Origin of the sequence: Bradyrhizobium aeschynomenes, assembly GCF_013178945.1 — a bacterium.
In the GTDB taxonomy this organism is placed as follows: domain Bacteria; phylum Pseudomonadota; class Alphaproteobacteria; order Rhizobiales; family Xanthobacteraceae; genus Bradyrhizobium; species Bradyrhizobium aeschynomenes.
The window spans coordinates 917,849-1,031,147 of record NZ_JABFDM010000001.1 but is presented as its reverse complement, the minus strand read 5'-3'; the positions used below and the strand labels follow the sequence as shown (position 1 = coordinate 1,031,147).

General features: G+C 65.4%; 109 protein-coding genes and 1 tRNA gene (2 of these 110 cut by a window edge). 55 read left to right on the top strand and 55 right to left on the bottom strand.

From position 1 onward, the window contains the following. The 14 genes from HL666_RS04695 to HL666_RS04630 form a co-directional block, all read right to left on the bottom strand. Nucleotides 1–52: the start of a non-ribosomal peptide synthetase gene (locus tag HL666_RS04695; RefSeq protein ID WP_172180135.1), read on the bottom strand. It extends 9,662 nt beyond the left edge of the window; 52 of the gene's 9,714 nt are visible here — the first part of the coding sequence; the start codon lies at nt 50–52; its stop codon lies beyond the left edge, outside the window. A 57-nt stretch (nt 53–109) separates the two neighbouring features. Continuing rightward, on the bottom strand, nt 110–997 hold the full coding sequence (locus HL666_RS04690; protein WP_246741451.1) for a TauD/TfdA family dioxygenase: 888 nt from the start codon (nt 995–997) through the stop codon (nt 110–112). A 158-nt stretch (nt 998–1,155) separates the two neighbouring features. After that, nucleotides 1,156–1,884, bottom strand: a complete 729-nt coding sequence (locus tag HL666_RS04685; protein WP_172180131.1) for a thioesterase II family protein — start codon at nt 1,882–1,884, stop codon at nt 1,156–1,158. Between the two features lie 20 nt (nt 1,885–1,904). Next, nucleotides 1,905–2,135, bottom strand: a complete 231-nt coding sequence (locus HL666_RS04680; RefSeq protein ID WP_172110619.1) for an MbtH family protein — start codon at nt 2,133–2,135, stop codon at nt 1,905–1,907. A gap of 295 nt (nt 2,136–2,430) precedes the next feature. Further along, entirely contained in the window at nt 2,431–4,761 is a 2,331-nt protein-coding gene (locus HL666_RS04675) for a TonB-dependent receptor (RefSeq protein ID WP_172180210.1), read from the bottom strand. A gap of 584 nt (nt 4,762–5,345) precedes the next feature. Beyond that, nucleotides 5,346–5,600 carry a hypothetical protein gene (locus HL666_RS04670; RefSeq protein WP_172180129.1) on the bottom strand — a complete coding sequence of 85 codons (255 nt, stop codon included), beginning with the start codon at nt 5,598–5,600 and terminating at the stop codon, nt 5,346–5,348. Then, the gene (locus HL666_RS04665) at nt 5,597–6,721 is read right to left on the bottom strand and encodes a PepSY-associated TM helix domain-containing protein (protein ID WP_172180127.1); all 1,125 of its coding nucleotides are present in this window, start codon (nt 6,719–6,721) and stop codon (nt 5,597–5,599) included. Before HL666_RS04665 ends, HL666_RS04670 begins: the two co-directional genes overlap by 4 nt. Nucleotides 6,722–7,361: 640 nt before the next feature. Next, nucleotides 7,362–8,057 carry an ABC transporter ATP-binding protein gene (locus tag HL666_RS04660; protein ID WP_172110622.1) on the bottom strand — a complete coding sequence of 232 codons (696 nt, stop codon included), beginning with the start codon at nt 8,055–8,057 and terminating at the stop codon, nt 7,362–7,364. Further along, nucleotides 8,057–8,806, bottom strand: coding sequence for an ABC transporter ATP-binding protein (locus tag HL666_RS04655; RefSeq protein WP_172180125.1), 750 nt, complete (start codon nt 8,804–8,806; stop codon nt 8,057–8,059). The genes HL666_RS04660 and HL666_RS04655 overlap by 1 nt, the downstream gene beginning before the upstream one ends. After that, nucleotides 8,803–10,095 (bottom strand): branched-chain amino acid ABC transporter permease, encoded by a 1,293-nt coding sequence (locus HL666_RS04650; protein ID WP_172180123.1) that lies wholly within the window; start codon nt 10,093–10,095, stop codon nt 8,803–8,805. The genes HL666_RS04655 and HL666_RS04650 overlap by 4 nt, the downstream gene beginning before the upstream one ends. Further along, a complete protein-coding gene (locus HL666_RS04645) occupies nt 10,092–11,039 on the bottom strand; it encodes a branched-chain amino acid ABC transporter permease (RefSeq protein WP_172133262.1) in 948 nt (315 codons plus the stop codon). Before HL666_RS04645 ends, HL666_RS04650 begins: the two co-directional genes overlap by 4 nt. Nucleotides 11,040–11,154: 115 nt before the next feature. Next, a complete protein-coding gene (locus HL666_RS04640; protein WP_172133263.1) occupies nt 11,155–12,387 on the bottom strand; it encodes a branched-chain amino acid ABC transporter substrate-binding protein in 1,233 nt (410 codons plus the stop codon). A 237-nt stretch (nt 12,388–12,624) separates the two neighbouring features. Then, nucleotides 12,625–13,896 carry a serine hydrolase domain-containing protein gene (locus tag HL666_RS04635; RefSeq protein ID WP_172180121.1) on the bottom strand — a complete coding sequence of 424 codons (1,272 nt, stop codon included), beginning with the start codon at nt 13,894–13,896 and terminating at the stop codon, nt 12,625–12,627. Between the two features lie 105 nt (nt 13,897–14,001). Next, nucleotides 14,002–15,222, bottom strand: a complete 1,221-nt coding sequence (locus HL666_RS04630) for an ABC transporter substrate-binding protein (protein WP_172180119.1) — start codon at nt 15,220–15,222, stop codon at nt 14,002–14,004. A gap of 270 nt (nt 15,223–15,492) precedes the next feature. Here HL666_RS04630 and HL666_RS04625 point away from each other — a divergent pair, with 270 nt between their 5' ends. From HL666_RS04625 to HL666_RS04535, 19 genes are all read left to right on the top strand, one after another. Beyond that, on the top strand, nt 15,493–16,185 hold the full coding sequence (locus HL666_RS04625) for a TetR/AcrR family transcriptional regulator (RefSeq protein WP_172110629.1): 693 nt from the start codon (nt 15,493–15,495) through the stop codon (nt 16,183–16,185). 50 nt (nt 16,186–16,235) lie between these two features. Then, complete coding sequence (locus tag HL666_RS04620) at nt 16,236–18,281, top strand: acetoacetate--CoA ligase (RefSeq protein ID WP_172180117.1); 2,046 nt, start codon at nt 16,236–16,238, stop codon at nt 18,279–18,281. Between the two features lie 484 nt (nt 18,282–18,765). Beyond that, complete coding sequence (locus HL666_RS04615; RefSeq protein WP_172180116.1) at nt 18,766–20,265, top strand: AfsR/SARP family transcriptional regulator; 1,500 nt, start codon at nt 18,766–18,768, stop codon at nt 20,263–20,265. A 187-nt stretch (nt 20,266–20,452) separates the two neighbouring features. Beyond that, nucleotides 20,453–21,709 (top strand): cytochrome P450, encoded by a 1,257-nt coding sequence (locus HL666_RS04610; RefSeq protein WP_172133268.1) that lies wholly within the window; start codon nt 20,453–20,455, stop codon nt 21,707–21,709. An 84-nt stretch (nt 21,710–21,793) separates the two neighbouring features. Continuing rightward, nucleotides 21,794–22,873 carry a PEP/pyruvate-binding domain-containing protein gene (locus HL666_RS04605; protein WP_172133269.1) on the top strand — a complete coding sequence of 360 codons (1,080 nt, stop codon included), beginning with the start codon at nt 21,794–21,796 and terminating at the stop codon, nt 22,871–22,873. A 41-nt stretch (nt 22,874–22,914) separates the two neighbouring features. Beyond that, nucleotides 22,915–24,723 carry a PEP-utilizing enzyme gene (locus HL666_RS04600; RefSeq protein WP_172133270.1) on the top strand — a complete coding sequence of 603 codons (1,809 nt, stop codon included), beginning with the start codon at nt 22,915–22,917 and terminating at the stop codon, nt 24,721–24,723. Nucleotides 24,724–24,779: 56 nt separating this feature from the next. Then, the gene (locus HL666_RS04595) at nt 24,780–25,382 is read left to right on the top strand and encodes an HD domain-containing protein (protein ID WP_172133271.1); all 603 of its coding nucleotides are present in this window, start codon (nt 24,780–24,782) and stop codon (nt 25,380–25,382) included. A 16-nt stretch (nt 25,383–25,398) separates the two neighbouring features. Then, a complete protein-coding gene (locus tag HL666_RS04590) occupies nt 25,399–26,844 on the top strand; it encodes an aldehyde dehydrogenase family protein (RefSeq protein ID WP_246741449.1) in 1,446 nt (481 codons plus the stop codon). Then, nucleotides 26,841–27,458, top strand: coding sequence for an HD domain-containing protein (locus tag HL666_RS04585; RefSeq protein WP_172180114.1), 618 nt, complete (start codon nt 26,841–26,843; stop codon nt 27,456–27,458). The genes HL666_RS04590 and HL666_RS04585 overlap by 4 nt, the downstream gene beginning before the upstream one ends. Then, on the top strand, nt 27,455–28,216 hold the full coding sequence (locus HL666_RS04580) for an SDR family NAD(P)-dependent oxidoreductase (RefSeq protein ID WP_172110638.1): 762 nt from the start codon (nt 27,455–27,457) through the stop codon (nt 28,214–28,216). Before HL666_RS04585 ends, HL666_RS04580 begins: the two co-directional genes overlap by 4 nt. A gap of 15 nt (nt 28,217–28,231) precedes the next feature. Beyond that, entirely contained in the window at nt 28,232–28,555 is a 324-nt protein-coding gene (locus HL666_RS04575; RefSeq protein WP_172180113.1) for a 2Fe-2S iron-sulfur cluster-binding protein, read from the top strand. Nucleotides 28,556–28,948: 393 nt separating this feature from the next. Beyond that, nucleotides 28,949–30,433, top strand: coding sequence for an aromatic/alkene/methane monooxygenase hydroxylase/oxygenase subunit alpha (locus HL666_RS04570; RefSeq protein WP_172180112.1), 1,485 nt, complete (start codon nt 28,949–28,951; stop codon nt 30,431–30,433). A 117-nt stretch (nt 30,434–30,550) separates the two neighbouring features. After that, nucleotides 30,551–30,796 carry a toluene-4-monooxygenase system B family protein gene (locus HL666_RS04565; protein ID WP_172110641.1) on the top strand — a complete coding sequence of 82 codons (246 nt, stop codon included), beginning with the start codon at nt 30,551–30,553 and terminating at the stop codon, nt 30,794–30,796. After that, complete coding sequence (locus HL666_RS04560) at nt 30,789–31,169, top strand: monooxygenase system ferredoxin subunit (protein ID WP_172180110.1); 381 nt, start codon at nt 30,789–30,791, stop codon at nt 31,167–31,169. The genes HL666_RS04565 and HL666_RS04560 overlap by 8 nt, the downstream gene beginning before the upstream one ends. A gap of 10 nt (nt 31,170–31,179) precedes the next feature. Then, nucleotides 31,180–31,482, top strand: a complete 303-nt coding sequence (locus tag HL666_RS04555; RefSeq protein ID WP_172110643.1) for an MmoB/DmpM family protein — start codon at nt 31,180–31,182, stop codon at nt 31,480–31,482. 18 nt (nt 31,483–31,500) lie between these two features. Next, nucleotides 31,501–32,526, top strand: a complete 1,026-nt coding sequence (locus tag HL666_RS04550) for a ferritin family protein (protein ID WP_172180108.1) — start codon at nt 31,501–31,503, stop codon at nt 32,524–32,526. 56 nt (nt 32,527–32,582) lie between these two features. Next, on the top strand, nt 32,583–33,572 hold the full coding sequence (locus tag HL666_RS04545; protein WP_246741448.1) for a 2Fe-2S iron-sulfur cluster-binding protein: 990 nt from the start codon (nt 32,583–32,585) through the stop codon (nt 33,570–33,572). Between the two features lie 34 nt (nt 33,573–33,606). Beyond that, nucleotides 33,607–34,110: a luciferase domain-containing protein gene (locus HL666_RS04540; protein WP_172110646.1), complete on the top strand. Its 504-nt coding sequence runs from the start codon at nt 33,607–33,609 to the stop codon at nt 34,108–34,110. 3 nt (nt 34,111–34,113) lie between these two features. Next, entirely contained in the window at nt 34,114–34,620 is a 507-nt protein-coding gene (locus tag HL666_RS04535; protein WP_246741447.1) for a 2Fe-2S iron-sulfur cluster binding domain-containing protein, read from the top strand. A 16-nt stretch (nt 34,621–34,636) separates the two neighbouring features. On the opposite strand, the gene HL666_RS04530 is transcribed toward HL666_RS04535, so the two are convergent. Beyond that, nucleotides 34,637–34,711, bottom strand: a tRNA-Gln gene (locus HL666_RS04530). A gap of 293 nt (nt 34,712–35,004) precedes the next feature. Here HL666_RS04530 and HL666_RS04525 point away from each other — a divergent pair. Together HL666_RS04525 and HL666_RS04520 are read left to right on the top strand one after the other, a co-directional pair. Next, nucleotides 35,005–36,777: an acyl-CoA dehydrogenase family protein gene (locus HL666_RS04525; protein WP_172180104.1), complete on the top strand. Its 1,773-nt coding sequence runs from the start codon at nt 35,005–35,007 to the stop codon at nt 36,775–36,777. A 1,120-nt stretch (nt 36,778–37,897) separates the two neighbouring features. Then, nucleotides 37,898–38,191, top strand: a complete 294-nt coding sequence (locus tag HL666_RS04520) for an HdeA/HdeB family chaperone (RefSeq protein ID WP_172180102.1) — start codon at nt 37,898–37,900, stop codon at nt 38,189–38,191. Nucleotides 38,192–38,304: 113 nt separating this feature from the next. On the opposite strand, the gene HL666_RS04515 is transcribed toward HL666_RS04520, so the two are convergent. Continuing rightward, nucleotides 38,305–38,910 carry a phytanoyl-CoA dioxygenase family protein gene (locus tag HL666_RS04515; RefSeq protein ID WP_246739969.1) on the bottom strand — a complete coding sequence of 202 codons (606 nt, stop codon included), beginning with the start codon at nt 38,908–38,910 and terminating at the stop codon, nt 38,305–38,307. Nucleotides 38,911–39,278: 368 nt separating this feature from the next. Further along, a complete protein-coding gene (locus HL666_RS34105; protein WP_172133251.1) occupies nt 39,279–39,542 on the bottom strand; it encodes a hypothetical protein in 264 nt (87 codons plus the stop codon). On the opposite strand from HL666_RS34105, the gene HL666_RS34100 reads away from it, so the two are divergent. After that, the gene (locus HL666_RS34100) at nt 39,532–39,690 is read left to right on the top strand and encodes a hypothetical protein (protein ID WP_246741446.1); all 159 of its coding nucleotides are present in this window, start codon (nt 39,532–39,534) and stop codon (nt 39,688–39,690) included. The genes HL666_RS34105 and HL666_RS34100 overlap by 11 nt on opposite strands. Before the next feature lie 263 nt (nt 39,691–39,953). Beyond that, the gene (locus HL666_RS04500; RefSeq protein WP_172180098.1) at nt 39,954–40,211 is read left to right on the top strand and encodes a hypothetical protein; all 258 of its coding nucleotides are present in this window, start codon (nt 39,954–39,956) and stop codon (nt 40,209–40,211) included. 340 nt (nt 40,212–40,551) lie between these two features. On the opposite strand, the gene HL666_RS04495 is transcribed toward HL666_RS04500, so the two are convergent. Beyond that, nucleotides 40,552–41,820 carry a DUF892 family protein gene (locus tag HL666_RS04495; RefSeq protein ID WP_172111265.1) on the bottom strand — a complete coding sequence of 423 codons (1,269 nt, stop codon included), beginning with the start codon at nt 41,818–41,820 and terminating at the stop codon, nt 40,552–40,554. Nucleotides 41,821–42,213: 393 nt separating this feature from the next. Here HL666_RS04495 and HL666_RS04490 point away from each other — a divergent pair, with 393 nt between their 5' ends. Next, a complete protein-coding gene (locus HL666_RS04490; protein WP_246741445.1) occupies nt 42,214–42,609 on the top strand; it encodes a hypothetical protein in 396 nt (131 codons plus the stop codon). Nucleotide 42,610: 1 nt separating this feature from the next. Next, nucleotides 42,611–42,979, top strand: a complete 369-nt coding sequence (locus tag HL666_RS04485) for a hypothetical protein (protein WP_172110652.1) — start codon at nt 42,611–42,613, stop codon at nt 42,977–42,979. Between the two features lie 9 nt (nt 42,980–42,988). On the opposite strand, the gene HL666_RS04480 is transcribed toward HL666_RS04485, so the two are convergent. After that, the gene (locus HL666_RS04480) at nt 42,989–43,789 is read right to left on the bottom strand and encodes a hypothetical protein (protein WP_172180096.1); all 801 of its coding nucleotides are present in this window, start codon (nt 43,787–43,789) and stop codon (nt 42,989–42,991) included. A 234-nt stretch (nt 43,790–44,023) separates the two neighbouring features. On the opposite strand from HL666_RS04480, the gene HL666_RS04475 reads away from it, so the two are divergent. Next, nucleotides 44,024–44,788 carry a crotonase/enoyl-CoA hydratase family protein gene (locus tag HL666_RS04475; RefSeq protein WP_172180094.1) on the top strand — a complete coding sequence of 255 codons (765 nt, stop codon included), beginning with the start codon at nt 44,024–44,026 and terminating at the stop codon, nt 44,786–44,788. A 21-nt stretch (nt 44,789–44,809) separates the two neighbouring features. Then, on the top strand, nt 44,810–45,994 hold the full coding sequence (solA, locus tag HL666_RS04470; RefSeq protein WP_172110655.1) for an N-methyl-L-tryptophan oxidase: 1,185 nt from the start codon (nt 44,810–44,812) through the stop codon (nt 45,992–45,994). A 3-nt stretch (nt 45,995–45,997) separates the two neighbouring features. Here solA and bla read toward each other — a convergent pair whose 3' ends face one another. Continuing rightward, complete coding sequence (gene bla / locus HL666_RS04465) at nt 45,998–46,885, bottom strand: subclass B3 metallo-beta-lactamase (RefSeq protein ID WP_172180092.1); 888 nt, start codon at nt 46,883–46,885, stop codon at nt 45,998–46,000. A gap of 99 nt (nt 46,886–46,984) precedes the next feature. Between bla and HL666_RS04460 the strand changes: the two genes are divergently transcribed. From HL666_RS04460 to HL666_RS04425, 8 genes are all read left to right on the top strand, one after another. Beyond that, a complete protein-coding gene (locus tag HL666_RS04460; RefSeq protein WP_172110657.1) occupies nt 46,985–48,661 on the top strand; it encodes a bifunctional metallophosphatase/5'-nucleotidase in 1,677 nt (558 codons plus the stop codon). 112 nt (nt 48,662–48,773) lie between these two features. Then, entirely contained in the window at nt 48,774–49,703 is a 930-nt protein-coding gene (locus tag HL666_RS04455; RefSeq protein WP_172110658.1) for a histone deacetylase family protein, read from the top strand. A gap of 100 nt (nt 49,704–49,803) precedes the next feature. Then, a complete protein-coding gene (locus HL666_RS04450; RefSeq protein ID WP_172110659.1) occupies nt 49,804–50,055 on the top strand; it encodes an exodeoxyribonuclease VII small subunit in 252 nt (83 codons plus the stop codon). 302 nt (nt 50,056–50,357) lie between these two features. Then, nucleotides 50,358–51,680, top strand: coding sequence for a lipase family protein (locus HL666_RS04445; RefSeq protein WP_172180090.1), 1,323 nt, complete (start codon nt 50,358–50,360; stop codon nt 51,678–51,680). A gap of 379 nt (nt 51,681–52,059) precedes the next feature. Then, nucleotides 52,060–53,985 carry a 1-deoxy-D-xylulose-5-phosphate synthase gene (dxs, locus tag HL666_RS04440; protein WP_172133289.1) on the top strand — a complete coding sequence of 642 codons (1,926 nt, stop codon included), beginning with the start codon at nt 52,060–52,062 and terminating at the stop codon, nt 53,983–53,985. Nucleotides 53,986–54,016: 31 nt separating this feature from the next. Then, nucleotides 54,017–54,574, top strand: a complete 558-nt coding sequence (locus tag HL666_RS04435) for a nucleoside 2-deoxyribosyltransferase (protein ID WP_172133290.1) — start codon at nt 54,017–54,019, stop codon at nt 54,572–54,574. Nucleotides 54,575–54,939: 365 nt separating this feature from the next. Next, a complete protein-coding gene (locus HL666_RS04430) occupies nt 54,940–55,677 on the top strand; it encodes a TlyA family RNA methyltransferase (protein ID WP_172110663.1) in 738 nt (245 codons plus the stop codon). Further along, nucleotides 55,670–56,905: a class I SAM-dependent RNA methyltransferase gene (locus HL666_RS04425; RefSeq protein WP_172180088.1), complete on the top strand. Its 1,236-nt coding sequence runs from the start codon at nt 55,670–55,672 to the stop codon at nt 56,903–56,905. Before HL666_RS04430 ends, HL666_RS04425 begins: the two co-directional genes overlap by 8 nt. A gap of 22 nt (nt 56,906–56,927) precedes the next feature. On the opposite strand, the gene HL666_RS04420 is transcribed toward HL666_RS04425, so the two are convergent. Then, complete coding sequence (locus HL666_RS04420) at nt 56,928–57,500, bottom strand: septal ring lytic transglycosylase RlpA family protein (RefSeq protein WP_172180086.1); 573 nt, start codon at nt 57,498–57,500, stop codon at nt 56,928–56,930. A 28-nt stretch (nt 57,501–57,528) separates the two neighbouring features. Between HL666_RS04420 and HL666_RS04415 the strand changes: the two genes are divergently transcribed. Next, complete coding sequence (locus HL666_RS04415; protein ID WP_246741444.1) at nt 57,529–58,533, top strand: DUF4037 domain-containing protein; 1,005 nt, start codon at nt 57,529–57,531, stop codon at nt 58,531–58,533. Nucleotides 58,534–58,552: 19 nt separating this feature from the next. On the opposite strand, the gene HL666_RS04410 is transcribed toward HL666_RS04415, so the two are convergent. Continuing rightward, on the bottom strand, nt 58,553–59,404 hold the full coding sequence (locus HL666_RS04410) for a DUF1194 domain-containing protein (RefSeq protein ID WP_172133294.1): 852 nt from the start codon (nt 59,402–59,404) through the stop codon (nt 58,553–58,555). Between the two features lie 233 nt (nt 59,405–59,637). On the opposite strand from HL666_RS04410, the gene clpS reads away from it, so the two are divergent. Then, nucleotides 59,638–59,943: an ATP-dependent Clp protease adapter ClpS gene (clpS, locus tag HL666_RS04405; RefSeq protein WP_172110667.1), complete on the top strand. Its 306-nt coding sequence runs from the start codon at nt 59,638–59,640 to the stop codon at nt 59,941–59,943. Nucleotides 59,944–59,951: 8 nt separating this feature from the next. Here the strand turns inward: clpS and HL666_RS04400 are convergent, their stop codons facing one another. The 4 genes from HL666_RS04400 to fabI form a co-directional block, all read right to left on the bottom strand. Then, the gene (locus HL666_RS04400) at nt 59,952–61,142 is read right to left on the bottom strand and encodes an adenylate/guanylate cyclase domain-containing protein (protein WP_172180084.1); all 1,191 of its coding nucleotides are present in this window, start codon (nt 61,140–61,142) and stop codon (nt 59,952–59,954) included. Nucleotides 61,143–61,196: 54 nt separating this feature from the next. Beyond that, complete coding sequence (aroC, locus tag HL666_RS04395) at nt 61,197–62,282, bottom strand: chorismate synthase (RefSeq protein ID WP_172110669.1); 1,086 nt, start codon at nt 62,280–62,282, stop codon at nt 61,197–61,199. A 115-nt stretch (nt 62,283–62,397) separates the two neighbouring features. After that, complete coding sequence (locus HL666_RS04390; protein WP_172180082.1) at nt 62,398–62,997, bottom strand: histidine phosphatase family protein; 600 nt, start codon at nt 62,995–62,997, stop codon at nt 62,398–62,400. A gap of 14 nt (nt 62,998–63,011) precedes the next feature. Further along, a complete protein-coding gene (gene fabI / locus HL666_RS04385; protein ID WP_172133297.1) occupies nt 63,012–63,845 on the bottom strand; it encodes an enoyl-ACP reductase FabI in 834 nt (277 codons plus the stop codon). Between the two features lie 206 nt (nt 63,846–64,051). On the opposite strand from fabI, the gene HL666_RS04380 reads away from it, so the two are divergent. Further along, nucleotides 64,052–64,540 carry a sigma-70 family RNA polymerase sigma factor gene (locus HL666_RS04380; protein ID WP_172110672.1) on the top strand — a complete coding sequence of 163 codons (489 nt, stop codon included), beginning with the start codon at nt 64,052–64,054 and terminating at the stop codon, nt 64,538–64,540. Between the two features lie 100 nt (nt 64,541–64,640). Next, entirely contained in the window at nt 64,641–65,414 is a 774-nt protein-coding gene (locus HL666_RS04375) for an anti-sigma factor family protein (protein ID WP_172110673.1), read from the top strand. 475 nt (nt 65,415–65,889) lie between these two features. Here the strand turns inward: HL666_RS04375 and HL666_RS04370 are convergent, their stop codons facing one another. Together HL666_RS04370 and HL666_RS04365 are read right to left on the bottom strand one after the other, a co-directional pair. Then, on the bottom strand, nt 65,890–66,849 hold the full coding sequence (locus HL666_RS04370) for a DnaJ C-terminal domain-containing protein (protein WP_172110674.1): 960 nt from the start codon (nt 66,847–66,849) through the stop codon (nt 65,890–65,892). A 111-nt stretch (nt 66,850–66,960) separates the two neighbouring features. After that, nucleotides 66,961–67,365 carry an RT0821/Lpp0805 family surface protein gene (locus HL666_RS04365; RefSeq protein WP_006609434.1) on the bottom strand — a complete coding sequence of 135 codons (405 nt, stop codon included), beginning with the start codon at nt 67,363–67,365 and terminating at the stop codon, nt 66,961–66,963. Nucleotides 67,366–67,490: 125 nt separating this feature from the next. Here HL666_RS04365 and pdxH point away from each other — a divergent pair, with 125 nt between their 5' ends. Then, nucleotides 67,491–68,141 carry a pyridoxamine 5'-phosphate oxidase gene (gene pdxH, locus HL666_RS04360; protein WP_172110675.1) on the top strand — a complete coding sequence of 217 codons (651 nt, stop codon included), beginning with the start codon at nt 67,491–67,493 and terminating at the stop codon, nt 68,139–68,141. 136 nt (nt 68,142–68,277) lie between these two features. Next, on the top strand, nt 68,278–69,030 hold the full coding sequence (locus HL666_RS04355; protein ID WP_172110676.1) for an SDR family NAD(P)-dependent oxidoreductase: 753 nt from the start codon (nt 68,278–68,280) through the stop codon (nt 69,028–69,030). Between the two features lie 240 nt (nt 69,031–69,270). Here the strand turns inward: HL666_RS04355 and HL666_RS04350 are convergent, their stop codons facing one another. Both HL666_RS04350 and HL666_RS04345 read right to left on the bottom strand, forming a co-directional pair. Beyond that, the gene (locus HL666_RS04350) at nt 69,271–69,507 is read right to left on the bottom strand and encodes a hypothetical protein (protein ID WP_172110677.1); all 237 of its coding nucleotides are present in this window, start codon (nt 69,505–69,507) and stop codon (nt 69,271–69,273) included. 533 nt (nt 69,508–70,040) lie between these two features. Beyond that, complete coding sequence (locus HL666_RS04345; RefSeq protein WP_172110678.1) at nt 70,041–71,018, bottom strand: magnesium transporter CorA family protein; 978 nt, start codon at nt 71,016–71,018, stop codon at nt 70,041–70,043. A 332-nt stretch (nt 71,019–71,350) separates the two neighbouring features. Here HL666_RS04345 and HL666_RS04340 point away from each other — a divergent pair, with 332 nt between their 5' ends. After that, the gene (locus tag HL666_RS04340; protein ID WP_172110679.1) at nt 71,351–72,031 is read left to right on the top strand and encodes a L,D-transpeptidase; all 681 of its coding nucleotides are present in this window, start codon (nt 71,351–71,353) and stop codon (nt 72,029–72,031) included. A 184-nt stretch (nt 72,032–72,215) separates the two neighbouring features. Here the strand turns inward: HL666_RS04340 and HL666_RS04335 are convergent, their stop codons facing one another. Next, nucleotides 72,216–73,382 (bottom strand): extensin family protein, encoded by a 1,167-nt coding sequence (locus tag HL666_RS04335; RefSeq protein ID WP_172180080.1) that lies wholly within the window; start codon nt 73,380–73,382, stop codon nt 72,216–72,218. Between the two features lie 127 nt (nt 73,383–73,509). Here HL666_RS04335 and HL666_RS04330 point away from each other — a divergent pair, with 127 nt between their 5' ends. Together HL666_RS04330 and HL666_RS04325 are read left to right on the top strand one after the other, a co-directional pair. Beyond that, nucleotides 73,510–75,138, top strand: coding sequence for a fatty-acid--CoA ligase (locus tag HL666_RS04330; protein ID WP_172180078.1), 1,629 nt, complete (start codon nt 73,510–73,512; stop codon nt 75,136–75,138). 227 nt (nt 75,139–75,365) lie between these two features. Continuing rightward, entirely contained in the window at nt 75,366–76,226 is an 861-nt protein-coding gene (locus HL666_RS04325) for a DUF1499 domain-containing protein (RefSeq protein ID WP_172180207.1), read from the top strand. Between the two features lie 88 nt (nt 76,227–76,314). Here the strand turns inward: HL666_RS04325 and HL666_RS04320 are convergent, their stop codons facing one another. From HL666_RS04320 to ribB, 3 genes are all read right to left on the bottom strand, one after another. After that, a complete protein-coding gene (locus tag HL666_RS04320; protein ID WP_172110682.1) occupies nt 76,315–77,232 on the bottom strand; it encodes an MBL fold metallo-hydrolase in 918 nt (305 codons plus the stop codon). Nucleotides 77,233–77,362: 130 nt separating this feature from the next. Further along, nucleotides 77,363–78,577 (bottom strand): acyl-CoA dehydrogenase, encoded by a 1,215-nt coding sequence (locus HL666_RS04315; RefSeq protein WP_172133303.1) that lies wholly within the window; start codon nt 78,575–78,577, stop codon nt 77,363–77,365. A gap of 64 nt (nt 78,578–78,641) precedes the next feature. Continuing rightward, the gene (gene ribB / locus HL666_RS04310; RefSeq protein WP_172133304.1) at nt 78,642–79,718 is read right to left on the bottom strand and encodes a 3,4-dihydroxy-2-butanone-4-phosphate synthase; all 1,077 of its coding nucleotides are present in this window, start codon (nt 79,716–79,718) and stop codon (nt 78,642–78,644) included. A gap of 175 nt (nt 79,719–79,893) precedes the next feature. Here ribB and HL666_RS04305 point away from each other — a divergent pair, with 175 nt between their 5' ends. After that, the gene (locus HL666_RS04305; protein ID WP_172180076.1) at nt 79,894–81,132 is read left to right on the top strand and encodes an aminotransferase-like domain-containing protein; all 1,239 of its coding nucleotides are present in this window, start codon (nt 79,894–79,896) and stop codon (nt 81,130–81,132) included. Nucleotides 81,133–81,145: 13 nt separating this feature from the next. On the opposite strand, the gene HL666_RS04300 is transcribed toward HL666_RS04305, so the two are convergent. Continuing rightward, nucleotides 81,146–82,426 (bottom strand): amidohydrolase family protein, encoded by a 1,281-nt coding sequence (locus tag HL666_RS04300; RefSeq protein WP_172180074.1) that lies wholly within the window; start codon nt 82,424–82,426, stop codon nt 81,146–81,148. 175 nt (nt 82,427–82,601) lie between these two features. Between HL666_RS04300 and HL666_RS04295 the strand changes: the two genes are divergently transcribed. Continuing rightward, complete coding sequence (locus tag HL666_RS04295) at nt 82,602–83,051, top strand: hypothetical protein (protein ID WP_172110687.1); 450 nt, start codon at nt 82,602–82,604, stop codon at nt 83,049–83,051. A gap of 144 nt (nt 83,052–83,195) precedes the next feature. Then, nucleotides 83,196–83,417 (top strand): hypothetical protein, encoded by a 222-nt coding sequence (locus HL666_RS04290; protein ID WP_172110688.1) that lies wholly within the window; start codon nt 83,196–83,198, stop codon nt 83,415–83,417. 74 nt (nt 83,418–83,491) lie between these two features. Here HL666_RS04290 and HL666_RS04285 read toward each other — a convergent pair whose 3' ends face one another. The 11 genes from HL666_RS04285 to HL666_RS04235 all read right to left on the bottom strand — a co-directional run bounded on the left by HL666_RS04285 (nt 83,492) and on the right by HL666_RS04235 (nt 94,189). After that, on the bottom strand, nt 83,492–84,313 hold the full coding sequence (locus tag HL666_RS04285) for an aldo/keto reductase (protein WP_172180072.1): 822 nt from the start codon (nt 84,311–84,313) through the stop codon (nt 83,492–83,494). 184 nt (nt 84,314–84,497) lie between these two features. Continuing rightward, nucleotides 84,498–84,917: a hypothetical protein gene (locus tag HL666_RS04280; protein WP_172133308.1), complete on the bottom strand. Its 420-nt coding sequence runs from the start codon at nt 84,915–84,917 to the stop codon at nt 84,498–84,500. A gap of 304 nt (nt 84,918–85,221) precedes the next feature. Next, nucleotides 85,222–86,103: an aldose 1-epimerase family protein gene (locus HL666_RS04275; RefSeq protein WP_172180070.1), complete on the bottom strand. Its 882-nt coding sequence runs from the start codon at nt 86,101–86,103 to the stop codon at nt 85,222–85,224. 72 nt (nt 86,104–86,175) lie between these two features. Further along, entirely contained in the window at nt 86,176–87,222 is a 1,047-nt protein-coding gene (locus HL666_RS04270; RefSeq protein ID WP_172180068.1) for an ABC transporter permease, read from the bottom strand. Next, nucleotides 87,219–88,736, bottom strand: coding sequence for a sugar ABC transporter ATP-binding protein (locus HL666_RS04265; RefSeq protein ID WP_172180066.1), 1,518 nt, complete (start codon nt 88,734–88,736; stop codon nt 87,219–87,221). Before HL666_RS04265 ends, HL666_RS04270 begins: the two co-directional genes overlap by 4 nt. Nucleotides 88,737–88,807: 71 nt before the next feature. Beyond that, complete coding sequence (gene torT / locus HL666_RS04260; protein WP_172180064.1) at nt 88,808–89,869, bottom strand: TMAO reductase system periplasmic protein TorT; 1,062 nt, start codon at nt 89,867–89,869, stop codon at nt 88,808–88,810. A 63-nt stretch (nt 89,870–89,932) separates the two neighbouring features. Continuing rightward, nucleotides 89,933–90,904 (bottom strand): 5-oxoprolinase subunit C family protein, encoded by a 972-nt coding sequence (locus tag HL666_RS04255; RefSeq protein ID WP_172180062.1) that lies wholly within the window; start codon nt 90,902–90,904, stop codon nt 89,933–89,935. Continuing rightward, entirely contained in the window at nt 90,901–91,770 is an 870-nt protein-coding gene (locus tag HL666_RS04250) for a 5-oxoprolinase subunit B family protein (protein ID WP_172180060.1), read from the bottom strand. Before HL666_RS04250 ends, HL666_RS04255 begins: the two co-directional genes overlap by 4 nt. Next, nucleotides 91,770–93,152, bottom strand: a complete 1,383-nt coding sequence (locus tag HL666_RS04245; protein WP_172180058.1) for an acetyl-CoA carboxylase biotin carboxylase subunit — start codon at nt 93,150–93,152, stop codon at nt 91,770–91,772. Before HL666_RS04245 ends, HL666_RS04250 begins: the two co-directional genes overlap by 1 nt. Next, nucleotides 93,149–93,388: an acetyl-CoA carboxylase gene (locus HL666_RS04240; RefSeq protein ID WP_172180056.1), complete on the bottom strand. Its 240-nt coding sequence runs from the start codon at nt 93,386–93,388 to the stop codon at nt 93,149–93,151. The genes HL666_RS04245 and HL666_RS04240 overlap by 4 nt, the downstream gene beginning before the upstream one ends. Nucleotides 93,389–93,391: 3 nt before the next feature. After that, a complete protein-coding gene (locus HL666_RS04235; RefSeq protein ID WP_311975690.1) occupies nt 93,392–94,189 on the bottom strand; it encodes a 5-oxoprolinase subunit PxpA in 798 nt (265 codons plus the stop codon). Nucleotides 94,190–94,478: 289 nt separating this feature from the next. Between HL666_RS04235 and HL666_RS04230 the strand changes: the two genes are divergently transcribed. After that, a complete protein-coding gene (locus tag HL666_RS04230; RefSeq protein WP_172180054.1) occupies nt 94,479–95,384 on the top strand; it encodes a LysR family transcriptional regulator in 906 nt (301 codons plus the stop codon). Here the strand turns inward: HL666_RS04230 and HL666_RS04225 are convergent. Next, on the bottom strand, nt 95,363–95,551 hold the full coding sequence (locus HL666_RS04225; RefSeq protein WP_172180052.1) for a hypothetical protein: 189 nt from the start codon (nt 95,549–95,551) through the stop codon (nt 95,363–95,365). The genes HL666_RS04230 and HL666_RS04225 overlap by 22 nt on opposite strands. Before the next feature lie 4 nt (nt 95,552–95,555). Here HL666_RS04225 and HL666_RS04220 point away from each other — a divergent pair, with 4 nt between their 5' ends. Next, nucleotides 95,556–96,752: an amidohydrolase family protein gene (locus HL666_RS04220; RefSeq protein WP_172180050.1), complete on the top strand. Its 1,197-nt coding sequence runs from the start codon at nt 95,556–95,558 to the stop codon at nt 96,750–96,752. A gap of 482 nt (nt 96,753–97,234) precedes the next feature. Here the strand turns inward: HL666_RS04220 and HL666_RS04215 are convergent, their stop codons facing one another. From HL666_RS04215 to HL666_RS04180, 8 genes are all read right to left on the bottom strand, one after another. Beyond that, nucleotides 97,235–97,747, bottom strand: a complete 513-nt coding sequence (locus HL666_RS04215) for a MarR family winged helix-turn-helix transcriptional regulator (protein WP_172180048.1) — start codon at nt 97,745–97,747, stop codon at nt 97,235–97,237. Nucleotides 97,748–97,759: 12 nt separating this feature from the next. Then, nucleotides 97,760–98,464, bottom strand: coding sequence for an ABC transporter ATP-binding protein (locus HL666_RS04210; RefSeq protein WP_172110703.1), 705 nt, complete (start codon nt 98,462–98,464; stop codon nt 97,760–97,762). Continuing rightward, the gene (locus tag HL666_RS04205) at nt 98,461–99,252 is read right to left on the bottom strand and encodes an ABC transporter ATP-binding protein (protein WP_172133319.1); all 792 of its coding nucleotides are present in this window, start codon (nt 99,250–99,252) and stop codon (nt 98,461–98,463) included. Before HL666_RS04205 ends, HL666_RS04210 begins: the two co-directional genes overlap by 4 nt. Next, nucleotides 99,249–101,135 carry an ABC transporter permease gene (locus HL666_RS04200; protein WP_172133320.1) on the bottom strand — a complete coding sequence of 629 codons (1,887 nt, stop codon included), beginning with the start codon at nt 101,133–101,135 and terminating at the stop codon, nt 99,249–99,251. Before HL666_RS04200 ends, HL666_RS04205 begins: the two co-directional genes overlap by 4 nt. 170 nt (nt 101,136–101,305) lie before the next feature. Next, nucleotides 101,306–102,493 (bottom strand): ABC transporter substrate-binding protein, encoded by a 1,188-nt coding sequence (locus tag HL666_RS04195; RefSeq protein WP_172180204.1) that lies wholly within the window; start codon nt 102,491–102,493, stop codon nt 101,306–101,308. A 43-nt stretch (nt 102,494–102,536) separates the two neighbouring features. After that, the gene (locus HL666_RS04190; RefSeq protein ID WP_172180046.1) at nt 102,537–103,121 is read right to left on the bottom strand and encodes an amino acid synthesis family protein; all 585 of its coding nucleotides are present in this window, start codon (nt 103,119–103,121) and stop codon (nt 102,537–102,539) included. Between the two features lie 42 nt (nt 103,122–103,163). Then, nucleotides 103,164–104,048 (bottom strand): UPF0280 family protein, encoded by an 885-nt coding sequence (locus HL666_RS04185; protein WP_172180044.1) that lies wholly within the window; start codon nt 104,046–104,048, stop codon nt 103,164–103,166. Next, entirely contained in the window at nt 104,045–105,496 is a 1,452-nt protein-coding gene (locus HL666_RS04180) for a 6-hydroxynicotinate reductase (RefSeq protein WP_172180042.1), read from the bottom strand. Before HL666_RS04180 ends, HL666_RS04185 begins: the two co-directional genes overlap by 4 nt. Before the next feature lie 282 nt (nt 105,497–105,778). Here HL666_RS04180 and HL666_RS04175 point away from each other — a divergent pair, with 282 nt between their 5' ends. The 6 genes from HL666_RS04175 to HL666_RS04150 all read left to right on the top strand — a co-directional run. Further along, nucleotides 105,779–106,261, top strand: a complete 483-nt coding sequence (locus HL666_RS04175) for a (2Fe-2S)-binding protein (RefSeq protein ID WP_172180040.1) — start codon at nt 105,779–105,781, stop codon at nt 106,259–106,261. Further along, nucleotides 106,261–109,800 (top strand): molybdopterin cofactor-binding domain-containing protein, encoded by a 3,540-nt coding sequence (locus HL666_RS04170; RefSeq protein ID WP_172180038.1) that lies wholly within the window; start codon nt 106,261–106,263, stop codon nt 109,798–109,800. The genes HL666_RS04175 and HL666_RS04170 overlap by 1 nt, the downstream gene beginning before the upstream one ends. Before the next feature lie 153 nt (nt 109,801–109,953). Continuing rightward, nucleotides 109,954–110,736 carry an IclR family transcriptional regulator gene (locus HL666_RS04165; protein ID WP_172110711.1) on the top strand — a complete coding sequence of 261 codons (783 nt, stop codon included), beginning with the start codon at nt 109,954–109,956 and terminating at the stop codon, nt 110,734–110,736. Then, a complete protein-coding gene (locus tag HL666_RS04160; RefSeq protein ID WP_172180036.1) occupies nt 110,736–111,611 on the top strand; it encodes an ABC transporter permease in 876 nt (291 codons plus the stop codon). Before HL666_RS04165 ends, HL666_RS04160 begins: the two co-directional genes overlap by 1 nt. Nucleotides 111,612–111,619: 8 nt before the next feature. Beyond that, entirely contained in the window at nt 111,620–112,498 is an 879-nt protein-coding gene (locus HL666_RS04155) for an ABC transporter permease (RefSeq protein WP_172133327.1), read from the top strand. Between the two features lie 14 nt (nt 112,499–112,512). After that, nucleotides 112,513–113,299: the 5' portion of an extracellular solute-binding protein gene (locus HL666_RS04150; protein ID WP_172133328.1), read on the top strand. The gene runs 278 nt beyond the window's last position; only the first 787 of its 1,065 coding nucleotides appear in the window; the start codon lies at nt 112,513–112,515; its stop codon lies beyond the right edge, outside the window.

Sequence of the window (113,299 nt, the reverse complement as noted above, 5' to 3'; positions counted from 1 at the left end):
CCCGCAGGGCCGCATGTTCGCGCAGTCGTTCGACGAGAGTTCTTGTCCGCATGTTCTCGGTGTCCGATGGCAGCGTGGCGTTCAATCAAGAGGGTCGGCGGGCGCCGGCTCAATGCAGTCCATGGGCTTGCGCCATCGCGACGATCACCCGGCGGGGCCCCTTGAATGGCTCCCGCGCGTGCGCCGTCAGCATGTTGTCGAGCATCACGACGTCGCCGGCCTGCCAGGGGAAGACGATCTTGTGCCGGTCGAGCACGCCGCGCACCGTGGTCAGCGTCTCGTCGTCGATCGGCGAGCCATCGCCATAGAAGGCGTTGCGCGGCAGCTCCAGGGGGTCGCCGACGATGTCGAGCAGGCTTTCGCGCACATCCGGTGCGAGGCTGGAGACATGGAACAGGTGCGCCTGGTTGAACCATACGACATCGCCGGTGACGGGGTGCACCGCGGTGCCCTGGCAGACCTGGCGCGTGCGCAGTTCGTCGCCATCCTTCCATTCGCAGACGATCGAATGAGCCGCACAATAGGCTTCGACCTCTGCCTTCGAGTCGGTGCCGAACACCTGCCGCCAGTCGACGTCGAGACCGGCGCCATAGTTGCGGACGTACATCACGCCCTTCTCGGCAAACCGATTGCGTATGGCCGCGGGCATGTCGCGGTGAATGAGCCTGCTGTCGGCGATCGGCGTTTCGCCGCCCTGCTGAGCGGGCTGCTGGCAATAGAACCAGATCTTCATCGGCCAATCGCGCGTATAGGCCTGCTCGTTGTGCAGCGGGATGCTCTGGTGCGGCGGGTATTCGGTCGACGTGTAGACGCCCGAGCTGACCTGCGATCGCGGCGTCGAGCCGAACTCGTAGGCGAGCAGCGGATGCCCGAAGCTGGCGGCAAAGCTCCTGAAAGCCTCGGCGCCATCGAGATGAAAATCGCGAAACAGAATGCCGCCGCAGCCGTAGAGCTGACGCTCGATCATCTCGTGCACCTCGCTGACGGCTTCGGACAACGGCTGGCGCTCGCGACCCGCCCGCAGAAGGAACGGCAGCGACTCTGAATCTATTTTAGGTTGCATCTTGAACATGATGTCTCCCTATTCTCTCGAGTTCGGCGTCGGATCGTCGACCCCGCCGATTCCCGACGGGTTTTGCACTCAGTGCGCTTGGATCACGGCCCGGCGGAGGTGACGGCAAGTTGCGGCTCCATCTGCCGAGCCAGCAATGTCGTGATGCGGTTCAACAGCGCCACCTGCTGCGAGTGGATGAAGAAATGGTCTCCCGGCAAAATGTCGAGCCCAAACGCGGCCGAGGTCTCGTTACGCCACGCCTTCAACGCCTTGAGATCCGTTTCATCCAGTTCCCCGCCAAAGGCATGAATCGGACAGGGCAACGCCTGACGATGCCGGTCGACATAGTTGCCGCACATCAGGAAATCGGCGCGCAAAATCGGCAAGGCGCTGCGCATGATCTCCATGTCTTCGAGCGCCTCCATCGGCGTGCCCTTCAGCCTCAGAAGCTCGTCTCGCAGGGCATCGTCACTCAACGGCCTCCGCCACCGCTGGCCATCCCGCATCGTCGGCGCCTCCGTTCCGGACACGAACAACATTTGTGGCGCGGGTGCGCCGTGTGCGAGCAGCCTGTGCGCCATCTCGAAGGCGATCAGGCCACCGAGACTGTGGCCGAACATGGCGTAGGGCGCAGCGAACGGCTTCTCGTTCAGCTCAGCCGCAAGTTGATCGGCCAGCGCGGACGGGTCCGTGTGCAAGCGCTCGTCCATCCGCACACCGCGCCCGGGCAGTTCCAACGGGACCACATCGATCCACGACGGAAGACGTCGCTTCCAGCGCGCATAGATCATGGCGCTGCCTCCCGCATAGGGCAAACAGATGAGCCGCATCGTGGCCGGTCTCCGCTGCGTCAAGATTCGGACACCGCGGGCGAGCCGCCTTCCATGAACTTGCGAAGCGAAAGCGGCCGCATGTCGGTCCATACCTGCTCGATATGGTCCAGGCACTCCTTCTTGCTTCCGGTCACGCCGACGGCTGTCCACCCGTTCGGGACCTCCTTGAACGTCGGCCAGATCGAATATTGCTCTTCGTGATTGATGACGACCGTGAAGGTGACGTCGTCTCTGTCGAAGACCATCATGTCCGGCTACTCCCAACTAACAAGCTACGTTGCTGAACTACGAGTAATGCAGTTGCGAATGACAGTCAAAGTGATACCGCTGATCGAAGTTTTTAATCTCTCCAAGGTGACCTACGGCCAACGTTTCAACATCAGGGTGCATTCGATGAAATGCGACTATTCTCCGATCGCCCGTCCCAAATATGCATCGATATGCGCGCGGCCCTATGCGCGATAGGCAGATGCCGACGAGTGGAAATGGAAGACCGCCGCACACACTTTGCGCGACGGCCCCATCGCGAGAATCGTCCGCCGCTCAGAAGTTGAACGTCGTCGAGACCAGATAGGTACGCGGCGCGCCCAGGGTGATCACACCGCTATAGGCGGACGCCCAGTACGCCTTATTGAAGACGTTCTCGACGCTGGCTCGCACCACGATCGGCTTTCCGTTCCATGGCGAGGTGAACGTGTAGCGTGCCCCGAGATCGACGCGCGTCCAGTCCGGCAGCGAGAGCGTATTGGAGGCGTTGACATACTGCGCTCCAGTATAGACGAACCGCCCGGTCAGGGTCAGATCCCGCACGAACGGAGTATCCCATTCGGCACCAATATTCGCAGTGAGCTCGGGCACACCGATCGCGCGCTTGCCGTCAGTCGTCCCACCCTGCGTCTTCTCCTGAACGCCATGCGTATAGGCGACGCCGCCCAGCAACCGCAGCGTCGGCGTGACCTCGCCGAACACGTTGAACTCGGCCCCGGTGTTGCGTTGCAGGCCGTTGAGTACCTGAGTGGGCAACGCGACCCCTGCGGTCGAGACGCTAATGATGCTCGGCCGCGAGATATCGAACGCACTCAGCGTCGTGGTGATCCGGCCGAAATCGACCTTGATGCCTGCCTCAACCTGCTTGGTCTGCCCGGGAGGGAATACCGTACCCACATTGCTGAAATTGCCCGTGACGACGGCCGGAGTCTGCAACCCCTCGATATAGTTGGCGTAGAGCGAGACCTGCTGGACCGGCTTGATCACGAGCGCATACGCCGGCGTCCACACCGACGTGTCCGCGAAAGGCCGGCTCGAAGCTGGCGCAAAATAGTTCGTTATCTCGGTCCCCGCGGTCTGCCGGCGCGCACCAACGGTCAGCTGGATCCGCTTGTCGAGAATTGACATCGTGTCGGAGACACCGACGCTCCAGAGATTCGCGCCGACGATCTGGTTGGCGGCCAGCGTGGACGAGAATCCAGGCAGCGCGATGTTGGACGGATCGCGATAGAGATTCCAGGGGGTCGACGCCGACAACGTGCCGGTGACCACACGCTGGGTGTAGGTGCGATCGGTGACGGAGTAGCCGACATTGATGGCGTGGTTGACCGGCCCCGTGTCGGCGGTCAGCCGGAGTCCTGCCTCACCAGCATACGTCTTATAGGTCTCGCTTCCCGTCAACGGCGTTCCGGTTAAGCTGCCATTGTTCCCAAGAATCGGCGACGTATAGCGATAGTTGATATTGCTGTCGTGATAGCCAAATCCAGCGTAAGCCGTGATGTGCTCATTGAGATCCACCTCGCCTTTGATGGTCGAGAAGAAATCCGTCGGCGCATAATATGCCCACGGCATCTGGAAGTTGGTTCCGGATGACGGCGGCGCCGCAATACTGGTGGTGGTCGCGCCGACCGAAAAGAATCGCAGCGGCGGATTCAGCTTGTCCGCCTGATAGCCGATATCGGCATCGATGCGGACATTCTCGCCATGATAGTCGACGGCGAGATGCGCGTTGCCGAACTCGTCGGTCTGCCGGTCCCACGGCGTGTTGCCGTTCGAATACTTGCTGTTCAGCCGTACACCCCACTCCTTGTGTTCGCCATAACGACGGCTGACGTCGACCTGCTCGCCGAACTGCGTTCTGGATGCGTAGGTCGTCGTCAGCTGCGTGATGTCGGTTTCGGGCGCGTGCTTGGTCACGAGATTGACGCTGCCGCCGACTGCACCACCGCTCGACGCACCGGTGCCGCCGACCGTCATGCCGTTGAGCAAGGCCGCAGGCCCCTTCAGCAGCTCGACTCGTTCGATGAAATTGGCGCCCGTCGAATAATACGGCGCGATGCCGGCAAGGCCGTTGAGAGCGTAATCTCCGCTGTCGTAGTAGAAGCCCCGGATGAACAGACTGTCGGCACCGCCGCCGGCGGCCTGAATCGTGCGCACCGAGGGGTCATTGATCAGCACGTCGCGGATGGTGCGGGCCTGCTGGTTCTGGATCAACTGTGAGGTAAAGCTGGTCTGGTTGAAGGGCGTGTCCATCACGCCGCGATTGCCGAGCAGCCCGAGCCCGCCGCCGCTCGCAACCTGGCCGCCGGCATAGGGTGACGGCGGCGCGCCGATCGTGCCTGTCGACGGCGTCACATAGGGAACGGGAGCCCTGGGGGGGAGATTTCGCGTTGCCACCCTGCGCTGCGCGTTCCGCGTCGATGTCGCCTGGGTTCTTTGAACGGTCTGCCGCGCCTTCGGCTTGGGCGCATCGACCGTCACGTCGGGAAGCTTGGTCTGCGCGAACGCCTGTTGGACGCCCCAGACATTCAGCGTGAGCGCCAACGAGCTCACAAGACCCAATGAAATCGTAAACCCGACGTCTCTATCCTTCACGCGACAAATCATTCTGACACCCCGATCATTCCAAGTTCCAACTTGGTCCGTCGGCGCTCCTAACACACAGGTATTCGAGGATGGCGTCGCTGCACGTAGAACTCGTCTAACGAGCGGCAGCTTCGTCGACGATCGCGATTCAAGGGCTTGTCGTTGCAGCAGGATTTTTTGCGCGCAGCTTTTTCGAAGCCTTCCAAAGAAGCGCGCGGCTCTCGCACTTCACTGCGAGCTACGCACTCGCTTTGGAGCAAAACGGCACGTGTTAAGCGTCACGCGTGAGACGAGGAGGTCGTTCCCACGTCGGCGCCGGCCATGCGGCCGCGTCTTTACTAATCAGTGCATCTCTTTGATTCAAGAAATCTGCGAAATTGCCGCAACTCTGCCGCATCTGATTCAGATGCGCAACCGCTGACGCGCCTGTTTGTGTCCGATTGTTTCAAGCGCGGGGATCAGCTCTACGTGGCTCGTGCGTTGGCGGACTATGGGCTGAATGCAGCGGACGCGCGACAGCGAGCGTCTCGAGCGAGGTCAGATCGACGCGATCTGATCTTGTCGACGTCACGATGTCAGAATGGGACCAGTCGGCAAGACGCTCTCTACGCGTCGACCTGCACGTCCTGAGAGCCTGGTTGAGAGCCGAAATTCCATCCTGCGCTGTAGATCAGCGACAGCAGGATTGGAACCGATAGTCCGAGCCAGCACAGGCCGTCCCACATGCCGTCGCCGAACAAGCCGAAGACCAGGCCGGCTGCGGCGACGATGCCGACCAGCAACGGCGCGCGAAACACCTGCCATGTCGACAGCTGCGCCATGCGGGCCGACGGCGCTGAGGTTGATGCGGACGAGCTCATGGCGACGCCGTCACCGGCGCGGCAACGACGCTCGCGAGCCGGCGCTTGCTGCCCCATCGCTTCGCAGCCCAGAGATAGAGACCGCTACAGAGCACGATGATGGTAATCACGTCGAGCAGCGCCCAGATGATCTTCAGCGGCAGTCCGCCATAGTCGCCAAAATGCAGCGGCCGCGACACTTGAAGCGCGCGCAGATACCAGGCCAGCTGCGGCGCCACCATCTTGGCGCTGTCCCGCGCGTCGACCATCACAGGCGTGAACATGCGCGCCGTGAATGGCGTCCTGCCCTTCGTCCAGACGATCACATGCTGCGGGCTGCCGAACCGCGCGGTCGTCGGCATGGTCACGGATGCTACCAGCCGGTCAGGAAACGCCGTGCGGACCGCGTCGACCGCAGCCTCAACGGATGCGGCCTCGGCAAGCGGTTTGCCCTGGTAGGGAGCGAGCAGCGCCGGCATGGTCTGAGCCCGCCAGAGATCGAACAGCGGCACCGCGAGCGTGTTAATGGTGCCGGTCACGCCGACCGCAAGCGTCCAGCTCACCGTGACGATCCCGAGCAGATTGTGCATGTCGAGCCATTTGAGGCGTGTCGAGCGATCCCGTACCGTTCCAAATTGCAGACGCCGCATGAACGGCCAATAGACCACGACGCCCGAGACGATGGACACGGCGAACACCAATCCCATCAGACCGAGAAAGAGCTCACCGGGCAGGCCCGTGAACATATCCCTGTGCATGCGCAGGATGATATCCATGACGTCCTGTCGCGGCGGCTCCTCGCCGAGGACGACACCGGTGCGGGTATCGACGGTCAGCCGATGAAACTGGCCCGGCACCGGGATGGCAGTCGGCGACATCGCGACGACGACGAGCGGCTCGGTTTCCTTCACGGCCACGAACATGACGTACTGCTCGGGCAATTGCTGCCTGGCCGAGGCGATCAGGCGATCGAGCGGCAGAACGGGAGTGCCCGGCGGCATCGCGGGCGCGGAAATCTCGTCCTCGAGATAGTGGCTGATCTCGTCATGGAAGATCAGCGGAAGTCCCGTCAGACACAGCATCAGCAGAAAGATCATGCTGATCAGCGACGTCCACGTGTGAACCTGAATCCACAGCCGCATTGCGCTCGAACCTACCTTGCTTCACCACCCACAGCGCCCGGCGCCCAACAGCGCCAGACATTTGCATCGAATCTCGGCATCGCGACCACCTGCATCTGGGACGCTGGCGGGAGGGATCGACCACGATCGAAATCCGACAATCCGGAAACCTGCAGACGACCGAAAGCGCGCGCACGACCAGCGCTCGACGCTCATCCCACTCCGCGCGCCAATGACGAGTCCGGCAGCTGTCAAAACGACGAGGACTTCGTCGCTCAAGACAATCGAGAGCCGGTATCATGCTGATCACGCCGTGATGCATCAATCGAATTCGACGGCGATGCCGCTGGAATCGCTTTAAGGTAGCGCATGAAATGTGGCTTGCCCGACCGCTCCCCCTCCCGCACGTCGGGCATCGCGTGGTCGAAGTCGGGCGGAATTCCGGACGCGGCGTCGCGCACCGCAACGCGCGATCGGCAACAATCCCCCTATTTTGCTGCATAACCGCGCTGGCGCAACCAGCCCGCCACCGTGATCAGAGGCGCAGAACTCTCGTCATCGGTGGTCCAAATTTCGGTCTCACTGCAAAAACCTACTCGGACTCACAATGCTGCTGGATGACACTTCTGTGGCAGGTGACCGTCCCCAAACTCTGCGACCGTCAGACTTCGAGCCACTCCTGGCGCACCGCGGTGTCGGCCTTGAGCTGGTCCGGTGTTCCCTCGAACACGACGCGGCCGTGACCCATCACGTAGACGCGCTTGGAGATGCGCATCGCAATCGAGAGCTTCTGCTCGACCAGCAGGATCGCGACGCCGGCCACCGCGATCCGCGCGATCAGATCGCCGACCTGCTGCACGATCAGCGGCGCCAGGCCTTCGGTTGGCTCATCGATCATGATCAGGTCGGGATCGCCCATCAAGGTCCGGCAGGTGGTGAGCATCTGCTTCTCGCCGCCCGACAAGACGCCGGCGGGCGTATCGGCGCGCGCGGCGAGATTGGGAAACATGTCGAGCATGTCCTGAAGGCGCCACTTGCCCGGCCGCCTGATATCCTTGATGCCGAGCACGAGGTTTTGCCGAACGGTCAGGCTCGGGAAGATGTCGCGATGCTCGGGCACGTAGCCGAGCCCGAGCCGGGCGATCTTGTAGCTCGGCAAGCCGGCAATGTCCCTGCCCTTGAAGCGGATCGTCCCGTGAGGACTGACCTCGCCCATGATCGCCTTCACGGTGGTCGAGCGTCCGACGCCGTTGCGGCCAAGCAGGCTCACCACTTCGCCCGCGGCGACGTCGAGATCGACGCCTTGGAGAATGTGGCTCTTGCCGTAATAGGCGTGGAGGTTTCTGACTTCGAGCATCAGTGGGCCTCCTCGCCGAGATAGGCTTCCCTCACCTTCGGATCACGGCGGATCTCCTCCGGCGTGCCCGACGCGATGATGTGGCCGTAGACCAGGACCGAGATGCGATCGGCGAGGCCGAACACCACGCTCATGTCGTGCTCGACGATCACCAGCGTCCGCCCCTCGGTGAGCCGCCGGATCAAGGCCACGGCGCGCTCCGTTTCCGCGTTGCTCATGCCGGCAGTCGGCTCGTCGAGCATCACCACCGTCGCGCCGCTGGCGATGGTGACGCCGATCTCGAGTTCGCGCTGCTCGGCATAGGTCAAGAGTCCCGCGGGAACGTCACGCCGATGGGTGAGATGGATGTCGTCGAGGATCTCCGCGGTCCGCTCGCGCACCTCCGGCAGACTGTCCACGTTCTTCCAGAACGCGTAGCGATGCCCGGTCGCCCACAGCACGGCACACCGGACGTTCTCCCACACCGTCATGCGGGAAAACACGTTGGTGACCTGGAACGAGCGCGACAGGCCGCGGCGGTTGATCTCGAACGGCCGCAGGCCCGAGATGACCGCGCCGTTCAATCGCACCTCGCCCGAACTCGGCCGGATGTGGCCGCTGATCAGGTTGAACGTGGTGGACTTGCCGGCACCGTTCGGACCGATGATGGCGTGGCGCTCACCCTTGGCGACGCTGAGATTGAGGTCGCGGATGACGCTGACATTGCCGAAGCGCTTCTCGACGGCGCGGACTTCGATGGCGGCGGTCATGCCAAATACCCCCGGTCACGCGCCACAGTGGCGGCCCTGTCCCAGGCTTCGGCGATCCGCTGCCAGGTCGACCGTGCGATGAAGAAGCCACCGACCACCAGGACTGCGGCGACAGCCCACGTCACCGGAGATTGCGGATTGAACGCCACACCGAATAGGTTGATCGCGTCGCCGCCGGAGTAGCGCGCGACCGTCTCGATGGTCAGGATGACGCCGCAGGCGAGCGCCGCGGTCGGCACGATGGCCAGGAGATAGGACGGGATCATCATTCCGAATGTCCCGGCCAGGATCAGCGGCCGGTGCATCATCAACAGGCCGGCGATGCCGCCGGGCGAGAACATGACGATGCCGATGAAGATGATGCCGAAATAGAGCTGCCAGACACTGGTGAGGCTCGTCAGGCCGAGTTGGAGATAGGTCACCAGGATGGCGCCGAGGATCGGACCGAAGAAATAGGCCGTCCCGCCGATGAAGGTCGAAAACAGCACGAGGCCCGACTGGATCGCGCCGAGATAGGCGGAATTGGCGATCTCGAAGCTGATCGCGGCGAGACCACCCGCGACGCCTGCGAAGAAGCCGGCAAAACAATACGCGAGATAGCGGACGACGTGCGGATCATAGCCAATGAACTGGACGCGCTCGGGATTGTCGCGAACGGCGTTGCTGATCCGCCCCAGCGGCGTCCGGGTCAGCGCGTACATCGCGATCGCCGACAGCACCAGCCAGAACGCGATGAGGTAATAGACCTGCAGCTGCGGCCCGAAGGTCCAGCCGAACATGCGCGGCAAGGTCGTGCGGTCGGTCGTGATGCCGGCTTCGCCGCCGAACACCGAACGCAGGATCAGCGACGACGACGCCACGAGCTCGCCGATGCCGAGCGAGATCATCGCGAACACCGTGCCGGCGCGCTTGGTCATGACCCAGCCGAGGAGGATGGCGAAGGCGAGCCCGCCCAACCCGCCGAACAGCGGAATGAACGGCAGCGGAAGCGGCCAGCCATGCGCGACCACCGCGTTCATCATATGGCTGGCGGCAAAGCCGCCGAGGCCATAGTGAACTGCGTGGCCGAACGACAGCAGTCCGGTCTGGCCGAGCAGGATGTTGTAAGAGAGCGCGAAGACGATCGCGATCCCGATCAGGCTGAACGAGGTCAGCGATCCGCCCGAGCTGAACAGCAGCGGCAGAATGATCAGCACGGCGATGCCGAGCAGCCAGAGGGCGTAGAAGCGGAGGTGGGAGCCGGCGGGTTTCGCCGACAAGGGCGAGGCCGGGGTCGCTGCTGCCGTCATGATTCACGAGTCCCCATCAGGCCCACCGGACGCACGATCAACACGAGCACCAGCAGCAGGTACGGAACGATCGGCGCGACCTGCGCGATCGTGACGTTCCAGATGTCGGTGAGCACCGATGGCCCGGCGGAGGGATCGAGCGGGCCGAAGGCGCTCGCCAGCGAGCCGTTCAGGGCGACGGCGAAGGTCTGTACCAGGCCGATCACCAGCGAGGCAATGAAGGCGCCCGGCAGCGAGCCGAGGCCGCCGAACACGATGACCACGAACAGGATCGGCCCGAGCGCCGCGGCCATGTCGGACTGCGTCACCAAAGCGGGGCCGGCGATGACGCCGGCGAGACCGGCCAGCGCGCTGCCGACCCCGAACACCACCATGAACACGCGCCCGACATTGTGACCGAGATGGCCCACCATCTGCGGATGTGTCAGCGCCGCCTGCACGATCAAGCCGACACGGGTGCGCTTGAGCACGACCAGCAGCACGACGAAGATGGCGATCGAGACCGACAGCATGAACAGCTTGTAGGCCGGATAGTTGGTCGAGAAGATCGTGAACGCGGGAAAATCCAGCAGCGCCGGGACGCGATAGTCGAGCGGCGTCTTGCCCCAGATCATCGAGACGATTTCCTCGATGGCGAATGCGAGGCCGAAGGTCAGCAGCAGTTCGGCAACGTGGCCATGCTTGTGCGTGTTGCGCAGGCCGTAACGCTCGACGGCCATCCCGATGGCCCCGACCAAAAGCGGCGCCAGCAGCAGCGCCGGCCAGAAGCCCAGCCATCTGGTGAGCTGGAAGCCGAAGAACGCGCCCAGCATGTAGAAGCTGGCATGGGCGAAATTGAGCACCCCCATCATGCTGAAGATGACGGTCAACCCGCTCGACAGCAGGAACAGCAGCATGCCGAACAGCACGCCGTTGAGGGTGGAGATGACGATGAGTTCAAGCACGGCGCACTCGCGAATGTCGGGCTTCGATGCCCTTGCCGTTCATTCCCTGGCCGATCGGCATACGGCCGACAGGCTTCCCGCACGGCGAGGCCGTGTGGGAAGCCGGCGCGGATGGTTACGGCCGCGTCATCTTGCAGGTCGTCGACACCATCGCCTGGGGCGTATCGACCTTCGAGACCAGGTGCCATCCCCAGCCGGTGTTCTCCTCGTCGAACGGCTCGTTCGCCGCAAGCTTGCCGAAGGAGGAGACGTAGATCGGCTGGAAGAACTGGTGGTCATCCTTGCGCATGATGCCGGTGCCGCCGTCCAGCACCTCGAACTTGAGATCCTCGAGCGCGGCGGCGACCTTCACCGGATCGACAGAGTTGGCCTTCTCGGCCGCCGCCTTGAACATGCGCATCTCGTTGACCGCGCGCGGATACCACAGCGACAGGTTGACCTTGGCGCGGAACGCCTTCTCGTAGTCCATCGCCGACTGATTGCCGGAATTGGCGAAGCCTTCGGTCAGCTGGAACACCTGATGATCGAGGCCGGTCTGCTTGATCGCGGTCGGACCGCCGGCGCCGCCCGCGTAATACGTGTACCAGTTGACCTTCAGGCCGGCGTCGGCCGCAGCCTTGAGCAGCAGCGCGATGTCCTGGCCCCAATTGCCGGTGATGACGCTGTCGGCGCCGGAGGCCTTGATCTTGGCGATATAGGGCGAAAAGTCCGTGATCTTCAGGAGCGGATGCAGCTCGTCGCCGACGATCTGGACATCGGCGCGCTTCGCCGCCAGCATCTTGCGCGCGTCGCTGCGGACCGACTGGCCGAACGAATAGTCCTGGTTGATCAGGTACACCTTCTTGATGGACGGGATGTCCTTGATGTAGTTGGTCAGCGCTTCCATCTTGATGTCCGAGCTGGCGTCCCAGCGGAAATGCCAGTAGCTGCACTTCTCGTTGGTCATGCTCGGATCGACGGCGGCATAGTTGAAATACAGCACTTCCTTGCCTGGATTGCGCGTATTGTGCTTGTTGACGAAGTCCTCCAGAGCGAGCCCGACGGACGAACCGTTGCCTTGCGTGATGTAGCGAACGCCGGCGTCGATCGCCTTCTGGGCCTGGACCAGGCTTTCCTGCGGATTGGTCTTGTTGTCGAACGGCACGATCTCGACCTTGCGGCCGAGAATGCCACCCTTGGCGTTGAGCTCGTCAGCCAGATATTGGAAGGTCTTCAGGCCCCCCTCGCCGACGCTGGCGCCGCCGCCGGACAGCGGATCGATATAGCCGATCTTGATGGTGTCCTCGGCCTGCGCGGCATGACCGAGCATCGGAACGATCAGGGCAATGGCCAAAGTTAACTTGCGCATATTTGTTTCCTCACTGGCTGTCGACTTCAGTCGATCGATCGATGCGCATGATTGCGCAATTTGAAAAAGCACTGAGCAGAATAGCGGCCGGAACACAAGCTCAAGGATATCGCGAAGGCGTGTTGCAGTTCCGGCATGCGAAGCAGCAGCTCGCCGCCACGCATGTTTCATCACGCGGAATGTCCGCGTCCACATCGTGGACAAACCTCCTTTCCACCACACGCATGCGCGGCAAGGTCATATCGTGTGTTCCGCCATGTCCGACAGCGCCGCATAGGTTCCACTCTGAAAAATGGGCAGAGCACGGCGCCCAGCAGCGCCGCGCCCGGTGGCGATCGTGGCCGCTACTCCGGCCGAGACCGGCACCTGATGCTGAATCAGATAGACCATGATCAGGTCGTTGACGGGATCGGCCTGCCACCACGTGCCGAAGATGCCCGGCCAGGTCATCGATCCCTGCGCACCACAGGCATAGGGATTGCCGACGGACGTCTCGACAATCGCAAGACCGAGCCCGAATCCGCAAGACTGCCACAGCGGCATGCCGGCGAAAGGGACCTGCCGCTGCAATGCGGTCAGACGGTTGGTCCGCATCAGTTCGATGGTTTCACGCCGCAGCAACCTGACGCCGTTCAACTCCCCTCCTCCGAGCAGCATGCACGCGAACCGATGATAGTCGGGCGCGGACGAGATCAAGCCGCCACCGCCGGGCGTGTAGGCTGGCGGCGCGTCGTACATCTCCGGCTCGACCTTCGCGAGCCGGCCTACCGCCTCGTCATAGTTGTAGAGACTCGCGAGCCGATCGCGCTTGGCGTGCGGCAGCCAGAAATCGGTATCGGCCATGCCGAGCGGACTGAAGATGCGCTCCTGCAGCACCTCCCGGAACGGCTTGCCTTCGACCCGGCCGATCAGGAAGCCGAGCACGTCGGTCGAATGACCGTAGTGGAATCGGTCCCCTGGCTGATACGCCAGCGGCAGCGTGCCGAGCGCGGCGAGCCATTCGTCAGGCGTCGACCGGTTCATTGCGGGATCGCCGAGCGTGCGCTCGTAGGCGAGCTTGAGCGGACCTTCCGAGAAGAACGCGTAGGCGATCCCCGAGCGATGGGTCAGCAGATCTTCGATCGTGATCGCGCGGTCGGCGGGGACGGTGTCGTCGAGCGGGCCGGCAGCGTTGCGCAGCACCCGCACATCGGTCAGCTCCGGAACCCAGCGCGAGATCGGATCCGCCAAGCCGATCCTGCCCTCCTCGACCAGCATCATCGCCGCGACCGAGGTGATCGGCTTGGTCATCGACGCGATCCGGAACAGCGTGTCCGGGCGCATCGGGCTATCGGTTTCGACATCGCGCCAGCCGATGGTCTCGGCGTGAACGACCTCGCCGCCCCGCGACGTCAGCGACACGATACCTGCGAGCTCGCCGCGAGCGACGAACTCGGCGAGCGCCGGACCGATCGCAGCGAGCGCCGCGGGGTCGAAGCCCCGGCGGCGGCAAACGGCTTCACTGGTCATGCGCGGCGCTCCAATGGAGAGAGTTTTGGGATTGGACGTCGGCGCGGCACGGCCGACATCAGGCCCGCAAGCGGCACCCGGCGAAGGTCGGGACCAGGCGATGACTTAGTCCGCCTTGAAGTCGTCGGTCAGGATCGGCCCCGAAATGATCCAGCGCTGACCGTCGAATTTCATCATCTGGAATTGCTTGTTGATGCGGTAGTCATCGGGCGTCGTCGTGATCGACATCCCCGGCAGCCCCAGATCGGGCACGAAGCCCTTGATGTTGGTCGCCTGCTTCATGATGTTGGCACGTGTCAGCTCGTCGCCGCACTGCTTGAGGATCTGGACGAGCAGCGCCGCGGTCGAGTAGCCATAGGTCGCGTAGCCGCTGTTGGCATCCTCGCCCGGCGCGTATTTTGCCATGAACGCCTTGTAGCGCTTCATGCCCTCGTCGTCGGCCCATTGCGGATCGAGCGGATCCTTGCCGTAGGCGACCGAGATGATGTCCTTGGCGTTTTCCGGGCCAGCAGGGACCAGCACTTGACCGACCCCCGTCGCATTGACCTCGAGGATGTGCACCGGCTTCCAGCCGAGCTCGGCGGCTTTCCGGATCGATTGCGCTGCGAATTTCGGCGTCGACATGTTGTAGAACAGGTCGGCACCCGACGCCTTCAGCGTCACCAGCTGCGAGTCGACGGTCGGGTCGGACACCTCGTAGGAGAGTTCCTTGACGATCATGCCCGCCTTGGCGCCGAGCCCGTCCTTCAACCCCTTGACGTAATCTTTGCCCAAATCGTCGTTCTGATAGAGGATGCCGATCTTGGCATTCGGAAAGTTCTCAAGAATGTATTTTGCGTAGATGTGCGCTTCCGACTGGTAGTTCGGGTTGGCGGAGATGGTCCACGGGAAGTTCTTGGGATCGGTGAAGCGGGACGCACCGCTTCCGGCCAGCAGCTGCGGCACGCCCTTGCTGTTGAGATATTTCTGCACAGCGGCATTCGGAGGCGTGCCGATGATCTGGAACGTGGTGAGCACCTCGTCGCTTTCGACCAGCTTGCGCACCTGCTCGACGGTCTTCGGCGGGCTATAGGCGTCGTCATATTGAATCAGGTTGATCTTGCGTCCGTTGACGCCGCCCTGCTCGTTGATCATCCGGATATAGGCCGCCTCCGCCCTGCCGATGGCGCCGAAGGTGGACGCTGGCCCGCTCGAGGGATTGGTCTGACCGATCTTGATCTCGGTATCGGTGGCGCCGACGTCGTATTTCTTTTGTGCGAGCGCCGGGGCTGAAAGGGTCACGCCGAGCATCAGCAGGGCAGCCCCCGTCGACTTGATCCGTGTCATGTGTCCTCCCGTGAGCGGCCGATCGATCGCCAGCCGATTGTTGATGACGTCAGCGCGCGCCGAGGGCGGCAGCTCGGGCTGCCCACCTGCTCGAGGATCACGTCCGTCACGCTGAGAGACCTACCGTCCGGCCGACCTCCGGTCAAGTTCATTCATTTAGCACTAAATGAAATTGTTGGAACGCCGAAGTCCTGCTTGACCGGCAGCGCCCGCCCCCGCATCGTTGAGGCAGCATCGCGCCGCGTGCGCCGATCAGGGACCAGGGAGAGCATGGCACCACAGCCGAAGCCCGAGGGGCGCCGCACGCGCGCGGAACAGCGCGCGACGACGGTGAAGCTGATCCTCGACACCAGCGAGGAGCTGTTCGCGCAGCTCGGCTATTACGGCGTGACGATCAAGGACGTCGCCGACAAGATGGGCATCCATCCCGCGCTGATCCATTATTACTTCGAGGGCAAGAGGGCATTGTTCGATGCCGTGTTCGAACGCCGCATGGAATACGCTGTGACGGTGCGCACGGCCGGGCTGGATGCCTACGAGGCCAAGGTCGGAGATCGTCCGACTGTGGAAGGCGCGTTGCGCGCCTATTATGACGGCGCGTTCGACGTCTACGTCAACGAAGAGGACAATTGGCGGCACTTCGGCCGCATTTTCGCGCAGGTCGCCAACGCGCCGGGATATGGCGTGGAAATGTTGGATGCCTATCTCGATCCGATGGTGCTGCGTCTCATCGGCCTGCTCCAGAAGGCGTTGCCCGACGCCGCGCCCGAGGACCTGTTCTGGAGCTTCCAGTTCACCTCCGGCGCCTACTCGCTGATCCTGTCACGGACCGGCCGCATCGACCGCCTGTCCGGCGGTCTGTGCAAGTCCGACGATTTCGTGGCCGTCCGCGAGCGGTTCGTGACCTTCATGGCCGGAGGCTTCAACGCACTCTACAAGCGGCGGAAGCAAAAATCGAAATGAGCCACCCTGGCGCCTCCTGGCCGTACGATGCAAACAAGCCGGAACGAATGATGACAGCTCCCTACGTCCCGCAAATGGCTCTCTATCGGCAATGGCTGAGGGACAATCGCGGCCTCCACTTCGAGAACTTCGAGGAGATGCGGCAGTGGTCCATCCGCGACCTCGACGGCTTCTGGCGGAGCATCTGGGACTATTTCGACCTGCAGTCGCCGACCGCCTTTTCCTCCGTGCTGGCCAAGCGCACGATGCCGGGAGCCCTCTGGTTTCCAGGCGCTTCGGTCAACTACGCACGGCAGGTGTTTCGCCATGTCGAAGCGGCCGAGGCCACGGGCTTGCCCGCGGTCATCAGCAGTGACGAGGATGGGAAGCTCAGGGAAACATCCTGGCCGGAGCTGCGGCGAAAGGCAGCCGCGCTGGCGCTCCACTTGCGCGAGCAAGGCGTCGCGCCCGGCGACAGGGTCGCCGCCTATCTGCCCAATATTCCGGAAGCCATGATCGCGTTTCTCGCGGCGGCCAGCATCGGCGCGATCTGGAGCGTTTGCGCGCCAGACATGGCCGCGCCTGCCGTGATCGACCGGTTCAAGCAGATCGAGCCCAAGGTGCTGATCGCCTGCGATGCCGTCACTTATGCGGGGCGCCGGCACGATCGGCGCGATGTCGTCGAGGAGTTGCGCCGGTCGTTGCCGACGGTCGGCCACGTCATTCTGCACAGTGACGATGGCGGCACGCCGGTTGGCGGGGACGTCCGTCTGGCTGATATCCTGGCAAGAACCGGCCCGGCCATCGACACCTTCGAGCCGGAATGGCTGCCCTTCGATCATCCGCTCTGGATCGTCTATTCGAGCGGCACCACCGGGCTGCCGAAGCCGATCGTGCATGGTCATGGCGGGATCATCATCGTCACGCTGGCCCTGCTCGGGCTGCACAACGACATCGGCTGCTCCTACCAGCCCAATTCGTTCGGCGAGCGCTATCACTGGTACAGCTCGACCGGCTGGATCATGTGGAACAACCAGGTCGGCGCGCTCCTGAACGGCACCACCTGCTGCATCTTCAACGGCAGTCCGGCGGGGCCGAAGGACAAGCCGGACTGGACCACGCTGTGGCGGTTCGTCGCGAACTCCCGCTCGACGTTCTTCGGAGCCGGCGCGGCATTCTTCGCGAGTTGTGTGAAGGCGGATATCGATTTGGCCGATGCGGGCGATCTGTCGCATCTTCGCTGTCTCGGCTCCACCGGCTCGCCGCTGAGCGCCGATACGCAAGCCTGGTTCGACCAGCGGTTTGCGGAGCTCGCAAAGATCAATGGCAGCCGCGCGCAGGCGCAGATGTGGTGGTCGAACATTTCGGGCGGCACCGACTTCGCCGGCGCCTTCATCTGCGGCAATCGCGAATTACCGCAGGTGCCGGGAACGATGCAGTGCCGCGCGCTCGGCGCGGCCGTCGAGGCGTTCAACGACCAGGGCGAGCCCGTGATCGGCGAGGTCGGAGAGCTCGTCTGCACCGAGCCGATGCCCTCGATGCCGCTCCGGTTCTGGAACGACGCCGGGAATGCGCGCTATCTCTCAAGCTACTTCGACACGTTCAAGACCCGCGACGGCGCGCCGGTCTGGCGGCACGGCGACTGGCTCAAGGTCGATGCGGACGGCTCCTGCATCATCTATGGCCGCAGCGACGCCACCATCAACCGCCACGGCTTGCGCATGGGGACGAGCGAATTGTACTCGGCCATCGAGGCGCTGCCGGAGGTCCTCGATTCGCTGGTGGTCGATCTCGAATATCTCGGCCGCGACAGCTACATGCCGCTGTTCGTGGTGCTGCGCGATGGCGTCGCGCTCGACGCGGAGATGAAGCGGAAGATCAACATGGCGGTCGAAGCCGGCCTGTCGCGACGCTTCGTGCCTGATGAGATCTTTGCAGTGGCCGAGATCCCACGCACGCTGTCCGGCAAGAAGCAGGAGCTCCCGATCAAGAAGCTTCTGCTCGGACAGCCGCTCGACAAGGTCATCAACCGTGACGCGATGGCCAATCCCAGCTGCCTCGACTGGTACATCGCGTTCGCTCACGCTCGATTGCAGAGCGCTTCAGGCGGGGCGTAGCAGCAACTGAGCGGGCCCCCCCGGGGCTCCTCCAGTTCGGGACTGGTATCCCCGGCTCGTTGTAGCGTCAAGCCGGAAGGGGGTCTCCGGCCGCGCGGCGCAAAGGACTAGCTCGCGTCGCGCGCAGCCCATTTGCGACGACGCACATGCGATCGAAGGCAGAAGAAACCAGAGCAAGATCAAAGAAGCCGATCGCCAGCCTGCCGCTCATAACAGTCTGGTTGCAGGTCCGAGAGCCATGCCGCGGAGCATCGCAAGATTCAACGTCTTGCCGCTCCCTCGTCTCACGCCGCGTCCGCACGAGCTGCCTCACGCTCGGCGTCATCCCGGGTCAAAGACCGCAAGGCGCTCGAAAACCACGGAGAGAACCACTTCAAGCTCGTGACGAGTGCTCGCGAAACAGGGCCTTGCATCTTTCCAACGGCCACTCTTAGACTGGCTCCAGTCTGCCGCCTCCGATAGGGGTTGTTGCGGGTGGGTACCGATGGCTGAGAACAGTTGTGTCAACCTCGCCCATTTTGCGACGCAACAAAGACTGCTTTTCGCGGACTTCTTCAAGCATTACGTCGCCGTTGCGCGCCCCTCGCGGATCTTCGTGATTGCGGCGGACGCGAAAGCGATCACGATCGCCGAGCGGCTTGCGAGGCGCGTCAGCAAGATCCGATCCGTCGAGGGCAAGAGCTTCGTCGACATGGCGCTGCTTCGGGTCCCGATCTCGTTCCGTGACGTCGCAGCCCAGATCGAGACGTGGGTCTCGCCAACCCGTGATCACGGCCCCGCCGTGCTCGTCGTTGACATGAGCTGGGGCCTCGAGACCAACTCCGCGACCGCCAATTTCGAGGGCTGGCCGGCGCTTGCGGAGGTGCTCACCCGACAGTCTGTGCTCTCGATCGCCTCGCTCTACAACCGCCGGCTGCTGATCGACGAGCAGTTGCTCGTCGCTCTCCGCGGCCATCCGCAGATCCTCACCAGCGCCGGACTGGTCAGCAACCCACATTGGCTCCCGTCGCGGCTGCAGACACGCGGCGCGCTGCGCGAGCAAGTCGATTTCTGGCTTGGCGCGATCGCGCCGGAGCTGCGGATCGGAACGTCGGCGGCCGCGCTTCATGCCGCCGAGGGCGCCGACCCGATGTGGCTGTTGCGCCGATCGGCGGAGGAGCCTGGCGCGGTTCACCTCGACAGCCGCGACCGCTGGAAGATTCGCTGCTTCGGCCGTCTGCGGATCTATCGCAATGACGGCAGCCAGGTGAACTGGGACCCGCCGGGCGGCGCCACCCGCAAGACCAAGACGCTGTTCGCCTTTCTGCTGCAGAAGGGCGGCCACGGCGCCAGCACCGACGAGCTCGCCGATCTGCTCTGGCCCAACGCCGACGACATCGAGGCGGCGCGCAACCGCCTGTATCACACCGTGCGCTATCTTCGGCTGGCGCTCGGCCAGTCGGACGGACGTGACGGCGGCCGCAACTACGTCCGGCGCGAGGGCTCGCGCTACGTGCTGGTGCCGCCGGAGCGCAGCTGGCTCGACATTTCGACCTTCGAGCAGCTGTGCCGTCAGTCCCAGGGACACATCAAGGCCGGCGCCAGCGACGAGGCGCTGATCTGCCTGCAGGCGGCGGATCGTCTCTACACCGGAGACCTGTTCGAGGACATTCCGGTCGAATATGCCGATGACGGCGAGCGCGACTGGTGCTGGAGCAAGCGCTATTGGCTGCGCGACATGTTCTTCAAGGTGCAGCGCGACGCGGCGCGGATCTATCTCGAACGCAGCGACTACTCGGCCGCGCTCGCGCATTGCCAGAAGGCGCTCGCGATCGATCCGTTGTGCGAGATGGCGCATGCCGAGGCGATGCAGGTGTTCAAGGCGCAAGGACGACGCGAGGCGATCGACCGCCAATTCAAGCTCTACCTCGACTCGCTCAAGCATTTCGACAACCGGCCGAAGAGCGCCTCGCTCCAGGAGCTGCATCGCAAGCTTACGGCTTGAGCCCGCCCACCGGCCACCGATCGAGCAGCGGCCTTCCGGCCGGACCGAGCGCCGCGGCAGCCGCCCCCCAAATTGACGATTTATATCAATTTGTCATAGGGTTACGGACTAAAGAAAACCCAAAGGCCGCCGCCTAGAGTGAGCCCATAACAAAGCCGCCGTCGAGGGCGGCGAATGGGAGGACGACATGCCAGGTTCGGCTGCTCAGCTGGCGCGATGCCCCTATCACGACGCCGCGAAGGACTTCGATCCGTTCGAGATGCGCGATCCGTTCCCGTTCTACGAATGGGCACGCGCCGAGGCGCCGGTCTTCTTCTCTGACGAGCTCAAGTACTACGTCGTCGCGCGCCACGCCGACATCAAGGCCGTGTTCGACGACTGGCGCACTTTCTCCTCGGAGAACGCCCAGGCGCCGCTGCGCCCGATGTGCGAGGAAGGCAAGCGTATCATGCGCGATGGCGGCTTCACCGCCTATTCCGGCCTGTCGGCCCGCGTGCCGCCCGATCACACCCGCATCCGCAAGCTCGTCCAGGGCTGCTTCGGACCCCGCCGGTTCAGGGCGATCGAGCCGGAGATCAAGGCCATCGTCAACCAGGCGATCGATGCCTTCGCCGATCGCGGCCATGCCGACTTCTTCCGCGAGTTCGCCTATGACGTGCCCGCGCTGGTGCTGTTCAAGCTCGTCGGCATTCCCAACATGGACGTGCCGCGCGTGAAGTCCTGGGCGGTGAGCCGCGCTCTCCTGACCTGGGGCGATCTCAGCGACGACGAACAGATCGAGCACGCGCGCAACATGGTGGAATACTGGAACTACTGCCGCGATCTGGTGCGCCAGCGCCACGACGATCCGACCGACGATCTACCGGGCGACCTGGTGCGGCTGCAGAAGGACGGCGCCGAGATCAGCGACGAGGAGATCGCTGGCGTGCTCTACAGCGCGCTGTTCGCCGGCCACGAGACCACGACGACCCTGATGGCCAACGGCATGCGCGAGCTGCTGCAACGGCGTGAGAACTGGGAAGCCATCATCGCCGAGCCGAAGCTCATTGCAAACGCCGTCGAAGAGACGCTGCGCTTCAGCCCGTCTATCGTGGCCTGGCGCCGGCGCGCGCTGAAGGACGCTGAGATCGGCGGCGTGCCGGTGCCGAAGGACTCCAACATCCTGCTGCTGATCGGCTCCGCCAACCGCGACGAAAGCGTGTTCTCGGCGCCGACCCGCTTCGACGTCCGGCGTTCCGACGCGCGGAGCCATCTGGCGTTCGGCTATGGCATCCACACCTGCGTCGGCCAGCAGCTCGCCCGCATCGAGTTCGCCATTGCCTTGGGCGAGCTGACACGTCGTCTTCCGAGCCTGCGACTGACCACGGACCAGACCATCGACTTCGTTCACAACATCTCGTTTCGCGTGCCGACGGCACTTCGGATCGAATGGGATGTCGCCTGATACGGCGCGTCCGTCGCTCGGACGCATGTCACAATCAACAACAAGTCCGGAGCAGATCCGGGCCACAAGGTGGGGAATAGACGCATGGGCGCCAGAGCAGCCGCATCCTTCATCGTGCCGTTCGAAGCCGCACGCGAAGCCGACTTCCCGCGCATCGGCGGCAAATGCGCCAGCCTCGCGCGCATGATCGCGCAAGGGGTGCGCGTGCCCGCGGGCTTTGCGGTCGCGACCGACGCCTATGCCCTGCATCTCCACAGCAACGGGCTCGAGGCGACGATCAGCGAGCGCTTGTCGCGGATCGTGCTCGACGATGTCGACGACGAGGAGAAACTGTCGCACGAGATCCGCCACGCGATCGTCGCCCAGCCGATGCCAGGCGTGGTCGAGCAGGCGATCCGCGAGGCCTATCGCCGGATGTCGCCCGACGGCCAACTGCCGGTCGCGGTGCGCTCCTCGGCGACGGCCGAGGATCTGCCCGATGCCAGCTTCGCCGGCCAGCAGGACACCTATCTCTGGGTGGTCGGCGAGGACGCCGTGGTCGAGAAGGTCAAGGCGTGCTGGGCCAGCCTGTTCAATGCCCGCGCCATCTCCTACCGCGCCGAGAACGGGCTCGGCCAGATCGGCGTGCTGATGTCGGTCGGCGTTCAGAAGATGGTCAATGCCTCCGCGGCCGGCGTGGCGATGACGCTCGATCCGATCAACGGCGACCGCACCAAGATCGTGATCGATTCCGCCTTTGGACTTGGCGAGCCCGTGGTCTCGGGCGAGATCACGCCGGACAATTTCGTGGTCGAGAAGGTGCTGCTGCAGGTGATCAAGCAGCGCATCTCCGAGAAGGATTTCGAGCTGGTCGCCGATCGCGCGGCGCGGCGCACCGTCGAGCGTGTCATCGCACCGGAGCGACGCACCCTGCCCTCTCTGACCAATGCCCAGGTGCTTGCCGTCGCCCGGCTCGCCAAGTCGCTCGAGCGCAGCATGGGCTGCCCGCAGGACGTCGAATGGGCGATCGATGCCGATCTGCCGGAGGACGAAAATCTGGTCGCGCTGCAGAGTCGGCCCGAGACGGTCTGGAGCCAGAAGAAGAAGCAGACGACGGCGGTCTACGAGACCGGCATTGCCGGCGTGCTGGGGACACTGCTCGCTCCGGTCCAGGCCAAGCGCTGAGCATCACGACAACGCGATAGAGACAACGAGGGGAAACGATCATGACGGCGCACGCGAAATTTCCGAGTCCCTATGACCTGAAGACGCCCGCGGGCGCCGAGGGCTGGGAGAAGCTCTATCCCTATTATCTGCAGTTCCAGAACAGCCTGCGCGACAAGGAGGACGGCAAGTTCTGGTTCTGCGATTCACAGCACTGGCCGTCCCCGTTCAAGCCGTTCGATGCCGTCACCGTCGAGTTCGCAGTGAAGTGCCTTGGCCAATACAACACGCGGCACTATCTGATCCCGCCGGCCAACGGCGTCGAATACCGCATCCACAACGGCTATTGCTACATGAGTCCGGTCGCGGTTGCGCCCGAGCTGATCGGCGGCCGCGTGCCGCATTTCATGGAGCGCGCCGGCTACTACTTCCAGAACTGGGATCGCCTGCTGGCCAACTGGGACAAGAAGGTCCGCGCCAACATCGCCGACCTCGAGGCGCTCAGCTTCGAGCCGCTACCCGATGCCGTGCCGCTCGACTGGATCACCGGCGGTGTCGGCCTCGACAACACCTATGCGCTGACCGAGACCTATGATCGCGCGATCCAGCTGCTGTACAAGACCTGGCAGTATCATTTCGAGTTCCTGAATCTCGGCTACGCCGCCTATCTCGACTTCTTCAGCTTCATGAAGGGGCAATTCCCGACCATTCCGGACCAAGCCATCGCCAAGATGGTTCAGGGCGTCGAGGTCGACCTGTTCCGCCCTGATGACGAGCTGAAGAAGCTCGCCAAGCTCGCGGTCAAGCTCGGCGTCACCGAGGCGCTGAAGAGTGGCTCGGTGGACGAGGCCTTGGCTGCAGTCGGGCGTGAATCGAACGGCGCTGAATGGCTGAAGGCCTGGAAGGAGGCGCAGGACCCCTGGTTCAACTTCACCTCGGGCAACGGCTTCTACTCGACCGACAAATACTGGATCGAGCATCTCGACATTCCGCTCGGCTACATCAGGGACTACGTCGTCCGAGTCCAGCGTGGCGAGGAGATCGACCGGCCGACGGAAGCCATCGCGCGCGAGCGCGACCGCATCACCTCCGAATACGCCGAGATGCTCGATGCCGACGCGCGCGCCGCCTTCGAGGGCAAGCTCGGGCTCGCCCGGACCGTGTTCCCCTATGTCGAGAACCACAATTTCTACATAGAACATTGGTCGATGAGCGTGTTCTGGCGCAAGATGCGCGAGCTCGGCGCGATCTTCCGCGATGCCGGCTTCTGGAAGGACGCCGACGACCTGTTCTATCTCAACCGGCAGGAAGTCCGCGACGCCTTGTTCGACTATGGCAATGGCTGGGCGGTCGGCGCCCCGGCAATCGGCCCGACCTACTGGCCGCCGGAGATCGAGCGGCGCAAGACAATCCTCGCGGCGCTGGCGACGACGCCGCCGCAGCCCGCGCTCAACAATCCGCCCGATGTCATCACCGAGCCGTTCACGATCATGCTCTGGGGCATCACCACGGAAAGCATCGGCCGCTGGCTCGATGGCGCCGCGAACACCACCAAACTGTCCGGCATGGCGGCCTCGCCCGGCATCGTCGAGGGGCGCGCCCGCGTGGTGCGCTCGGCCGACGAACTCGGTCAGATCCAGCAGGGCGAAATCCTGGTGGCGCCGGTGACCGCGCCGAGTTGGGCGCCGATCTTCGGCAAGATCAACGCGATCGTCACCGACATCGGCGGCATGATGTCTCACGCCGCGATCGTGTGCCGCGAATATGGCCTGCCCGCCGTCACCGGCACGGGGCGCGCCAGCTCCTCGATCAAGAACGGCCAGATGCTGCGCGTCAACGGCTCGACCGGCGAAGTCACCGTTCTCTCCTGACCCCCGAAACACGGAAGGCCGGCGACGCCGGCCTTCCCCGCAAGATTGGCATTGCAATGCTCGACAGGCCCGAAATCGGCAGCCGCTATGATCAGGTGTGGCGCATCAGCGAGCCGTACATGCGCGCTCGCAAGAACGACGTGCACATCCCCTTATCATACGCCTACGCGCGCAAGCTGCTGGCGCATTATCCGGACGCGGACGAGGACGTCGTCTCGCTCGCGATCATCCTGCACGACATCGGCTGGTACTCGATCGACATGACCGACATCATCGAGAAGGGTTTTGGACCCAACATGATGCAGTCCGACGTACGCTTCCTGCACGAGAGCGAAGGCGTCCGCATGTCGCGCGAGGTGCTGGAGCAGGCCGAGTGGCCGGAGCCGGTCATCGTCGCCGTCGGCGAGATCATCGACGGCCACGACACCCGCCCCTACCCGCGCTCGCTCAACGACCGGCTCGTGCGCGATGCCGACAAGCTGTGGCGCTTCACCACCACCGGCGTCGCGGTCGCCTGCGACTGGTTCAAGATGACGCCGCATCAATATGCCGCCCGCCTGACGACGCAATTCGCTCTGCTCGAGACCGAGGTCGGACGCCAAATGGCCGAGGAGGCGCTGGCCAAGACCCGGGTCGCGCTGATGCTCGACCTGATCTGAACCCGGGGCCGCTGAGATGGACATGTTCATCGACGGCCGCGGGGTAGCAGCCCAGGGCGGCGCAACCTTCGACGTGCTCGATCCGGCCACTGGCGAGACCATCGACAGCGTCCCGGATGCCAGCCGCGCCGACGTGGATGCCGCCATCAGGTCGGCCGAGACGGCGTTCCAGGCCTGGAAGGCCACACCGGTCGCGGAGCGCGCGCGACTGCAGAAGGCCGCCGCGCGGCTGATGCGCGAGAACGCCGAGCAGCTCGGCCGTCTCGTGACCCGCGAGCTCGGCCGTCCGCTGGCGGGCGCCATCGCCGAAATCCAGCGCTCGGCGGAACTGCTCGAGGTCTATGCCGAGGAAGGCCTGCGCCTTCACGCCGAGATGCCGCTGACGGGTGTCGCCGGCGAGAAGATCATCATCACCCGAGAGCCGATCGGCGTGGTGATCGCGATCACGCCGTTCAACTATCCGGTGACACTGCTCTGCTTCAAGCTCGGCGCGGCGCTGATGGCCGGCTGCACGGTGGTCGCCAAGCCCGCCGAGGATACGCCGCTGTCGACCTTGCGGCTCGCCGAGCTGTTCAAGATGGCGGGTTATCCCGACGGCTGCTTCAACGTCGTCACCGGCCGCGGCGCTGATGTCGGCATGCAGATGGTCGAGCATCCCGTCCCGCGCAAGGTCGCCTTCACTGGCGGCACGCGGGCCGGCAAGGCGATTGCCGCTGCCGCGGCCGGGACGATGAAGCGCGTCACGCTTGAGCTCGGTGGCCAATGTCCGGCCATCGTCTGCGCCGACGCCGATATCGGTGCGGCGGCAGCGGCGATCGCGCGTCACGCCTTCGCCAATTCCGGACAGTTCTGCTACCGCGTCAATCGCGTCTATGTCGAGCAGGCCGCCTATGCGAGATTCCTCGATGCACTCACCGACAAGGTTCTGCAGCTCGACGTCGGCAACGGCCTGACCTCGACCTGCGCGCTCGGGCCCCTCGTCAACGAGAAGATCTATCGCAACAGCGAGCGGCAGATTGCCGATGCCCGCTCGCGCGGGGCAAGGCTGCTGACCGGCGGCGCAAGGCTGACGGGCGGCCTCTACGACAAGGGCTGGTTCCTGCCGCCGACGGTCATCGCGGATGCCGATCCGAGCTCTCTCGTGATGACCGAGGAAACCTTCGGGCCCGTGCTCGGTGTCGCTCCCTTCGACGATCGCAAGGCGGCGCTACAGCTGGCGAATGCGACGGTCTATGGCCTCGCCGCCTTCGTGTTCTCGCGCAACCTCGCGACCGGCCTCACATTGGCCGAACGCCTCGAAGCCGGCTCGGTCTGGGTCAATGACATCCAGCGCTCCAGCCAGCGCGCGCCGTTCGGCGGCGTCAAGCAAAGCGGAATCGGCCGCGAGAAGGGCCGCTACGGGGTGGAGGACTATCTCGAATACAAGACGATCTATCTCACCTATGACGCGGAGCTGCGATGACGCATTTTCTGCGCGACCAGGATCTGCCGATCTGGCTGGAAGCGCGGCCCTGGCTGGACGTGCGCTCGAACGACGAGCACACCCTGATTTCCTATCGGCTCGGCCAGGCGCTGTTGCGGATCCATCCCGAGGCTGACGCGTCCGTGGTGCTGCCCGCGATCCTGATGCACGACGTCGGCTGGAAGAAGTTCCCGCCGGAGCAGCTCGCCGCCGCCGTTGGACCCAATCCGAAATTTCCTGAGCTGCAACGCGCTCACGAGATCGAAGGCGTGAAGATTGCGGCGGAAGCGTTCGGGCGGCTGGCGATCCCCGGCCTTCATGTGGAGACCATCCTTGCGATCATCGACGGCCATGACACCCGCAAACAAGCGATCTCGCAAGAGGATGCGCTGATGAAGGATGCCGACAAGCTGTGGCGCTTCACCGGCCACGGCGTCACGACGATCGGCGGCTGGTTCGACACGCCACCGAAGGAGACGCTGGCGATGCTCGAGAGCTTCGTGCTGCCGTCGATGCTGACCGACGCCGGCACCGCCATGGCCCAGGCGCTGATCGCCGAGGGCATGGCATCCGCCTACATGACCGATCTGCTGCACATCGAGGTGTCCGCATGAGCACGATCCAGCTGCACGGCAAGCGCGTCATCGTCACCGGCGCCGCCGGCGGGCTCGGGCGCGGCTTCGCCCTGGCCTTCGCCGCCGCAGGCGCGGAGGTGGTGGCCGCGGACATCCGCCTCGGCGGGGTCGAGGAGACCGCGCGACTGATCCGCGACAGCGGCGGCAAGGCACATGCCGCCGAGGTGGACGTCGCGAGCGAGCCGTCCACCGCAGCGCTGGCACAATTCGCCGCCGCGCGAATGGGCGGGGCCGACGTTCTCGTCAACAATGCCGCGATCTATGCCGGGCTGGAGCGCCGCGGCTTCGAGGCGATCCCCGAAGCCGAGTGGGACCGCGTCATGCGCGTCAACGTCAAGGGCGTGTGGATGATGAGCAAGGCGGCCGCCCCTTTGATGCGACGCGCCGGCGGCGGCGCGATCGTCAACGTGTCCTCGGCGACGGTGATGAGCGGCTCGCCGATGTGGCTGCACTACGTGTCGTCGAAAGGCGCTGTGATCGCGATGACCCGCGCTCTGGCGCGCGAACTCGGCGACGACAGGATCACTGTCAACGTCATCGCGCCCGGCTTCACGCTCACCGAGGCCAGCCGCGGCCTGATGGAGAATGCCGCCGAATACGGCGTCTCGCGCGGCGCGCTGAAACGCGCGGCCGATGTCGACGATATGGTCGGCGGCGCACTGTTCTTCGCCTCGCCCGCCGCGACCTTCATCACCGGCCAGACCCTGATCGTCGATGGCGGCCGGCAGTTCAATTAGGACCAGCAACCACTCATGCCCAGGATCACCTTCATAGAGCCCGATGGCACCGTGCGGACGGTGGATGCCGAGCGAGACGAAAGCGCCATGCAGGCGGCCAAGCGCAACAGTGTCGATGGCATCATCGGCGAATGCGGCGGCTCCTGCATCTGCGCCACCTGTCATTGCCACGTCGACGCGCTCTGGATCGATCGCGTTGGCCCGGCCGGCGACATCGAAGCCGACGTCCTCGAATTCGAGGCCACGGATGTACGGCCGGAGAGCCGCCTGGCGTGCCAGATCGCGATCACCGACGCGCTCGATGGACTGAAGCTGCGCGTGGTCGGCCGCAGCCGCTGATCGTCCGAGCGCAGCGCTGGCCTTCCAATCTCCTCCACACGATCGGCTTATGACACGCTCCGAGCTGGTTGCTCGAGCAGGTCGACGCGTCTTCTGGATACGACTGCGTCGATCATCGACGCCACCAATCCCACATCTCGCACAGCATCATTTCGTGAATCACGCCGCAGCACGCCTGCTCTTGCATTCACAGCTGGATGTCCAGGATGACCTAAAGATAAACCAAAGAACGCATTCTACACTGGGTCACATAACATCGAGCGACGACCGATCAGTCCCAAGAAATAGATCGTACGCCCGACAGGAGCCGCACGAAGGTCGCCCGTTCAAGGGCGGCGCAGCGGCCGCAACGAAGAAGAACGAACGCGACCATCAAGCTCGGGAGGAGCAACGATGCCGAAGCTGCAGCGGCGGGATTATTACGACACGGCCCGCGACATGAATTGGGCCTTCTCCTATGTCAGCGAAGACGAGGTCTTCCCCGAGGAGCTCTCGAAGAGCTTCGGCATCCATGGCGAGCAATGGTGGGGCTGGGACGAGCCCTACAAGCTGACGTATCGCGAATACGTTCACAACCAGGCTGGTAAGGACGACGGCATCTACTCGATCCGCTCGACGATCGCGCGCTCCAATCTGTACGACAATCTCGACGCCGGCTGGAAGTCGGCGATCAAGGCGCATTACGGCGCGATCCCGGTTCCGGAATATTTCGCCTCGATCGGCGAGGCGCGCATGGCGCGGTTCGGCCGCGCCGCCGCCTGGCGTAACATGGCCACGTTCGGCACGCTCGACGAGTGCCGCCACGGCCAGGCGCAGATCTACTTCCCTTATTGCCTGCTGGCGAAGGACCCGCAGTTCGACTGGGCGCACAAGGCGATGCACACCAACGAATGGGGCGTGATCGCAGCACGCAGCCTGTTCGATGACATGTTCACCGCCAATGACGCGGTGTCGACGGCGATCCAGCTGACCTTCACCTTCGAGACCGGCTTCACCAACCTGCAGTTTCTCGGCATGGCCTCGGACGCGCTGCATGTCGGCGACATCGAGTTCGGCGCGCTGATCTCCTCGATTCAGACCGACGAGGCGCGGCATTCGCAGCAGGGCGAGCCGACCTTGAAGATCATGATCAACAACGGCAGGAAGGCCGAGGCGCAAAAAATGGTCGACCAGATGTTCTGGCGATCGTGGAAACTGTTCGCGCTGCTGACCGGCATCTCCATGGACTACTACACGCCGCTGGAAAGCCGGACGATGTCGTTCAAGGAGTTCATGCAGGACTGGATCTGCCGGCAGTTCATGGACCAGTTCAAGGACCTCGGCATGAACGTGCCGTGGTACTGGGAAGAGCACTTCCTGCCGGAGCTCGACTGGGTTCATCACGCCTATCACATGGGCGTCTGGTTCTGGCGGCCGACGGTGTGGTGGAACCCGGACGCCGGCGTGTCTCCCGCCGAGCGCGATTGGCTGGAGCAGAAATATCCCGGCTGGACCGATCGCTTCGGCAAGCTGTGGGACGTGATCGGCGATAACGTGCGCACCGGCCAGATCGAGAAGACCTATCCGGCGACCCTGCCGATCGTCTGCAACTGCTGCCACATCCCGATCTGCAGCCCGAGCATCGGCAAGGCGCCGCGCATCACCACGCATAACGGCCGCAAGCTGAACTTCTGCTGCGAGGTCTGCGAGTGGGTGTGGAAGAGCCAGCCCGAGCGCTACGACACCCACCTCTCGATTGTCGACCGCTTCCTGGCCGGCCACATCCAGCCGCCGACGCTGGAAGGCGCGCTGCAATATATGGGCATCACGCCCGACGTCGCCGGCAACGACGCCCAGGCCTACGTCTGGAATGGCGCATCCCGCCTCGCGGCAGAGTAACACGGCCGCCACCTACGGCAGGCACGGCAAGAAGCCGCCGCTCACGAGCGGCGCAGCTGACCGACACGACTCCAGACAAGCAACCAATAAAGCAATCAACCAATATGGGAGGTAAGCGTGGCCCTGTTCCCGCTCCAAGCCAATTTCCGTGGCGACTTCGTCGTCCTGCTCGTCCCCGTCGACGACGGCGACGACATGAGCATCGTGGCCGACAAGGTTGCGCAGCACGCTGTCGGGCTGCGCGTCGCCGAGAAGGGCGCGCCGAAATGCGTCTACTACAACGGCCGCGAGCTGCCCTCGTCGATGACGGTCGCGCAGTCCGGCATCCAGCCGATGGATTGGATCGAGGTGGCCTATGTCTGACGATGCCGGCGTGACATGGAGGCAGGTCGCCACCTTGGACGACCTGTGGGAGGGCGACTTCATCGGCGTCGAGGTCGACGGCGAGGAGGTGATCGTGGTGCACCTGCCGGGCGGCGAGCTGCGCTGCTTCCAGGGCATGTGCCCGCATCAGGAGATCCTGCTGGCCGACGGCAAGGTCGATTTCGAAGCCGGCACCATCACCTGCTCGGCGCATGAGTGGGAGTTCAGCATGGACGATGGCCGCGGCCTCAACCCGCGCGACTGCCGCCTCTTCCGCTACGAGGTGAAGAAGGACGGCGAAGCCATTCTCGTCGGCGTGCCCCATGACGGCCGGCTGCGCCGCCTGCGCCACAAGACCGAACAGGATGCATAGGACACAGCTCATGACCACGACAGCAGCACCGAAACTGGTCGGCCCCGTCATCCGCGGCGTCGACGAGGACATCATCGACGCCGTGATCGCGGCGAGCGAACAGGACAATCCTGACGTCGAGATCGTCATCGAGGACCGCGGCGGCTACGTCCGCATCCAGGCCGACCGAAATTTCCGCCTGACGCAGAAGAGCATGCAGGCGGCGCTGGGACGCCCGTTCCGGCTCGCCGAGATCGAGCCGAGCCTGGTGTCGTTCGGCGGCCGGCTGGAATCGATGGACGACGCGTGGGTCTGGACCATCCACACAGCATAAATCCCAGGAGGACACGTCATGACCGCAATGACCGCGAAGCCGGCTGCGCGCAAGCAGAAGAAGACCTGGAGCCTGTGGACCGAACGCCGGCTGCCGTCCGAATACGAGGCCGTCACCTACAAGTTCCACAGTCATTTCCGCCGCGCGCCGGCGCCGTTCGAATTGTCGGAAAACTGGCCGGTCAACCAGTTCTATCTCAGGAATCGCGAGGGCTCGAAGCTCAAGCTCGATGATTGGGAGGGCTATCGCGATCCCCTCACCTACACCTATCGGCGCTACGTCACCGATCAGAAGGACCGCGAGGTCTATTGCGACAACCTGATCGACGAGTTCGAGCGTCAGGACAGTTATCGCAAGCTGCCGGCGCCATGGCTCGATTTCCTCGGCCAGGCCTATCTGCCGGTGCGTTTCCCCGGACATGCGATGCAGATGAGCGCGGCCTATGTCGCGCAGATGGCGCCATCGGCCTTCGTCACCAACACCTTCTACTTCCAGATGGGCAACGAGATGCGCCGGGTGCAGCGCCAGGCCTATGTGGCCAAGGCGCTCGCGCTCGACACCGGTCGACCGGAGCTCGCCGACGGCGACACGGCGCGGGCGATCTGGACGCAGGCACCGCACTGGCAGGGCCTGCGCGAGCTGATCGAGAAGCAGCTGATCGCCTATGATTGGGGGGAGGCCTTCGTCTCCCGCAATCTGGTGCTGCGGCCGATCTTCGATCACATCTTCAATCGCGAGATCGCCGAACTGGCGCGCGCGAACGACGATGACCTGCTGGCGCTGCTGCACGACGACTTCCGCAGCTACGACGAGGCCTATGCGGTCGAGACCACCAAGGCCCTGGTAAGCTACGCGACCGGCAAGGTGCCTGAGCATGCGGCTCTGCTGCGGGACTGGGTCGCCAAATGGATGCCGCTCGGCGAGCGCGCCGCGCGCGGCCTTAGCGAGGCCATGTCTGCCGCGCCCGGCGCCGACAACGCGCGGGCGATCCTCGAACGGACCATGACCGCCCAGGCGCGGCTGATCGCGGAGTGCGGCTTGTAGTTGGCAGGCGCGGTCGGCGTGTGGCGCCGACCGCCAAGCCGGAAAGGATGGCTTTCATGACCCGGCAACTCCGCATCGAGCCCGACGGTGTCGCGATCGACGCCGCCGATCATGACTCCATCCTGCAGGCGGCGCGACGTGGGGGCGTTTCGCTCGCTTACGAATGCGGCTGGGGCAGTTGCGGGGCGTGCAAGCTGACGCTCGTCGACGGCGAGGTCGAGTTGATGTTTCCCGGCGCGCCGGCCGTCAATCCGCGCGACGCGCGGCGCAACCGGATCCTCGCCTGCCAGTCCCGCGCGATCTCGGATATCATCGTTGCGCGCGGCCCGGGCGACTGGTCGGCGCCCGCGCCGCGATGCATCGAGCAACAGGCGATCCTGCTCGCCGTCGAGGATCTCGCGCCGGAAATTCGCCAGTTCAGCTTCGAGACGGCCGAGCCGATCGCCTTCCGGCCGGGCCAGTATGCAATCCTGCATCTCGGCGTCGGCCTGCGGCGCTGCTATTCGATGAGCAATCTGCCGGGCAGCAGGCTGCTGCAGTTCATCGCCAAGCGCTACGATGGCGGCCGTGGCAGCAACGCGCTCGCGGCACTGGCGCCCGGCGCACGCCTCACCATCGAGGCGCCGTTCGGCGCCTGCACCCTGCGGCGCGAGCCGGGCCGCAAGGTGTTCGTGGCCGGCGGCACCGGTGTCGCGCCGATCCTGGCGATGCTGCGCGAGGCAGCCGCGGCGCGGCTCGATTTCGAAGCGCCCGTGGATGTCCTCTACGGCGCACGCACGCCGGCCGATCTCGCCGCTGGCGACATGCTGGCGGCGGCGGTCGCTCGGATTCCCTACGCGCGCCATCTGCCTGTGGTCGAGATCGCGCCGGAGAGTTGGCCGCATGCGTCCGGCTTCGTCACCGCCGCCATCACATCGACGATCGCCGAGCCGGCCGCGGCCGAGTTCTACGTCGCCGGACCGCCGGTCATGGTGAACGCCGTCAAGGCGCTGCTGCGCAGTGCCGACGTTCCGATCACGCAGGTTCATTATGACAGTTTCGGCTAGGCCAAGGTTGCGCCGGATTCCCCCGGTCTGGGCGATGGCCCCTGGACTGCGCCGCCTCGCGGCGCGTCGCGGCGACGGCCCGCGATTGGCGCCGACCTGGCCATGCCACCAGCTCGACGACGGCGCGCCTTCCAGTTTCGCCGCGCAACTTGGCTCCTCCGCGCGTACCCTGGCCGGCGTCGACGAGGTCCCCGCGCCCCTGAATGCCGCCGGCCACGCCTTCGCGCTCGACGACGCGCACGCGATGGGCCAGCCGGAAGCGTTCGTGTTCGCCCCAGTCTGGCTGATCGTGCGCCCCGACGCATCGCTGCATCTGACCCTGCGGCCGGAATGGGCGCAGAAGGTTGCGGCGAAGGGCTGGGGGACGGTGCATCCCTTCGCGCGCTACATGGCGGGCGCCGTGCCGCCGCAGAGCCTGATCATCTACGCGCCGCGCGATGAGAGCGAGCTGGCGATTGCCATACGCATCGTCGCGGCGGCGCATTGCTACGCGACCGGCCGCATCGGCGACGTCGCGCTGCCCGACAGCCGGTGGTGAACGATGACGGAGCTCCCCGCCAAGACCGATGCAGGCGGCGCCAAGCCGTTTCGCGTCCGGCTCGAACGGCCGGATGGCATTTTCAGCTTCGACGCCTCGGCCGACGAGTATCTGCTCTATGCCATGATCGATGCCGGCATCGACAGTCCCTACATCTGCGAGCAAGGCTGGTGCATCGCCTGCGCCGCGCGCCTTCTGGCGGGCGACGTCGATCGCTCCGGCGCGCTCACGGTGTATCCCGAGGACGTCGAAGCCGGCTTTGTTCTGCTGTGCTCGACCATGCCGCGCTCGGATCTCGTCCTCAGCCAGGATGACCGTCAAACCCGCAGAGACATGATGCAGCACCGGATCGAGCACAACCGGCTCGCACGGGCCTATCCGCCCGGCACACGCTCCCGGTTCCGGCGCGGACGGGCCGCCGCGCGCAGCGACACGCGCGACGATCCAGAATTTGCAAATGCGGGGGATGGCGGATTTCCAAATGCGCCCGAACGCATGCGGCTCATGTAACGAGACGGGAGAAACCTGGCTGGGGCGGGAGGGATCGAACCTCCGAATGGCGGAATCAAAATCCGCTGCCTTACCGCTTGGCTACGCCCCATCAGATCGGCCGGACTGCTCGGGCGCGCGGGCGCCAGGCGATTCCGGATCGGCGACCGTGGTCTACAGAGCGCGCCGGTCCATTTCAACCGCCGCGCCGCAGGAAATTTGCAGGCCGGCCGAGTGATCCGCCACCGCGGCCAATTCGTCAATTCTGGCAAGCCCTTATCCCACCCGGCCGGAGCCGCCGCGGCGGCTTGCCGCGAAACGGCGCGAAAAAGTTGAGACCCGGCCGGTTTCATGGGATGACGGCGGCAAACCGGCAGACTTTCCAAGCCCCCCCGAGGACACGCCATGACCTATCGCGCCCCGCTCAACGACATGCTGCTCGCCCTCAACCATGGCGCCGGGCTGAAGGCGGCGGTCGAGGCCGGCCATTACGGCGATTTCGATCCCGACATTACCGCCGCCGTGCTCGAGGAAGCCGGCAAGTTCGCGACCGACGTGCTCGCGCCGCTCAACAAGATCGGCGACAGGAACGGCGTCAAGCTCGCGGACAGACAAGTCACCACCGCGCCGGGCTGGCCCGATGCCTACAAGCGCTGGACCGAGGCCGGCTGGAACGCAGTGTCCGGCCCCGAGGCGCATGGCGGCCAGGGCCTGCCGCTTGCGATCAACGCCGCCTGCACCGAGATCTGGAGCGCGTCGAACGTCGCCTTCGGCCTGTGCCCGCTGCTGACCTTGTCGGCCATCGAGGCGCTCGACGCCCATGGCAGCGAGGAGCTGAAGGACATCTATCTCGGCAAGCTGATCTCCGGCGAATGGACCGGCACGATGCAGCTGACCGAGCCGCAGGCCGGCTCCGACGTCGGTGCGCTCCGCACCCGCGCCGAGCGCGCCGGTGACGGCAGCTACCGCATCAGCGGCAGCAAGATCTTCATCACCTACGGTGAGCACGACATGACCGACAACATCGTGCATTTCGTGCTCGCGCGGCTGCCGGATGCGCCGGCCGGCACCAAGGGCATTTCCCTGTTTCTCATTCCCAAATTTCTCGTCAACGCCGACGGCTCACTCGGCGCCCGCAACGACATCTACGCCACCGGCGTCGAGCACAAGCTCGGCATGCACGCCTCGCCGACCTGCACCATGACGATGGGCGATAATGGCGGCGCCATCGGCTATCTGATCGGCGAAGAGAATGCCGGCATGCGCTGCATGTTCACGATGATGAACCAGGCCCGGCTCGGCGTCGGCCTGGAAGGCGTCGGCGTCGCCGATCGCGCCTATCAGCAGGCGCTCGCCTACGCGCAGGAGCGCAAACAGGGCCGCGCCGTCGGCAGCAAGGCGACCGGATCGGACGCGATCATCGCCCATCCCGACGTCAAGCGCATGCTGATGCAGATGCGCGTCCTGACCGCCGCCGCGCGCTCGATCTGCTACGCCACGGCCGTCGCGCTCGACGTCGCCGTGCGCGCGAAAGATCCGGCGGTGCGCACCGAGGCCGCCGCGCGCGGCGCGCTGCTGACGCCGATCGCGAAGGCATTCTCGACCGACATCGGCAACGAGGTCGCCTATCTCGGCGTGCAGATCCATGGCGGCATGGGCTTCATCGAGGAGACCGGCGCTGCGCAGCATTATCGGGACGCGCGCATCACCGCGATCTACGAGGGCACCAACGGCATCCAGGCGATTGACCTCGTCACCCGCAAGCTCGGCGCCAATGGCGGCGCCTCGGTGTTCAAGCTGCTCGACGAGCTCACCGACATCGTCCGCCGCGTCGAGGCCTCGAACGATCCGGCGTTCGGCTCCACCGGCACGAAGCTGCGCGACGCGCTGGGCGCGCTCGATCGCTCCAGCCGCTGGCTCCTGGAAAAGCTCGGCACGGCGCCGAACGACGCGCTCGCCGGCGCTACGCCCTATCTGCGCCTGTTCGGCTCGGCGCTCGGCGGCTGCATGCTGGCCAACGAGGCGCTGGCCGCGCGCAGCGAGAACGACGGCGCCCGTCACGTCGCGCTCGCCCGCTTCTTCGCCGAGACCTTCGCGGTGCAGGCGCCGTCGCTGGAAAAGACCGTCACCGACGGCGCCGACGCGGTGCTCGGCGCGGAGGCGGTGCTGGTGGCGTGAGGGCTCCCGCCCCACACTCGGTGTCGTCCCGGCCTTGAGCCGGGACCCATAGCCACCGGCCATCATGGCTGGGTAAGATCGGTCCACCACGGTGCCCCGCACTCCTCCCTGGGGTTATGGGTCCCGGCTCAAGGCCGGACGACGGAAGAGTTTGTGGCGCGCGTCCTACCCCACATTCCGTCATTGCGAGCGCNGACGGAAGAGTTTGTGGCGCGCGTCCTACCCCACATTCCGTCATTGCGAGCGCAGCGAAGCGAGCATCGACTGCATTCGCGCGCCGATCTCGGCGACCAGGATGTCGGCAAGCTCGAGGCCTGGAGCAATCCAGAGTCTTCGCTCCGCCCTGGATTGCTTCGCTGCGCTCGCAAGGACGCAAACGGCAAAATCACGATCCACACCATCAAGCAGCCCGTCGCGATCAGATGAGCATCCGCGTTCTCGCGACGCATTCCGCGCCCGAGCTCTGCTCTTCAAGTCCCGCCCTCTCCAATGGAGGGCGCGAGGAAGGCCGGGCCTCGGCTGAGGCCCGTGGCCCGCCTGCAGAAAAAAAGCAGGCGGCAGTCACCACAGGTCCAGCCGGACAGACCCGGCCTTCCCCGCGCGATGGTTTTAACGGGCTATAGCGCGCTCTCCCTGGTGCGCCGGCTTTCTGGCCACCATGTCCAGCGCGACACCGTCAGGCATCAGCGCCGGGTTGATACTAGCGTCGGAGTATCAGGACCACGCGCCTTCACCGTCCGCGAGAAGCCGTTCGTCCATGCAAGAAGCACTGCGACCGCCCGCGTCCACCGCATCCCGCTACCAACGTCCGTGACGACCGCGAACCGTCCCCTACCGTGCAACGGGATGCGCGGACCATAAAGCTGATTGGGGGTGCGGCCAAGCAATTTATGTTTTTCAGAACACCTTGACATGCCAGCTTCGGATAACCGTGATTTGCCCGACGGGCACGTCGGATCGTCGCACGCCGGCCTCCATCCCTTGACTTCTCGACGCGCTCCAGCCAGTGCTGGCCACACTCCTCCTCCGCATTCGGCCGTCTGATTCACGTCGGTCTGCGAAGGAATTGGTAACGCCCTGCATAGTTCATTGTTTTTCATCACCCCTTTGGAGACGATCCATGAAATCGCTCATTGCCCCGCTGGTTGCCGCTGCCTTCATGCTGTCGTCGGCTCCGGCGTCGGCCGTCGTTCTCGACCTCTCGACCATGAGCTGCAAGCAGTTCGTCGAAAGCGGCGACGACACCATCAAGATGGTGCTGATCTGGCTGGACGGCTGGTACAAGGGCGACCAGGACGAAGCGCTGTTCGACACCGAGGAGTTCGTCGCGAACGCCAAGAAGTTCGGCACCTATTGCGCCGAGCATCCCTCGGTGAGCATCGTCACGGCAGCGGAGAAGATCCTCGGCAAGTAGTGGCAACGCGCTCATCCGCGACGCGCAGGGCGGGTTGGCGTCTGCGTAAACCGCCGTTTCGCCGCTCGAACAATGGCGGATTACGCTGAGCTAATCCGCCCTATTCTGTTGCTTCAAACTCCAAGCCATTCCAGTCCACCCGGCAGCTCATCGGCCGCGAAGTCGACCTGCAGCACGCGGCGGTGGCCGGGCTGCACGGAAGGCTCGGAAGCGTGGAGGATCGGCGTGGCGTAGAGCCAGATGTCACCGGCCTCGGCGCGGCACACTTCCGTCCCGCAGCGCGCCACCACGGCAGGCACGTCGGCTTCGGCGATGCGGCCGAGGCAGTGCGAGCCCGGGGCTATCAGCAGCGGTGCGTTGCCGTCGGGCACGGCGTCGAGATGGACGCGGAGCGTGACCATGCGCGCGAGCACCGCGTAGGGCGGCGCGACGTGCTGCAGGCCGCCCTTGATGGTCCACGGGCCGAAGCCTGCGACCTCGGTACGCTCACGCACCACGATGGTGCGGTCCTGATGCCACGGCACGGCCCAGTTGGCCTGCGCGGTCTTGTCGAAATAGACGGCGCGTACCGGACGCGCCGTGCCGCCGAGGACGGCGGCAGCGGCGCGGCCAACCCGGCCATCTTGGCTGAGAAAGGGTGATAGCGCGGCGATGCCGTTCAGGCGGGTGCCGGCCTGCTCGGGCGCGTAGGGCGAGAGCGCCGCGGTGAGATCGCACAAGGCGGCTGCATCGAGTGCGGCCGGGAAATGGAGTGCACCGGCAGCGACAAATTGGGAATGTTGCAAGGCAGAGAGCGCGAGGGTCATGCGCTGGAGACTAGAGCGCAGTACCGGCGTCTGCAATCGCTTGTCTCGGGCACGAACCGGCTTGAGTCCTGAAAGGCCGGCATTTCATGCGTCGATCTGAGCCGAAGCTTGTAGGGCGGGTTAGCGGAGCGTAACCCGCCAATTCACCGCCAAGCCATGGCGGATTACGCTCCGCTACTCCGCCCTACTCTTCACGTCTCCGCCTGAGCCTCCATCAGAGCGGACGCATCCGGACATAATCGGACGCAACTCGTCGCGCCAGCTTCGGAGCGAAGCTGCGTTCAAGACACGAGCTGCGCATCCGCGCAGCGCTGCCCCTCTTCTTGATGCGAGACCTCCATGTCGATCAGCTCCGTCACGACGGCCGTCAGCACCGGCTCGGCCCAGTCCGCCTCCGCCACCCAATCCGCCCCGTCGACGTCGGCCACAACGGCAACCAGCTCATCGGGCAGCACGTCGGAAAGCTCGTCCGGGAGCGGCGGCTCATCGTCGGGCAAGACCGTGGTCAGCGAGGTGTCGATCACGCTCGACGGCATGACCACCACGACGATCACCTATTCTGACGGTTCGAGCGAGGTGACCAAGACCGCCGCCAGCTCGGATTCCAGCACCAAGGGCGCACCGACCTACAACGCGCAAGGCGCAACGGCGACGGCAAAGAGCGGCAGCACGAGCGCGGACGTGACCGCCTGAGATCGCGCGCGACGACTGATCCGTCTTCGTGCTGCGTCGATCGCGTCGCGCTCCCATCCTCATAGGGTTCCGTCGCAGGAACAGGTAACCGGTCCGTATCAGTCAGCCGTGTCGTCGGTTGCAGGCGTTGCTCAGCCATCACGGTCGGTGACGCTGGCGAGCAACACTGCGCAGGCGACGTCACGCGTCCGTCATTGTTAATTTGCGCCTTCGCTCCGAGTCGCGCCTGTTGGTCGTTGGCGACGACAACGGGGAGAATGTCGATGTTGCGGGGAGTGATCGGCGCGGGGTTGGTGATCCTGGCGATGGGTTCCGACGTCCGAGCGGCGAACGAGGTGGGTCCGGAGACACGGATGTCGTGCTCGGATGTCCGCTACTACGTCGAGAAGTACACGGCCGAGGTCGCCGAAATGTATGCGCGCAGCCGCGGCGCGACCGATGCGCAGATCAACCGTGCGCGACGCTGCCTGACACCGGTGCATATCCGGCGCGCGGAGCGGTGGCGCAGCTATACGGAGTGAGATGGCGGCCCATATTGGCTTCGCTGTTGCCATTGCTCCTCCCTCGTCATTCCGGGGCGCCCGCAGGGCGAGCCCGGAATCCCTACTCACGATGGCAATGAGGTGCGAGCGGGATGTGGCGAGTGCTCGCTTCGCACCGAGGCCTGTGGTTATGGATTCCGGGCTCATTCGCGCTGCTTCAAACGGCTGCGCCGTTTGCGCGCGAATGCCCCGGAATGACGATTGGGAGAGAGTCCGGACTCGTAGGGCGGTAATTCAGTTAGCCGATGTCGTAACCCGCCGTCTTGGTTGGGACGACGGCGGATGACGCTGCGCTCATCCGCCCTACGATTACGCCCCCTCACGCCTGCTCGATCGCCGCCGGCATCTTGGCCACCGACATCAGCGAGCGGGCGACCTGGTTGAGAAGCTGGTCGGCATTCTCCTCCTCGGCCAGCGACTTCGAGAGCAGCGCGACCACCGCGCTGTGGCGGAGCTGCGAGGCAAGGTTGCGAGCTGTCGTGTAGCCGGACATCTCGTAATGCTCGACACGCTGTGCGGCGCCGATCAGCGCGAGATCGGCGGCGGCATCCTCCTTGTCCTCGCCTTGCGCGATGATCTCCTGGCCTTCCTCGACCAGACCCATCATGCCCTTGCAGGGCTTTGCCCGCGGTGTCTTGCCGAGCAGCTCGAAGCATTCGTTGATGCGCTCGATCTGCGCCTCGGTCTCGACCAGATGCTGCTCGAACAATTCGCGCAGCTGGTCGAAGCGCGCGGCCTCGGCCATCTTCGGCAGCGCCTTGGTGAGCTGCTTCTCGGCATGGAGAATGTCACGCAGCTCCTCGATCAGGAGATCGCCGAGGCCGGCCTCATCGACCGGCGGTGAGCTCTCGGTGACGATCGCGCTGGACGTACCGTTCTCGCCGGCCTGGATCGCCGGCGATTCGGTGAAGACCCAGTCGCCGCCCTCGTTCCAGGGGCCGCGGGTGTCGATCTCGCCATGGTCGCCGGCGCCGGTGGAATCGTTGAAGAACTGATCGACCAGGCCAGGCGTCGGCGCGATGCGGCCGATGCTGAAGGCCGGCTTGTTCATGCTCTCCAGCGCCAGCGCGAACGCCTTCATGTGGGTGATCTCGCGGGTCATCAGGAACTGCAGCGCGTCCTTGGTGCCGGCATCGTCGGTGAAGTTGATCAGCCGCTCATAGACGATCTTGGCGCGGGCTTCGGCCGCGATGTTGCTGCGCAGGTCGACGTCGAGCTCGCCGGTGATCTTGAGATAATCGGCGGTCCACGGATTACCCTGCGAGTTGAACAGGTTGACGCCGCCGCCGCCGGCGATCGCGATCAGCGGATCGGCCTCGGCGGCCTCGCGGTCGAACTTGGCGGGCTTGAGATGCATGCGGGCCAGCGTGCCGACCACCTCGAGATGGCTCAGTTCCTCGGTGCCGATGTCCATCAACAGATCCTTGCGATCGGGGTCCTCGCAATTGAGGCCCTGGATGGAGTACTGCATGGCGGCAGCGAGCTCGCCATTGGCGCCGCCGAACTGCTCCAGCAGCATGTTGCCGAAACGCGGATCGGGCTCGTCGACACGGACGGTGAACATCAGCTTCTTGACGTGGTGATACATGGGGACCTCGATATTCCTGGGGAAGGCAATGTCGGAACGGCCCGCTTCCATGGTTGTTCCTTACCGTCTGCCGAGGAACAGGCGCGGCTCTGCGTCTACGATCCTTGTCTTATGCACGGTGAGTCGCACTGAGAGGGGAGGGCGGCGAGACGATCTCGCAAGGAACCTGCCGGAATCCACGTGACCGGCACGACATCCTGTTGGCAGCTCAACAACTGCCTCTTGCTAAGGTTTTCCCTGCTCGCCTAAGCTGTTCCGCTGGAGAGTGACATGTTGATGCGAACACCGGCCAGGGAGAAGCCAGGTCTCGGCGAGCGAGTCCGCCGGGTCATCGAGCGACTCCGCGACCACGCATCGTCACTCACGTCATCCTCGCCCGCAAATGGGGCGACAGTGCGGAAGCCGTCCTACCATTTTGTCGACGACGAACCCGACGACAGCAACATGGACGTCGCGCTGGCTGCGCTGATCGATCAGATCGAACACCCGGCGCGGACGCCGCCACCGCGATTTCCCGGCCTGGCGCGCGTCACCTCATCGCGCCAGGCGCCGCACATCCCGGTCTACGAACGGCCGCCCTATTTCGACGTCGAGCCGCGCCAACTCGAGCCCCGCCCCCTCGAGGTCGAGCCGCGGCGGATGCCGCATGACGAGCCGGCCGAGCGGATCGTGCCCGAGGACGAGTTGTCGGAGCTGCGCAAGGACCTGATGAGCGCCATCTCGTCCCGGCTCGGTTCGCCCGAGGACCATCTGGCGACGATCCGGACGCTGCTGCGGTCGGTGAAGTAGCATGTGGGGCCGCAGCAACATCGGCAAGACGGTCGAGGAGCTGACCGATCATCTGCGGCTGGTCGATCACGTGCGCGCGCTGCAGGACGGCCAGAAGGAGATCGCCGAGGCGATCCGGACGCTGAACCAGCGCCTCACCACGATGGAAGCCGAGTTCAGGGTGCTCAAGGCGGAGACGCAGCGCGACGCGCTGCGCGAGGTGCAGCACGCCGTGCAGGGCGTCCAGACCTCGATGCATGACGAGCTGACGCGCATGGCGACGCGGCTCGCGGTGCTGGAGCAGGCGCTGCGGCGCGAGGCCGTGCGGCAGGCGCCGACGGGCGCGCCGCGCACGCCCGCCGCGCCACCGCGCACGGACGGGGCGCGCTGAGCGCAGCGCTCAGCGCAACGTCACGGTTCGGCGGAAGATGTCGATGAGGACGCTGCCGCTCTTGACGTAGGGGTTGGGAACGAAGGCCTCGCCCGGCGCGATCTCATAGTCCTGAGCATCCTTCGGAATCGGAAAGCCCTTGGCACAGGCCTTGGTGATCGTATCGCTGTCGGCATAATCCGCCTGCGCGACGACGGTGCCGGGGCGCGGGCCGGCGGCGAGCCTCGACAGTCCGAAATATTTGAACTGCTCCGAGCAGGTGACGACGTTGGACGTGTAGGCGCCGGTGGAATCCGAAGCCGTGAGCAGAAAGTCGTAGGACATCTCGATGCGCGCGCGGCCCTTGAAGCCGACCCGCGCCACCGCGGTCTCCAGAAAGCCCTGCCCCATATGCCCGGTCAGGCAGACCAGCACGTCGAGCCCGCCCGCCTGACCGGCGATCATGCATTCGTCCACCTGCATGCCGGGCTGATAGCCACGGAAGACATAGCCGCGACCGGTCTGCTCGAACAGCACCGAGCCGCCCCAGTCGGTCGCGTGCGGCTCGCACTCGCTGCCATAGCTCACGATCAGCAGCGGCTTGCCGGGATCCACGAAGCGGCCCTGCTGGCGCTTCTCGCTGAGCTTGACGTCGCAGCGGTCACCCCTGAAGTTGGGATAGGATTTCGCGTCCTTGCAGGTCGCGCCGGCAATCGCCTTGGGCGCACAGAACAGCGACAGCAGCGCGCGATCGATGGCGCCGGCCCGCGCAGCGCCGGTGAAGGCGCTGCACAGCAGCAGCGACAGCAGCACGGAAACCACTCGTGTCATGGGATCAGCCTTCCAGGTGGACCGCAGCTCGACCTGCGCACACATTTAGCCGCGTTGCGGTCGCAAACCAATCATAAACCACGACGTGCGGCCATTGCCAGCCACACGCCACCTTGCCGCCCGCGCCGCTTCAGCCTTTGGCGCGGTTGGCGGATGATGTAGGCTCGGGCGACAGCATCGACTCGATGATCACCGGCGGCATCGCGGCCGCCGGGACAGACGCATGAGGGGCCCATGACCGACCATCTGATCGTCACCGACGAAGGCGAGACGCGGACGATCAAGCTGCGGCGGCCGGAGAAGAAGAACGCGATCACGCAGGCGATGTATCTCGGCATGAGCGATGCGATCGACACCGCGCAGAACAATCCGCTGGTGCGCTGCATCATCATCACCGGCGGCTCCGGCGTATTCACGGCCGGCAATGATCTGGAAGACTTTCTGCACGCCGGCAGTGCCGGCAGCGACGCCGTGCGCACCTCGGCGGCGACCAAGTTCCTGTATTCGCTGGCGCATAACGTCAAGCCGATCATCGCCGCGGTCGACGGCGTCGCGATCGGCATCGGCACGACGATGCTGTTTCACTGCGACTACGTGCTGGCCTCGACCACGGCGACGTTCTCCACGCCCTTCATCCATCTCGGCCTGGTGCCGGAAGGCGCCTCGAGCCTGCTGATGCCGCAGACCATGGGCTATCAGCGCGCATTCGCGATGCTGGTGATGGGGCGCACCATGACCGCGGAAGACGCGCAGATCGCCGGCTTCGTCAACACGGTGGTGGCCCCGGGGCATACCGAGGTCGAGGCGCACAAGGTGGCGCGCGACATCTGCCGGCTGCCCGCGGAGGCGGTTGCGATCGGGCGCAAGCTGATCCGCACCCCGCCGGACGAGCTGACCCGCCGCATCGACCAGGAGGCCTATCTGTTCGCCGAGCGCATGACCTCGGACGAGGCGATCGGCGCCTTCAAGGCATTCCTGTCGCGCAAGACAAAAAAGTGACGCTGGGGTCTTCGCATCCGCATGGCGCAGTTTGATGTCATCGTGATCGGCTGCGGCGCGGTCGGCAGCGCCGCATTGCTGCATCTCGCCAAGGCGGGCCAGCGCGTGCTCGGCATCGACCGCTTCCAGCCGCCGCACCGTTTCGGCTCGACCCATGGCGAGACCCGCATCACCCGCGCGGCGATCGGCGAAGGCGTCGACTACACGCCGCTGGCGCAGCGCTCGCACGACATCTGGCGCGAGCTCGAACGCGAGACCGGCGCGCGCCTGTTCGAACAATGCGGCTGCCTGTTCATCCCGAGCCGGCATGGCGGTGAGGTGCACGGTGTCACGAGCGCGCAGTTCTTCGCCAACATCGAGACGGCGGCGCGGCTGCATGGCGTCGACGGCGAAACGCTGTCGCCGGAGCGGCTGCGCGCGAACTATCCGGCATTCGCCACTGCGGCGAGCGACCGCGCCTTTCTCGATCGCGAGGGCGGCTATCTCCTGGTCGAGGACTGCGTGCGCACCGAGCTCGCCGTCGCCGCGCGCCATGGCGCCGAGCTGCTCACGGGCCGGCGCGTGACCGCGTTCCGCCGCGTCGGCAACGCGCTCACAGTGACCATGGATGACGGCGCCAGCGCCTCGGCGACGACGCTGATCGTCACCACCGGGCCGTGGATCACCGAGCTGATCGCGCCGCTGCAGCGGCGGGTGAACGTGACGCGTCAGGTGCTGTACTGGTTCGAGATCCTGTCCAACCCGGAGCGCTTCGGCCCCGAAGCGCCGGTCTTCATCTGGGACGTCAGCGGCCGCGAGCGCGCCGCGTCCGACATCTACGGCTTTCCCTGGCTCGGCTCGCCCGCCAAAGGCGTGAAGATCGCCAACGAGGTGATGACCGGCGAGGCCGATCCGGATCGCGTGTCGCGCGAGGTCACGCTGGGAGAAATCGCCGCGACCTACGAGACATACGTCCGCCCGTTCGTGCCGGATCTCGGGCCCACATGCCTGCGCAGCGAGGTCTGCCTCTACACCAATGCGCCCGGCGGACGCTTCATCATCGACCGCGATCCGGCCGATGACAATGTCATCTACGCCTCGGCCTGCTCCGGCCACGGCTTCAAGCATTCGCCGGCGGTCGGCGAGGCGCTCGCGGCGATGGCGATGGGCGCCCCGCCGCGCGTCGACGTCTCCGGCTTCGCGCTGGACCGGCTGTGCACCCGGTGACGGCTACTTGCTGGACTGCAGCGCGGCCGTCTGCTTGGCGAGGCCCTCGTTGAACTGCGTTTCCAGCCGGTCGAGATAGGCGTTGAACTCGCCCGGCCTGACGAACGGACTAGGCTCGCCCGCCACGATCTTTGCGCGCTTGTCGGCCATGCCATACATCTCCGGATGCGGCGCGAGCATGATGTCGGGATGCACGGTTTTCGCCCAGGCATAGGTTTTCTTGTAGTCGTCGACGATCCCCGGATAGGTCGGCCGTCCCACCAGCCGGTTCAGCGCCACGGTGGCGCTGCAGAAGAAGATGACGCTGCGCATCGCCTCGCCGTCCTTCACATCGGTCGTCCAGCTGGTGCAGCCCGGCGAATGGCCCGGCGTCTCATGCGCGGTCAAGGTGACGCCGCCGAGCACGACCGTATCGCCCTCGCGCACCGCGCGGTCGACCTTGACCGGCGGAAAGTTGAGGTGCTTCTCCTCCTCGCGGCCCGGATAGAATCCGCCTTCGAGCAGCGGCACGTCCTTGGCGCCGGCCACCATCTGCGCGCCGGTCTCCTGCTTGATCTGCGCGAGCCCGCCGGTGTGGTCGATATGGGCGTGGGTGTTGATGATGTATTTGATGTCGGCCACCTTGAAGCCCAGCTTGCCGATGCTGGACTCGATCTGCGCGGTCGATTCCGGCATCACCGTGTCGATCAGGATGTGCCCCTGCGGCGTCGCGATCAGATAGGAGGCGAGCCCGTTGGTGCCGACATAGTAGATGTTGTCGATCACCCTGAACGGCTCGGTCGGCTTATTCCACGCGGCGATCATCTGCTTCATGAGATCCGGCAGTGATTGCGCTGCAGCGGAGCCGGCCACGAGCGACAGCGCGGCGGAAAGCAGCATCATTCTTTTCATTCCGGACTCCCGATGTATTGTTGTTATGAAACCTTTTTATGTCATTGCGACCGCGTCGAGGCAATCGCGCCGCGCCGCCCGCATCACACGTGACCCGTCATGAGCCTGCTCCACCGTCTCGCCTTCGCCGCCCTGCTGGCCAGCGCCGCTGCAGGCAGCCTGGCCGCTCTGCCTGCCTCCGCCGAGGACGAGCCGGTGTCGCTGCGCATCCTCGCCATCAACGACTTTCATGGCAATCTGAAGCCGCCCGCCTCCGGCATCCGCGTCGCCGATCCCGCCGATCCGACCAAGAGCAGCGTGGTGCCGGCCGGCGGCGCAGCGCAGATGGCGAGCCTGGTCAAGCTGCTGTCGGACGGCGAGCCGAACACCATCTTCGTCGCCGCCGGCGACCTCATCGGCGCCAGCCCGTTCCTGTCGGCGATGTTCCACGACGAGCCGACCATCGAGTCGATGTCGCAGATGGGCTTGGCTCTGTCCGCCGTCGGCAATCACGAGTTCGACGAGGGCAAGGACGAGCTGCTGCGGATGCAGAATGGCGGCTGTCATCCGACCGACGGCTGCCGCGGGCCGAAGCCGTTCACCGGAGCCAAGTTTCACTATCTCGCCGCGTCGACATTTCTTGCGGGCACCGACAAGACGGTGTTTCCGGCCTACGAGATCCGCACCTTCGAGGACATCCCCGTCGCCTTCATCGGTCTGACCTTGAAGGCGACGTCCGGCATCATCTCGCCGGCGAGCGCGGCCGGCCTCGATTTCCGCAACGAGGCCGAGAGCATCAATGCGCTGATCCCCGAGCTCAAGGCCAAGGGCGTGCAGGCGATCGTCGTGCTGATCCACGAAGGCGGCTGGCCGTCCGGCGGCATGAACGAATGCCCGGGCTTGTCCGGTCCGATCGTCGACATCGTCAAGGACCTGGACAGCGCCGTCGACATCGTCATCTCCGGCCACACCCATCAGGCCTATGTCTGCACGATCGACAAGCGGCTCGTCACTTCGGGCGACAAGTTCGGCACGCTGGTGACGGCCATCGACGTCAAGCTCGACCGCACGACGCGCGATGTGACCAGCGCCGTCGCGACCAACATCGTCGTCGACACCACGCTGCCGCAGGATCCGGCGCAGACGGCGCTGATCGACGCTTACGAAAAGCTCGCTGCGCCCATCGCCAACCGTCCTGCGGGCGCGATCACGCAGGTGCTGTCCCGCCTGCCGAACGCATCCGGCGAGAGTGTGCTCGGCGACGTCATCGCCGATGCCCAGCTCGCGGCAACATCGGCAGCAGCCAAGGGCGGCGCAGTCATTGCGTTGACGAATCCCGGCGGCATCCGCAACGATCTGGCGCGCCGGGACGACGGTGCGGTGACCTATGCCGACGTGTTCGCCAGCCAGCCGTTCCGCAACCAGCTGATGACGGTCACCTTGACGGGCGCCGAGATCAAGGCCGCGCTGGAGCAGCAATGGCTGGATCCGGCGCGGCCGCGCATCCTGCAGATCTCCCGCGGCTTCAGCTATGCGTTCGACGCCAAGCAGCCGGCCGGGGCGCGCATCGATGCGGCAACAATGACGCTGAACGGCAAGGTCATCGATCCCGCCGCGTCCTATCGCGTCACCCTCAACAACTATCTCGCACTCGGCGGCGACGGCTTCACCGCGTTCAAGAGCGGCCGCGATCCGATCGTCGGCTCCTATGACGACGAGGCGCTGTTCGCCTATCTCAAGGCCAACAGCCCGCTGGCCCCGCCGCCGCGCGACCGCATCGTCAACAAGACCCAGTGACGCTCGGCCGACGCGGCGGGAAACCCGGCCATATCGCCGTCAGGGCTCTTTCCGAGCCCGTGTTCAGCGCATAGATTGGGCGTTCCCGCAACGCGCGAGTGGCAGAGCCCTGATGTCGACGCTGTATCTCTCTCATGAAGCCTGCCTCGATCACGCCACGCCGTCCGGCCACCCGGAGCGTGCCGACCGCCTGCGCGCCGTCGAGGAGGCCCTGACCGAGGAGCGCTTCGCCCTGCTCGACCGCGACGAGGCGCCGGAGGCCGACATCGAGCTCGCCTTGCTGTGCCACAACGAGCATTACGTCACCGAGCTGCGCCAGATGGCGCCGACATCCGGCATCATCTATCTCGACGGCGACACCTCGATGTCGCCGGGCACCTGGGAAGCGGTCATGCGCGGCGTCGGCGGCGCGGTCGCCGCGACCGAATCCGTGATGTCGGGGCGGCACAAGAACGCCTTCGTCGCGGTGCGCCCGCCCGGCCACCACGCCGAGATCGCAAAGCCGATGGGCTTCTGCTTCTTCGACAACGTCGCGATCGCTGCCCGCTACGCCCAGCGCACCTTCGGCATCGAACGCGCCGCCATCATCGATTTCGACGTCCACCACGGCAACGGCACCCAGGACATCTTCTGGGCCGACAAGAGCGTGATGTACTGCTCGACCCACCAGATGCCGCTGTTCCCGGGCACGGGGGCCCGTGGCGAGCGCGGCGAGCACGACACCATCGTCAACGCGCCGCTGGCTTCCGAGGACGGGAGCCTCGAGTTTCGCTCCGCCTTCGAGAACCTGATCCTGCCGCAGCTGACCAAGTTCAGCCCGGAGCTGGTGATCATCTCGGCCGGTTTCGACGCCCATTATCGCGACCCGCTGGCGTCGCTGAACCTCCGGGCGGAGGACTTCGGATGGGTCACCCGCAAGCTGATGGAACTCGCCGAGAAGACCGCGGGCGGCCGCGTCGTTTCCGTTCTGGAGGGCGGCTATGATCTTCAAGGCCTTAAAGAATCCGTCTCGGCCCACGTCGCGGCGCTGACCGGGGCGTAATCCCCAGTTTCCGACCGATCCACCCCGGCAGGGCCTGACAGGGGCACGACCGAAGTGTAAAAGCACGGCCCCGGAGTTGAGTGATCTGCAGGGAACCCGTATGGCGGACAACACCGTAACCGACGTCAAGAAGCTGTCGTTCGAGCGCGCGATCGAGGAGCTGGAATCGATCGTCAAACGGCTCGAGGACGGCAAGGTGCCGCTGGAGGAATCGGTGGCGATCTATGAGCGCGGCGAGGCGCTGAAGCGGCGCTGCGAGGAGCTGCTGCGGCAGGCAGAGGCCCGGGTCGAGAAGATCACCACCGACGCGGGCGGCCGGGCGACCGGGACCGTGCCGCTCGACGTACAGTAGCGGAAGCTGCCGGAGTCCCCTGGAGACCGGCGCTCGCGTTCCGGCCTCAGGGTTCGAGCGCGGACCGCCAGCTCGAGAAAATTATTTTAGAGCCCGCCTGCGCGGATTAACCGCGGGGTGTGCCGCATCCCAATCGTGCATATCGGCCGAAATTGGGGCAAAGGGGCCCTTGGCGCTCCTACCGAGGTGCTATAGTCCCCGTTCAGGAGAACTCCTGATCGTTACAACCGTCTTTTGCGTTCACACCGGCTCGATCCATTAACGCTGTTTCTCGAAGATTTTTTGGGAGGCCCAACACCCTCGTGCGCGTGCAGACCCGTCATGTGATCTACGTGCAGGGCTACGATCCTCGGGGCCTTGCGCAGTACTATCGCATGTTCCGCACCGAGCTGCGCAAGTTTGGCCGCCTGTACCAGTTCGCAACCACGATCAGCCGTCCTCACAGCCGAACGGATGACGAGATCACGTCGTGGTCGATCGAGACCAGCACCGGCGACATCAGCGGCCCCGGCTGGACCACCCGAACAAACTACGACTTCCTCCGTTTCGAGGATTTCATTCAGAGCGATCTGGCCGCACCGATCTGGCGGATCGTGCTGCAGGCGGTTTGGATCTATCTGCGGCTCGTGGCGCACGGCACCATCGCGCGGTTCTGGAAAGCCAACTGGCGCTTTGCCACCTTCATCACCTGGCCGCACATCATCCTGCTGCTGGAGGCGACCGCCTGTGCTGCGATCGGCTTCGGCGTCAGCAGCGGCCTCGACGCGATCGGCGCCCCCGTTCTTCTCGGCTGGATCGCAGGCGCCGCGACGTTCGCAGCCCTGCTCTGGGCTGCGCTGCGTACATTCGAAAACCAGACTTACGTCCTATATCTACTGTGCGACACGATCTGGACCTGGCAGTTCGCCCACCGCCAACGCCCCGAATGGGACGCGCGCATCGACCGGTTCGCGCGCTACCTGACCGAGGTCGCAGCTCGCAGCGAGGCCGATGAGATCGTCATCGTCGGCCACAGCTCAGGCTCGTTCCTCGCCGCGGAAATGCTGGCGCGCGCCTTGAATCTCGATCCTGCGCTCGGCCGTCACGGTCCGCGACTGCTGCTGCTGACGCTCGGCGGCAATTTTCCCATCATCGGCTTTCATCGGGCGGCCGGCGATTTCCGCGATCATCTGCGCCGGTTGGCGATCGAGCCTTCAGTCGACTGGATCGACTGCCAAGCGCGCAAGGACGTGATGAACTTCTTCCAGTTCGATCCGATCACCGCGCACGGCGTCGAGGTCGGCGACACCAGGCGCAATCCGACGATTGTGCCGGTTCGCTTTCGCGAGATCATCCGACCCGCCCGTTACAATGCGTTTCGCTGGCAGTTTTTCCGCGTCCACTTCCAGTTCGTGATGGCCAACGAAAGGCCGCATGCCTATGACTTCTTCATGATCGTGTGCGGGCCGATCCCCTTACGCGAACGCATGGCTCGGCCGGCAGCAGCGCTCGCCATCGCGACCGCAACCGATTCTGCATCGCGGGAAAAAGCCTGGACGGAGCTGGTCTCTCCGGTCTATTGCGGAGCCGCGGCTGCCGTCGATTTGAGCAGCTCCATGGAACCTCTGGTACGCCGCCGAGGTTGAGGTCTGACGTGCAGGTACCCTTTGCGGGCTTGCCATCTTGCGCCGGGTTGGCTTTAAGACGCGCTTTGGTGTAAAGCTTCTCGGAACTGCGGGTTTTTGGAAGTGCCCATTCTCCTCAGGGGATGGAACTTAAGCGCTTGCAAAAGCTGGTAAAACTGACTTGGCTGAACGACTTGGCGATCTTGGGCGACAAACGAGGACGGCAAGGCCACCAAGAGTGACTTACATCACATAGATCGATCCAAATGCCGGCTAGGGTCCGGTCTGCGGCCTCGATCCGCGCGGATGTGACCTTCAAGGCTTCAGGTTTCGCCGCCCGTTACGATGAACCTCTCAGACGTCGGCCCTTGAACCCGACCTGCAAAATTGGAATGTCACCGTGACCACATTTAGTAAGACGCCGCTTCTCGACACCATCAAGACTCCGGAAGATCTGCGCCGGCTGAAGGTCGAGCAGGTCCGGCAGGTCGCCGACGAACTGCGCCAGGAGACCATCGACGCGGTCTCGGTGACCGGCGGCCATTTCGGCGCGGGTCTCGGCGTGGTCGAGCTGACCACGGCCATCCACTACGTGTTCGACACCCCGCGCGATCGTCTGATCTGGGACGTCGGCCACCAAGCCTATCCTCACAAGATCCTGACCGGGCGCCGTGACCGCATCCGTACGCTCCGCACCGGCGGCGGCCTCTCCGGCTTCACCAAGCGCGCCGAGAGCGACTACGATCCGTTCGGCGCCGCGCACTCCTCGACCTCGATTTCGGCTGGCCTCGGCATGGCCGTCGCCCGCGACCTCGCAGGCGGCAAGAACAACGTCATCGCCGTGATCGGCGACGGCGCGATGTCCGCCGGCATGGCCTATGAGGCGATGAACAATGCCGGCGCGATGAACTCGCGCCTGATCGTGATCCTCAACGACAACGACATGTCGATCGCCCCGCCGGTCGGCGCCATGTCGGCCTATCTGTCGCGCCTCTACTCGGGCAAGACCTACCGCACGCTGCGCGATGCAGCGAAGCAGCTGGGTCAGCATCTGCCGAAGGTGATCGCCAACCGCGCCAGCCGCGTCGAGGAATATTCCCGCGGCTTCATGATGGACGGCGGCACGCTGTTCGAGGAGCTCGGCTTCTATTATGTCGGCCCGATCGACGGCCATAACCTCGACCATCTGCTGCCCGTGCTGAAGAACGTCCGCGACATGGAGACCGGCCCGATCCTGGTCCACGTCGTGACCCAGAAGGGCAAGGGCTACTCGCCAGCGGAAGCCGCCGCCGACAAGTATCACGCGGTCGCCAAGTTCGACATCGCCACCGGCACCCAGGCCAAGGCCAAGCCGAACGCGCCGGCCTATCAGAACGTGTTCGGCCAAAGCCTGGTCAAGGAAGCCGAGAAGGACGACAAGGTCGTCGGCATCACGGCCGCCATGCCCTCCGGTACCGGCATCGACATTTTCGCCAAGGCGTTCCCGAAGCGCACCTTCGACGTCGGCATCGCCGAGCAGCACGCGGTGACCTTCGCCGCCGGTCTCGCCGCCGAAGGCTACAAGCCGTTCTGCGCGATCTACTCCACCTTCCTGCAGCGCGGCTATGACCAGATCGTCCACGACGTCTGCATTCAGAGCCTCCCGGTGCGCTTCGCGATCGACCGCGCCGGCCTGGTCGGCGCCGACGGCGCCACGCATGCCGGCTCGTTCGACAACGCCTATCTCGGCTGCCTGCCGAACATGGTGATCATGGCGGCCTCCGACGAGGCCGAGCTGGTGCACATGGTGGCAACGCAGGTCGCGATCAACGACCGGCCGAGCTCGGTGCGCTATCCGCGCGGCGAGGGTCGCGGAGTGGAGATGCCTGAGGTCGGCGTTCCCCTTGACATCGGCAAGGGCCGCATGATCCGCCAGGGCAAGCAGGTCGCGCTGCTGTCGTTCGGCACCCGCCTCGCTGAGTGCGAGAAGGCGGCCGACGAGCTCGCCGCGCACGGCCTGTCGGCCTCGATCGCCGATGCGCGCTTCATGAAGCCGCTCGACGAGGAGCTGGTGCTGAAGCTCGCCCGCGAGCACGATATCCTGATCACCATCGAGGAAGGCTCGATCGGCGGCTTCGGCTCGCACGTCATGCAGTATCTGTCCGACCAGGGCATGCTGGACGGCGGCCTGAAGATGCGCACGATGGTGCTGCCGGACGAGTTCCAGGACCACGACACGCCCGCGGCGATGTACGCCCGCGCCGGCCTCGACGCCAAGGGCATCGTCCGCAAGGTGTTCGAAGCGCTCGGCAAGGACTACGCGACCGAGGCCGTCAAGCTCGCCTGAGGCGGGCTCGGCTGGCCGTCATCGGTGAACCATGAAGATCTATCTGGCAGGACCCGACGTTTTCCTGCCGGATGCCGTTGAGATCGGCCGGCGGAAGGTCGCCATCTGCGACCGCCACGGCCTGATCGGCCTTTATCCCCTCGACAACACCGTCGATCTCGCCTCGCCCGACGCCTCGCGCCAGATCTTCCATGGCAACGAGGCGATGATGGACGACGCCTGTGCCATCATCGCCAATCTCACGCCGTTCCGCGGCCCCGGCGCCGATGCCGGCACGGTTTACGAGCTCGGCTACATGGCTGGATCGGGCAAGCTGTGCTTTGGCTATTGCAACGATCCCGCTGTCTATGCCGAGCGCACCCGGCGCTTCACGTCGGTGAGCGAGCAGGACGGCCGGCTGGTCGATGCTGACGGCCTGACGGTCGAGGATTTCGGTCTCCCTGACAATCTGATGATGATCCACGCGCTCGACCTGCACGGCTCACCATTGGTGTTGCCACGCGAGCGGCCGGCGGATGTGTGGCATGATTTGTCGGCGTTCGAGGAATGCGTGAAGCTGGCGGCCCAGCGGCTGGGCGCGGAATCGTAGGGTGGGCAAAGCGACGCCGACAGGCGACGCATGCCCACCGCGCATCCGCGGCCTCGGTCAACATGGTGGGCACGGCGCGTCAATTGCGATACGAGCTTGCGGCGAGAGCGATGCACGCGCCTTTGCCAACCCTACGCAGCTCGCCATGAGGTCCGATCTCGCCACGTCGTCCCGGCGGAAGCCGGGACCCATAACCACAGGACGTTGTATTGGGCAAACGCGTCGTTGCCAGCTTCCTACAAACTACGTCCTGTGGTTATGGATCCCGGGTCGGCGCTCCAACGCGCGATGCGCGTTGGAGCTTGCCCGGGACGACACCGGAATTGGGGCGCGAGCCCCGCAACTCATGACTATCGATCAGACAAATGCCCCCTCCCCGCAAACGCGCTGACATCCTCCTGGTCGAACGTGGCCTGTTCGAGAGCCGTGCGCGGGCGCAGGCGGCGATCGAGGCGGGGCTGGTGTTCGCCAATGACAAGCAGGTCGGCAAGGCCTCCGAGAGCATTCCCACTGATGCGGTGCTGGACGCCGAGCCGGCGCATCCCTGGGTGTCGCGCGGCGGCGTCAAACTCGCGGCGGCGCTGGAGCATTATGGCGTCGAGGTGGAAGACCACGTGTGCCTCGATGTCGGCGCCTCCACAGGCGGCTTCTCCGAGGTGCTGCTGGCGAATGGCGCGGCGGTCGTGTTCGCGGTCGATGTCGGCCGCGATCAGTTGCATCCGTCGCTGCGCCAGCACCCGAAGCTCGTCTCGATGGAGCAGACCGACATCCGCAGTTTCGAGGGCAAGCGGTTGCCGCAGCGTCCGGACGTGGTCGTGATCGACTGCAGCTTCATCTCGCTCAAGGCGGTGCTGCCGGTGGCGCTGACGCTGGCGGCCTCGCCGATGAGCCTGCTGGCGCTGATCAAGCCGCAATTCGAGGCGCAGGGGAAACACGGCAAGGGCGGCATCATCAAGGATGCGGCCGTCCATCAAGCCGTCTGCGAGGATGTCGCCGCCTTCGCCGCCTCGCTCGGCTGCAGCGACATCGAGATCTTCCCGTCATCGATCAAGGGCGGCGACGGCAACGCCGAATTCTTCCTGGGAGCGCGCCGCCATGGTTGAGCGTCTCGTCATCGACCATGTCGGCCATCGCGGCGACGGCGTGTCGCTGTCCTCGGGCGAGGCGCTGTACGTGCCCTACACGCTGGCTGGTGAAACCGTGGAGGCGGCTGCCGTTCCCGGCCACCCGGATCGCCGCAAGCTGCTCTCGGTGGAGACCCCGAGTGCGGAGCGAACCGCGCCGTTCTGCCCGCATTTCGGCGTCTGCGGCGGCTGCGCCGTCCAGCACTGGATGCCGGAGCACTATCGGTCCTGGAAGCGCAACATCGTCACGGAAACGCTACGGGCCGCCAAGGTCGATTGCGAGGTGGCTCCCCTGATCGACGCGCACGGCGCCGGCCGCCGCCGCGCCACCTTCCACGCGCGCATGGGGACACACGACATCCTGCGGGTGGGCTTTTCCGCGGCGAACAGTCACGAGATCGTCCCGATCGACCGCTGCCCGATCCTCGATCCCGCGCTGGACGGTGCGCTGGAAGCGGCGTGGGCGCTGGCGGAGGCGCTGAAGCCGACCGGCAAGCCGCTCGACATCCAGGCCACGGCAACCCGCAACGGGCTCGACATCGACATCCGCGGCTCCGGCCCGCTGCCGCCGCCGCGGGTCGCGGCGCTGTCACGCCTTGCCGAGCAGCATGGCCTGGCGCGCCTGACGCGGCATGGCGAGCTGGTGCTGATGCGCAATCCGCCGGTCGTCACCATGGGCACGGCGCAAGTGACCTTGCCGCCGGGATCATTCCTGCAGGCCACCGTGCAAGGCGAGGAGACGCTGGCGCAGCTGGTGATGGAGCGCGTCGGTAAGGCCAAGCACGTTGCCGACCTGTTCTGCGGCGTCGGCCCGTTCGCGCTGCGGCTCGCCGCGCGTGCGCGCGTCATCGCGATGGACAATGACACCGGCTCGATCGCAGCGCTGCAGAAGGCGGCCGGCACGCCCGGCCTGAAGCCGATCAAGGCGGAGGCGCGCGACCTGTTCCGGCGCCCGCTGATGCCGCCGGAACTGCACGACATCGACGCCGTCGTATTCGATCCGCCGCGCCAGGGCGCGCAGGCCCAGGCCAAGCAGCTGGCTGCGAGCAAGGTGCCGGTGATCGTTGCGGTGTCCTGCAACGTCACGACGTTCGCGCGGGATGTGCGGATGCTGCTCGACGGCGGCTACACGCTCGAGACTGTCGTGCCGGTCGACCAATTCCGCCACACGCCGCATGTCGAGCTGGTGGCACGGCTGGTGCGGTGAGCCGACGCCCTATCCGCTCTCGCTACCTGACCACGCTGACCTTCACCGGCGCGACACCGGTGTTCACCATGCCGAGCGCCTGCGCAGCCGAGTAGGAGACGTCGACTACCCGTCCCTGTACGAACGGCCCGCGATCGTTGACGCGCACCACAACGGAGCGACCGGTCTTGACGTTGGTCACTTGCAGGCGGGTGCCGAATGGCAGGCTGCGATGCGCGGCCGTCAACTCCGAGGGATTGAAGCGCTCGCCGCTGGCGGTCTTCTGGCCTTCCGAATAGTAGCTGGCGAGACCTGACGCGGCGGAATGCGCCGCAGGCGGACTGAATTCGGCATGCCGCACGCGGACCAGCGATTCCGGCGCCGTCTCTGGGCGCTGAACCGGGGGCCGAAGCTCGGCGGCGGCCTGTTTCGCCGACGCTGGGGAGCGCGCCTGCCGAACAGCCGAGGACTGCGCGCAGGCGGCCAGCGAAGCTGCCGCGGCACAGACGAGGGCCACTCTCAGGAGCTGACGGGAGAGCCCCGAGGTCCCGGCCTGAATGATGGAATTGTGCGCGTCCTGCCGTTCGCGACGTTCTGTCCGGTCGATGATACGCATGTTCTGTGCGCCTCCGCCTCACCCGGTCATGGTCGCGGCCCAATCGCGGCGGCACGGTGGCAAAGAGAGCTTTGGCGATCTGCAACTCCTGGTTTTTGCCTTGCTGTGGCTCAGCAGCCACAGGCGAGCTGAGGCAGAGGCGCCGCGGCGTTTTCCACACAATATCGAGCTACCCACAGGGCCGGAGGCACGCATGCAGGAGCCAATGCTCACACGGATCGTCGACGAACTGGCCGATGTGCCGGGGCTGGGCGCCATCGCGCTTGGCGGCTCGCGCGCGCGCGGCACGGCCAGCGCCGGCTCCGACTACGACATCGGGCTGTACATCGCCCGCGGCGCGGCGCTCGATGTCACAGCCCTGCGCACGGCCGTGCGGCGCCTCGTTGGCCAATCCCGGCCGGTCGAGCTGACGGAGGTCGGCGGCTGGGGGCGATGGATCGTCGGCGGCGGCCGGCTCCAGATCGACGGAGTGAAGGTCGACCTGCTATATCGGCCGATCGACGCGGTCGATCGGGTCATCGACGACTGCCGGAACGGACAGATCGACATCGACTATCAGCCGGGTCATCCGCATGGCTTCGTGTCGGCGATCTGGATGGGCGAGGTCGCGCTCTGCCGCGTGCTGCACGATCCCACCCTGCAGTTGGCCGAACTGAAGGCACGCTGCACGCCCTATCCGCCCCGCCTGGCCACGGCGATCATCGCGCGCTTCCAATGGGAGATCGGGTTCAGCATCGACAACGCGGCGCTTGCCGTTGCGCGCGGCGATCGCACGCACATCGCCGGATGCGCCTATCGTGCGCTCGCCTGCGCCGCCCAGGTGCTGTTTGCCCGCAATGCGCGCTATCTGATCAATGAAAAAGCCGCGCTCGCTGAAGCCGCGACGCTGCCCCTGACGGTGAACGATCTGATGGCGCGGGTGGAGCTGATCTGGCAGGCGATCGGCAGCGGCGCCCTGAGCGCCGCGATCGATGGCCTACGCGCGCTCGGAACCGACCTGACCAGGCTCACGCCTCGGGACGCGCCGGACTGACGGCGCGGCCACGGACCGCTCACCGCCCCCAGCGGTCCTGCCAGATCTTCTCGCCGATCATGCAGGACACCCGCGGCTCCTTGCCGGTATCGTCGGCGACGGGCACGAAGCGCGGCGGAGGTGCGCGTCCGGCGACCTCCATCAGCAGCTTGGTGCGGATGGCGTCCTTGAACTCATCGCGGCTCTTGATGGTGACGACGAACGAGCCGCGGCCGCCGGTGACGCAATCCCTGTAGTAGAGATCGAGGTTCTCGATATCCATCGTCGAATAGGACGGCTCCTTGACCATGATCGGCAGGCCGTTGATCGTGATGCCCTTGTTGACGGCCTCGTCGCGCGCCATCGCGACCGGCGAGCCGTTGTTGTTGGGCCCGTCGCCGGAGATGTCGATGACGCGGCGCAGGCCGCGGTACGGGTTGTCGTCGAACAGCGGCATCGCGAAGTAGATCGCGCCCGAGATCGAGGTGCGCGAGGCCCGTCGGATCGGCGTCTTCATGATCTCCGCGGCGACGGCGTCGGCAGTCTCGGGTCCATCGATCAGCCGCCAGGGGATGATCATCTTCTGATCGCTCGATGCGGCCCATTCGAAGTAGGTGACGGCGATGCGGCCATGCAGCCCGTTCTTCAGTGCCTGCAAGAACTCCCGCGAGCTGAGCGCCTGGGCATAGCCTTCGCGCTGGATCGCAAGCTCGTCGAGGTCCATCGAGTAGGAGACGTCGACCGCGAGGATCAGCTCGACGTCGACGGACGCCTCCTTCTCGCTCAGCTGCTGCGCCGCCTTCGCGCCCGGCGCCGCCGCGACGGTGGCGACGTCGCCGCCGGCCAGGGCGCCCGCCATACACGCCATCCCGATCGAGATCCACCAGCGCATATGCTGCCCTCCAATCGCGTCACATGATGGTGACACGCAATGCGCACACAGCAAAGCGGGAACGCGCGCATTCATTCACATTCCAGTTAGTCCCAGGGGATCACCTGCGGGCCCGCTGGTCCGACGCCACGTGCGCCCTTCGACCAAAAGCGAGCAGCCCGTGGTTTCCCGGAGTGACGAGAGGCTGTATTGTGGCGTGTCCGCCGCATCAGGAACACAGGCGCGCTGCTCACATGAACGACGCCGTCACCAAGCCGAAGACGAGGGTCCGCACCAAGGTCGAGCGTCCCCGGCTCTACAAGGTCATTCTGGTCAACGACGACTTCACGCCGCGTGACTTCGTCGTGATGATCCTGAAAGCGGAATTCCGCATGACCGAGGACGAGGCCTACAAGGTCATGATCACGGCCCATAAGCTCGGGGTGTGCGTGGTGGCCGTTTTCACCCGGGACGTCGCCGAGACCAAGGCGACCCGCGCGACCGACGCCGGCCGCGCCAAGGGATACCCGCTGCTGTTCACCACCGAGCCGGAGGAGTGAGCGCCGGACTAATTGCCTTCGTCGCGCAGCCCGAACACGCGCTGCTCGGTCGAGAGGCCGGCGATCGGGAATTCGCCGAGATCGGTCCAGAGATCGGTCATCGACTCCGGACAGGCGCCGGCAAAGGCCTCGGAGGCAACCACCGTCCTATTCAGCTTTGCTGCAATCTTCTCCAGCCGTGCTGCCAGGTTGACGGCAGGACCGATGCAGGTGAAGTCGAGCCGGTTGCCGCCGCCGATATTGCCGTAGAGCAGCCGGCCGACATGCAGCGCGACGCCGAAGCGGAAGCGCTCCCCGGCGCCGCCAGACGCATATTCGAGCGCGTCCACGCGAGCCCGCGACGCCCGTGCTGCCGCCAGCACGCGCGCGCAGACCTCGGTGGGATCGCCGCCACGCCGGCGAAACGGGAACACGGCGAGCAGGCCGTCGCCCATGAACTTCAGCACCTCGCCGCCCTGCTCGCGGATCGGCTCCACCTGGCAGTCGAAATAGTGGTTGAGGATCTCCACCACGTCCTCGGCCGGCAGGCGATCGGACAACGGCGTGAAGCCGCGCAGGTCTGACAGCCAGATCGCCGCGTCCATCGCATCGGTGTGGCCGCGGCGGATCTGGCCGCCAAGGATGCGCTCCCCCGCGCTGTTGCCCACATAGGTATCGAGCAGCATCGAGGCGGTCCGCCGCAGCGTGATGATCTCGGTGTAGCGCGCCAATGCCGGCATCAACGAGCGGATGGCGTTCAGATGCGCGTCGGTGAAGCCGGCGGGAGATTTGGTGGTCCAACTCGAGGCGTGGACTGCGCGGTCGATGAATGTCAAAGGCAAAGTGAGATAGTCGGTGACGCCCTCGGCGCGCAGATCCATCAGGATCGGAAAACGCTCGGACTCGGGTGCACGCGGATCGGCCCTGAACTCCGCCCCCTGCTCGAACACGCGCGCGAGCGGACTGTCCCGATAGACCGGGCTGCTCTCGAAGCCGAAAGCGACCGTGCCCATCTCGACCTCAGCCCCCTGCCGCCAGATGAAGCTGCGGCCGGCGATGTCAGGATGAAGGGTGCGGACGAACACGCCGACCCGCCACAGCGGGATGCCGAGGTCCACCAGTCGCGCGCAGCATTCGGCCATCATCTCGCTCGGCGTCGCCGCGGAGCGCGCGCCGTCGACCAGCCAGTCCCTGATGTCCTGCAGCGTGGAGCTGTCCATAGCCGACATTAGGCGAGCCGCATGACAACAGCAAACGGCCGCAACGTTGAACGGCTACCCGACCTGGCCGCGATGGCGCAGCAGGTGGTCGGCGAGCACGCAGGCCATCATCGCCTCGCCGACCGGGACGGCGCGAATGCCCACACAGGGATCGTGGCGGCCCTTGGTCAGGATCTCCGTCTCGTGGCCTGAGCGATCCACGGTCTGGCGCGGGGTGAGGATCGACGAGGTCGGCTTGACGGCGAAGCGCAGCACGATCGGCTGTCCCGTGGCGATGCCGCCGAGGATGCCGCCGGCATTGTTGGAGAGAAAGCGCGTCCCGTCATTGGCCGAGCGCATCTCGTCGGCATTCTCTTCGCCGGTCAGCTCGGCCGCGCCGAAGCCGGCCCCGATCTCGACGCCCTTGACGGCGTTGATGCTCATCATCGCCGCGGCCAGATCCGCATCCAGCTTGCCGTAGAGCGGCGCGCCAAGGCCCGCCGGCACGCCCTCGGCCACGATCTCGAGCACCGCGCCGATCGACGAGCCGGACTTGCGGATGCCGTCGAGATAGCTCTCGAAGAACGCCGCCTTGTCCTTATCGGGACAGAAGAACGGATTGCGCGCGACCTCGTCCCAATCCCAATTGGCGCGATCGATCTTGTGCGGACCCATCTGCACCAGCGCGCCGCGCACCTTCACGTCGGGCAGGATCTTGCGCGCGACGGCGCCGGCCGCGACCCGCGTCGCGGTCTCGCGCGCCGACGAGCGGCCGCCGCCGCGATAGTCGCGCAGGCCGTATTTCGCCTCGTAGGTGAAGTCGGCATGCCCGGGCCGGAACTTGTCCTTGATCTCGGAATAGTCCTTCGAGCGCTGGTCGGTGTTCTCGATCAGCAGCGCGATCGGCGTGCCCGTGGTGACCTGCGCGCCGGTGTCCGGATCGGCCATGACGCCGGACAGGATCTTCACCTGGTCGGGCTCCTGCCGCTGCGTGGTGAAGCGCGACTGGCCCGGCCGGCGGCGATCGAGATCGACCTGGATCTCCTCCGCAGTCAGCGGGATGCGTGGCGGACAGCCGTCGACCACGCAGCCGATGGCCACGCCATGGCTCTCGCCGAAGGTGGTGACGCGAAACATGTGGCCGAAGGTGTTGAAGGACATGATCTGATCTACCAATCGGGGGAACCGTCACTCCGGGATGGTCCGAAGGACCAGACCCGGAGTCTCGAGATTCCGGGGTCGCCTCTCACGAGGCGCCCCGGAATGACGGAGCAAATCAACTAAACTTCTCGAAGCCGTTCTCGCCGAACACATACACTGCGCCCTGCTGGATCGGCAGGTCGACGGCGCGGTTCGGCGTGGCGAAGCCGAGTGCGACCATCAGCGCGCGCGCCGTACCGCCATGCGCCACCGCGACGATATCGCCGGAGAGGCCATCATACCAGTCGCGAACCCGGCGCTCGACATCGGCATAGGTCTCGCCACCTTCCGGCGCCAGCGTCCACTTCTCGGTCAGGCGCTTGGCATAAAATGCGGGGTCGGCGGCTTGCATTTCCGGCAGGGTCGCGCCTTCCCATTTGCCGTAGCCGATCTCGCGCAGCCGCGCATCGAGCGCGTAGTCCTCGACCGGCAGCTTCAAGGTCCCGCGCACCAGCTCCATGGTCGCGCGGGCGCGGCTGAGCGGGCTGGCGACATAGGGCAGACGCGCCGCGTCATGGCCATTGCGGCCGACCAGCTCGGCCAGCAGATGGCCGGCCTGGACCGCCTGCACCCGCCCGAGCGCGTTGAGCGGGATGTCCTGCGTGCCCTGCAGGCGGCCGAGCGCATTCCATTCCGTCTCGCCGTGGCGGATGTAATAGATCGTGGGCCGGGGCATAGCGGGCGTTATGCCTAATCCTTGGCGCCGACGGAGTTGCTGAGCGAGATGTCGGGCGCCTCGGGCCGCTTCATGCCGACGACGTGATAGCCGGAATCGACGTGATGCACCTCGCCGGTGACGCCGCGCGACAGGTCGGAGAGCAGATACAGCGCGCTGTCGCCGACCTCATCGATGGTCACGGTCCGGCGCAGCGGCGCGTTGTATTCGTTCCACTTCAGGATATAGCGGAAGTCGCCGATGCCCGACGCCGCCAGCGTCTTGATCGGACCTGCCGAGATCGCGTTGACGCGGATGTTCTTCTCGCCGAGATCGGCGGCGAGGTAGCGGACGCTGGCCTCCAGCGCGGCCTTGGCGACTCCCATCACGTTGTAGTGCGGCATCCACTTCTCGGCGCCGTAGTAGGTCAAGGTGATGATCGAGCCGCCGTCGGTCATCAGCTTCTCGGCGCGCTGTGCGATCGCGGTCAGCGAGTAGCAGCTGATCAGCATGCTCTTGGAGAAATTGTCCTGCGTGGTCTCGATGTAGCGGCCGTCGAGCTGGTCCTTGTCGGAAAAGGCGATGGCATGGACGACGAAATCGATCTTGCCCCACTTCTCCTTGAGCACGTCGAACACGGCGTCGACGGTGGCGGGATCCGTCACGTCGCAATGGCCGAGCACGAGGCCGCCGAGCTCGGCGGCCAAGGGCTCGACCCGCTTCTTCAGCGCGTCGCCCTGATAGGTCAGCGCGATCTCGGCGCCAGCCGCGCGCGCGGCCTTGGCGATGCCCCAGGCGATCGAGCGGTTGTTGGCCACGCCGAGGACGACCCCGCGCTTGCCCTGCATCAAACCTGAAATCTGCGCCATGCGGCTTCCCATCGAACTGATTATTAAGGACTGGACGTACACCACCGGTCTGGCCCGGTACAGCCCCATTCCGCCCGCTCTGTGGCAAACTCCAGGCAGAGTCTCCGGCCGGCGGAATAGGCCTGTCATCACGGGGTTATGGTCTGTGCAAGGCGCGGTTGCGGCCCGCGCTCCTGTCAGAATGTCCAACAGCCGCAGGGCACCCCATGAGCGCGTTCCGCCAAAGCGTCGAGGCCATGATCCCGGCATTGCGCCGCTATGCCCGCGCCTTGGCCCGCGACATGGATGCGGCGGACGATCTGGTCCAGGACACGCTGGTTCGGGCGTTGCGGTCCGAGCGGCTGTTCCTCGGCGGCGACATCAGGAGCTGGCTGTACACGATCCTGACCAATCTGAACAAGAACCGCCGGCGCTCGCTGGCGCGGCGGCCGCATTTCATGCCGCTGCAGGACGACAATCCCGACGCCAGCGGTACCGAGGCCGAGGGCCGCGACATCGAGCGGGCGCTCGCAACGCTGGTCGAGGAGCAGCGCGCCGTGCTCCTGCTCGTGGTGCTCGAAGGCATGAGCTACCGCGAGGTCGCCGATATCCAGGGCGTGCCGATCGGCACCGTGATGTCGCGCCTGGCCCGCGCCCGCGCCCATGTCCGGGCCGTCATCGAAGGCGAACGGCCGACGCTGCGGAGAGTGAAATGACCCTGCAATTGACCGCACAAAAACCGCGCTGCCGCGTTCGCCTGCTCAAGGCCGCCGGGGTCGCGCGTCGGCGCGGCCGCGCGACTGCAACGAGATCCAGATGATGACCGATCCGACCATTCCCGTCACCGAAGACGAGCTGCACGCCTACGTCGACAACGAGCTGCCGGCCGAGCGCCGTGGCGATGTCGAGAGGTGGCTCGCCACGCATCCGGCGGAGGCCGAACGGGTCGAGTCCTGGCGCAGCATGGCCGAGGCACTGCATGCCCGCTACGATTCCGTCGTCAACGAGCCGGTGCCGCCGCGCCTCGATCTCGACCAATTGGATCGCCGGCCGCGACGCTGGATCATTGGCGCGATCGCCGCGAGCGTTGCCGCCTTCGCGGTCGGCAATGCGACCGGCTGGGTCGCGCATGGCGCGGCATCCTCGCCATCGCTGCTGCAGAACCTGACCGGCGAGGCGCTCGATGCGCACCGGCTCTATGTCGTCGAAGTGCGCCACCCGGTCGAGGTTCCCGGCGAGGAGAAGGCGCATCTGCAGCAATGGCTGACGCGGCGGTGCGGCCGCACCGTCCAGGCGCCCGAGCTGGAAGCCACCGGACTGAAGCTGGTCGGCGGCCGGCTGCTGCCGGGGCCGACCGGCCCGGCCTCGTTCCTGATGTATGAGAGCGCGTCCGGCGAGCGCTTCACGGTCTACGCGACCAAGGCCGGCATCGAGGCGGCCCAGATGCGCTACGTCGCGGAAGGCAATACATCGGCACTGGCCTGGGCGGAGCGCGGCGTCAGCTACGTCGTCAGCGGCAGCAGCGACAGGACGCGTCTCACTCAGGTTGCACGCCTTGTTTATGACCAGTCCGAACGCGTGGGCGGCTAGCGGCGGAGCGCAGCCGAAAGCCGCCCCGCTCTGGCCGCACCGCGATTCCCGATGCGATCAGAGGCGTTTACACGACCGCTCGATATGCCGGGCCAGAGTATGACGGCAACCAGATGCCGCGCATCGACAACACGCCAGGGTCGACGCCGCAATTCCGTCACCGAAAATCTGGAATCAGGGCACCGGCGCGTCTCAATATCGCACCAAAACTTCACGAAAAAATGAGGAGTGTTCGATCCGCCGATCGACACGGAAGCGGCCTCGATCGGGGTTTTGTACCGCGCTGGTCCCCCTTTCGAGGCCGCACTTTTTTCTCTTCTCAGTTTTGACATTCGGCCCGCGGACGCATCCGCGCAGCTCGCCCGTCCGATGGACGGCAATCGGGGCTGCCGATGTGGCAGGCCCCTCACCCGGATTGCTGCGCAATCCGACCTCTCCCTGCAAAGGGCGGGGAGAGGTTTGGAGCGGCACTACGTTACGAAAGATTGCTGCGCGGATTGTAGGGATGCTTATCGCGCCATTTGGTCATCAGCGCCTCGAGCTCGGCGTCGTTGCCGTCCGGCAGCACGATTCGCGTGGTGACGAACAGATCGCCCGCCGAGCCGTCGCCCTTGGGCAGGCCCTTGCCCTTCAGCCGGAAGGTGCGGCCGCTGGACGTGTTCTTCGGGATCGACAGCTCGACCGCGCTGCCGAGCGTCGGCGCGCGGACCTTGGCGCCGAGCACCGCCTCGTACAGCGTGATCGGCAAATCGAGCCTGACATCGCTGCCCTCGACCTTGAAGAACGGATGCGGCGCGATCTGGATGGTAATGAGCAGGTCGCCGGGCCGGTGTCCCGGCGCGCTCTCGCCCTGCCCCTTCAGGCGAATCTGCTGGCCGGCGGTCACGCCGGGCGGGACCTTGACGTTGAGCTCCTTGCCCGAGGGCAGGCGCACGCGCTTCTCGCCGCCCTTGACGGACTCCTCGAGCGTCACCGACATCGCCACCTTGAGGTCGAGATCGACACCGACGCCGCCTGTATCGAACTCGAACGGGCTGCCACCGCCGCGCGGGCCTCGCGCCGCACCACCGAACATGCTGTTCAGAATGTCCTCGAAGCCGGCGCCGCCGAAGCCGCCGCCCGGCCCGCCGCCGCTGCGGAAGGTGTAATTCTCGAAGCCGCCGCCCGGACCGCCGCGGCCGGCCCCGCCGCCAGGAAAGCCCTGGAAGCGCGGCTTGCCCTCGGCGTCGATCTCCCCGCGATCGAACTGCTTGCGCTTGTCCTCATCGCCCAGGATCTCGTTGGCCGAATTGATCTCGGCAAACCTCGCCGATGCCTTCGGGTCATCCTTGTTGCTGTCGGGATGATGCTTCTTGGCGAGCTTGCGATAGGCGCTCTTGATGGCCGCAGCGCTGGCGCTTCGCGGCACCCCCAAGACCTCATAGGGGTCGCGCATCCGTCACGTCTCCTTACAGAAAGTCAGATACTAACCTATGGGCTCCCCGCCCGCTTGCATTTCATCTGGGGAGTCCGTTGTATTTTTGCAACGGGTTCCGGCGCGATCCCGCTAGCTTTGCTGCCAGGGTTTGAGCGTCTGGATGTCCCATCGGCCGCGCTCGATCCGGCAGGCCGAGCCCTGCAGCCAGCGCTCTGTCTTGCCGTTGACGTAGCTTGCCAGGAAATCCCGGCAGGTACGGCCGTTGTCGGCGGTGTAGGACTTGGCGATCGGCGTCACCGAGCCGCGGGCGCCGGTCTGCGGATTCTGCCAGGGCTGGCTGGAATCCTTGGTGCCCTTGGTCAGTACGTCGGAGGCGGCGTTGCGGGCGAAGGCGAGATCGGCCTCGGTGGGCTCGCGCTCGGGCGGCGGGCTGATCGTGCCGGTGATCTCCGCATCCTCCATCTTGGCGAACGCCGTTTCGGGCCGCGAGAGGCTGCAGCCGCCGCCGGACAAGCCGATTAGAATGAGTGTCAAAGCGGTGCCGACATGACCTATCGCGGATAGGCCAAGCCGGACCGATGCCCTATATAGGCACGGACCAGACTGGACTTGCACGCGCTTGGCCGCGGGTGAACGCAAAACTCGGACTCCCCATACACATGACCGACCCCACCAGCATCAAACACCAGACAACCTTAACATCCGGTACATCGGCCGATTTTACCCAGGCCAGCGAGCCGTTTGCGCTGTTTGCCGAGTGGTTTGCGGAAGCCAACAAGAGCGAGCCGAACGATCCGAATGCGATGGCGCTGTCGACGGTGGACGAGAGCGGGCTGCCGGATGTCCGCATGGTGCTGATGAAGGGCTATGACGAGGACGGCTTCGTCTTCTACAGTCACAGGGCCAGCCAGAAGGGCCAGGAGCTTGCCGCCAATCCGAAAGCGGCGCTGCTGTTTCACTGGAAGTCGCTGCGCCGGCAGGTCCGCATCCGCGGTCTCGTGACGTCGGTGACCGACGAGGAGGCCGACGCCTATTTCGCCAGCCGGCCGAAGCAGGCGCAGCTCGGCGCCTGGGCCAGCAAGCAGTCGCAGCCGCTGGAGAGCCGCTTCGCCTTCGAGCAGGCGATCGCCAAGGTCGCCGCGCAATACATCATCGGCGAGGTGCCGCGGCCGCCCGGATGGAGCGGCTGGCGCATCGCGCCCGTCCGGATGGAATTCTGGCACGACCGGCCGTTCCGGCTGCACGATCGCATCGAATTCCGGCGCGATGCGGCCGGCCAGCCCTGGACCAAGGTGCGGATGTATCCGTAGCAACCTTCAGGGTCCGTCCGGACTCATCAATCACGCGTCAAACGTCACGTTCGACATCGGTGCGCACGAATCGCGCACCGCTCATGCAACCATTGTGGTAAGTTGATCCCTCAAGGGATCGTGAGAGACCCAGTTCATGCCGACCTCCTCCAACCAGCCGCGGCGCACGATGCTACTGACCGGCGCCAGCCGCGGCATCGGCCACGCGACGGTGATCCGCTTTTCATCCGCGGGCTGGCGCGTGCTCACCTGCTCGCGGCATCCTTTCCCGGAGGAGTGCCCGTGGGGGGCCGGTCCTGAGGACCATGTCCAGGTCGATCTCTCCGATCCCCAAGACACCCTGCGCGCGATCGCCGAGATCAAGCAGCGTATCGACGGCGGCGAGCTGCATGCGCTGGTCAACAACGCCGCGATCTCGCCGAAGGGATCGGGCGGCGCGCGGCTCGGCACGGTCGACACCGATCTCGATACCTGGAATCACGTCTTCCGCGTCAACTTCTTCGCACCCATCATGATGGCGCGCGGCCTGATCAACGAGCTGAAGGCGGCCAAGGGCTCCGTCGTCAACGTCACCTCGATCGCCGGTTCGCGCGTGCATCCGTTCGCCGGCGCCGCCTATGCGACGTCAAAGGCCGCGCTGGCCGCGCTGACACGCGAGATGGCGTCGGATTTCGGCCGCGTCGGCGTACGCGTCAACTCGATTGCCCCCGGCGAGATCGACACCTCGATCCTGTCGCCGGGTACCGAGAAGATCGTCCAGGAGCAGATCCCGATGCAGCGGCTCGGCACGCCCGACGAGGTCGCCAAGATCATCTACGTGCTGTGCACCGAGACCAGCTCCTACGTGAACGGCGCCGAGATCCACATCAACGGCGGCCAGCACGTCTGAGGGCCGTCGACGCACGGCAGCGCGATACCGAGTGGGAGTTGGTTCATGGCGACTTGCCGTGTCCCACCATTCCCGGCGCGCTGCGCCAATGCGCGATTAACGCCACTCGCAAAGATCGCTGCGCGAACCGAGCCGCACAAACAAAAACGCCCTCCGAAGGAGGGCGCTGTTGATGGGGTCGGCATCGGAAGACTTCCATTCAAGGCGTCAGCCGGGAGCGCTCGGATAAAGAACGGTCGTTCAGCCCTCGCACACCAGGCCGCGCAGGATCTGGGCGGCCCGCCAGCGCAAGCGGTCGGTTTCGACATTCAGGGCGCTCGAGCAGTCGTCCTCGCGCTCGTCATCGTCGAGATCGGCACCGCAGTAGCGGCAGGTGCGGGGCGACAGCGCATGGGCCACGACGATGTCAGCACGGCCGCGCTGGTAGCTGGCGAGCTCGACCACGTTGTTCGATGCCGTTATGCGTTTCTCAACCATTGCCGCCTCTTGGCCCTGGGCGCGATGAGCGCGCCCCTTCAGCTCTGCCTTGCATGCCACGCGCCGAAGCGTTCATTGTTGGTCATGCTCACGAGCTGATTTATCGCAGAGAAGTTTCGATCAAACGTTCAGGGTTCCCGTCAAATTTTACCTGAGCAATTGAGGCGGCTTTGCAGCCGTCTTGCAGCCGGCCTAACAAGTATTTCCTATCATGTCGCATGCCCTGTCTTTTGTGTCACTTGAAGTGCATAGCGACATACCGGCGAGAGCATCCACTGAGCGAACACCCCGCCCCTCGCAGCTAATAACGAGGCATGAGTGCGGCCGAGACGTGGCGCGGAGCACGACGTGAAAGGCCATCCTGCGCATGCGCAAAATGCCTGCGGCCCCCATGGTAATCGTCGATCCCGCGCCGGCCGGATCATGACGAGATGCTACGCATCATGATTCCCATCTCATCTCTTTTCTTTGCTCGCGCGCGATCTCCGCGCAGGCCACTGTCGCACGGGATTCGGCTCTTGCCGGATGCTGCTTTAGAGCCACTTCTTCCATTTGAAGATCCAGTACGGCACGATCGCGCAGATCAGCATCAGCCCAAGCGCCATCGGATAGCCGTGAGCCCATTCGAGCTCCGGCATCATCTTGAAGTTCATGCCGTAGATCGATGCGATCAGGGTCGGCGGCATCAGCACGACAGCCATGACCGAGAACAGCTTGATGATGTTGTTCTGCTCGAGATTGACGACGCCGAGCATCGCATCGAGCACGAAGGTGATCTTGCTGGCGAGATAGGAGGCGTGGTCGGTCAGCGAGGCGACGTCGCGCTGCATGGTCTTGAGTTGCTCGCGCATGTCCTTCGACCATTTCACGCCTTCGACCACGGCCGACAGGAAGGTGACGAGACGGCCGATCGACACCAGGCTCTCGCGCACCTTCGAGGTCAGATCGCCCTTGCGGCCGATCGCGATCAGGATCTGCGAGTACTGCTTGGCGTGGCCGTGCCGCTCATTGTTCGGCTCGAAGATTTCGTGACTGACCTGGTCGATATCAGCGCCGACCTTTTCGAGGATGTCGGCGCAGCGATCGATGACGGCGTCGAGCAGTTCCATCAAGACCATCTCGCCGGTGATCCCGGCCGCGCAATTGCGAGCGAGCTTGGCCTCGACCACCGCGAAAGGCCGCGGCTGGTCGTAACGCACCGTCACCAGGCGATGGCCGGCCAGGATGAAGGTGACGGCCGTGGTCCTGGGCATGTCGGTGTCGGAGTGACACATCAGCGTCGCCGTCATGTAGCGGGCGCCGTTCTCGATGTAGAGGCGGCTGGAGATCTCGATCTCCTGCATGTCCTCGCGCGTCGGCACCGCGATCCCCGCGAGCTTCTCGACGGCCCGGTCCTCGGCATTGCTCGGATTGACCAGGTCGACCCAGACCGCGTTGTCGGGTAGGGCCGAGGGATCGGTGATCTCCGCCTTCTTCAGCGCTGCGTCGGATGGGACAAACACCGAGAACATGAAAAGCTCCGAATCGCAGAACGTGGTTTTCGGGGGATTTAGCGGCGGGGTGCTGCCGCCTTGTGACGCAGCTTGGTGGCGGGGTCCATCGGCTTTTCAAAGCGGAACCAGCGACCGTCTGAAGTCGGGTCCACCGTGCCCTCCGGAGCACAGCTGTGGATGAGTGCCCGCAACTTTGCGGCAAAAAGGCAACAATCACGGCGCTGCAGCGTGACTTGTGCGTGTATCGGCTGGAATTGAGAACGATTTTGACGATAATGGGACATGTGGAATCGCGCTGCAGTGGCGCGTCCGTGCCATTGCAACGTCAGCTGTCAATTGGAATTGGTGACATGTCGCTGAAGGTGAAACTCGGACTCCTGGCCGCCGGCCTGATGCTGTCGGGCTGCATGCAGGCCACGACCTATGAGGCGACCAATACCCAGGCCTTCAAGCCGAAGGACAAGGATCTTCTGGCAAAGGTCCGCTACACCAACACCCCGGTGGCGGAGCCTTACAGGCGCGCGATCGTCGACTATCACCGCAAGGAAGCGCCGGGCTCGATCGTCGTCGATTCCGACAGCCACTATCTGTACTATGTGCTGGAGGGCGGCAAGGCGATCCGCTACGGCATCACCGTCGGTGAAGAGGCCATGGCCTGGTCGGGCATCGCCAAGGTGGGCGCCATGACCGAGTGGCCGGCCTGGCATCCGACCAAGAGCGAGATCGAGCGGCTTGGCGTGCCGACCTTCGTCGCGGCAGGTCCGGACAATCCAATGGGCTCGCGGGCGATGTACCTCTATGCCAACGGCAAGGATACGCTGTTCCGCATCCACGGCACCAACCAGCCTGAATATATCGGCGCTTCGATCTCCTCGGGCTGCATCCGCCTGACCAACGAGGACGCCATCGACCTCTACAACCGGGTCAAGGTCGGCACCATCGTCGTCGTGCTGGATCCGAAGAAAGGCGATTCGCCGTACAAGCCGCAGATGGCCCTGCAGGGCGGCGGTACCTACGCGGCGATGCAGTAAGCGCCGTCTGGCGGACACGGGATCAAAAGCCGAGAAACGCGTTTAGCAGCCTCTTTGAGGGCGTCGGGCAACCGGCGCCCTTTTGTTTTGGCACGATCAAGGTGTCAGCCCATCGGTTTCGCCGCCTCGGCCGTTGAGCGGCGGACCGGAGGCGGCGAATCGGCAGCGGCAACGTCGCTCGCCATCAGGACTTGCTCTTGTGCTTCTTCTTGGCGCCCTTTGCAGGCGCAGGCTGCGGAGCGGGAGGCGGCGTCGCGGGCTCGGGATCCTCGGCCTCTGCCGCCGCGGCATCGCCGGATGATGGCTCCGACGGTGCCGCCTTCCGTGCGTCCGGCTCCGCAGCGCCCCGCGGCCCAGCACGACCGGCGGCCTTCTCGCCCTTTGCTTCCTGCTTGGTACCTTCCTTGGCACCTTCCTTGGTACCTTCCTTGGCCTCCTCCTCGGCGTCCGCCGTCTCGCGCGGCGGCGCGTCGTCGGGCCGGACGGCCGGCATCAGCGGTGCGATCTTCGGCAAGGGATCGAGCACGTCCCACTGGCAGATGCGATAATTGCTGCGGCGCTCCGCGAGATCGAGGTGGATGTGGTCCTCATGGTACCAGTCCGAATCCGGGCCCAGCACGGTCGAGAAGTGCGTGCAGACCGAATGCAGCACGGCCTCCCGCAGATCGCGCGGCTGGGTGCGATCGGTGAGTTCGATCATGCGGCCGTCAGCGAGCTTGAAGCCGCGCACGTCGAGCGCGTTGGCACGGCCATGCTCAGACATCTGCGCTCCGGCAACGTTGTTGCGGCCCCGGCATTGGTAGGAATCGAAATTATCCAGCGCGGCGATCGGGCTGCCGAGCCGCACGACCAGCGGGGCAACATCGTTGCGGACCCAGTTGGCGACCGTCGATGCCATCGTGCAGCGCATCACCGCCGCCGGCGTCACAGCCACCCGCCGCTTGTCCGGCAACACCACCGCCTCCAGCCGCACCAGGTCGTCGCCGCCGCAGGCCCCCGGCCCCTTGATCGGCGGTATCGAGGGCGCAATCGCGATCTCCTCGGTCAGCGCGATTCGGCAGGCGGACGACTGCGGCGGGGCCGGTGCCTTGACCTCCTTTGCGCCCTCCTTGCCTCCCTCGGTCCCCTCATCCCGGGCCGCGTCCTTGGTCTGCTCGCGGGAGGCGGACTGCGGTGCCGATTCGGGACGTGGCCGTGGCAGCGGCACGGCCGCGACCGGATGCTGCCTTTGCGCTGCGGCCGCTGCCGGGACGCGATCGTGTGACGGGTCAGCCGCCCTTGACCGTGCGACCGCCGGCGCACCGGCCATGAGGCAGCTCAATGCAACCGCCGTGGCCGTGGCGCTAACCATCGCCTTGGCCGCGACCTCGTTACCCCTACAAGCCCATTTGCGCGCGCTGCTGCGCGCGCTAAAATTCACGGAACAGACCAAAAGACCCTCGCTGCCCTAAAGCGAATACCACCGGAGGAACGACCTGATGCTTGGTTTGATGCAAGACTGGCCCCTGCTTTGTCACCGGATCATCGAGCATGCGGCGACAATCCACGGCTCCCAGGAGGTCGTGACCCGCTCGGTCGAAGGCCTCATCGTTCGCACCACCTATCGGCAAATCCACGACCGCGCTCTCAAGGTTTCACAGAAGCTGACGCGCGACGGCATCAAGCTCGGCGACCGTGTCGCCACCATTGCCTGGAATACCGCTCGTCATCTCGAGGTCTGGTACGGCATTATGGGAATCGGTGCGATCTGTCACACGGTCAATCCGCGCCTGTTTCCGGAGCAGATCGCCTGGATCGTCAACCACGCCCAGGACCGCATCGTCATCACCGATCTGACCTTCGTGCCGCTGTTGGAAAAGCTCGCCGACAAGCTGCCGAGCGTCGAGCGCTACGTGGTGCTGACCGATGCCGCGCATATGCCGCAGACGACGCTGAAGAACGCGGTTGCCTACGAATCGTGGATCGGCGAGGCCGATGGCGACTTCAAATGGAGCACCTTCGACGAGAACACCGCGGCGGCGATGTGCTACACGTCCGGCACCACGGGTGATCCCAAGGGCGTGCTGTATTCGCATCGGTCCAACGTGCTCCACGCGTTGATGGCCAATTCCCGCGATTCGCTGGGCACGTCGGCCGGCGATACAATGCTTCCGGTGGTTCCGCTGTTCCATGCCAACAGCTGGGGCATCGCGTTCTCCGCGCCCTCGATGGGCACCAAGCTGGTGATGCCCGGCCCCAAGCTCGACGGCGCCTCCGTCTACGAGCTGCTCGACACCGAGAAGGTGACCTACACAGCCGGTGTGCCGACGGTGTGGCTGATGCTGCTGCAGCACATGCAGGCGCATAAGCTGACGCTGCCGCATCTGAAGATGGTGGTGTGCGGCGGCTCGGCGATGCCGCGCTCGATGATCCAGGCCTTCCTCGACATGGGCATTGGCGTGCGTCACGCCTGGGGCATGACCGAGATGAGCCCGATCGGCACGCTCGCCACCCTGAAGCCGCCGTTCCTCGCTGCCGAGGGTGACGCCAAGCTCGACGTGCTGCAGACCCAGGGCTTCCCGCCGTTCGGCGTCGAGATGAAGATCACCGACGATGCCGGCGCCGAGCTGCCGTGGGACGGCAAGACCTTCGGCCGGCTCAAGGTGTCCGGTCCCGCCGTGTCCAAGGCCTACTACAAGGTCGACAGCAACATCCTCGACGAGGAAGGCTTCTTCGATACCGGCGACGTCGCCACCGTCGACGAGCATGGCTTCATGCGCATCACCGACCGCTCCAAGGACGTCATCAAGTCCGGCGGCGAGTGGATCTCCTCGATCGATCTCGAGAATCTCGCGGTCGGCCACCCCGCCGTGGCAGAGGCCGCCGTGATCGGCGTCTATCATCCGAAATGGGACGAGCGTCCGCTGCTGATCGTCCAGCTCAAGCAGGGCCAGACGGCAACCCGCGAGGACATCCTGAAATACATGGAAGGCAAGATCGCCAAATGGTGGATGCCCGATGACGTCGCTTTCGTCGACGGCATCCCGCACACTGCGACAGGCAAGATCCTCAAGACGGCGCTGCGCGAGCAGTTCAAGGCGTATCGCTTCCCGAACGCCGCGGCCTGACGCGCCGCGCTGAGCTTCGAATCAGAGCGGCCCCTCCGGCGACGGTGGGGCCGTCTTCGTTCAGACTGGTTGCCGACCGCAATCGCGACCTCGCTCCAAGGCTGTCCCGACGCCACCGTAAACCTCACGGGTGCTGGCAAAGTCCTTGAATTTGCGTCATCCCCATGGTCTCTCAGATGGCGACAGCCATCGACCATGATGGCTCAACCCCGGCAGCTCCCGATCCGATGGCCCGCAGGTTCCACGCCCCCTATCTGTCGGAGCCGACCTCCAGCCTCGCGACCTGGACCCGCAACCTCGCGGTGTTCTCCGTCGTCGCCGTGGTCGTCTCGATCCTGATCCTGCGCTTCGACTTCCTGGAGATGAAGCCGGCGCTGGCGACCTTCTTCGGCGCGCTCGGCCTCGCCGTGCTGTCGATCCTGCTCGGCCTCGCCGCCTTCGTCGCGATCTGGCGCAACGGCAGCCGCGGCATGAGCCGCGTCCTGCTTGCCTTCATGATCGATGCGGTCGTGCTGGCCTACCCCGCTTATCTCGCGCTTCAATACCGCAAGCTGCCAAAGATCTACGACATCACCACGGATCCCGTCGACCCGCCGCGCTTCGAGGCGCTGGCGCCGTTGCGCAACGGCGACGGCACCAACACTGCCGTCTACGCCGGTCTGTATTCGTGGGAGCAACAGCGGACGATCTACCCGGACATCGAGCCGGTGCAGATCGAGCTTCCGCCCGACCGCGCCTATGCGGTCGCGCTGAAGCTGATCAACCGGCGCAAATGGTTCATCGTCGACGAACGCGCGCCGCAGCCGCCGCGCCGCGAGGGCCGCATCGAGGCGGTCGCACGCACGCCGATCATGGGCTTCCGCGAGGACATCTCGATCCGCGTCAAGCCCGACGGCGATGACTCCCGGATCGATGTGCGCTCCGCCTCGCGCTATTTCGATTCCGATCTCGGCAGCAATGCATCACGCGTGACGAAGTTGCTCGAAGATCTCTCCAATGCCGGCGAGGCCGAGGCGCAGAAGCCGGTGAAGAAGGTCACGCCGCCGCCGGTGGCTGCGAAGGGAAATGCGAAGACGGTGAAGAAGTGAAACAGGGCGAATGGCGAATAGGGAGTAGCGAACAGGACTGAAGTCGCTCAGGCCTGCACCCGCTCCCCTGTTCGCTACTCCCCATTCGCTACGCCAGCCGATATGTCCCACCAATGACCGGATCGCCCTCGGTGGCCACGATGCCGCGAGCCACAAGGTCTTCCAGATGGGCCAGCACGGAATAGCCGGCCGCGGTGGTGAGCCGGGGGTCGATGCCGATATAGATCGCACGCACCATGGTCGGGATGTCCGCTTCGCCCTTGGCGAGGCGATGCAGGATCGAGGCTTCACGGGCCTGGCGGTGGCGCAGCAGAAAGCGCGTGTAGCGCGGGCCTTCGGGAATCTCGGGGCCATGGCCTGAGAAATACAGATCCTCCGGCCGGCCTGCGAGCCGCTCCAGCGAGGCCATGTAGTCGACCATCGAGCCATCGGGCGGCGCCACGATCGACGTGGCCCAGCCCATCACGTGATCGCCGACGAAGGTCGTGCTGCGCTCGCTCCAGGCAAAAGCGAGATGGTTGGCTGTATGCCCGGGTGTCGCCACCGCCTCGAGCTGCCACCCCTGCCCTTCGATCACGTCGCCGTCGGCGATCGCGACATCCGGCGCAAAGTCGCGGTCGACGCCCGATTCCGGACTGTGCTTCTCGCTCTCATAGCGCGGCCGCGAGGCGCGGTGCGGACCCTCGGCATAGACCGTGGCGCCGGTCGCAGCCTTCAAACGTCCGGTGTTCGGCGAGTGGTCGCGATGCGTATGCGTGACGATGATATGGGTCACCGTTTCCCCGCGGACGGCATCCAGCAGCGCCTGCGCATGCGCCTCGTTGTCCGGGCCGGGATCGATGATCGCGACCTTGCCCTGGCCGACGATGTAGCTGACGGTGCCGGTGAAGGTGAACGGGCTCGGATTGTTGCAGAGGACGCGGCGAATGCCAGGACGTACGTCGTCGACGACTCCAGCTGCGAGCGGGAAGTGGCGGTTGAACGGGACGTCGTCATTGTCGGCCATGGCGCGCTCGTCGCTTGGTTACTCCGTCATGCCCGGGCTTGCCCCGGGCATCCACGCTTCGTGCCCCGCTAAGACGTGGATGGCCGGGACGAGCCCGGCCATAACGACGTCTCACAGCGTTCCGTCCTAATCAGAAGAACGCCTGAATACCCGTGATCGCCCGGCCGAGGATCAGGGCATGGACGTCGTGCGTCCCCTCATACGTGTTGACCGTCTCGAGGTTGGAGACGTGGCGCATCACGTGATACTCGATCTGGATGCCGTTGCCGCCGTGCATGTCGCGCGCGACACGGGCGATGTCGAGCGCCTTGCCGCAATTGTTGCGCTTGACGATCGAGATCATCTCAGGGGCCATCTTGCCCTCGTCCATCAACCGGCCGACGCGCAAGCTCGCCTGCAGGCCGAGCGCGATCTCGGTCTCCATATCGGCCAGCTTCTTCTGTACCAGCTGGGTGGCGGCGAGCGGACGGCCGAACTGCTTGCGGTCGAGCGTGTACTGGCGGGCGCGCTGCATGCAGTCCTCGGCGGCGCCGAGCACGCCCCAGGAGATGCCGTACCGGGCGCGGTTGAGGCAGCCGAACGGGCCCTTGAGGCCGGAGACGTTGGGCAGCAGCGCGTCCTCCGGCACCACCACGCCGTCCATCACGACCTCGCCGGTGATCGAGGCACGTAGCGACAGCTTGCCGCCGATCTTCGGCGCCGACAGGCCCTTCATGCCCTTCTCGAGGATGAAGCCGCGGATCTGGTTGTCATGCGCAGCCGACTTGGCCCACACCACGAACACGTCGGCGATCGGCGCGTTCGAGATCCACATCTTGCTGCCGGTCAGGCGATAGCCGTCGGCGACCTTTTCCGCGCGCGTCTTCATGCCGGCGGGATCGGAGCCGGCATCCGGCTCGGTCAGGCCGAAGCAGCCGACCCATTCGCCGCTGGCGAGCTTCGGCAGATATTTCTTGCGCTGGTTCTCGTCGCCATAGGCGTAGATCGGATACATCACCAGCGACGACTGCACCGAGTTCATCGATCGATAGCCGGAATCGACGCGCTCGATCTCGCGCGCGACGAGGCCATAGGCGACGTAGCTCGCATTGGCGCAGCCATATTCTTCCGGCAGCGTGATGCCGATCAGGCCGAGCTCGCCCATCTCGTTGAAGATCTCGCGATCGGTCTTCTCCTCGAGATAGGCCTTGGTCACGCGCGGCAGCAGCTTGTCCTGGGCATAGGCGCGCGCGGTGTCACGCACCATGCGCTCGTCCTCGGTCAATTGCTCGTCCAGCAGGAAGGGATCGTCCCACTGGAAGCTCGACTGGGCCGGCTTGTCCTTTGCCTGAGGGCGCGCGCTCATGAATGGTCCTTTCGCGTCTCGCTGCGCACGGGGCGCAGCCATCTGGAGGTTAAATCCTGGAAGTTCAGCCTTCAAGCCGCTCATTGGCGACGATCTCGATGCCGAACCCCGACAGGCCCTTGTAGTCATGGGCCGACGAGGTCAGGTTCCGGATCGACGTCACGCCGAGATCACGCAGGATCTGCGCACCGACACCGACCTCGCGCCACTGACGGTGGCGATCGGCCTCCGCGGTATGCGGCTCCGTGACCGGCTCGACCGGAACGCCGGCCGCGCCATCCCGCAGGTAGATCAGCACGCCGCGACCGGCCTGCTTGAAGTGCTGCAGCACCGCTTGAATACGCTGTGGACCCGCAATCAGATCCTTCACGATGTTGGGCTTGTGCAATCGCGTCAGCACGTTCTTGCCGTCGCCGATGCCGTTGTAGACGAACGCCGCATGGGTGATCGGGTCGAACGGCGAACGATAGGCGTAGCCCTGCAGCGGCCCGATCGGGCTCTCGGTCGTGAAGGTCGACACCCGCTCGATCAGCTTCTCGCGCGCCTGCCGATAGGAGATCAGGTCGGCGATCGTGACGTGCTTGAGATTGTGGGAGGCTGCGAAGCGGACGACCTGCTCGCCCTTCATCACCGTGCCGTCGTCGTTCATCAACTCCGAGATGACGCCGACCGGCGGCAGCCCGGAGAGCTTGCAGAGATCGACCGCCGCCTCGGTATGGCCCGAGCGCAGCAGCACGCCGCCGTCACGCGCGATCAGCGGGAAGATATGGCCGGGGCGCGCGAAATCAGCGGCGCCGGCATTCGGGTTGGCGAGCGCACGGCAGCAGGAGGCGCGCTCTTCGGCGGAGATGCCTGTGCCACCATCCGGCTTGTAGTCGATCGAGACGGTGAAGGCCGTGGTATGATTGGAGTCGTTGTGAGCGACCATCGGATCGAGGCGCAGCCGCCGCGCGTCCTCAGCCGTGATCGGGGCGCAGACGATGCCCGAGGTGTGGCGGATGATGAACGCCATCTTGTCGGGCGTGCAGAGCGAGGCCGCAACGATCAGATCGCCTTCCCCTTCGCGATCGTCGTCGTCGGTCACGACGACCATCTCACCCTTGGCGAAGGCGTACAGAACTTCCTGGATCGAGTCGGCCATTACAAGTCTCGCTGCTTTTCCGGGGTGCTTTAGCCGGGATCGCAGGCGCGCGCCAGAGCAGCGGAACCGCGGCTCGAAAGTCGGCCTTCCCCGGAAAAGGACCTGTCCCGTGGGGACAAGCGCCCTGGTATCTGTTTAAAGTCGCGGCAAATTGAGAACAAGGGAGGCGTGCCTCATGGCCGCATTCGATTTTGCACCGCTTCTCGGCCCCGGCCTGCCGCCGCCGGCCGCGCGCTGGACCGGACTTGCAAGATACAGCTTCGTCGGCGGCAACAATGACGCCGACGCCGTGCCGATCGAGGATTTGCGCGCCGCGGCTGACGCCGTGCTCGCCCGTGAAGGCCGCTCCCTGGCGACCTACGGCCTCGCCCATGGACCGCAGGGCTATCGACCGCTGCGGGACTTCCTGGCCGCCAAGCTGGCGCGCGACGCCGGCCTGTCGGCGCCGGCAGACGACATCATGATCCTGTCCGGCTCGTTGCAGGGGCTCGACCTGGTCAACCAGGCGCTGCTCACGCGTGGCGACACCGTGCTGGTCGAGCAGGACAATTACCAGGGCACGCTGACGCGGCTGGCGCGGCTCGGCGTGAAGGTCATCGGCATCCCGCTCGACCGGGACGGCATGCGAACGGACGTGCTGGCCACCGTGCTGGCCGATTTGAAGGATCGCGGCATTCGGCCGAAATACATCTATACCATTCCCACGGTGCAGAACCCGACCGGCACCATCATGCCGGAGAATCGCCGCGCCGAGCTGTTGTGGCTATCGCGCGCTTATGGCGTGCCAGTGTTCGAGGACGACTGCTATGCCGACCTGATCTGGGAAGGCAAACGGCCGCGCGCGATCCACGGCATGTCCGACCATGGCGGTGTCATCCACCTCGGCTCGTTCTCGAAATCGGTCGCCCCTGCCCTGCGCGTCGGCTTTCTGGTCGCGCCCTGGGAGATCATGTCGGTGCTGCTGGCGCTCAAAACCGACGCCGGCTCCGGCGCCCTCGAGCAGATGGTGCTGGCGGAATACTGCAAGCCGCATTTCGCGAGCCACGTGCCGCAACTGGTGCGCGGGCTGCGCGCCAAGCTGGACACCCTGATCGATGCGCTCAATGCCGAGTTCGGAACGGCCGCCGAGTTCGAGCCGCCGAAGGGCGGTATCTTTCTCTGGGTCAGGCTGCCGGACCAGGTCGACGCGATGAAGCTCTCGCAGGCCGCACTCAAGCGCGGCGTGTCGATCAATCCGGGACCGGAATGGTCGACCGACGCCGCGCATGCGCGAAGCCGCGTGAGGCTGTGCTTTGCCAGCCCCTCGCATCAGGAGATCCGGGAGGGCATCGCCGTCCTCGCGGAGGTCTGCCGCGACGAGTTCGGCGTGCCCAAGCGTTCGGCGAATGTGGAGCGAAGCAGCGCGACCGAATGATCGCGCCGCTGCTTCATCGCACCGAGAACGGCGACTGATAGGGCCGGCCGAATGGCACGCCGTTGATCACGGTCTGAGCCGGCTTCAGCTGCAGCTTGCCCTCGCGCCTGTTGCCTCGCGTGTCCAGAAAGCTGGCGGGCCCTTCGACCAGATCCATGATCGCGATATCGGCCGGCGCGCCCACCTGCAAGGTGCCCAGCTTGGGCGTCCGGCTGATGATCTTGGCCGGCGCCGAGGTTGCCATGCTCACCACCTGCTCCAGGGAGAATCCCATCGCCATGAATTTTCCCATGACGTTGGGCAGGAACGGCATGCCCGGCGAATTGCCCGAGAATACATGGATGTCCGAGGAGATGACATCGGGCCCGCAACCGCCGGGGATCGCCACCTCGGCCACCGTGAAGTCGAAGCTGCCGCCGCCATGACCGACATCGAACAGCACGCCGCGCTGCTTGGCGGCGAGCGCCGCCGGCAGCAGCTTGCCGTCCTGGACGATGTTGGTGAAGGCGCCCCCGATGTTCGGCGCGCCGGAATAGGCATGGGTCAGGACATCGCCGGGCCGCAACAGGTCCAGGATCTGGGACATCAGCTCGGCGGTCTCGACGCCCCCGATATGCACCATCATCCGCGCCGGCCAGCCACATAGCTCACAGGCCTTGATGGCGCGCTTCAACGGCTCGAGCCCGTGCTTGAAGATCACGTTCTCGGACATCCGAACCTTGACCCCGAGCAGGAAGTCCGGGTTCTCGGCCAGCGCCATGGCGCAGGCATCCACCTGCGCATTGTCGATGTTGTAGAGCTCGGCGACCGGAAACGCCGACAGGCCGTTGTTGGCGATATGGATGAAGGCGTAGATGCGTGCGCGCGACTGCGCGGCGATGAAGCGGCGCAGCGCGGCCACATTGTTCACCCCGGCGTCGCCCGCCGAGACCACCGTCGTGGTACCCTGGAACTGTACCAGCTCGTCCGGCGGAATCCCGATCGCCGAACCATAGGGATAGACATGACTGTGAAGGTCGATGAGGCCCGGCATCACCAGCCGGCCGGCGGCATCGATCGACCGTAGCGCCCGGTCGGCAGCAATCTCCGGCTCGATCGCCTCGACAACCCCCCAGCGGATTCCGACGTCCCGCTTGCCGCGCAGGGACTGGCTTGGATCGATCACGTCGCCTCCCTTGATGAGGAGGTCGAACTTGTCGGCCGGGCCCATGGCGGCATGAGCAGGCCTCGACATCGCGGCCATGGCGGCCGCTCCGGACGACAGCAGGAAATTGCGGCGCGACAGCGCGGACATGTTCAGCCTCCCCAAGCTTGTTTGTAGTTGCCGAGAGCATGCGCCTCGCCCTCTGGTCCAGCAAGGCCGGCTGGAAAAGATTGAGACTTTGTGTCAACCGTTCCAGCTCAGGTCTGACGTTGCGCAGTTGACGCAGTGCATTAAGATGTCCCGGCAGTCATCTCCGCGAGACCGCATGACATCGATCTTCCGCCCGCTCCTTGCGATCATCCTCCTCGCATCATCATTCGCGTCCGCTGCTTCGGCCGATGATGCCGTCGACGCCGCGCGGGCTTGGGGCTTGATCGGGACCTGGGCGGCCGATTGCAGCGCGCCGGCCGTCAAGGGCCGCGGCGCCATCATCTCCTACGAAGTCACGTCCGATGGCCAGCTGATCTATCGCCGCGATCATGATCCGTCCGACATCAACGAGGTGGCCAGCGCGCGCATCGAGCCCGACCAGACTCTGGTGCTCTCGATCGTGCTGCCGAAGGCGCGGCAGACGCGCGAGAACGGCATCGTGAGGACATCGGACGGCGGCATTCGCTCGCTGTTCAATCGCGGCGAGGACGGCAGCTACACCATTCGCGAGGCGCGGTTCGTCGCCAATGGCAGGCCGACTCCGGCTCTCAGAAAGTGCGACTGACCGGGACAAAAGTCGCGCCAGGCCAGCACGGCGCTCGTGCCTCAAACGAAATCTGAACGTACATTCAGCAACTTCGTAGAAGTTCCTGCGGAACGTTCTTGCACACTTCAAGTTGACCTCGCGCAATTCATCCTGGAGGACAACATGAAGAAGCTCGCTCTTGCACTCGCCTCGCTCTCGGTCATCGCGCTGGCGGTGCCGTCGATCGCCAACGCTGAGACCGTCATTATCAAGCGCGGCGGCCACCACCATCACGGCTGGGATCGCTCGCGCGCCGAGTACCGCGTGCATCGCCACGTCGTTCCCCGCTACGTCCGTCCGTATCACCGCCACCACGACCGCACGGTGGTGATCAAGCGCTACTGATCTGCTGCGCAGACAAGGAAATGGCCCCGCATGGGGCCATTTTTCTGTTGATCGCAGCACATGCTCTGCCGACGTCAGCGATCCCAGTCCGGCGCGAAGCCCGGATTGACGAAGCGCCTGTCCTTCGGAAGGGCCGCAATGGCCGCGCGATCGTCATCATCGAGCTGAAGCTTCATCGCATCCCAATTGGCCTGTTGGCTTTCCTTGCGCCCTGCCTTGGGGATTGCCGCCACGCCGTCCTGATCCAACAGCCACTTCAACGCCACCTGGGCGGCGCTCGCATCGTGCTTTCGGCCGATCGACGCCAGCGTCTCGTCGGCGGCGGCCCTCCCCTGCGCGAGCGGACAATAGGCAACAAGGGGAATCGATCGGCTCTTCATGTAGGCCATCAGCTTCGATTGATCGAGCATCACGTGATACTCGACTTGATTGCAGGCGAGCGGCGCCTGGATGTCCTCGACGGCCTGCTTCAGCAGCGCGACCGTGAAGTTGGCGACGCCGATGGCACGGGTGCGGCGCTCCTCCTTCAGCTTCAGCAGCGTGTCCAGCGCGGCCGGAAGATTCATTCCCTTGGCCGGCCAATGGATGAGATAGAGATCGACGAAGTCCAGCCTGAGCTTCTTCAAGCTCGTGTCGAACGCGCGGCGGATCGAGTCCGGGGCGAGATTCTCCGGCCAGACCTTTGTCGTGACATGCAATTCCTCCCGAGCCACCGACGCCGCGGCGAGCGCCGCGCCGATCGCATCCTCGTTGGCGTACATCTCGGCGGTGTCGATGTGACGATAACCGAGCGCGAGCGCGCTCTCGACGGCCTCGCGGCATACCGTGCCCTGCATGCGAAACGTGCCGAGGCCGAGCTTCGGCAGACGGATACCCTGCGTTTCAATGACGTTCATGACTTCTCCTGGAGACGCACCAACCGGCGGCCGAGCGGATGCTGGCGGCAGCCTCGGAACATCAAGACCTTGGCGGGATCGGCTCAGCTTGCCTGCGCGGCGCTTGGCAGTTCAAGCGGGCCGGCATCCGACCTCAATCAAGATATCGGGAGATTGGTTCCGTCTTGGAGGACCAGCATCCGGCTCAACGCCAGCCGCAGATTCCGCCGTTTCCCGGCCGGCAAGGCCAGGTCTGAATCCGCGTGTCCATCGCCTGCGCATCCAGCGGATTGCCGCGCCGCTGCGCGAGCCGGTTGCGGGCCGCGCCGCGCGGCCGCTCCGCCGTCCGTGCGGCATGAGGCCGGCGGGCGAGGTTGGCATGCGGGACGATCGCGGTGATATCCGAATCCACCGGCAGCCGGGACGCGACAGTTGGCCGGTCGGTCCGAGCCTCGATAGGAACGGGCTCGAAATGCGCCTCGGGTCCAAGAGGCTCCGGCGACAAGACGGCCTTCGACAAGTCGAGCCGGAGGAAGTCACCCGGCTGATAGGTACCTGCGATGGATTCCGTTCCCGTGAGCAACACGGCGCAAGTGACCGTGCCGATGAACGCTCTCAAGACCATCCCGTCCTCCCGTCTTCCCACGCAACCTCAATTGCGCGCCCCTGCTGCGAGATCCCCTGGCGACACGGATTGCAACGCCGACCGCCGCAAGCGCTCAGCGCTTTGACCCGCACCGTGATGTTCGTTGATCGCCCGTTATCGGTTAGGAGAAAAAAGCCCAACAACCGCCGGTCGTTCGACGCATCATATCCAAAGTTCCGCCGCCGTCTCTGATGTAGGTCGCGGCGTCGCCTTTTCCAGGCCTTAAACTGCGAGTCACGGTTACCGCTGTGCACGCAAACGGGCGCTTGCGACATAAGTCATACTAATCGGACGATTGGATCTCGATGCGGCAACGCAGCGTCTCAGCTGCTCCCGTTGCGATATGCATAATGCCAGGCTTGGCCACGAACTCCGCATCAAAATCGAGCGGGCTCGCAAATCCGCGCCAAGGCTCGATGCACAGGAACGGCGCGCCGCCCGGCTTCGACCAAATGCCGAGCTCGCGGAAACCGTCCCAGCTGATGTCGAGGGCCGGTCCCCTGCTCCCGACCAGGCGAACCGAGCGGCTCAAGGGCTGATCCAGGATCACGGCATCGTTCTCGAAAAGGCGTTCGTTCAACGACAGCACGCGCCCTTCGATCGGCGAGCGCTCCGGCCGCTCGCACAGCAAGCCACCGGTCAGGCGCCGGACCGGTGCCGGCTCGGGTTCGGCAAAGACCAGGCGATAGCTGTCTTTCGGCTCACCCGGGAGCAACGGCCAGTTGAAGGCGGGATGTGCGCCGAACGAGGGCGGCAGCACCTCCGCGCCGGGGTTGGCGATCCCGACCACCATGTCGAGCGCATCGGCGGTGATCCGGTAGCTCAACGTCAGGCGGAAGGCGAAGGGATAGCGCGCTTGCGTCGTCTGGTTATCGGTCAGTTGCAGTACGCAGGCCTCCGCGCCGCGCTCCAACCACGTGAAGCGCAGGTCACGCGCAAAGCCATGCTGCGTCATCGGATAGGTTCGGCCGCCGTGGTGGAGCTGGTCATTCTTGAGCCGGCCGACGATCGGAAACAGCCAGGGCGCATGACGCGGCCACGCAGCGCCGGCCTGCCAGAGCAACTCCAGATCATTGGCCGTCTTCAGCGAGCACAGCTCGGCACCATCGGCCTTGATCGTCGCAGTGATGCCGCCTGCGCTGATCGTGTGAAGGTCGTCGCTCATCGGTCACCGCCCAGGTCGCAAAAGCGCACGAGGTGATGCCGGATTGCGGCGCCAACGTCCAGAGGCCTGCGATCACCGCTCCCCCACGAGCAGCCGGTATCGGACCTGATCGAGGATGACGGCGAGCACCAGCAGCGAGCCGAGCAGCACCATCTGCATGTAGGAGCCGATCTGCGCGATGTTCATGCCGTTCTGCAAGAGCACGATGAAGAAGCCACCAAGCACGACGTTCTCGACCCGGCCGATGCCGCCATGCAGCGACACGCCGGCGATGACGCAGGCCGCGATCGACTCCAGCGCGATGGTGCCGCCGAGATTGGTCTCACCGGAGCCGACGCGGGCGGTCAGCAGCAGGCCCGCGACGGAAGCCAGCAGCGCGCATAGCGCATAGGCGATGAACAGCACCTTCGTGGTGTTGACGCCGGACAGCCGGGCCGCCTTGGCGTTGCCGCCGACCGCCTGAATGTGCTTGCCGAGCCGAGTGCGGTTCATCACCAGCCAGATCGTGCTGGCCGCCACCACGGCGACCAGCACGGGGACCGGAATGTCGAACACACGTCCGAAGCCGAGGACGTCGCCGAACTCATAGGGCACGCCGGACACCGGCACGCCGCCGGTCAGGAACAGCGCGATGCCGGCGCCGACCGACTGCACGCCCAGCGTCATGATGAAGGGCGAGACGCCGAACACGGCAATTCCAAGCCCGTTGATGCTGCCGATGACGAGCGCCGCCGCAAGCCCGGCGCAGCAGCCGAGCACGATCACCAGCCACAGCATGTCCGGCGGTAGCATATGCGACAGCGTCACCATCGCGAGCGCCGAGACCACAGATGTCAGCGCGATGGCCGTGCCGACCGAGAGGTCGAAGCCGCCGGTGACCAGCGCCAGCATCTGACCGAGCGAGACCAGGATCAGGTAGACCGACTGCCGCGCGACGTTGGTCAGGTTCTGCAGCGCCAAAAATTCCTTGGACACCAGCGAGAACGCGATCAGGGTGGCGACCAGGAAGAACGGCAGCACACCGACACGCAGGAACAGCGCGCGCAGGCCCGTGAGCACCGCATTGGCGCGGCGTGGCGCGGCCGTGTCCTCGGCAATTGTCGTCGTTGGCATGCTCACGCCGCGCTCTCCGTTTCGGCAAAGAAATGTTTCAAGACGTTCTCTTCGGTGATCGCCGCGCCTGACAGCTCGGCCGCGATGCGGCCCTTGGCGAACACCAAAAGCCGATGCGACAGGTTCATCACCTCGGGCAGGTCCGAGGAGATCACGACCACGGCCTTGCCCGCCTCCGCGATGTCCTTGATCAGCTGATACAGCGCCATGCGCGTGCCCATGTCGACGCCGACGGTCGGCTCGTCGAGGATATAGACGTCGCGGTCGTCACCGAAGCCTTTGCCGAACAGCACCTTCTGCTGGTTGCCGCCGGAGAGCTTCGACACCGCGCGATCCATGGCGGACTTGGCAATGCCGACCTTGTCGCCGATCGCGTCCGTCAGCGCTCCGCTGCGCCGCGGCCGCACCAAGCCGAGCGGACCGGCGAAATCGGCGCGATCGAGCAGACTGAGCTCGATATTGGCTCGCGCGCTCGCGGTCATCTGCAGCCCCTCGCTCTTGCGGTCGGACGGCAGGAAGAACACGCCGTCCTCGAGCAGCGCGCGCGTCGAGGCGCCGGTGATGTCGCGGCCCTTCAGCGTGATCTTGCCAGCCTGCAACGGCTGCAGCCCCATCGCCGCGCGCCAGATCCTCGACTTGCCGCTGCCGACGAGGCCGGCGCAGCCGAGCACCTCGCCGGCGCGGACCTCAAGGCTTGCGCCATGGACGCCTGCGGTGCGGATGCCCTGCAGCGTCATGACCACGGCGCCATCGGTACGATGGGCGATCTTCGGATAGACCTGATCGACCGCGCGCCCCGTCATCAGCTCGATCAGCTCGGGCTCGGAGGTGCCACGCGCCGGCACGGTCGCGATCAGGCGACCGTCGCGCAGAACCGAGATACGGTCGGCAATTTTCTGGAATTCCTGGATCCGGTGCGAGATGTAGATGATGCCGACGCCGGAGGCGGCCGCCTTGCCGATGAAGCCGAACAGGCGCTCGGTCTCGCGCTCGGTGAGCGAGGCCGTCGGCTCGTCGAGGATGAGCACGCGGGCATTCGACAGGAAAGCCTTGGCGATCTCCACCATCTGCTGCTGCGCGCGCGACAGGCTGGACGCCGGACGTGTGACGTCGATATCGAAATCGAGCTCGGCAAACAGTTTTCGCGCGCCAGCCAGCATGGCGCGGCGATCCGTCAGCGGCCCTCGCATCAGCTCGCGGCCGAGATACAGATTCTCGAACACCGGCAAGGTGGGCACCAGCGAGAATTCCTGGAACACGGTGCCGATGCCGGCCTTGGCCGCGTCGTGCACCGAATGAAAGCTCACCTCGTTTCCCGCGATGCGGATCGCGCCGGAGGTCGGCCGGAAGACACCGGAGAGAATCGAGATCAAGGTCGACTTGCCGGCGCCGTTCTCGCCGAACAGCACGTGCACCTCGCCGCGCTCGACCTTGAGATGGACACCATTCAGCGCCTTGACGCCGGGAAACTCCTTGGAGATCCCGACCATCTCGACCAGCGGTGCAGCTAGGCTACCCATCATCGGCCTCCCTTGCGATGCGGCCCTGCCCCCGTCAGGGCACAGAGGCAGAGCCGCATCTTTTTCCCCGCTTAGTTGAAGACGGGTTTGAAGCCGTCCGGGGGAAGGATGTTCGCCGGCGGCACCTTGCCGATGTTGGCGGAGTCGACCACGAAGATCTTCGGGCCGACGTGCTTGACGACCTCCTTGCCTTCGAGGATGCGCACGGCCTGGTCGACCGCGATGCGGCCCTGGATGACCATGGAGTCGGCGGGCGCTGCCATGATCAGGCCGCGCTTGATACCCTCATAGACGCCGGGCGTCATGTAGAAGGCGAGCAGGTCGACCTTGCCCTTCAAGCCGCGCTCGCGGATCAGGCCCTGCGCAGCCTCGGCGGTGACCGCCGTGCCGGCGACGTAGCGGATGTTCGGCGCGGCCTGCAGCGCGTCCTCGACCAGCTTGGCCTGCACCTCCTTGCCGGTGTCGCCATATTTCGGCTCCAGCACCTTGATCGCCGAGCCTTTCACCGCGTCCATGAAGCCCTTGTTGGCGGCCTCGACCCAGCCGGCGCCGGCCGGACCCGGGAACCAGCCGACCACGACCTCGGGCGTGCCGGCCGGATGCTTCTTGGCCAGATAGCTGCCGGTCTCCGCGCCCATCGTGTAGAACGACACCAGCGACTTCGCCGAAATATCCGGCGAAGAGATGCCGTTGACGAGGTCGATCACCGGGATCTTCTTCTTGACGATTTCGCCGATTACCTTGTTCAAGCCATCGGCCGAGATCGCGCCGATGATGACCGCGTCAGTGCCTGACGCGACGCAGTCCTCGATCTGCGAGATCTGCTTGTTCAGTTCGGTGTAGCCGCCGGCCTCGACCAGGTTCATCTTGACGCCGAGGCGCTTGGCCTCCTCCGCGACGCCATAGTCGACGCCGAGCCAATAGGCGTCCTTCATGTGCGGGAACGAGACGCACAGCTTCCACGGCTTGGAGGCCTTCTCCAAGGGCACGTATTTCACATCCCACGGCTTGCCGTCAGCCGCGAACGGCGGATCGATCTTCGATGCATCGTAGGGAAACCAGTCGGCGGCATGGGCGCCGGCCGACAGCACCAGCGCAGAGGACGCCAGCAGAACACGAACCAAACTCTTCATTGAACTACCCCTTTGTCATTCAGTCTTGGAAACGCGGCACAGGCCCGCCGCACCGAAATGCGATCAGGCCAATGCCTCCCGGATCTTCTGCAGAAGAGCTTTGCGATCGGCGCGCGCGGCGAGCGCGCCATCCATGTCGATCTCGACGAAACGCGTCGGCATGTTCGGCTGCAATTGGCCGATCAGGTCCATGTCGGCCGAGATGACCGTGCCGACCATGAAGTAGCCGCCGCCGGAGACGGCATCGCGATGCAGGATGATCGGCTCCTTGCCGCCGGGCACCTGGATCGAGCCGTAGGGATAGCAGCTGTCGACGATGTTGGAGGGATCGGAGCCGGCCCCGAAGGGCTGCTCGCGCTCGACGAATTTCAGCGCCTGGCCGCCGCGGAAGCGATAGCCCATGCGGTCGGCCTCCGGCGCGACCTTCCACTGGTCGGCGAAGAAGCTGGCTTGCGACTCCGGCAGGATGCGATGCCAATAGAGCCCCGGCAGCACGCGCAGCTCGGCCGGGTGGCCCGGCTTGCGGCGCAGTGCGTCCCGCACGCTCAAGCCAGCCTTGCTGCTGCTGGCGGCACCGACCGGCAATTCATCGCCGGCCGCGATCGCGCGGCCCTTGAAGCCGCCGAGCGCGCCGATCGGATAGGTCGAGCGGCTGCCGAGCGCGAGCGGCACATCGATGCCGCCTGAGACCGCGATGATGATGCGCGCGCCGCTCTTCAGATAGTCGAAGCTGAGCACCTGTCCGGCCTTGACCTCGAGCGCTGTCCAGCCCGGCTGCTCGACGCCGTCGAGCTTGATCGGCATCTCGGCGCCAGTGACGGCGATGCGCGCCGGCGCGGTGAATTCCAACTGCGGCCCGATGAACACGGCTTCGAGGCATGCAGCGCCTTCGTCATTGCCGACCAGCAGGTTCGCGGCGCGCAAGGCGAGCCGATCCATCGCGCCGCCGACGGGAATGCCGAGATGGAAATAGCCGGGGCGGCCGAGGTCCTGCACGGTCGTCGACAGGCCCGGATGAAGCACCTTGATGGTCATGCCAGCGCTCCCTGAAGCTTGGCGTTGTAGCCGGTCATGTCCTTCTGGAAATCGCGGAAGTCGAAGGTGACGTCGCGAATGATCGGTGCGAAGCGGCCGGAGGCGACCTCGCCCAGTGCGTGGTCGTATTCGTCCTGCTGGATCGGCTTGAACTTGACGATGTCGCCGGGCCGGAAGAACACCATGAAATCGCGCAAATAGGAGATGCTCTGCTCGGGATCGAAGATCGGCATCGGCGTGATGCCGAACATCTGGTAGCCGCCGGCGCCACGCACCGAGTAGATGCAGGAGAAGCAGCCGCCATGACCGATCGTCAGCTTCGGCGTATCGGTGCGCGGGCGCAGATATTTCGGCACCTGGAGCTGCTTGGCGCGCTCGACCATCTGGTACATGAACGGCAGACCGGCGACGAAGCCGACCATCGAGACGAACCAGGGCGAGCCGCTATGCGCCTTGATGAAGGCGTCGACATCGGCGAGGCCGTTGACGCGCGCGGCATATTCGAGGTCGGTCGCGGTCGGGTCCTGGTGCCGCTCGCGGAAGCGCATCAAGGTCTCGTGCGTCCACGGGTCCTGGTAGAACACGGGGATTTCGATGATGCGGGTCCTGATGACCGGCTCCGTCTTGGCCGCCGCGCTCTCGATACCCTGCACCTCTTTGAGGATGTCGTTCGGCTTGATCACATCGGGATCGAACTTGATCTGGAACGACGCATTGGCCGGGCAGATCTCCGTGACGCCCTTGATGCCGGCGTCGCGGATCGCATTCGTCATCGACAGGCTCTTGAAGAAGGCATCGAGCGACATCGCCTCGTCGCATTCGACGAAGAGATGCTCGTCCCCCCCGAACGAGTAGCGGGTGGTCATCAGGCGTCCTCCCTGGCGCGGGCCAGCTGCGCGAAATCGGATTCGAGCCATGGCTCGAGGAAGCGGGTGTGGGTGCGTCCGTCAGCGACGCTTGCATCACGTGCCAGCGCAGCATGCAGCGGAATGGTGGTCGGGATGCCGGTGATCACGAGACCATCGAGCGCCTCGCGCAGCCGCGCCAGGCAGTCGGCGCGGGTCTCGCCCCGCAAGATCAGCTTGCCGAGCAGCGAGTCGTAGAACGGCGGCACGGCATAGCCTTCGAACAGCAAGGTGTCGAAGCGGATGCCCTCGCCCTCGGGCACGACGAGCCGTTCGATCGTGCCGGGCGCGGGCATGAAATTCTTGTGCGGATCCTCGGCATTGATCCGGCACTCGATCGCGTGGCCCTGGATGCGCACGTCGTCCTGCGTCACCGAGAGCTTGGCGCCGCCGGCGATCTTCAGCATCTCCTGCACCAGGTCGATGCCGGTGATCATCTCGGTGACGGGATGCTCGACCTGGATGCGGGTGTTGACCTCGATGAAGTAGAATTCGTTGGTCGCATCGTCGTAGAGATATTCGACCGTGCCGGCACCGCTGTAGCCGACGGCGCGGCCGAGCGCGACGGCGCTGGCGCAGAGCCGCTGGCGGACGTCGTCCGGAAGCCCTACCGCGGGCGCCTCCTCCCAGACCTTCTGCCGCCGCCGCTGCAGCGAGCATTCGCGCTCGTAGCAATGCACGACGTTGTCGCCGTCACCGAGGATCTGCACCTCGACATGGCGCGCGCGCTCGATCACCTTCTCGATGTACAGCCCGCCGTCGCCGAATGCCGCCGCGGCTTCGCTGGAGGCCTGCGGAAACTGCCGGGCGAACTCCTCCGCATCGCCGACGATGCGGATGCCGCGCCCGCCGCCGCCGGCGGCCGCCTTGATCATCACGGGAAAGCCGATCCGCGCCGCGATCGCGATGGCCTCATCGAGATCGGTGACGCGGCCGTCGGAGCCCGGCACGGTCGGCACGCCGGCGAGCGCCGCGACCTGGCGCGCCATCACCTTGTCGCCGAGCAGCCGGATCGCCTCAGCGCTCGGGCCGACGAAGACGATGCCGGCCGCGGACACGGCGTCGGCGAACTCGGCATTCTCGGCGAGGAAGCCGTAGCCGGGATGCACGGCGTCGACCTCGGACGCCTTGGCCGCGTTCACCACGGCCTCGATGTTCAGATAGGACTTCTTCGCCGCCGGCGGTCCGATCTCGACCGTCTCGTCAGCGAGCTGCGCCGCCAGCGATTCCTTGTCCGCGATGCTGTGCGCAAGCACGGTGCGCAGGCCCAGCGCCTTCGCCGCGCGGATGATCCGCACCGCGATCTCGCCCCGGTTGGCGATCAGGACCGAGCGCAAGGTCATGCCTCGACCTCAGCGATCACCTGGCCAGCCATAACCGCATCCGCGTCATCGACAGAGAAGCGAATGTTGCTGCCGGCAACGCCGGCCTTGACCTCGTGGAACGACTTCATCACCTCGACGAGGCCGATCACGTCGTCAGCAGCGACCGTATCGCCGTCCTTCTTGAACGGCGCGCTCTCCGGCGAGGGCTTGCGATAGAACACGCCAGGCAGCGGGGACTTGATCTCAGTGCTCATGGGTCAGGCTTCGCTTTGCGGTTTCTGGGGAACGATGTCGGACGGCGGCGCGATGCGGATGCCGTTGGCAATCAGCGTCTGGCGCATCGCGCTGGCGATCTCGTAGGCGCCGGGCGTATCCGAATGGAAGCAGATCGACTCGAATTCGATGTCGATGTCGTCGCCCTCGATGGTGCGGACCTTGCCGGTCTGGCATGCCCGCAGCACCTTGTCGGCAACGCCCTGCGGATCGAGCCTCTTGCCGTGGCGGGTGAAGACGATCGAGCCGGAGCGGTCGTAGTCGCGGTCGGCGTAGAACTCGCGGATGACGGGCTGCCCCGCTTCGACGGCGACGCGATAGGTCACCGAAATGTCCATGCAGAACACGAAGGAGTTCGGCGCCACCGTGCGCATCAGCTTGATGAAGGAGCGCGACAGCTGCTCGTTGGCGGCGAGCTCCATGTAGAGCGCGCCGTGCGGCTTGACGTGCTGCAAGGTGCCGCCATGGCGGCGGGCGAACTCACGGATGGCGCCGACCTGGTAGACGATGTCGTTGATCAGCTCATCGGCCGAGCCGTCGATGCGCCGGCGGCCAAAGCCTTGCAGATCGCGATAGCCGGGATGCGCGCCGATGCCGACGCCGTGCTGGGTCGCGAGCCGAACCGTGGCGTCCATCAGGTTGGGATCGCCGGCGTGGAAGCCGGCGGCGATGTTCGCCGAGCTGATCAGCTCCATCAGCTTGGCGTCCTCGGCATCGCTCAGCCGCCAGGAGCCGAACGCTTCGCCCAGGTCGCAATTGATATCGACAGTCTTCAGCGGCACGGATGCTCCCCTCACCTGGCGCCGCCCGTTCGCGAGAGATGTGCGACGGGGCGGCGGAAGGGGACGTTAGGGGCACGAACTTCCATTGAAAATTATTATTGTTGGAAAATTATTATCTCTTTTTTAGATAGCCCATTGAACACGCTTTACATGCCGCATCCTTCCAAGACATTGTTTTATATGGGTTAATGTTGCCGCCTGTTTGCAGTGCAGCCTGCCCAAGGAATATTCGATTTGCTTTTTAAGATAAAAGATGGCTGCATATTCTGATCTATGAATGGAGAATTGGGTGGCCATCAGCCTGCGCCAGATCCGCTATTTCGTCGCCACCGCCGAGCAGGGCCAGATCACCCAGGCCGCCTCGGCGCTGTCGATCTCGCAATCGGCGATCACCACCTCGATCAAGGAGCTCGAGGAGATCGTCGGCGCCGAACTGTTCAACCGCTCGCCGCAGGGGATGGAGCTGACGCCGATCGGCCGGCAATTCCTGTTTCACGCTTACGACATCCTCAACAAGGTGGAGGAAGCGACCTCGCTGCGCGTGCCCGCCGGCGACGTCGAAGGCAGCCTGACGCTCGCGGCGACCTACACCGTGATCGGATACTTCCTGCCCAATCATCTCGAGCGGCTGAAGCGGCACTATCCGCGGCTCAACATCCAGCTGTTCGAGCTGACGCGCGAGGCGATCGAGGAAGGACTGCTGTCGAACCGCTACGACATCGCGGTGCTGCTGACGTCGAACGTACAGAACCCCGATCTCACCATGGAGACGCTGATCGGCTCGCGACGACGACTCTGGGTGCCGTCGAAGCATCGGCTGCTGCAGCGCGAATCCGTGTCGTTGCGGGACGTTGCCGACGAGCCCTACATCATGCTGACGGTCGACGAGGCCGCGCACACCTCGCTCAAATACTGGAACAAGACCGCATTTCAACCGAACGTCGTGCTGCGGACGTCCTCGGTCGAGGCCGTACGTTCCATGGTCGCCAACGGCCAGGGTGTCGCCATCCTCTCCGACATGGTGCTGCGTCCATGGTCGCTGGAGGGCCGCCGGATCGAGACGATCGTGCTCAGCGATCCCGTCCCGGCGATGGATGTCGGCCTCGCCTGGCGGCGAAACATCGAGTTCACGCCGGCCATGGAGGTGTTCCGCTCCTACTTCCGCCAGGCGTTCTACATCCCGACGCTGCGATAGATGCGGCGATCGAAGCCGTCTGCAGCGTAGGCAACCCGCGCCTCATCTTCGTGCAAGTCCGCCGCTTGCCGCTCCCATTCATTCGTGTACGAATGACCAAAACCGGCTTGATGCTGCGCCGCGTGCAGGCGCAAACTGCCGCAAAACGCTTCGACAGAGAAGGACATCCCGATGGCCCATGACGCGCCGCAAGCAACCGGTCCCAGCAAGCTGGTCATCCGCAACATCGGTCTGATGCTGTCGGGCGCGCTGGAACGGCCGATCCTGGATGCCGACACCATCGTGGCCGAGAACGGCAAGATCACCGCGATCGGCCGGTACAAGGACGTGGACACCTCCGGCGCGACAACAATCGTGAATGCCCACGGCACCACGGTCGCGCCGGGCCTGATCGACAGCCACGTCCATCCCGTCGCCGGCGACTGGACGCCGCGGCAGAACCAGAGCAACTGGATAGATTCCTACCTGCATGGCGGCGTCACCACCATGATCTCGGCCGGTGAGGTGCACATGCCCGGCCGCCCGCGCGACGTCGTCGGCCTAAAGGCCATGGCGATCTTCGCGCAGCGCGCGTTCTGGACGCTGCGTCCCGGCGGGGTGAAGGTGCATGCCGGCGCGCCGGTGATCGAATGCGAGATGGTCGAGGACGACTTCAAGGAGCTCGCCGCGGCCGGCGTCAAGCTGCTCGGCGAGGTCGGCCTCGGCGGCGTCAAGGACGGCCCGACCGCGCGCAAGATGGTCGGCTGGGCGCGCAAATATGGCATCCAGAGCACGATCCACACCGGCGGTCCGTCGATCCCCGGCTCCGGCCTGATCGACAAGGACGTCGTGCTGGAAGCCGGCACCGACGTCATCGGCCATATCAATGGCGGCCACACCGCCCTGCCCGACGATCAGATCCGCTGCATCTGCGAGGGCTGCAAGGCCGGCCTCGAGCTGGTGCACAACGGCAATGAGCGCTCGGCGCTGTTCACCCTGCGCACCGCGCGCGAGATGAACGAGCTCAACCGCGTCATCCTCGGCACCGACGCGCCCGCCGGCTCCGGCGTGCAGCCGCTCGGCATCCTTCGCATGGTGTCGCTGCTGTCGTCGCTCGGCGACATCCCGGCCGAGATCGCCTTCTGCTTCGCCACCGGCAACACCGCGCGAATGCGCGAGCTCGATTGCGGCCTGATCGAGGTCGGCCGCTCCGCAGACTTCGTCATCATGGACAAGGCGCAGCATTCGCCGGCGAACACCCTGCTCGACAGCGTCCAGCTCGGCGACCTCCCGGGCATCGGCATGACCATCATCGACGGCATCGTCCGCACCCAGCGCAGCCGCAACACGCCACCGGCGACGAAGATCCCGGAGATCGTGGCGAAGTAGGTCGCCGATCGCTGCGCCGTCTATGTGGGTGCGGCGGTGAGTGTGCCCAGCTCGCTCACACCAACGGTGTCGTCCCGGCCTTGAGCCGGGACCCATACTCCGCGGCGGTCGTGGTGGGCGCGATGTCAACGACGCGCCTGCCCCAAGCTACACTCTGTGGCTCTGGGTCCCGGCTCAAAGCCGGGACGACGGCAGAGTTTGCCGCTCCTGCATCCTCAATCTCAAATGATGTGAGTGCGCGTAACCATCGCCTCACCGTCATTGCGAGCGCAGCGAAGCAATCCAGAGTCGTGTGTGACGACCTGGATTGCTTCGCTGCGCTCGCAATGACGCGGTTAGTCTGGTTGCTACCGCGAACCAAAACCGTAGGGTGGGCAAAGCGACGCCGTCAGGCGGCGCGTGCCCACCGTTTGCAGAGGTGGTCTTGGTGAGAATGGTGGGCACGCTTCGCTTTGCCCACCCTACGAGAGCTGCCCGCTGGACTACCGCAGCCGGCTCAACAGCGACAGCAGCGTCTCGCGCTCTTTCGCATCCAGCGGCGCGAGCGTTTCCTTCGAAATCGCGAGCGCCAGCGGCGCGGTCTTCTCGGCAAGCTGCTGGCCCGCACGGGTCAAGCTCACCAGCAGCCGCCGGCCGTCCTGCGGATCCGCGCTGGTCTCCGTGAGGCCGCGCGCTGTCAGCCGATCGATGACGCCCTTGATCGTGGCAACATCCATCGCCGTCAATCGGCCGAGCTGGTTCTGCGAACACGGCCCGGTCTCGACCAGCTTCGACAGCGCCGCCCATTGAGTCGGCGTCAGGTTGCTGCCGATGTCGCGGGCGAAGATCATGGTGTGGCGCTGCCAGACCTGGCGCAGGATGAAGCCGATCTGGTCGTCCAGCACGTAGGTCGATTTCGCCGGCTTGGCGGCCGCCTTCGCGGCCGCTTTCGCCGCCGGCTTCGATGCAGCCTTGGTCGCTTTTGTCGATCGCTTCAGCGCGGCCGTCTTCGCCATTGAGTCCTCGCCTCAGATCGACAGATGCGCGTCGCGGATGTCGGGCCGCGCGTCGAGCTCGGCCATGGTGCCGGCGAAGCAGATGCGGCCACGCTCGATGATGTAGGCGCGATCCGAGATCAGCTTCGCGAAATGCAGGTTCTGCTCGGACACGACCAGCGACACGCCTTCCTTCTTCATCGTCAGGATGGCATCCACCATCTGTTCGACGATCTTCGGCGACAGGCCTTCGGAGGGCTCGTCGAGCAGCACCAGCGACGGATTGCCCATCAAGGTGCGGGCGATGGTCAGCATCTGCTGCTCGCCGCCGCTCATGCGCCCGCCCGGCCGGTTCTTCATCTCGCCGAGATTGGGAAACAGCTTGTAGAGCTTCTCGCGCGTCCATTGCGGCGCGCCGGGCCGCGGCTTCTGCCGGCCGACTTCGAGGTTCTCCTCGACGGTCAAATCGGTGAAGATGCGCCGCTCCTCGGGCACGTAGCCGAGACCGCTACGCACGATCTCATGGGTCGGCGCCGTCGAGATGTCCTTGCCTTCGAACAGGATCTGCCCCTCGCGCAACGCGACGAGGCCGACGATGGAGCGGAACGTGGTCGACTTGCCGGCGCCGTTGCGGCCGAGCAGCGCCACCACCTCGCCCTCGCCGACCTCAAGGCCGATGTCGAACAGGATATGTGCCGGGCCGTAATGGCTGTTCAAATTGGAGACGGACAGCTTCATGCCGGGGCTCCCTCGCGATGCCGGGCATCGTACAGCAGGCCTTCGCCGAGATAGATCGCCTGCACCTCGCGATTGGCGCGGACCTCGGCCGGCGAGCCCTGCGCGATCAGGCTGCCGCGGTTGAGCACGAGAATGCGATCGGCGTGCTCGAACACCACGTCCATGTCGTGCTCCGTGAACAGCACGCCGATCGACTGCTCCCGCGCGATTTTGGCGGTCAGGCGCATCAGCTCGACGCGCTCACGCGGCGCCATGCCGGCGGTCGGCTCGTCCATCAGGAGCAGCTTGGGTTGATTGGCCAGCGCGATCGCCAGCTCCAGCCGCTTGAGGTCGCCATAGGCGAGCTCGCCGCAGGGCCGCTCGGCATAACCGGCCATGCCGACGAGATCGAGCAGCCGATCGGCCTCGCCGCGTTCGATCGAAATCATCGGCGTCCAGAAATCGAACAGGCGATGATGATGTGACACCAGCGCAACCTGGATGTTCTCGCGGACCGTCATCGTCGGATAGGTCGCGGTGATCTGGAAGGTGCGGCCGACGCCGAGGCGCCAGACCTCGCGCGGCTTGCGGCCGGTGGTCTCCTGCCCCATGACGGTGATGCGCCCGCTGTCCGGCACGTTCTGGCCGTTCAGCATGTCGAAGCAGGTGCTTTTTCCCGCGCCGTTCGGTCCGATCAGCGCCAGGATCTCGCCCGCCTGCAGCATGAACGACACGTTGCGTACGGCCTGAATGCCGCCATAGGATTTCGACAGGCCCTCGACCGAGAGCAAGGACACACCGAGACTCATTGCGCGCCCTCCATCTTCGCCGACAGCGCGGCAGCCTTAGGGGCGACCGCGCGCCGCCGGTGCATGATGCTCTCGACCACGCCGACGATGCCCTTAGGGAAGACGACGACGATCAGCACGATGAAGATGCCGAGCACGAGCTTCGACCAGTCGGTCTGGCTGACCAGCCAGATGTTGAGCGCCTTGTAGACGATGGCGCCGAAGATCGCGCCGGGCACCGTCTCGACTCCGCCGAGCAGCACCATGACCAGCGCGTCCACCGACAGCGAGATGCCCATGTTGTCCGGGAAGACGCTGCCCTTGAGATAGGCGAACAGCGCGCCGCCGATGCCGGCCGTGGTGCCGGCGATGATGAAGGCCGTCCACTGGATGCGCTTGCCGTTGATGCCGATCGACTCGCTACGCAGCGGCGAGTCGCGCATACCGCGCAGGGCGTAGCCGAACGGCGAGAAGGTGATGAGGCGCAGCACGCTGACGACGAAGGCGGAGACGCCGAGCGCAAGCCAATAGAAGTGCGACGGCGAGGCCGCCCATTTCTCCGGCCACAGGCCGAGGATGCCGTTGTCGCCGCCGGTCACCGCGACCCATTGGAAGGCGATCGACCAGACGATCTGGGCAAAGGCGAGCGTCAGCATCGCGAAGTAGACACCGGAGAGCTGCACGGCGAAGGCGCCGAACACGGCCGCGCCCGCCGCGCCCAACAGAGGTCCAAGCAACAGGCAGGCGATCATCGGCAGTCCTGCCATCTTGGCGAGGAAGGCGACGCCATAAGCGCCGAGGCCGAAATAGGCGGCGTGGCCGAACGAGGCAAGGCCGCCGACCGCCATCAGGAAATGCAGCGAGGCCGCGAAGATTACGAAGATCGCGATCTCCGAGCCGACGGTCAGCGCATAGTTGCCGGCGACGAACGGCAGCATCGCCGCAAACGCCAGCGCCACGAGGGAGGCGAGCCGCTCGACTGAACTGAGCGGACGCCAGGGGATCACGGTGAGACCGGGCGTGCGTCGCGCCGGTGCTTCCTTCCTGCCGAACAGACCCCAGGGCCGCACGACAAGCACGACGGCCATCACCAGGAACACCAGGATCAGCGAGATCGTCGGGAAGATCAGGATGCCGAAGGCGTTGAGCTCGGACACCAGCACGGCGGCGACAAAGGCGCCGAGAATGCTGCCGAGGCCGCCGATGACGACGACGACGAAAACTTCGACGATGATGCGAAGGTCCATCGCATGATGGACCGCATCGCGCGGGATCTGCAGCGCGCCGCCGAGCGCGGCCAGGAAGACACCGACCGCGAACACCGAGGTGAACAGCCATTTCTGATTGACGCCGAGCGCCGCGACCATGTCACGGTCCTGCGTCGCCGCACGTACCAGGATGCCCCAGCGCGTGCGCTGGAACAGCAGCCACAGCGCACCCAGCACGATCGGCCCCAGCGCGATCAGGAACAGGTCGTAGCTCGGAATGTTCTGGCCGAAGAAATCGACCGCGCCCTTGAAGCCCGGCGCGCGGCGGCCGACCAGGTCGTCAGGTCCCCAGATCAGCACGACGAGGTCCTCGACCATCAGGGTCAGACCGAAGGTCCCGAGCAGCTGGAACAGCTCCGGTGCGTGATAGATCCGGCGCAGCAGCACGATCTCGACCAGCACGCCGATGACGGCCACCGCAAGCGCGGCGACCACGATGCCGCCCCAGAAGCCGAGCGGGCCGGACAGCCGCTCGGTGAGCGAGAAGGCCACGTAGGCGCCGAGCATGTAGAACGCGCCATGGGCGAAATTCACGATGCGGGTGACGCCGAAGATGATCGACAGTCCCGATGCCACCAGGAACAGCGAAGCCGCGCTGGCAAGGCCGGTCAGGAACTGGACGAAATAGAAGGCCATGGGCGGTCCGCGTGAGGGAGATCGTCGATGTCGAATGAGCCGCGTGGATGCGTGCGTGATGAACCGCAAGCGTGGGGTGAGGGTCCTCAGCCCGAACCTGTAGATCAGGCGTCAAAATCCCTCACCCCGCCCGCTCTCCCCCGCGGGAGGGGGAGGCAGGAAGGCGCAAATCAGTCCTTCGGACGGAGCTTGGCGACTTCCGCATCGCTCGGCAGGTAGTCCGAGCCCTTGCGGTAGACGCTGTCGACCATGATGCCCTTGCCGTCCTTCAGCGCGGTCTTGCCGACGAAAGCGCCGAGGGTCGACTGGTGGTCGATCTTGCGGAAGGTGATCTCGCCGAACGGCGACGGCACCGAGAGGCCCTCGGCCGCTGCGATCAGCTTGTCCGCATCGGTCGAGCCGGCCTTGGCGAGAATGGCCGCCGCCGACTTGATGGTTTGGTAGCCGACGATCGAGCCGAGACGCGGATAGTCGTTGTACTTGGCCTGATAAGCCTTCAGGAACGCGTCATGCTCGGGGGTCTTGATCGAGTACCAGGGATAGCCGGTCACGATCCAGCCTTCCGGCGTCTCTTCCTTCAGCGGATCGAGATATTCCGGCTCGCCGGTCAGGAAGCTGACGACCTTGCGGTCCTTGAACAGGCCGCGGGTGTTGCCCTCGCGAACGAGCTTCACGAGGTCGGCGCCGAAGGTGACGTTGAGGATCGCTTCGGGATTGGCGGCGGCAACGGCCTGCACCACCGGACCGGCGTCGATCTTGCCCTGCGGCGGCCACTGCTCGTCGACCCACTGAATGTCCGGGCGCTTCTCCGAGAGCAGCTTCTTGAACACAGCCACCGCCGACTGGCCGTATTCGTAGTTCGGCGCGATCGTGGCCCAGCGCTTGGCGGGAAGCTTGGCGGCTTCCTCCACCAGCATCGCGGCCTGCATGTAGTTCGACGGACGCAGACGGAAGGTGTATTTGTTGCCCTTCGACCAGGTGATCGCGTCGGTCAGCGGCTCGGCCGCCAGGAAGAACACTTTCTTCTGGTTGGCGAAGTCGCTGACGGCAAGGCCGATGTTCGACAGGAAGGTGCCGGCGAGCATCGCGACGTTCTCGCTCGACACCAGCTCGTTGGCCGCGGTCTGCGCGTCGGCCGGCTTGCCGCTGTCGTCCTTGGAGACCACGACGAGCTTCTTGCCGTTGATGCCGCCGGCCGCATTGACCTCCTCGACCGCGAGCTGCCAGCCCTTGCGATAGGGCTCGGTGAACGCCGGCAGCAGCGAGTAGCTGTTGATCTCGCCGATCTTGATCACGTCCTCGGCGCGCGCCGCGCCCGCCAGTCCCGCGACGGCAAGGCCCAGGCCTGCCGCAAGCATCGTTCTCCGTCGCATCCCTTCAGCCTCCAACTGTTAACCTGAGTTATCGTAGTCCGTCGTCGCCCTTGATCTCGGCGACCGTCAGCCCGCCGACCCGCGGCAGCGGACGCCCGCTGTCGGTGACGGCGAGCGCGACCATGATCTCGTTCGCACGCGGCGCATCGTTGATCTGCACCTCCATGCCGTCGAAATGACTGCGCACGAAGGCGGCGTCCTTGTGCCCGAGCGGAATATCGAGCGTACAGCCGACGCCGCCGCGCTTCTTCGACGACGGGATCAGCGCGGCGCCCTTGCCCAGCACCTTGCGCACCGGCGCGCCCATCTTCGGATGCAGGATCGCCGCCGCATGCTCCAGCTCGCCGTCGCTGCCGACGGCCGCGGCCTTGCCATAGCTGTGCGCGGCCGGCCCCTCGATGCCGAGCGCGGCCACCGCGCGCTTGGCCAGCATCTCGCCAAGTTCCTCGCCGATCGCGATCAGCGGCGAGAGATCCTCGACATAGCGGCCGGCGAACGGGTTTTCGATCACGGCCACCGCAGCCGCCCGCCGCGTCGGCGGCGAGATGGTCTTGCCCATCTCCTGATGAACTTCCTCCACCACGGTCACGATTTTTCTGATGACGGCGCTCATCGTCGGCAGTCCCTCATGTTCCAGCCCATCATAGATCAAACCTCACGCGGCTGCAGCCCGCAACCGGGACAGCCGGACGACCTCGACCAGACGCGCGCCGACGACACGGATGGTGCCGCGGAGCTGCAGGACGGCGCCTTCGATCAAGCCATCCGAAAGCAAAGCCTGCGCGCACCGTTCACCCGCCGCCAGCGCCCTCGCAACATCGCCATCGCTCAGCTCGCCGACCTCGCATGTGACGAGACGATGACCGAGATCGCTGTCCGGCTGCAGCTCGCAGGCGGGACGGCGGACCACGGCGGGATGTCCGGGCAGATCGACCGCATTGCCGATCACGGTTGCAGCGGCGTCGGCCGGCGCGGCGGTCCTCGCCAACACGGTGACCGCATCGGCGATGCCGAGAGAGAAGCTGCGGCCATGCCGGCCCGAGGTGGCGACGCCGCTGATGCCGTCATCTGCGCGCAGCGTCATCCGCTGCATCGTGCCGGCGCTGTCCGGCCGATCCATCAGCCCGACGCTGAACGTGGCGGCGGCCCGCAGATGCAGCGCAATATCGCCGCCATTGTTCACATAGGCGCGCGTCAGCTTCGCCGCGCTCAGCATGGCGCCAAGGACTTCCTCCGCCACCGAGCCGGCAACGGCGGCCATCGGCGTGATGAACATCCCAGCCGCGAACGGCGCCACCGCCGCATGCATGCGACGGGCGACGACGCCATGCAGAGGGCAACCGGGATCGGCGGCCTTTCGCAGCTCAGGCAGTTCCGAACAAAGTTCATCGAGCAAGCCCGTGAAGCGCTCCGCAGCAGCGCGATAGGCGGCGCGAATCTCGGGCTCCGGACCATCAGCGCCGATGATCAGATCAATGGGCCCATCCTGCAGATGCAGCCGCCGGTCCGACAACAATGCGATCTGGGGCTGACGGCTCATGCGCCCTGCCCCGGCCACGGCAGCTGGCGGAGATCCTTGCTGACGTCTTTCAGCGACGCGAGCGGTTGCACATAGTCCATGTGGCCGCCAAGCGCCTCATAGTCGGACAGCTTCATCGTGAACTCGATCGGCGCGACCAGCGCCGGCGTCGGCACGTAGCCGAAGGCGCCGGCCGGCATCTGCGTCACGTCCACCATGTAGGTGATGCCGCCACCCGGCCAGACATAGACCGGCGCGCCGCCCGACGTAACGCGCGTCAGCGCGTCCTTGACAGAGCGCGTCAGCCGCACCGGATTGTCGGTGACACCGGCGCGCAGCGAGCCGCCGGCACCGGCCATGAACAGCACGGTGCACAGCGCCGGCTCGCAATTCTCCTGGATGCGCTCGACAGAGAACTGCAGCTCCGGCGGCATGTCGCGCTGGACCGGCTTCAGGCTCTCGTCGAGCACGTAGTAGCCGGCATGCTCGCCGGTCGTCGACACCATCAACAGCGTCGTTCCCGGCTTTGCCGTCTTCGGATCGAACGGCCCGAGGATCGCGAGCGGATCGGAGATGTCCGTCCCGCCCCAGCCGGTTCCCGGCTGCGCCACCTGGAAGTAGCGGCCGGGCGTGGAGCGCCGGCCCTTCATCTTGATGCCGGTCGACGGAATGTCCAGCAGTTTGCCAGCCTGGTGCTCCGACAGCACGCCGGTGATGTGGTCGTCGACCACGACGACTTCGTCGACCTTGCCCTGCCACTGCTTGGCGAACATGCCGATCGTCGCCGAGCCGCAGCCGACACGCATGCGCTCTTCCTTGACACCGTTCACGATCGGCGGCTGCCCCGCCTGCACGATCACGCTGGCACCGCCGTCGATGGTGAGCTCGACCGCCTTGCGGTTGCTGAGATCCATCAGCACGTCGCAGGTGACGCGCCCCTCCTTCTTCGAGCCGCCGGTGAGGTGATGCACGCCGCCGAGCGACAGCATCTGCGAGCCGTATTCACTGGTCGTAACGTGCCCGACAGCCTCGCCGTCGACGCGCACCGTCGCGGCTTCCGGCCCGACATAGCGGTCGGTGTCGATCTTCACCTTGACGCCGCAATAGCTGAAGATGCCTTCGGTCACGACGGTGACCATGTCGACCCCCTCGACCTGCGACGACACGATGAACGGCGCCGGCTTGTAGTCGGGATAGGTCGTGCCGGCACCGATCGCGGTAACGAACAGCTCCGGTTGATGGACGATCTTGCCGTCCCAGTCGCTGCTCGCCTGGAACGGCACCAGCTTGCCGCCGTGCGACACCGTCCGCTCCAGCAGGATATGCGGATCGACCCGCACCAGCACACCGTCCTGATTGGCGTAGCGATCGCAGGCGCCCGCCGCGCCCGGCTTGATGTAGCACATCACCGGACAGGCATCGCAACGGATCTTGTCCCCTGCCGCGTCGCTCGCCGTATCAGTCACCATGCAGAGAAGCCCATCTTAGCGGTGACGGCAGTGATCACCGTCCGCCGCGGCAATTCGTTCGTACACGAATGATGTCGCGCCCGTCCGCCGACTGTCAAGCGCCACTGCGCCCGAAAAGCAGGTTTGCCGGATAATCGATCAGTTTGCCCTGCACAATGACGACAAATCGTGCACACGCTGCAATGCGAAACGCGGTACTTGCATGTTAGTACACAAACGATAGGCTCCCGGCGATCGCGATTGCGTTCTCGTTAACGATATCACAGCGGACGACAGAAGGGCATGACGCCAGCACCGATTCGGCTGACCGTGAACGGACTGACGCATGACGTCGCCGCCGCGCCCGGCACGCCCCTGCTCCACGTGCTGCGCAACGATCTGGCTCTGAATGGTCCGAAATACGGCTGCGGCCTCGGCGAGTGCGGCGCCTGCACCGTACTGATCGACGGCCGCGCCGCACGCTCCTGCGTGGTCCCCATCGAGGGCTGTGCCGGCCGCACCGTCACCACACTGGAAGGGCTCGGCTCGCGCGAAGCGCCTGATCCGGTACAACAGGCCTTCATTGCCGAGCAGGCTGCGCAATGCGGCTATTGTCTCAATGGCATGATCATGACGACCAAGGCGCTGCTCGCCATCAAACCCGATCCCTCGCTCGACGAGATCAAGGAGGCGCTGCGCTACAATCTCTGCCGCTGCGGCGCCCATGTCGAAATTCTCCGCGCCGCGATGCGCGCCGCCGGACACACGCTCAAGGCGCTGGACTGATGACTGAGCGCGCCGCTCCCAAAGCCGATGATCCGCGCGGCATACTGACCGTCGAGCGCCGCGTCGCCGACGGCTCGTTTGAAACCTTCATCAGAATCACCGCGGCCGGCGAAGTCTCGGCCTTCAACGGGCACGTAGATCTCGGCACCGGCATCCGCACCGCCCTGGGACAGATCGTCGCAGAAGAGCTCGACGTTTCCTTCGCCCGTGTCGTCATCGTGCTTGGCGACACCGCCGTCGTGCCGAACCAGGGCGCGACCATCGCGAGCGAGACCATCCAGATCACCGCCGTGCCGCTGCGCAAGGCGGCGGCGCAGGCACGCGCCTTTCTGCTGGCGCGCGCGGCGGCGCAGTCGGGCATTGCGGTTCAGGAACTGACAGTTGAGGACGGGCTGGTCCGCGGTCCCAACAATCGCGTACTCAGCTATGGCGAGCTGATCGGCGACGACACGATCCGCCTCGAGCTCGCCGACGACGTCGCCGTCAAATCCGTGGACGACTACCAGGTGGTCGGCCGCTCGGTGCCGCGCGTCGATCTGCCGGCCAAGGCGACCGGCGAACTCACTTACGTGCACGACGTGCGCGTTCCCGGCATGCTGCACGGCCGCGTCGTTCGCCCTCCCTATGTCGGCGTCGATGCCGGCCCGTTCGTCGGCACCAGCCTTGTTGGCGTTGACAAAGATTCAGTGCGCGACATCCCGGGGCTGATCGATGTCGTCGTGATCGGTGACTTTATCGGCGTGGTTGCCGAACGCGAGGAGACCGCGGCCCTCGCCGCCGAGCGGCTGAAGGTGAATTGGAAGCCGGTGCCGACCTTGCGCGATCTCGACGACGTCGAGAATGCGCTGCGCGCCAATCCCTCCGAACCGCGCCGGCTGCTCGACAAGGGCGACGTCGATGCCGCGATCGCCGGCGCCGCCAAGCCGATGCGGCGGACCTACCTCTGGCCCTATCAGATGCACGGCTCGATCGGGCCGTCCTGCGCGGTCGCCGATGTTCGCGATGGACAGATCCGGATCTATTCGGGGACGCAGAACCCGCACATCCTGCGTACCGATCTCGCCAAGCTGATCGACTGCCCAGAGGATCAGATCGAGCTGATCCGGCTGGAAGCCGCCGGCTGCTACGGCCGGAACTGCGCCGACGACGTCACCGCCGATGCGCTGCTGCTGTCGCGCGCCGTCGGCCGCCCGGTGCGCGTGCAGCTGACGCGCGAGCAGGAGCATCTGTGGGAGCCGAAAGGCACCGCGCAACTGATGGACGTCAATGGCGGCCTCAATGCCGACGGCTCGGTCGCGGCCTACGAGTTCGCCACCCGCTATCCGTCGAACGGCGCGCCGACGCTGGCGCTGCTGCTGACCGGCCGCATCGCTCCGGAGCCGGCCATCTTCGAGATGGGCGACCGCACCGCGATCCCGCCTTACGATTACGACCACATGCGCGTGACGGCGCATGACATGCCGCCGGTCGTCCGCGCGTCCTGGATCCGTGGCGTCTCCGCGCTGCCCAATACGTTCGCGCACGAATCCTATATCGACGAGCTCGCCGCCGAGGCGGAGGTCGATCCGATCGAATACCGGCTGCGCTATCTCAAGGACGAGCGCGCGCGCGACCTTGTGAACGCCGTCGCCGAGCGCGCCGGCTGGACGCCTCGTCCGGTGCGGGAAGAAAAGACGCCCGACAATGGCGTCGTCCGCGGCCGCGGCTTTGCCTATGCGCTCTATGTCCACAGCAAGTTTCCCGGCTATGGCGCGGCATGGTCGGCATGGATCGCCGATGTCGCCGTGAATACGACGACCGGCGACGTCAGCGTCACACGCGTGGTTGCCGGTCAGGACTCCGGCCTGATGATCAATCCGGACGGCGTGCGGCACCAGATCGAAGGCAACGTCATCCAGTCGACCAGCCGCGCGCTGATGGAGGAGATTCCGTTCGCGCGCGGCAAGGTGGCAGCGCGGGAATGGGGCGCCTACCCGATCATCACCTTTCCCGACGTGCCTGAGATCGACGTTCTCATGCTGCCGCGGCCGGATCAGCCGCCGCTCGGCGTCGGCGAGTCCGCCTCCGTGCCAAGCGCCGCGGCGATCGCCAACGCAATCTATGACGCCACCGGCGTGCGCTTCCGCGAGCCGCCTTTCACGCCGGAGCGCATCCTGAAGGGATTGCGTGGCGAACGGGTCGAGCCGGTGACGCCCCAATCGCTTCCCGCACCGGACAGGCCGGCAAGGACGTGGCTCAAGCCGTTTGCCAAACGTGGCGGCCTCATCGCCAGCACCGTGGCCGCCTGTGCCGCGGCCATCGGCGTCGCGGCCGCCGTGCTGCCGTGGCGGGCCATCGCGCCGATCACGCGTCCTGATCCCTCGGTCTATTCCGCGGCGACGATCGCGCGCGGCGAGACACTCGCGGCGCTCGGCAATTGCGCGGTCTGCCACACTGCGGATGGCGGCCTGATCAATGCCGGTGGCCGGGCGCTGGAAACGCCGTTCGGCACGATCTTCAGCACCAACATCACGCCCGATGTCGACACCGGCATCGGCGCCTGGTCCTATCCCGCCTTCGAGCGGGCGATGCGCGAAGGCGTGCACCGCGACGGCCGGCAGCTCTATCCGGCCTTCCCCTACACGCATTTCGCGCGCACCGACGATGCCGACCTGCAGGCGATCTATGCCTATCTGATGGCACAGACGCCGGTGCGGCAGCAGGCGCCGGATAATGCACTGCGTTTCCCGTTCAATTTCCGCCCACTCGTTGCCGGGTGGAACGCGCTGTTTCACAGCACGCAGCCATTCCGGCCCGATCCGATCAAATCAGAGCAGTGGAATCGCGGCTTCTATCTCGTCGAAAGCCTCGGCCATTGCAGCGCCTGTCACTCGCCGCGCAATGCGCTCGGCGCCGAGCAGCGCAACGCCTATCTAGCCGGCGGCTTTGCCGATGGCTGGGAGGCGCCGGCGCTGACGTCGCTCTCCACCGCGCCGATCCCGTGGACCGAGGATGAACTCTACACGTATCTCCGTTCGGGACAGTCGCGATTCCATGGCGTAGCCGCTGGACCGATGGCGCCGATCGTCAAGGATCTCGCGACGCTGCCGGACGCCGATGTCCGCGCGATGGCGACCTATCTCGCTTCGTTCCAGGAGCCCGCGCCCGCGCCGGCAAAGCTGGAAGCTCTGGCCTCGGAGCTGGAGGCGCGCACCAAGGTCACTTCGGCCTCGTCTCCGGCAGCGCGGCTCTATCTGGGCGCCTGCGCGGTCTGTCACGAGGTCGGCGGCCTGCCGCTGTTCGGCAGCCGGCCCTCGCTCGCGCTCAACAGCAACCTGCACGGCGCGACGCCGGATAATCTGATCCAGGTCATCCTGCACGGAATCATGAAGCCTGCCTCGTCCGACCTCGGCTACATGCCGGCCTTCAAGGATCATTTGAGCGACGCGCAGCTTGCCGGGCTCGTCTCTTATCTGCGCGGCCAGTTTGCGCCGGACAAGCCGGCTTGGACGGGCGTCGACGCCGTCGTCAGCCGCATCCGCTCGGCCCAGCCGCACTGAGGTCGACGATGCTGCCCCTCCGCCCGGCGCCGCGACCACCACCCTGACGCGCATTCGGGCACCGCTTTGCCAGTAATTTCGCCTTGCGGCAGACGCCTTGCCGCTTCTAGAATTCGGGACTACGTTCCGAAAAATGGAACAAACGGTATCATCATGAGCGCCCTGACCAACGCCATCGACATCCTGCGCTGCTTTTCGACGTCGCGGCCCGACCTCTCATTTGCCGACGTGCAAGTCCTCACCGGCAAGCCGAAGAGCTCGACCTCCCGCCTGCTCCGTTCGCTGCGCGATTGCGGCCTGCTCGAGCAGGATCCGCACAGCCGCCGCTACCGCCCCGGCCTGCTCACCTTCGAGCTCGGACGCCTCCATCGCGCCCATGACGACCTGATCGCCACCGCGGAGCGCGAGCTGCGCGACGTCTGCGCGCGCACCGGCCATACCGGCTACATCGCCGTGCTCGATGGCTATCAGCAGGTCGTGCTGCGCATCGTGCCAGGCTCCAACCCGCTGCGCGTCGTCAATCCCCCCGGCCAGCGCACGCCGGCGATCATCACCTCGAACGGCCGCGCCATGCTGGCGCGTCTGTCCGACCAGGAGATCCGCGCGCGCGTGCCGCTCGACTATCCGAAGGTCCCCGCCAACTCGCCGCAGAACTTCGCCGAGCTGATGGCCCGGCTGAACGAGATCCGCCGCACCGGCATCTCCGACGCCGCCGACGAGGCGATCGAAGGCGTCGGCTCGCAGGGCTTCGCGCTCGCCAGCGGCGAGAGCGGCGAGCTGATCGGCATCGCAGTTTCCTATTCGGTCCAGGCCACCACCGAGATCGAGCGCGCCAACGTCCGCCGCGAGCTCGGCGCGATGGCCGCGAAGCTGCGGCGCATGACGGGCGATCCGCTGGGCCAGACCATCGAGCAGCTGACCGGACTCGCCTCCTGATGCCCGCGACCAGCGCGCCGCGCGTCAACAGCCTCGCGCTGTTGATCCTGCCGAGCGCGCTGCTGTTCGCGTTGTTCTTCTTCCTGCCGATCGGGCTGATGGCGGTCATGAGCGTCCTGACCGGCAATCCCGTGGTCATGCCCAATGTCGGCTTCACCACCAAGCACTACGCCCGCATGGGCAACGACAGCTACTATCTCGAGGTGATCTGGACCACGATCCGGATCGGCCTCTGGACCACCCTCGCAGCGCTGGTGATCGGCTATCCGCTGGCGCATTGGATGGCGCGGATCAGGAGCCGCACCGGCCATGCGCTGCTGCTGATGGCGGTTCTGGCGCCGATGCTGACCGGCATCGTCGTTCGCACCTTCGCCTGGATGACGCTGCTATCCGACAAGGGCGTCATCAACCAGATCCTGACCTCGTTCGGGCTGATCACCAAGCCGCTGCAGCTGATGTACAACGAGACCGGCATCATCATCGGCCTCGTCCACATCTACGTGCCGTTCATGGTGCTGACCCTGACAGGGGTGATCGGCCGTATCGACGAGCGGCTGGAGCAGGCGGCGGAGAATCTCGGCGCCAGCCCATGGCGCGCGTTCATGGAAGTCACCCTGCCGCTCAGCCTGCCCGGCATCCTCGCCGGCTCGCTGCTCGTGTTCGCGCTTGCGATCAGCGCCTACGTCACACCGATCCTGCTCGGCGGCTTCCAGATCATGACCCTGCCGATCCTGATCTATCAGCAGATCTCCGCGAACTTCAACGTCGGCTTCGCCGCGGCCCTCGGCATGGTGCTGCTCGCGATTTCGCTCATCCTCGTCATCGCCTATAATCACATGCTCGGCCTCGTCTCGGGCCAGCGCGGGCTGCAGTGAGACCGGTGATGACGAGCGTCGCGCCTCAATCGCAGCCTCATTTGACCGCTCCGATCGATCTGACGGCTGCGCCGGCACTTGTCGCCAAGGCGCCGCCGCGACGCCTAGGCCGCACGCTGTACCTGGCGGCCAACATCGCCGTCCTCGCCTTCCTGCTGACGCCGATCGCCATCGTGATCGTGTTCGCGCTCAACCCGACGCCCTTCATCCAGTTTCCGCCGGTCGGCGTCTCCTTGCGCTGGTTCGAAAAATTCTTCGCCTCGCGCGACTTCATGCATGCGCTGCTGTTCAGCCTCGAGGTCGCGGCGATGACGACGGTGGCGGCGACCGTGCTCGGCGCTTCCGCCGCGCTCGCCATCGCCCGCGGCAACCTGCCGGGCTCGCGCCTGATCGTGGCGACCATGCTGTCGCCGCTGATGCTGCCGGCGATCCTGACCGGCCTCGCGCTGTTTCAGTCCTACGTCCTGCTCGATGTCGGCCGTCCGCTGTGGGGACTGGTCGCGGGCCATACGCTGGTGACGATCCCTTATGTCGTCCGCACCACGCTTGCCGTGCTGCATAATTTCGATGTGCGGCTGGAGGAAGCGGCGCAAAATCTCGGCGCCAGCCCGGTCCGGACCTTCTTCGAAGTAACCCTTCCCCTGGTGAAGCCCGGCGTGCTGGCGGGCGCGATCTTCGCCTTCATCGTTTCGTTCGACCAGTTTCCGGTGTCGCTGTTCCTGGTCGCGCCCGGTAGCGAAACGATGCCGATCACGCTGTTCAACTATCTCAAATTCGATCTCGACGGCACAATTGGTGCCGCCTCCGTGGTATCGATCCTGCTCGCCTTCATGGTCGTCCTCGCGCTCGACCGCACCGTCGGCTTGCGCTCCTACGTCAAGCTCTAAGGGAGATCCTGGACATGACCGCTTCATCGCATCGCTTTCCCCTCAGCCGCCGACGCCTGCTGACCGGCGCAGCTTCGCTCGGCGCCGGCATTCTCGCGGCTCCCTATGTCGCGCGCGCGGATGAACCCGTTCTCAACATCACCGGCTGGGGCGGCAAATGGGGCGACGTGATGAAGGCCGAGATCGGCCCGGCCTTCGAGAGCGAGTTCAAGTGCAAGCTCAAGACCGATACCGCGCTGCCGTTCCTGCCGAAGCTGCAGGCGAGTTCGCGCTCGGCGCCGGTCTATGACGTGCTGCACACCAACTCCAACGAGCAGTGGGCTGCCGTCGAGATGGGTCTCGTCGAGCCGAAGATCGACCCCAAGCTGGTGCCGAACATCGCCGACGTCTATCCCTATGCCGTCAGCGACAAGATCGTCGGTGTCTGCATCTTTACCAGCGCCATCGGTCTGGGCATGCGCACCGACAAGGGTTATGGCAGCGTCACGTCCTGGAAGGACTACTGGGACGCCAAGTTCAACGGCGCGCGCGGCGGCTACGTCATCCCGGCCAACAGCCTGGGGCAGGCCTTCGTGATGATGTGCGGCACGCTCTACGGCAAGGGTCAGACCGATCTCGACGCCGCCTATGCGGCCTTGGAGAAGCTGAAGCCGATCAAGCTCGTCGACTTCACCGGCGCAATGGAGAAGCTGATCCTGTCCGGCGAGGCCGGCATCGGCATTCTCCACGATTCCGGCATCTATCGCTACGATGGTCAGAACCAGCCGGTCGACTTCGTCACGCCCAGCGAGGGCGTGCTGT

What these genes read in the sequence shown, in the direction of transcription:
- HL666_RS04345 (WP_172110678.1), bottom strand. Translation starts at nt 71,018, where the DNA reads ATGTTCTCGGTGTTTGTCCCATCCGACGCAGCGCTGAAGAAGGCGGAG.
- HL666_RS04315 (WP_172133303.1), bottom strand. Translation starts at nt 78,577, where the DNA reads ATGAGCGCGCGCCCTCAGGCAAAGGACAAGCCGGCCCAGTCGAGCTTC.
- HL666_RS04525 (WP_172180104.1), top strand. Translation starts at nt 35,005, where the DNA reads ATGACCTATCGCGCCCCGCTCAACGACATGCTGCTCGCCCTCAACCAT.
- HL666_RS04435 (WP_172133290.1), top strand. Translation starts at nt 54,017, where the DNA reads ATGAAGATCTATCTGGCAGGACCCGACGTTTTCCTGCCGGATGCCGTT.
- HL666_RS04455 (WP_172110658.1), top strand. Translation starts at nt 48,774, where the DNA reads ATGTCGACGCTGTATCTCTCTCATGAAGCCTGCCTCGATCACGCCACG.
- HL666_RS04180 (WP_172180042.1), bottom strand. Translation starts at nt 105,496, where the DNA reads ATGGTGACTGATACGGCGAGCGACGCGGCAGGGGACAAGATCCGTTGC.
- HL666_RS04170 (WP_172180038.1), top strand. Translation starts at nt 106,261, where the DNA reads ATGACTGAGCGCGCCGCTCCCAAAGCCGATGATCCGCGCGGCATACTG.
- HL666_RS04305 (WP_172180076.1), top strand. Translation starts at nt 79,894, where the DNA reads ATGGCCGCATTCGATTTTGCACCGCTTCTCGGCCCCGGCCTGCCGCCG.
- HL666_RS04275 (WP_172180070.1), bottom strand. Translation starts at nt 86,103, where the DNA reads ATGAGCGACGACCTTCACACGATCAGCGCAGGCGGCATCACTGCGACG.
- HL666_RS04185 (WP_172180044.1), bottom strand. Translation starts at nt 104,048, where the DNA reads ATGAGCCGTCAGCCCCAGATCGCATTGTTGTCGGACCGGCGGCTGCAT.
- HL666_RS04620 (WP_172180117.1), top strand. Translation starts at nt 16,236, where the DNA reads ATGACAGCTCCCTACGTCCCGCAAATGGCTCTCTATCGGCAATGGCTG.
- HL666_RS04680 (WP_172110619.1), bottom strand. Translation starts at nt 2,135, where the DNA reads ATGATGGTCTTCGACAGAGACGACGTCACCTTCACGGTCGTCATCAAT.
- HL666_RS04340 (WP_172110679.1), top strand. Translation starts at nt 71,351, where the DNA reads ATGTCGCTGAAGGTGAAACTCGGACTCCTGGCCGCCGGCCTGATGCTG.
- HL666_RS04495 (WP_172111265.1), bottom strand. Translation starts at nt 41,820, where the DNA reads ATGTATCACCACGTCAAGAAGCTGATGTTCACCGTCCGTGTCGACGAG.
- HL666_RS04335 (WP_172180080.1), bottom strand. Translation starts at nt 73,382, where the DNA reads ATGGTTAGCGCCACGGCCACGGCGGTTGCATTGAGCTGCCTCATGGCC.
- HL666_RS04210 (WP_172110703.1), bottom strand. Translation starts at nt 98,464, where the DNA reads ATGAAGCTGTCCGTCTCCAATTTGAACAGCCATTACGGCCCGGCACAT.
- HL666_RS04605 (WP_172133269.1), top strand. Translation starts at nt 21,794, where the DNA reads ATGGGCGCCAGAGCAGCCGCATCCTTCATCGTGCCGTTCGAAGCCGCA.
- HL666_RS04220 (WP_172180050.1), top strand. Translation starts at nt 95,556, where the DNA reads ATGGCCCATGACGCGCCGCAAGCAACCGGTCCCAGCAAGCTGGTCATC.
- HL666_RS04250 (WP_172180060.1), bottom strand. Translation starts at nt 91,770, where the DNA reads ATGACCACCCGCTACTCGTTCGGGGGGGACGAGCATCTCTTCGTCGAA.
- HL666_RS04460 (WP_172110657.1), top strand. Translation starts at nt 46,985, where the DNA reads ATGAGCCTGCTCCACCGTCTCGCCTTCGCCGCCCTGCTGGCCAGCGCC.
- HL666_RS04300 (WP_172180074.1), bottom strand. Translation starts at nt 82,426, where the DNA reads ATGTCCGCGCTGTCGCGCCGCAATTTCCTGCTGTCGTCCGGAGCGGCC.
- HL666_RS04255 (WP_172180062.1), bottom strand. Translation starts at nt 90,904, where the DNA reads ATGACCATCAAGGTGCTTCATCCGGGCCTGTCGACGACCGTGCAGGAC.
- HL666_RS04280 (WP_172133308.1), bottom strand. Translation starts at nt 84,917, where the DNA reads ATGGTCTTGAGAGCGTTCATCGGCACGGTCACTTGCGCCGTGTTGCTC.
- HL666_RS04665 (WP_172180127.1), bottom strand. Translation starts at nt 6,721, where the DNA reads ATGCGGCTGTGGATTCAGGTTCACACGTGGACGTCGCTGATCAGCATG.
- HL666_RS04625 (WP_172110629.1), top strand. Translation starts at nt 15,493, where the DNA reads ATGGCACCACAGCCGAAGCCCGAGGGGCGCCGCACGCGCGCGGAACAG.
- HL666_RS04410 (WP_172133294.1), bottom strand. Translation starts at nt 59,404, where the DNA reads ATGCGCTGGTGGATCTCGATCGGGATGGCGTGTATGGCGGGCGCCCTG.
- HL666_RS04415 (WP_246741444.1), top strand. Translation starts at nt 57,529, where the DNA reads ATGGTCGCGGCCCAATCGCGGCGGCACGGTGGCAAAGAGAGCTTTGGC.
- HL666_RS04190 (WP_172180046.1), bottom strand. Translation starts at nt 103,121, where the DNA reads ATGAGCGCCGTCATCAGAAAAATCGTGACCGTGGTGGAGGAAGTTCAT.
- HL666_RS04550 (WP_172180108.1), top strand. Translation starts at nt 31,501, where the DNA reads ATGACCGCAATGACCGCGAAGCCGGCTGCGCGCAAGCAGAAGAAGACC.
- HL666_RS04670 (WP_172180129.1), bottom strand. Translation starts at nt 5,600, where the DNA reads ATGAGCTCGTCCGCATCAACCTCAGCGCCGTCGGCCCGCATGGCGCAG.
- HL666_RS04240 (WP_172180056.1), bottom strand. Translation starts at nt 93,388, where the DNA reads ATGAGCACTGAGATCAAGTCCCCGCTGCCTGGCGTGTTCTATCGCAAG.
- HL666_RS04500 (WP_172180098.1), top strand. Translation starts at nt 39,954, where the DNA reads ATGTTGCGGGGAGTGATCGGCGCGGGGTTGGTGATCCTGGCGATGGGT.
- HL666_RS04660 (WP_172110622.1), bottom strand. Translation starts at nt 8,057, where the DNA reads ATGCTCGAAGTCAGAAACCTCCACGCCTATTACGGCAAGAGCCACATT.
- HL666_RS04650 (WP_172180123.1), bottom strand. Translation starts at nt 10,095, where the DNA reads ATGACGGCAGCAGCGACCCCGGCCTCGCCCTTGTCGGCGAAACCCGCC.
- bla (WP_172180092.1), bottom strand. Translation starts at nt 46,885, where the DNA reads ATGAAAAGAATGATGCTGCTTTCCGCCGCGCTGTCGCTCGTGGCCGGC.
- HL666_RS04290 (WP_172110688.1), top strand. Translation starts at nt 83,196, where the DNA reads ATGAAGAAGCTCGCTCTTGCACTCGCCTCGCTCTCGGTCATCGCGCTG.
- ribB (WP_172133304.1), bottom strand. Translation starts at nt 79,718, where the DNA reads ATGGCCGACTCGATCCAGGAAGTTCTGTACGCCTTCGCCAAGGGTGAG.
- HL666_RS04560 (WP_172180110.1), top strand. Translation starts at nt 30,789, where the DNA reads ATGTCTGACGATGCCGGCGTGACATGGAGGCAGGTCGCCACCTTGGAC.
- HL666_RS04225 (WP_172180052.1), bottom strand. Translation starts at nt 95,551, where the DNA reads ATGTCCTTCTCTGTCGAAGCGTTTTGCGGCAGTTTGCGCCTGCACGCG.
- HL666_RS04350 (WP_172110677.1), bottom strand. Translation starts at nt 69,507, where the DNA reads ATGGTTGAGAAACGCATAACGGCATCGAACAACGTGGTCGAGCTCGCC.
- HL666_RS04595 (WP_172133271.1), top strand. Translation starts at nt 24,780, where the DNA reads ATGCTCGACAGGCCCGAAATCGGCAGCCGCTATGATCAGGTGTGGCGC.
- HL666_RS04555 (WP_172110643.1), top strand. Translation starts at nt 31,180, where the DNA reads ATGACCACGACAGCAGCACCGAAACTGGTCGGCCCCGTCATCCGCGGC.
- HL666_RS04535 (WP_246741447.1), top strand. Translation starts at nt 34,114, where the DNA reads ATGACGGAGCTCCCCGCCAAGACCGATGCAGGCGGCGCCAAGCCGTTT.
- HL666_RS04330 (WP_172180078.1), top strand. Translation starts at nt 73,510, where the DNA reads ATGCTTGGTTTGATGCAAGACTGGCCCCTGCTTTGTCACCGGATCATC.
- HL666_RS04485 (WP_172110652.1), top strand. Translation starts at nt 42,611, where the DNA reads ATGTGGGGCCGCAGCAACATCGGCAAGACGGTCGAGGAGCTGACCGAT.
- HL666_RS04520 (WP_172180102.1), top strand. Translation starts at nt 37,898, where the DNA reads ATGAAATCGCTCATTGCCCCGCTGGTTGCCGCTGCCTTCATGCTGTCG.
- HL666_RS04425 (WP_172180088.1), top strand. Translation starts at nt 55,670, where the DNA reads ATGGTTGAGCGTCTCGTCATCGACCATGTCGGCCATCGCGGCGACGGC.
- pdxH (WP_172110675.1), top strand. Translation starts at nt 67,491, where the DNA reads ATGACCGACCCCACCAGCATCAAACACCAGACAACCTTAACATCCGGT.
- clpS (WP_172110667.1), top strand. Translation starts at nt 59,638, where the DNA reads ATGAACGACGCCGTCACCAAGCCGAAGACGAGGGTCCGCACCAAGGTC.
- HL666_RS04265 (WP_172180066.1), bottom strand. Translation starts at nt 88,736, where the DNA reads ATGGGTAGCCTAGCTGCACCGCTGGTCGAGATGGTCGGGATCTCCAAG.
- HL666_RS04575 (WP_172180113.1), top strand. Translation starts at nt 28,232, where the DNA reads ATGCCCAGGATCACCTTCATAGAGCCCGATGGCACCGTGCGGACGGTG.
- HL666_RS04165 (WP_172110711.1), top strand. Translation starts at nt 109,954, where the DNA reads ATGAGCGCCCTGACCAACGCCATCGACATCCTGCGCTGCTTTTCGACG.
- HL666_RS04685 (WP_172180131.1), bottom strand. Translation starts at nt 1,884, where the DNA reads ATGCGGCTCATCTGTTTGCCCTATGCGGGAGGCAGCGCCATGATCTAT.
- HL666_RS04390 (WP_172180082.1), bottom strand. Translation starts at nt 62,997, where the DNA reads ATGCCCCGGCCCACGATCTATTACATCCGCCACGGCGAGACGGAATGG.
- HL666_RS04195 (WP_172180204.1), bottom strand. Translation starts at nt 102,493, where the DNA reads ATGCTTGCGGCAGGCCTGGGCCTTGCCGTCGCGGGACTGGCGGGCGCG.
- HL666_RS04640 (WP_172133263.1), bottom strand. Translation starts at nt 12,387, where the DNA reads ATGCGCAAGTTAACTTTGGCCATTGCCCTGATCGTTCCGATGCTCGGT.
- HL666_RS04380 (WP_172110672.1), top strand. Translation starts at nt 64,052, where the DNA reads ATGAGCGCGTTCCGCCAAAGCGTCGAGGCCATGATCCCGGCATTGCGC.
- HL666_RS04320 (WP_172110682.1), bottom strand. Translation starts at nt 77,232, where the DNA reads ATGGCCGACAATGACGACGTCCCGTTCAACCGCCACTTCCCGCTCGCA.
- aroC (WP_172110669.1), bottom strand. Translation starts at nt 62,282, where the DNA reads ATGTCCTTCAACACCTTCGGCCACATGTTTCGCGTCACCACCTTCGGC.
- HL666_RS04480 (WP_172180096.1), bottom strand. Translation starts at nt 43,789, where the DNA reads ATGACACGAGTGGTTTCCGTGCTGCTGTCGCTGCTGCTGTGCAGCGCC.
- HL666_RS04285 (WP_172180072.1), bottom strand. Translation starts at nt 84,313, where the DNA reads ATGAACGTCATTGAAACGCAGGGTATCCGTCTGCCGAAGCTCGGCCTC.
- HL666_RS04675 (WP_172180210.1), bottom strand. Translation starts at nt 4,761, where the DNA reads ATGATTTGTCGCGTGAAGGATAGAGACGTCGGGTTTACGATTTCATTG.
- HL666_RS04420 (WP_172180086.1), bottom strand. Translation starts at nt 57,500, where the DNA reads ATGCGTATCATCGACCGGACAGAACGTCGCGAACGGCAGGACGCGCAC.
- HL666_RS04400 (WP_172180084.1), bottom strand. Translation starts at nt 61,142, where the DNA reads ATGGACAGCTCCACGCTGCAGGACATCAGGGACTGGCTGGTCGACGGC.
- HL666_RS04590 (WP_246741449.1), top strand. Translation starts at nt 25,399, where the DNA reads ATGGACATGTTCATCGACGGCCGCGGGGTAGCAGCCCAGGGCGGCGCA.
- HL666_RS04635 (WP_172180121.1), bottom strand. Translation starts at nt 13,896, where the DNA reads ATGACCAGTGAAGCCGTTTGCCGCCGCCGGGGCTTCGACCCCGCGGCG.
- HL666_RS04375 (WP_172110673.1), top strand. Translation starts at nt 64,641, where the DNA reads ATGATGACCGATCCGACCATTCCCGTCACCGAAGACGAGCTGCACGCC.
- HL666_RS04205 (WP_172133319.1), bottom strand. Translation starts at nt 99,252, where the DNA reads ATGAGTCTCGGTGTGTCCTTGCTCTCGGTCGAGGGCCTGTCGAAATCC.
- HL666_RS04295 (WP_172110687.1), top strand. Translation starts at nt 82,602, where the DNA reads ATGACATCGATCTTCCGCCCGCTCCTTGCGATCATCCTCCTCGCATCA.
- HL666_RS04610 (WP_172133268.1), top strand. Translation starts at nt 20,453, where the DNA reads ATGCCAGGTTCGGCTGCTCAGCTGGCGCGATGCCCCTATCACGACGCC.
- HL666_RS34100 (WP_246741446.1), top strand. Translation starts at nt 39,532, where the DNA reads ATGACCACCACGACGATCACCTATTCTGACGGTTCGAGCGAGGTGACC.
- HL666_RS04160 (WP_172180036.1), top strand. Translation starts at nt 110,736, where the DNA reads ATGCCCGCGACCAGCGCGCCGCGCGTCAACAGCCTCGCGCTGTTGATC.
- HL666_RS04580 (WP_172110638.1), top strand. Translation starts at nt 27,455, where the DNA reads ATGAGCACGATCCAGCTGCACGGCAAGCGCGTCATCGTCACCGGCGCC.
- HL666_RS04200 (WP_172133320.1), bottom strand. Translation starts at nt 101,135, where the DNA reads ATGGCCTTCTATTTCGTCCAGTTCCTGACCGGCCTTGCCAGCGCGGCT.
- HL666_RS04155 (WP_172133327.1), top strand. Translation starts at nt 111,620, where the DNA reads ATGACGAGCGTCGCGCCTCAATCGCAGCCTCATTTGACCGCTCCGATC.
- HL666_RS04355 (WP_172110676.1), top strand. Translation starts at nt 68,278, where the DNA reads ATGCCGACCTCCTCCAACCAGCCGCGGCGCACGATGCTACTGACCGGC.
- HL666_RS04370 (WP_172110674.1), bottom strand. Translation starts at nt 66,849, where the DNA reads ATGCGCGACCCCTATGAGGTCTTGGGGGTGCCGCGAAGCGCCAGCGCT.
- HL666_RS04450 (WP_172110659.1), top strand. Translation starts at nt 49,804, where the DNA reads ATGGCGGACAACACCGTAACCGACGTCAAGAAGCTGTCGTTCGAGCGC.
- solA (WP_172110655.1), top strand. Translation starts at nt 44,810, where the DNA reads ATGGCGCAGTTTGATGTCATCGTGATCGGCTGCGGCGCGGTCGGCAGC.
- HL666_RS04325 (WP_172180207.1), top strand. Translation starts at nt 75,366, where the DNA reads ATGGCCCGCAGGTTCCACGCCCCCTATCTGTCGGAGCCGACCTCCAGC.
- HL666_RS04245 (WP_172180058.1), bottom strand. Translation starts at nt 93,152, where the DNA reads ATGACCTTGCGCTCGGTCCTGATCGCCAACCGGGGCGAGATCGCGGTG.
- HL666_RS04585 (WP_172180114.1), top strand. Translation starts at nt 26,841, where the DNA reads ATGACGCATTTTCTGCGCGACCAGGATCTGCCGATCTGGCTGGAAGCG.
- HL666_RS04615 (WP_172180116.1), top strand. Translation starts at nt 18,766, where the DNA reads ATGGCTGAGAACAGTTGTGTCAACCTCGCCCATTTTGCGACGCAACAA.
- torT (WP_172180064.1), bottom strand. Translation starts at nt 89,869, where the DNA reads ATGAAGAGTTTGGTTCGTGTTCTGCTGGCGTCCTCTGCGCTGGTGCTG.
- HL666_RS04215 (WP_172180048.1), bottom strand. Translation starts at nt 97,747, where the DNA reads ATGGCGAAGACGGCCGCGCTGAAGCGATCGACAAAAGCGACCAAGGCT.
- HL666_RS04430 (WP_172110663.1), top strand. Translation starts at nt 54,940, where the DNA reads ATGCCCCCTCCCCGCAAACGCGCTGACATCCTCCTGGTCGAACGTGGC.
- HL666_RS04540 (WP_172110646.1), top strand. Translation starts at nt 33,607, where the DNA reads ATGGCCCCTGGACTGCGCCGCCTCGCGGCGCGTCGCGGCGACGGCCCG.
- HL666_RS04570 (WP_172180112.1), top strand. Translation starts at nt 28,949, where the DNA reads ATGCCGAAGCTGCAGCGGCGGGATTATTACGACACGGCCCGCGACATG.
- HL666_RS04175 (WP_172180040.1), top strand. Translation starts at nt 105,779, where the DNA reads ATGACGCCAGCACCGATTCGGCTGACCGTGAACGGACTGACGCATGAC.
- HL666_RS04600 (WP_172133270.1), top strand. Translation starts at nt 22,915, where the DNA reads ATGACGGCGCACGCGAAATTTCCGAGTCCCTATGACCTGAAGACGCCC.
- HL666_RS04630 (WP_172180119.1), bottom strand. Translation starts at nt 15,222, where the DNA reads ATGACACGGATCAAGTCGACGGGGGCTGCCCTGCTGATGCTCGGCGTG.
- fabI (WP_172133297.1), bottom strand. Translation starts at nt 63,845, where the DNA reads ATGGCGCAGATTTCAGGTTTGATGCAGGGCAAGCGCGGGGTCGTCCTC.
- HL666_RS04475 (WP_172180094.1), top strand. Translation starts at nt 44,024, where the DNA reads ATGACCGACCATCTGATCGTCACCGACGAAGGCGAGACGCGGACGATC.
- HL666_RS04545 (WP_246741448.1), top strand. Translation starts at nt 32,583, where the DNA reads ATGACCCGGCAACTCCGCATCGAGCCCGACGGTGTCGCGATCGACGCC.
- HL666_RS04655 (WP_172180125.1), bottom strand. Translation starts at nt 8,806, where the DNA reads ATGACCGCCGCCATCGAAGTCCGCGCCGTCGAGAAGCGCTTCGGCAAT.